We start from the raw sequence: 106,842 nt of genomic DNA, 5'->3' as shown, positions 1-106,842 counted from the left end.
TGTACCTCGGAATCGACCAGACGAACGTCCACTTTCCGAGGAAATTAGGGTGGTTCATGTAGACATATTAGGACTATCATTATCTTTCCTTGTTATTCCATAGCAAAGGCTTTAATCGCCTCGTAGCGAAAGTTTTCGGTAGTGGCCCACGCGGGCCGTGAGCTCAACATATGACTGACCACGAACTCATCTGGCGAATCGCAGGCGGTTCTGGGGACGGCATCGCCTCGACGAGCCAGAACTTCGCGAAGGCCCTGATGCGGTCGGGGCTCCACGTATTCACGCACCGCCACTATCCGTCGCGCATCCGCGGCGGTCACACGTACACGGAAGTACGAGTCTCCGACGAGCCCGTTCGGTCTCGCGGAGACGGCTACAACTTCCTCCTCGCGCTGGGCGACTCCTTCGCTCGGAACCCGCAGGAGAACGCCTACTACGGCAACGAGGAGGTAAAACCGCTCTCGGAGAACCTCGACGAACTCCGAGAGGGCGGCGTCATCATCTACGACTCCGGTCTGCTCGACGCCTCCGAGATAGAGGACTTCGACGAACGGGTCGAAGAGAACGACTGGCACGTCTACGACATCGACCTGCGCACCATCGCGCGCGAACACGGGCGCGAGGTCATGCGTAACACGGCCGGAGTCGCCGTCACGTGCGCCATCGCGGACATCGAACCGCACGTCATCAAGGACCTGATGGCGGACGCGATGCCCGAGAAGATCCTCGAACCGAACATGACCGTGTTCGACGACGCGTACGAACTCGTCCAAGAGGAGTACGACGTCGACGCGCCGGACATTTCGGTTCCGGAGAGCGAACACGACGAGGAGCAGGTGCTCCTCTCGGGGTCGGACGCCATCGCCTACGGCGCACTCGACGAAGGGTGCCGCTTCATCGCGGGCTACCCGATGACGCCGTGGACGGAAGTGTTCACCATCATGTCGCAGAACCTTCCGGACGTCGGCGGCATCTCCGAGCAGGTCGAAGACGAGATCGCCGCGGCGGCCCTCGCCATCGGCGCGTCCCACGCGGGCGTGAAGGCCATGTCCGGATCGTCCGGCGGCGGGTTCGCGCTGATGTCCGAACCGCTCGGCCTCGCCGAGATGACCGAGACGCCAGTCGTCCTCGTCGAGGCGATGCGCGCCGGTCCCTCGACCGGGATGCCGACGAAGCCCGAGCAGGGCGACCTCGAACACGTCCTGTACACGTCGCAGGGCGACTCCCACCGCGTGGTGTTCGCGCCCGCGGACGCCGAGGAGGCGTACAGGCAGACGCGACGCGCGTTCCAGATCGCGTACGAGTACCAGATTCCGTCCATCGTCCTGTACGACCAGAAGAACGGCGGCGAACTGCGGAACGTTCCCGCCAGCGTCTTCGACGAGGAGCCGAATCCGGACCTCGGTTCGATCCTGACGGAAGCGGAACTGGAGGACGCGCCCCACGACGCCTCGGGCAAGTTCAACCGCTTCCAGTACGACGGCGAGAACGCGGTCAGTCCGCGTTCCATCCCCGGCCAGAAGGAGGGCCGCTACCTCGCGACGGGTAACGAGCACATGCCCGCCGGACACATCTCGGAGGACCCGGACAACCGCGTCCACCAGATGGGTCGCCGGATGCGGAAGCTCGACAACATCCGCGCCGAACTCGACAGCGAGGAGGAGAGCGCGAACACCCACTACGGCCCCGAGGAGGCCGAGTACGGCATCATGACGTTCGGCTCCCAGCAGGGGACCGTCGAGGAGGCCGTCGACCGACTCAACGAACAGGGTCACTCGGTCAAGGCGCTCGGCGTCTCCGAGTTGGCTCCGTACCCGGTCGACCAGGTCAGCGAGTTCTTAGAGAGCGTCGACGAGTGTCTCGTCGTCGAGATGAACGCCTCGGCGCAGTTCCGCGGCCTCACGCAGAAGGAGACCGGTCGCTTCGGCGAGAAGCTGTCGAGCCTCCTGAAGTTCAACGGCAACCCCTTCGAACCCGACGAGATCGTCAGCGGGTTCATCACGAGCATCGTCGAGGACGGAGAGATCTCCGGCCACGAGACCAAATACGTCCCTGCAGCGGGTGACTAACCAATGAGTGCATTCAGCGCAATCGGTGAGGAACAAGAGAGAGACCGAAACGAGTACACGCCCGGCGTCGAACCCCAGCCGACGTGGTGTCCGGGGTGCGGCGACTTCGGGGTCCTGAAGGCCCTGAAGGGTGCCGCGGCGGAACTCGGCCTCTCGCCCGAGGAGATGCTCGTCTGCACGGGCATCGGGTGCTCGGGCAAGTTGAACAGCTACTTCGAGAGCTACGGATTCCACACCATCCACGGACGCGAACTGCCAATCGCCCGCGCCGCGAAGATGGCGAACGACGGCCTGACCGTCATTGCCGCGGGCGGCGACGGCGACAACTACGGTATCGGTGGGAATCACTTCATGCACACGGCGCGTGAGAACCACGACCTCACGCACATCGTGTTCAACAACGAGATATTCGGCCTCACGAAGGGACAGACGTCCCCCACGTCGCCGAAGGGCCACAAGTCCAAGACCCAGCCTCACGGCTCGGCGAAGGACCCCATCCGCCCGCTCTCGATGTCCCTGAACGCGGGCTCCTCGTACATCGCCCGCACCGCGGCCGTCAACCCGAACCAGGCGAAGGAGATAATCGTCGAAGCCATCGAGCACGACGGCTTCAGCCACGTGGACTTCCTCACGCAGTGTCCGACGTGGAACAAGGACGCGAAGCAGTACGTCCCGTACATCGACATCAACGAGTCCGAGGACTACGACATCGACGTCCACGACCGGCGGTCCGCCTCCGAGATGATGTACGAGACGGAGAACGCGCTTCACGAGGGAACCGTCCTCACCGGCCGGTACTACATCGACGACGAGCGACTCTCCTACCAGCAGGAGAAGAAACGCATCGGCGAGATGCCCGAAGAACCGCTGGCGGAGCGGTACTTCGACGAGGACCACGAGTGGGAGCGCTCCCACGACATGTGGCTCGACAAGCACAAGTAACGGTCGGCTCGCGGCCCAGACGCCCTTCGCGCGGCGTTTTCCGTCGGATGGAGAACCGTTTTCGCATTCGCAACATATTTTTTCCGTGGAGCAAAAGCTACCTCCATGGAAGCCACGTCTACGCAGGGGCGCATCCTCGCCGTCTTGGAGGACGACGCACAGGCGTCGTACGCCGAGATAGCGGACAGGGCGGGCGTCTCGAAACCCACGGTTCGGAAGTACATCCAGCAGCTCGAAGAGGAGGGCGTCATCGTCGGCTACTCCGCCGACGTGGACCCGAAGAAGCTCTCCGGGCAGTCCATCGCTCTCGTCGGCATCGACGTCTCCTCGGACAGCTACGTCGAGGCGACGCGGGAACTGAAGGAGTTAGAGTCGGTGGACGCCCTCTACACCTCCTCCGGGGACCACATGCTCATGGCGGAGGTCCGGGCCGCCGACGGCGACGCCCTCGGCGACGTCATCTCCGAGTCGATACTCGACATCGACGGCGTCACCGCCGCCCACCCGTCGTTCCTGCAGGAGCGACTGAAGTGAGGATTCGACGCCCGCGTCCTCCGGTCTGATTCTCTCGCGGGTGCGCCCACTCGTCTCTCGCCGACCGCCGACCCGATAGCGGACGCTCCCCGACGGCGACCGGTCGGCGCGAACCACTTTCACTCCGCTTTGGGAACGCTCAGTACCCTCCGGTACCCACGTGGTGGTGATGGCGGGGGAGACGCTTCCGGGTGTGGACGACGGCGACGAGTCGGGAGCGCCGCGTATCGTCCTCCACGTCGATATGGACTGCTTCTACGCCTCCTGCGAACGCCTCCGCGAACCCGAACTCCGCGGCGAACCCGTCGTCGTCGGGATGGGCTACGAGTCCGGCGAGACGTTCGGCGCGGTGGCGACGGCGAGCTACGAGGCGCGGGAGTACGGCGTCGAGAGCGCGCAACCCATCTCGCAGGCCCTCGACCGCCTGCCGCGCGTCGAGACGGCCGAGGACCCCTCGGAGGCGGGGTACTACCGACCCGTGGACATCGAGTACTACAAGTCCGTCGCGGCGGAGGTCAAGGAGATTCTCCACGACTGCGCCGACGTGGTTCGGGAGGTGAGCATCGACGAGGCGTACCTCGACGTGACCGACAGAACGTCGTGGGAGACGACGCCCGACGGCGACCGAACGCTCGCGGAGGGGTTCGCCCGCCACGTGAAACAGCGAATCGACAGGGAGGTGGGCGTCACCGCCAGCGTCGGCGTCGCGCCCAACATGTCCGCCGCGAAGGTGGCCAGCGACTACAACAAGCCGAACGGACTCGTGGTCGTCCGCCCCGGCGAGGTACGCTCCTTCCTCGCGCCCCTCTCCGTCGAGGAGGTGCACGGCGTCGGGCCGGTCACCGCCCGCGAACTCGGCGAGATGGGCATCGAGACGGCGGGCGAGTTGGCCGCGGCGGACCCCAACGAGGTGGCGTCGAAGTTCGGGTCGCGGGGACGTGAACTCCGCAGTCGCGCCCGCGGCGACGACGACAGGGAGGTGACGCCCGCGGGCCGACCGAAGAGCCTCTCGCGGGAGTCGGCGTTCGCCGAGGCGACGACGGACGCCGAGAAGAAACGCGAGGTGGTGTCCGCACTCGCGGCGGACGTGGCCGAACGCGCCCGGAGTCGCGGCGCGATGTACCGCACCATCGGCATCAAGGTGGTCCTCCCGCCGTACGACGTGAACACGCGCGAACGGTCGCTGTCGGGGCCGGTGGACGAACCGCCCCTCGTCGAGGACGTCGCCCTCGACCTCCTCTCGGAGTTCGACGACGAGGCGGCGCGGAAGGTGGGCGTCCGCGTCTCGAACCTCTCGTTCGCCGACGCCGACCAGTCGAGCCTCGACGGGTGGGAAGCGGCGGGGTCGGAGTCGGCGTCGGCGGAAGCCGAGACGGACGCGGGAACGACCCCCGCGGCGGCGAAGTCCGACGGCGGGACGGCGACGCGCGACTCCGAGGGGTCGCCGACGCTGACCGACTTCGAGGCGGAGGCGGGGTCTCGTTCCGAAGCGGAGTCGGCTGCCGAATCGGAGTCGAAGGCCGCCGGAGACGCCGACGGGCAGGCGTCGTTGGGCCAGTTCGAGTAGCGCTCGCCGGCGTCTGACGGGCGGCGGACGGGAAGGGAGGAACTATGAGGCGCGACGATGACGCGTCGGGTAGATGACGGAGGATACCGAGACGATCACCGTCGCGGACATAAGCGAGGGCGTCGGCGGCAAGGGGGACGCCGAACCCGGGACCGAGGTGGACCTCCCCGTCGTGGACATCCTCACGGGCCGCGGGTTCGTGACCGGGAAGTCCGGGTCCGGGAAGTCGAACACCGCGTCGGTGATAATCGAGAAACTGCTGTCGAACAACTTCCCGGTCCTCATCGTGGACACCGACGGGGAGTACTACGGCCTCAAAGAGCAGTTCGAGTTGCTCCACGCCGGCGCGGACGACGAGTGCGACATCCAGGTCAGTTCGGAGCACGCAGAGAAGATAGCGGGGTTGGCACTCGAACAGAACGTGCCCATCATCCTCGACGTGTCGGGCTACCTCGACGAGGGCGACGCGCAGGAACTTGTCACCGAGGTGGCGAAGAACCTCTTCGCGAAGGAGAAGAAACTGAAGAAGCCGTTCCTGATGCTCGTCGAGGAGTGCCACGAGTACATCCCCGAGGGCGGCGGCATGGACGAGGCCGGGAAGATGCTCATCAAGATAGGCAAGCGGGGCCGAAAACACGGCCTCGGCATCGTCGGCATCAGCCAACGCCCCGCCGACGTGAAGAAGGACTTCATCACCCAGTGCGACTGGCTCGTCTGGCACCGACTCACGTGGCAGAACGACACGAAGGTCGTCGGGCGAATCTTGGGCTCTGAGTACTCCGACGCCATCGAGGAGATGGGCAACGGCGAGGGCTTCCTCGTCACGGACTGGTCGGAGTCGATCCGCCGCGTCCAGTTCAGGAAGAAACAGACGTTCGACGCGGGGGCGACGCCCGGACTCGACGACTTCGAACGCCCCGACCTGAAGTCCGTGGACGGCAACCTCGTCTCCGAACTGCAGAACATCTCCGACGAGAAGGCGCGCCGGGAGAGCCGGATCGCCGAACTCAGACAGGAGTTGGACAAGAAGGAGGCGAGAATCCGCGAACTGGAGCGAGAGTTAGAGGAGGCTCGGGACCTCTCGAACATGGCCGACCAGTTCGCGCAGGCGATGTTCCGGAAGGCGGAGGCCCCGTACCGCGGCGGAGAGGGACGCAACCTGAAGCGACCGACGGAGAAACAGGCCGCACTCGGCGAGTACGACGAGGCGGACGACGCGGCGACGGACGCCTCCGCGACGGGCGACGCGCCCACGCCCGCGGACGGTGACGAGGCGGCCCCCGCGGACGACGCGGTGGACGGCGAGGCGGTGGACGCCGCGGTCACCTCGGCGGCCGCCGGCGCGTACCCCGGGCTCGACGTCGCGGCGACGGACGCCGCCGGCGAGGAGTTCGACGTCGAACCCGAACGCGCCCACGAGAACCTCGCGGGCCTGACCGGGCGGGAGGACGTGATAGAGCGACTGCGAAACGTCGTCCGGTCGATGCACCCCGTCTCCCGTCGGATGCTCGCGTTCTACCGCGAGGTGGACGCCTGCGACCCGGTGGACGCCCACGTCGCGGCCGGGCAGGTGGGCGACAAACACCTCGCATACGGGCGGAACGCCCCCCTCCGACGCGCCGGGTTCGTCGAACACGTCGGCCGCGGGCGGTACGCCTACGCGCTACCGGATCTCGTCCGCGAGGAGTTCGCCGACCGCTTGGACGAGGGCGAACTCCGGGAGGTGGTCTCCGCCGTCGAACGGTCGTTCGTCCCGACGATGGTGGACGAGGAGGAGAGCGACCCGGCCGACGGCGAGGACGCCGACGCGGAAGTCGAAGCTGACGACTGAGCCGCGGTCGAATCGAGGGCGACCGACGACCGAATCGTCGCTGCCGGCGTCGAAGCCGACCGCGGGCGGAGAAGGGTTCAAACGCCGGTCGAGACATCCACGGTCCTGTCCGCTCGGACGGTCACGTCGCACCCGGCGTACCGGAAGGTAATCTCCCCGTTCGCGTCCGGTGCGGAAAAGAGCGCGTTCAAGGCGTCGGGGTCCACCGCCCAGTACAACGGCGGCAGCTCGACCGCCGGCACGTCCGTGGCGGCACTGACCGCTTCGACGACGGCGCGCATCGTCGCCCCCGCGTTCGTCCCTGACTTGTTCAAATTCTCTGATTCCGATACGTCATCTCGCTGCATCTACCATGACATAAGCGTTCGTCAGACGTTGAATTCTGCCCGAAGGCGAGGGGATTATACGTCCGGTGTCCGCTCGGGACGCCCGCGAGTCGCCCGAAAGCGCCTCGACCGAGGGCGGTTCGCGTCCGATTACAGCGGTTCGACGAGGTCTTCGAGGGCCGCGCGCGGGTCGTCGGCCTTGGCGACGCCGGAGGCGAGCAAGATGCCCGTCGCGCCGAGATCGCCGGCGGCCTCGACGTCGTCGCCCGAGGAGATGCCCGCGCCGCAGAACACCTCGACGTTCTCGTCGACGCTCTCGGCCGCCTCGACGGCGTCCTCGACGATATCGGGGTCGGCGGTGGCGACGGAGACGTCGCCGCCGATGAGTTCCGGCGGTTCGACCGCGACGGAGTCGGGACCGAGGGCCGCGGCGGCACCGATCTGAGCCGGGTTGTTCGCACAGACGCAGGTTTCGAGTCCGGCGCGTTCGGCGGCGCGGACGGACCCGTCGATGTCGGCGAGTTTGAGTCGCTTCTCGGAGTGGTTGATGAGGGTTCCTTCGGCACCGGCCTCGGCCACCGCCTCGGCGAGGGTGCTTCCGGTGTGGCTTCCGTGGCCGTTGGGGTCCACGTGCTGTGCCCACGTTTCGACGCCCGTCTCGGCGACGCGGGCGATGTCGGCGGCCTGCGGGGAGACGGCGATGCGGACGCCGGACTCCTCGGACACCTCGCGGGCCGCGGTCGCTACTTCGATGGGGTCGCACGGGTACGCCTTGAGATTGACGAGGATGAACACGCGTTCGTGTCGGGTCTCCGCCGAGAAATAGGTTAATCTTCGGCGTCGGTTCCGCGGAACTTCTCTCGAACGGGAAGTCGATCGGAGAGACGAGGAAAGCGGGTTACTGGACCAACTTGAACTCGACACGATGTCGGTCGCCGCACTCCTCCCGGTGCGTCTCCCGAACGTCGAGAACGTCGTCCAACTCGCCCACCTCTCGCCGGAGACCGCACTCGATGCACGTCACTGTGTACGTCATCTTACTCGTCTCGGTCGGTGCCCCCTCGGGTCACTTAGGATGCCGCGTTCACTCGGAAGATCAACAGCCGTCGGTTACCCGAAACGACTCGGCCGGAGGCGTCGCACGGGTAGCGCCACCGCTGGAGGGAGTCGGTGTCCAAAGAACGCGTCGAATCGGGGCGTCGCGGTCCGCTCAGTCCTTGCGCTTGACCACGTCGCCGAGCGTCGTCGTCGTGGAGGAACCGCCCGACCACTCCTCCTCGTCGTCGTCCGCGCCTTCGACGAGGGAGATGTCGAGTTTCTTCTCCAGTTTCTTCCGGACGGAGTCCGGGGGGAGGATGTCGCCGCGTTCGAGTTTGCGGATGAGGCTCGCCTTCTCGTTGAGCGACTGCGCGAGGTCCTCCTGACTGAGGCCGCGTCCCTCGCGGGCCTCGCGGATCCGGTCGTCGTAGTCCGCCGCGATTTCGTCCATGTCGTCGAACATGTCCCGGCGTCGGCGCTTCGACCCGCCGGAACTGCCTCCGGTTCCGCCGGAGGAACTCGACGAGGACGAGGACGAAGAACTCGACGTGGAGTACTTCGTCGAGGCCGACGAGGAACTCGACTCAGTGCGGACCTCGGTACCGAACTCGGCGCAGTCGTCACAGAGTTCGAGTTCGGCCCCTTCAACCTTGACCGTCTTCAGCGACGGTCGCTCCTTGCCGCACATCTCGCATTGGGGCATACCATCTCATAGCCGAGGGCGCGATATAAAAGGCACGACGCGAAGTAGTCGGATTCGTCAGGTGAGGTCGCTCATCGCGCCCCAGAACCGCTGGAGCGCGGTGAAGTGGCCGATGACCGCGAAGAAACCCAGCAGTAGTTCGACGGGGTGGAAGCCGAGGAGGCTCTGGACCGCCGCGGCGACGAACGCGACGATACCGATGAGCGCCAACCGGTCGGCGCGGCCGACGAGGCCGCCGTACTCTCTGCCCAGCCCGACGGCCTGAATCTGCGTCCCGAGGTAGGAGGTCATCAGGACGCCCGTGACTGCGGCGAGGCCGAGGGCCCACGACCCGACGCCCGCCGCGAGGCCGACGAGCATGGCGATGTCGGCGTACCGGTCGAGGACGTGGTCCAACAGGTCGCCGCCCTCGCTGGCGACGCCCTGCGCCCGCGCGAGTGCGCCGTCGACGAGGTCCAACCAGCCGTTGAGGAAGACGAACACGCCGCCGAGGGCGTACCAGACGGGGTCGGCGGCCGCGAACGCGCCGCCGGCGGCGACGGCGAACCCGAACGCGACGACGCTCACGCCGTCCGGCGAGAGGCCGAGGCGGTCGGCGACGCTGACGAAGGGGTCGAGCAGTCGGTCCGCGACGGAGCGGTACTGGTCGAGCGTCATAGGTAGTCGATGAAGTCGACGGTGCCGACGCGCGGGTCCGTCTCACCTTCGACGGCGGCGACGACGTCCTCGGCGACGGCTTCGGGGTCCCGGTCGGTCGTGTCTATCTCGTAGACGGCGTCCTCGCCGAACCGCTCGACGGTCTCCGCGAGAACCACGTCGAGCGCTTCGCTCTCCGCATTTTCGCGCGCCTTCGCCTCGGTCTCGCCCCGGTCGAGCAGTCGGCGTTCCAGTTCCTCGGGGTGACAGCGCAGGACGACGGCCGCCTCGGCGTCGAAGTGGTGCGCGAGGTGGGATTCGAGGACGCCGTCCCACTCGCCCAACCACTCGGCGACGGCGTCCAAGTCGGTCACGAGCGAATCCCGTTCGGCGTCGCGTTCGGTGAACAGTTTCTCCTCGCGGATGGCGTCGTTGAGGTGGATCACGTCCAGCCCGGTTCTGTCGGCGACTGCCTCGCTGACCGTCGTCTTCCCGGTTCCGGGCGTGCCGGTGAGTGCGACGCGCGTCACGCCCGCGTCCCCTCCGCGGCGACGTCGGCGACGACGTCGTTCAGCACTTCCACGGCCCGTCTCGTCTCCTCGCGCGTCCCACAGGAGACGCGGACGCACTCCGGCAGGCCGAAACTGGAGGTGTCGCGGACGATGACGCCGCGGCGTTGCGCCGCCTCCGCGACGGCCGTCCCGTCGCCGACTTCCACGAGGACGAAGTTGCCGCCGGAGGGCCACGTCCGCGCGTCGAGTTCGTCGCGGTAGTACTCTCGCGCCCACGCCGCCGTCTCGACCGACTCCTCGACGTGTTTCTCGTCGTCGAGGGCGGCGAGGGCGGCTCGGCAGGCGATTTCGTTCGCGGCGAAGGGCGTGTTCACCCGCGCGTAGGCGTCGCCCCACGCCTCGGGGACGACGGCGTACCCGATGCGCAGGCCGGCGAGGCCGTACGCCTTCGAGAACGTGCGCGTCACCGCGAGGTTGTCGTACTCCGAGAGGAGTTCGACCGCCGACGGTTCCGCCGAGTACTCGCCGTACGCCTCGTCCGCGACGACGAGGGTGCGGTCTTCGACCGATTCGAGCAGTTCGACTATCTCGTCGCGGGCCATCACCGACCCCGTGGGGTTGTGCGGCGTCGTGACGTAGACGATTCGCTCGTCGTCGTACGCGTCGAGGACTCCGGCGGCCGTCTGCGCGAAGTCGTCGTCCTTTGAGACGGCGTACTCGGCGGCGTCGCCGTGGTGGTACCGCGCCGACATCGAGTAGTAGGCGAACCCCGGCGTCGGCACCAACACGCGGTCGTCCGGTTCGAGAAACGCCCGCGAGAGGTAATCGAGCGCGCCGTCCGCGCCCGGTCCGACCCACACCTGTTCGGGCGAGACGTCCCACTTCGCCGCCAGTCGCTCCGTGAGGTCCGTGTGCGACGTCTTCGGGTAGACGTTCACGTCGGGGGCGGCGTCCTCCACCGCGGCCACCGCCGCCGGCGACGGCCCGTGGGGGTTCTCGTTCGACGACAGCTTCGTCAACTCGTCGGGGTCCAACCCGAGTTCGCGGGCCACCTCCTCGGTCCCGCGCCCGGGTACGTACGCCTCGTGCGCGGAGAGGTCCCTCGGCATCATATGGTCGAACGATACTCCCGGCGGTTCTTAAGGGTGCTTACACCGGACGGCGGCGGCCTACCCGCCGCGGTAGGACGCGGGGACGTACTGGTCGAACTGCGGGTCCGAAGACAGGGCGTCGGGGAGGAAAAGCGGGTCGCCGCCCGGCCGGAACTCCCGAATCAGTCGCTGTCCGGTCGGACCGGTGAGGAAGCCGACGTACAGCATGGCGAGTTCGTACCGGACGTCGCGCTTCGCGGGGTTGACCGGGATGACGCCGTACTCGTTCAGGAGGAGTTCCGACCCGCCGCCGAGGGGCCCCTCGACGAACGCGTCGAGTCCTATCTCCTCCCGGAAGACGCGGTACGTCCCCCGGTCGGTCAGGGTGTACGCGCCGCGCCGCCCCGCCTGCCGGAGGGTGTCGCCCATGCCGTCGCCCGTCGCCTGGTGCCACCGGCCGCCCGGCGCGGCGTCTGCGCGTCTCCAAATCGCTCGTTCGCGGCGGTGGGTCCCCGACTCGTCGCCGCGGGAGAGGAACAGCGACTCCGCGCGGGCGATTCGCTCGAACGCCGCGACGGGGTCGGAGACGGCCGAGACTCCGGCGGGGTCGTCGGGGGGCCCGACGACGAGGAAGTCGTTGTGCATCAGCGACCGGCGGTTGACCCCGAACCCCTCCTTCAGGAACTCGTCCTCCGCCCCGCGGGCGTGGACGAGAACGGCGTCGGCGTCGCCGTCGCGTCCCCTCCTGAGCGACGCGCCCGTCCCGAGGGAGAGCACCTTCACCCGCAGGCCGAACCGCTCTCGGAGGGCCGGGTGGAGGGCGTCCAACAGTCCGGTGTCGTACGCCGTCGTCGCGGTGGCGAGCGTCAGCGTCCGCGTCTCCGCGCCCGCCGCCTCCGCCGTCGAAGTCGACCCGACCGAGGCGGCGTTCGACCGACTTCCCTCCCTCTCCCCGCTTAGACACCCCGCCCCGGCGACGAGTCCGGTCGCCCCGAGTGCTTCCAGATAGCGGCGTCGGCGCATACGACGACGTGCGTCGGCGGAGACAAGTGCATTTGGTTTCGAACGGAGAGCATCGTAACCAGATTCGGTTTCGTCGGCGGACGACCCCCGTCGGGACGACGCTCAGTACAGTCGGTCTATCGCCAGACCGGCGACGAGGAGGACGAGGACGCCCGGGAGGACGGCGAGTCCCACGTCCACGGGGTAGCCGAGGTTCCACGCGAGGACGACCGCTTGGACGTACGTGAGGAACGCCGACAGGAGGAGTCCGAACGCCGGCGGGACGTCCTCGCTCCCGGCGACGGAGGAGATGCCGCGGACGAACAGCACCGACCCGAGTCCGACGACCGGTAAGAGGAGGACGCCGACGAGGGGCGAGGCGAAGTTGTCGGGGTCGCCGGCCGCGCCGAAGTGGATGGCGAACCGGTCGGGAAGCGACGGGAGGAGGGCGAGGCCGATGACGGCGCTACCGACGAGGAGGGCGACGCTGAGTGCGTCGTACTGGCGGGCGTTCATGTTCGCCGGTACGCCGCGTGAGATGTTTAGTTCTTTGTCACGACTGTCACTCGGAGCGGATCCTACGGGACGCGCACGTCGTGTTCGAGGACGCCGACGCCCTCGACTTCGACTTCGACGGTGTCGCCGTCCGAGAGGGGGCCCACGCCCTCGGGCGTCCCCGTCGAGATGACGTCGCCCGGTTCGAGCGTCACGTACGTTGTAATCTCCGCGATAAGTTCGGGAATCGAGAAGATGAACGCGTCGATGGAGGAGTCCTGTTTCGTCTCGCCGTTCACCCGGAGTTCGATGCTGGCGTCGTCGGGCACCTCGTCGGGCGTGGCGAGGACCGGGCCGAGGGGTGCGCTGTTGTCGAACGCCTTCCCGCGAATCCAGTTCTGCTCTTCACTCTGGTCGTCGCGGTTCGAGATGTCGTTCATGCAGGTGAAGCCCGCCACGTACTCCATCGCCTCCTCCTCGGAGACGTTGCGGCACTGTTCGCCGATTACGACGGCCAACTCCGCCTCCCACTCGACGCGTTCCTTCCCGGCGGGGAGGGTCACGGTGTCGCCGTGGGACGAAAGCGCGTTCGGCGGCTTGAGGAAGAGTAGCGGTCGGTCCGGAACGTCCTCGTTTCGCTCCTCGGCGTGTTTCGCGTAGTTCCGCCCGATGCAGACTATCTTCGTCGGGTCGCACGGCGGCAGGACGTCCACCTCGTCGAGGGCGTACGTCTCGCCGCCGAAGGAGACGCGGTCACCGGACTCCGTCTGATCGCCCGCCGAGGTTCCCTCGGCGATATCGCCGTGCCACTCGCCGCGTCGGACCGACCCCGCGGGGTCGCGGAAGCGTACCTGATGCATACCCGGTGCGTCTCCGCCCCTCCGCTTCGTTCTTTCCCTCCCGGAAATCTCCCTCACTGACCGGACGACGGCGGCGTTGGCAGTTTGGGTATCAACCACGAGAGGAACGCGTCCGCGCTTCGGGTCTGAAGCCACACCCTGCCGTCGCCGCGGAACTCGCAGACGAGTCCCTCTCCGCTCAGGACGGTGGACTTCAGGCCGCCGACGCGACGCACGGTGAAGTCCACGGACTCCTCGAAGGCGACGACGTGGCCCGTATCGACGACGAACGGATCCGCCGCGCCGACGTCTACCTCCTCTATGGCCCCGTAACTCGACAGGAACGCCGGCCCCGACCCTGTGACCTTCAGGAGGAACAGGCCCTCGCCGCCGAAGAACGACCGCGACCCGCCGAACTTCGTGTCCACGTCGAGGGCGGTGTCGCCCGCGAGGTACGACCCGGACTGGACGTACACCGTCTCGCCGTCCAGTTCGACGTGCGTCACGTCGCCGGGGAGGGGCGGCGCGAAGGACACCTCGCCCGCCTCCGCCGCGCGGAACGTGTTCTGGAAGAAGCTCTCGCCGCCGAACGACCGGCGAATCGACTTCAGAAAGCCCCCGGTCGCGTTCGTCTCCATCTCGACGCTCGCGTCGTGAGAGACCATCGCGCCGCCCTCCGCCCGTATCTCCTCGCCCGCCGAGAGCGAGACGGTCAGAAGCGAGTCGGACGGCTGGTGGGTGATATCGTACTCCATACTCGTCCGTCGCCGCGCCGTCGGAAGAACGTAATTCGGCGCGAGAGAGAACGTCTCGAACGGAAGAACGAACCGGTACGACCGGTCCGTTCGCCGCCGGTTCAGAAGTCGAAGCGGAGGTACGACGTTCCGTGCCGGTAGTTGTACGCCTCGACGACGAACCCCGCCGCGGCGAGGGCGGTGAAAACTAACAGAACGACGCCGGCGGCGTCGGAAATCAGGTACCACAGTCCGAACAGGAGGACGCCGTACGCCGCGGAGACGAGGTTGAAGGCGGGGTGCGAGCGAACGGCGTCGAACGCACTCGCGCCGAGGTACAGGACCGTAACGACGGCCAGTACGACTGCAAGCGGCGGAAGCGGCACGGACGCGACGAACAGGGACACTACGACGGCGAACGCGAGTGCGACGACTGCGCGGTAGCGACTGATTCCGCTCCCGAACGCGATGGAGGGCGACATACCCGACGGAACGTCCAGTTCGCGGATATGTCTACCGTCCTCGGCGGTGCGGCGTTCGGCATCTTTTATGGCACTGTCGTGAGTAGTTCTCGCCGACTCATGACGATGGAACTCACTTGGCACGGACACTCCACGTGGCACGTCGACGTAGACGGGACCACCTTCCTCATCGACCCGTTCTTCGACAACCCGTTCACGGACCTCGAACCCGAGGACGTGGAGACGCCGGACTACCTCCTCCTGACGCACGGCCACGCCGACCACATCGCCGACGCCGGCGCGTTCACCGACGCGACGCTGGTCGCCGTGCCGGAGATGACGGCGTTCATGCAGGACGAACACGGCTTCGAGGACGCTATCGGCATGAACCTCGGCGGCACCACCGAGTGCGGCGACGCGTTCGTGACGATGCACCGCGCGGACCACACGAACGGCCTCAACACGAGTTACGAGAACGACATCGGCGTGCCCGCCGGGTTCGTCATCAGCGACGAGAAGCCGTCGCAGGACGAGGACGACGGCGCGACGGCGTTCTACCACGCCGGCGACACGGCGCTCATGTCGGAGATGATAGACGTCATCGCGCCGTTCCTGCAACCCGACGCCGCCGCCCTGCCGTGCGGCGACCACTACACGATGGGTCCGTGGCAGGCCGCCGTCGCCGCCGACTGGTTGGGCGTGGACCACGTGTTCCCGATGCACTACGACACGTTCCCGCCCATCGAAATCGACGTCGACGACTTCGTCGACGAGGTGGAGAAGACGGGGACGGACGCCGACGTCCACATCCTCGACGGCGACGAGTCGTTCACGCTGGAGTGACGCGCCCGCGACGGGCCGAGACGGTCACCTCCCGCGTCCCGTGACCGTCGGTTCAGACGTAATTTCTTCGACACGCTCGGCTTCGAATCGAGCGACGGAGGCACCCTCCGAGAGCGAGTTTGAGCAACCTTTAGGGCGACGGCACCCGAGTGTACGAACGCAATGAGCGACATCCAAACTTCCACCGTCAGCGAGGAAGGCTTCGCGTCCACGAGTCAGGTCGGCGACTTCGAACTCACCATCGACGCCACGAACGAAGACGGCCCTGACCCGAATCAGGTCCTCGTCGCGGACTACGCGTCCTGTTTCCTGCCCGCGTTCCGCGTCGGCGGCCAGCAGACGGGCCACGACGACCTCGGTAAGGTTCAGATCGACGCCGACGCCGACCTGAACGACGACGACGACCTCGAACGCATCAGCTTCGCCATCCACGTCGAGGCGAACCTCGACGACGGCGAGTTCGACGAAATCGTCGACCGCGCCGAGGGCATCTGCCACGTCCACGCGGCCCTCCGCGAGGAGCTCCACGCGGACATCGAGGTCCACGGCGGCGCGTTCTGAGGACGACGAGTCGCACACCCCGACTTTTTTCAAACGAGGTTACCCGCGGTCGCTCTCACCCGGTAGCCGTCGGTGCCGTTATCGGTCGGCGCGCGCTCTGCGCCGCGCGGGTCGAACGGCAGAAGGAGGGCCGTTCAGCGGCGGTGGTACGCCCGGTAACTCATCGCCTCACCGTCTACGATGACGACCTCTCGCTCCTCGGGGTCGCTGAGGTCGGCTTCTTCGATCTCGTCGTTCGACAGGTACGGTCCGTGGGGTTCTTGCACGTCTTCGTCGAAGACGTACGGGCTGTTCGGCTGTCCTTTCATACTCGGTGGTAGCGCACTCGACGATATAAATCTTTGTCAGACATTCCCACGCACTTCGCGTTCGAAAGAACGGTCTCAGTTTCGGGTCAGTCGTCCGCGGCGGCGGGTTCGGCCTCGGATATCTCCGTGCCGAGGAGGTCCAAGAACGCCGCCAACCACTCGGGGTGGTCGGGCCACGCCTGCCCGGTGACGAGGTTCCCGTCCACCGTCACCTCGTCCACCCACGAACACCCCGCCGCCTCGATTTCCGCGCGCACGGCGGGGTAGGCGGTCATCTCGTACCCCTCCAAGACGCCCGCGGCGGCGAGAATCTGCGGGCCGTGACAGAGTGCGGCCACCGGCTTGTCCTCCTCGAAGAAGTGTCGGACGGCGTCGAGAACTTCCTCGTGCGTCCGGAGGTACTCGGGGGCGCGTCCGCCGGGGACGACGAGTGCGTCGTACTCGGCGGGGTCGACGTCGTCGAACGTCGCGTTCAACTCGAAGTCGTGGCCGCGCGACTCGACGTACGTCTGGTCGCCGCGGAAGTCGTGGATAGCCGTCTTCACGGTGTCGCCCGCCTCCTTGTCGGGGCAGACGGCGTCCACCTCGTGTCCGACCATCGTCAGCGCCTGGTACGGCACCATTATCTCGTAGTCCTCCCCGAAGTCGCCGACTATCATCAGGATGTTCTCGGCCATGGTATCACCCAGTTAACACTCTCCGCGAGAGATGATAACGATTGCGCGGGGTTCTCACGCGGTGCCGTCGAGGACGTCGCCGATGTCGCCCAACGAGTCGAGGACGTAGTCGGGTTCGACGGAGGAACGAGAGAGCGTCTCCTCGTCGGTGACGCCGGTTCGGACGAGGACGGTGGTCATGCCGAAGCGTTCGCCGAGGGCGATGTCGGTGTCGAGTCTGTCGCCGACGACCAGCGTCTCCCCGGGGTCGGTGCCCAGTCGTTCCAGCGCCATCGTCCGCGCCGTCTCGGAGGGCTTTCCCAACACCGCGTCGGGTTCCCTCTCGGTGACGCCCGCCACGGCGTTTATGACCGCGCCGGACCCCGGCACGTCGCGTTCCGCCGCCGGGATGACCATGTCCGGGTCGGTGCCGACGAAGGCGACGCCGTCGTCGGCGAGGACGTCGAGCGCCTCACAGAGGGTGTCGTAGTCGAACGACCGGTCGATGGAGGCGAGGTAGACGTCGGCGTCGGCGGCGTCCCCGACGACGGAGACGCCCGCGTCGTCGAGTATCTCGACGAGTCCGGGTTCGCCGACGACGTACACCGCCGCGTCGGGGCGTTCCTCGGCGAAGTACCGCGCCGTCACGGTGCCGGCGGTGACGACTTCCTCGGCGGACACCTCGAAACCCGCGCGCGCGAACCGTTCCTCGTACGCCGACGGTTGCTTCGCCGGGTTGTTCGAGACGAAGACGCGCCCGAGTCCCGCCGACTCGACGGCGGCCAGTCCGTCGCCCGCGCCGGGTATCGGTTCGTCGCCCCGCACCACCGTGCCGTCCACGTCCAAGATGGCCCCGCGGTAGTTCATCGTCCCCCCGTTCGAGCGGTTCGGTGTTGAATCCGACGCCGGTAGGAGGAGTTATGGTATATGCTAACGTACGTCTACGTATGTTGTTCGTCGCCCACCCCGGCGGTGCGGGACCGAGAGGGAGAGCGCCGGAGTCGAGGGCGGGAGGCGATGCCCTCGGGAGGGGTTACTACGTCTGCGGCGCGTTGAGTCTCGGCGCGGCCCTGTTGGCGATGTTCCTCGCGTACTCCGTGTTGGTTGCCGTCGCCAGTCTCGTCCCCCTCCTCTCTACGACGACCATCGCGTTCGCGGGCGTCCTGACGTGGTTGGTGCTGTGGTTGGCATTCGACGCGGTGCGCCTGTGGCTTCTCGGCCGAACGACCGCGTGACCGACGGGAGCGTCGGTCTCCGCGACGTGCAAGAACCAAAGAACGATATGCGAGTCTCCCTTCGGACGAAGTGTGACGAACACGCAGCTTTCGCTCATCCAGATAGACAACTACGGTCCGTGGACGGTCACCCCGGAACCGCGACGGGAGATGGACCTTCAGACGCTCCAGTCGCGGTTGTTCGCGGACCTCGCGCAGTTCGTCGGCAGTCGGGACGGGTACGTCTTCTTCACGCGGTTCGACAACATGGTAGCCGTCACGAACGGCCTCGACGGCGACGACCACGAACTCATGCAGGAGTCCATCGGTAACCGCTACCCGGTGAGTATCAGCGTCGGCGTCGGCGTCGATTCGACGCCGATAGACGCCCTGGAGACGGCCACCGCGGGTCTCCAACGCGCCGGAAGCGCGCAGGACGGCGACCGGCGGGAGGTGTTCGCGGGCACGACGCTCACCGAACGGGACCGGACGCCGACGGACGTGCAGATCGCCCACTTCGACGTGAACGACGCGACGAGCAAGTACACCGACCGACTCAACGAGTTCGACTCGTTCATCGAGATAGAGCAGGGGTACGCCTCGCTCATGCGCCACCTCCGGGAGGAACGCGGCGCGCTCTCCTTCTTCGTCGGCGGCGACAACATCATCTCGGTCTGCCCCGACATGGACGAGTCGGCGTACCGGTCGGCCATCGACCACGTCGAACGCGAAGTCGGCGTCGAACTCAAAGTCGGCGTCGGCGTCGCGGACAACGTCCAAGAGGCGGGGATAGCCGCCAAGCACGCCCTCGAAGAGTGCCGCCACCGCGGCACCGTCGTCGAGATGGACGTCCCCCGTCCCGACGTCGGACTCGCCGAGGACTGAGCCCCCGCCCGAATCAGCGTCGCCTCTCCTTCCACACGAGGCCGGCTATCTCTCCGGTCATCACGGTTTCTCCCCCCTCGTCCTCGGAGCGAACCTCGACGACGAGTTCGTACCGGTCGTCGCGTTCCGTCACGTCCGCGACGGTGCAGGTGCAGGTCACCGTCGTCCCCGCGTACACCGGTTCGACGAACTCGAAGGTCATCTCGCGGGCGAGGACGCCCAGTTCGCCGCCGATTTTCGTCGGCATCGTCGCCGTCAACAGACCGTGGACCAGCACCCGGCCGTCGTCGTCCGGTTCGGTGTGTCTCGGCTGGGTGTCGCCCGAGAGTTCCGCGAACCGCCGCACCTCCGCCGCGGTGAACGTTCGCTCGAACGCGTGCGCGTCGCCTTCGGTCGGCGGGTTGCAGGTCATTCTCCGGGCTTTCTGAGGACTATCGGTCCAATGGCGAGCGTTCGCTTCGCCGCCGTCGCGATGCGGAACACGTAGGAGGTGAACAACAGGAACGGCAGGGTGGTGACCGTGAACGCCGCGGAGGTGACCCACACGATGTCGTTGATACCGAACGTCGTCCCCGGGAACGTCCCCGCGCCGACGAACGTGAGCATGCACCCCGCGACGACGATGGCCGGCACCGCGATGTAGAGGATGTACTGCGAGAGGTCCACCAGCGCCCACTGGAAGTAGAGCGTCTTGATGTGCTCGCGGGCGGGGCCGAACATCGAGAGCGCCGTCTGCAGTCGGGCGAACGCCTCGTCTTCGTCGTCGCTCAGACTCTCCCCGAACTCGGCGGTCATGCGCTCTATCTGGTAGATCTTCCACGAGTAGTTGAAGTTCAACGCGGCGGTCATCACCTCGAACGTCCCGAACTCCGCGTCGTCGAGCTGGTCGTCCACTTTCTCGGCGTTACCCTGCAGGCTCTCGACGAACTCCGAAACCTGTCTGCGGAGCTCGTCGTCGTCGTCGTTCTCTGCGACGATTCGGCCGAGCGCGGCCGCCCGTTGCTCGCTCGTCCGGACGAGCTGTTGGAGGAGCTCCGACGGATGGGCGGGCGGGGCCTCCTCGAAAAGCTCTGCGGCGTACGTCCGGTAGTCCATCGCGTCGCTCATCCGCTTTCGCTGGTCGCCCAACGGCCCCGTCTCCTGCGAGAGGACGAGTTGGTTGATGGTGACGACGAGCGTCGTGCCGGTGATGACGACGCCTATCATCGAGGAGAAGATGGTCTCGATGGTGTCGGTGGTCTGTATCTCCTGCTGTAACGACGGCCGAAGCACTGTGCTGGCCACGATGAACGAGACGAAGACGAAGAGTGCGAGGAGGGCGGCGACGGCGAACCGGTCCGCGTCCAAGAGGAGCCACATCTTCGCCCGGCTCTCGCCGGCCCGTTCGCGCATCGTGTTCGCCGTGCCGATGGCCTTGTCGTCTGCGTCACTCATTCCCGTCCCTCTCCGCGCCGGCGGGTCGCTTCAGGACGAGGTACTTCGTCCCGCCGCCGGTGTAGTCGATGGTTTCGACGAGTTCCCACCCCTCGCGACCGAGTTCGTTCAGTTCGTCGGCCGGGTCCTGCGCCTCCTTCTGCGTGCTCTCGCGCGGCGGTTCCAACGTCCGGTACTCCCATCTCCGTGGCGACGACGCGTCCATTCGTCGTAGGATACGAGGGCATCCGGACTAAACGTGGTGCCCGACGCGGCGGGAGTTCCGTTCGGTCGCTCGGTCCGTGTCGGCTCCCGAACGTTCACGGAGACGTACACCCAGCGAAATAACACTCTCTCAGTAGTTGTCGTTAGTCTGACGAATGATTATGGTGTCTGGTTCTAGAGGACGGTACGTATGAGAGCAGACGAAAACGAGATCCATCGGAACCTAGACACCGATGCGAACCCCACGGCACAAGTCGTACAGGCCGTCGCCGACCAGAAGGGTATGGACCCGATGAGTCTGCAGAGTGCGTGGAACGCCATCGGCCAGGTGCTCGACCCCCTCTTCTCGACTCCGCCGTCGCCGGACGCCGACGTGGAGATAACGTTCAACTACGAGGGGTACCGCATCACCGTCGGGCAGGACGGGTGTGCGACGTTCGACGAACTCGAATAACTCGGGGCGAGTTACGTCGGGTGAGCGGGTTCGACGGCGAGTGGACGTGGAACTGCGAGCGACTCGCTCGGAGAACGGGGCCGGAGCGACACGCTCGATACGTTCCTCCCGTCTCTCGTCGATCGATCCTCGATACGGCCACGTCGCTCCCCGTCTCTGTCCTCGTCGTCCTGTCCGTCGCCAATCGGCTACACCGGGTCGCGTAGGGGGTGCCGTGCGGTTCTCCGGCCCCGTCAGATTTCACCACCCCGCCACGATATCGGGGAGATGGTGATTCTCGCACCGTCTATCCCCGGGACTCCGTCGCTCGGACGAAGGCTCGAATCTCCGCAGCGACGCGGTCGGGGGCCGAGTCGGTGGCGGCGTGTCCAACGCCGTCGAGTGCTGCGATACGACTCTCCGGAAGGCGTTCGTCCAGTTCGAACACGGCGTCTCGCAGGTGATCAGGACCGTGTTCGCCCGTCAGCAGAAGCGTTGGAACGTCGACGTCCACGTCCTCGGAGAGGTCGTACCCCTCTACGGCGTAGTTCTCCCGAATTACGGTATCGACGAGGTCGAAGTTCACCCCGTCGGGCCAGAACGGCAACCGCTCAGGGTCCGGGATACCGGCGCCGTTCCGGTAGAACAGCTTCATCGCGTTCTCCGGGTCGCCGGCGTCGAGCCTCTCTCGCATCCGGTCGGCTAGGTCGTCGTCGCGGTGCTCACCGACGAGGATCGCCGGTTCGTAGAGGACGAGTCGGTCGATATCCGCCTCGCTCGCAGCCGCAAGCGCGACGAGACCGCCGAAGGAATGTCCGAACACCGTCGGGTCGCCGTCGACGGCGTCAACGAGCGCACGCGCGTCGGCAGCCTCGCGGTCGAGGTGGTACTCGTCGGCGTCGCCGCTGTCGCCCCGCCCCCGCCGGTCGGGAACGACGAGCGTGAAGTCGTCGGCGAGGTGCGGTCGGAGAGCGTCCCACGTCTGACGGGTTCCTGAGCCTCCGTGGAGGAGGATCAGCGGTGGACCCGACCCCTCCCGTTCGTAGGCGATCGTCGTTCCGTCCGCCGAGGTGACCGTTTGCATGGAGTAAGGCGTGAACTGTGATCTCACTAAACTGTTTCTCGATCCATCATCTATCGCGGTCGTCGCTCGACGCCCCTCCGATGACCGAATACAGGGTTCATCCGACACCCCGTTCTGGAGGGACTCCGCTTCGTTCGATAGCACGCCTTTCCTTCTTTTAGCGCTCATCTGGACACTGTGACCGAGACAATCCAGGGCGACGTCCTGCACGTCATCCCTCCGGATGAACTGGACGACCACGACTTGGCGCCCGGTCTCCGAGAGTTAGCCGAGTCGCACTACGTGATCGTACTCCGGAAAGGAGGCCACCCTTCGATACTGGCTCTCGTCTGGGCGTTTATCCGTCGCAGCCCGATCAAGGCAGTAACTGTCGTTACCGACCGGCGTTTCGAGGAGGACGACGAAGTCACGCTGACTGTCGAGAAGACGGACATGGCCGGCGTCTACGTCACAGCGGTCTCTGGACGAGACTCGTAGAGGTAGCCGGCGTCGATTCTCCGCGAGCCCGTCACCGCTATCCGGCTGCGAGGACGGTGTCGAGGCGCTCTTCGAGTTCTTCGATGTCGTCTCGTAGATCCTCGGCCTCCTCCGTTTCGAGACCGGCGAGCCGGTCTTTGAGACCCTGTAACTGCGATTGCTTTTCCGCTTCTTCCACCGACGTTTTCTGGACGTACACCTGCTCTTCGACGTTGTAGACGTCCCGTTCGTCGATATCCGTGACTGCGAGCACCACGTCGAGCTTCTCGGGGTCGATTCCCCACACCCACTCGCGGGGAACGCCCTCTTCGTCGAGAACGTCCAAAACGGCCCCCTCGTCTTTGAGGTGGCGACGTTTGCGGGACGTCCGGTGGACGGTTCCGAATCGTCCGTGGAGGTCCGCATCGGGCCCGATGTACTCTAGTAGTGTGTCCCCGACCGTCTTTCTGAGCCGATCCGCCCCGCGTTGGACGTCAGAGAGGAGCACGTACAGGTCGACGAGTTCCTCGGACGACAGCGAGTCGGGGTCGTCGAGGTCGTGCCGTCGGAGCGTATCGGCGAGGAGCACCACGTTGTCGTAGATGCGCTGAGGGGGCGTCCGGACGGTCCACTCCGGACGGAGGAAGGGGCTTTCCGTTTGATCGGTAGACTCGCTTCGGTGGAGCGTATCATCGGATTCGTCAACGGTATACTGCTCCGAGAGAGTCAGTACCGACACGTACGGTTCGACCCCCGTTGGAAGTTCAGTAATCGACAACTCACTCGGGTCCGATTCGAGCCAGTCGTACAGGACTTCGAACTGGTTTCGCCAGAGCGGGCGCTCTCGATCGTCTCCGACGTACGTGACGATGATCCGATCGTCGCGTGACGACTCGATCGCGAACGCACGCTCCGACGACGGGGTGACGAGGACAGAGTCGGACCCGATCTCCGCGCAACGGTGGCGAAGGTCGGTCCACACAGAATCGAACGTCATGTTCGAAAATCGCCCGTCGAGCGCAAAAACGTGGGGCCTAGTTCTGTTGATTTCGACCTGGATGTGGATGTATTGAGGTGTTCTGAGAGCGCGTGGGGCCGGAGGGATTTGAACGACGGTCGCTCACTCCGTTCGCTCCCCGGTTCAAATCCTCCGACGTGCATTCGACACTTCGATACGGATAGACGAGCACACGCTACGCGGTGCTCGTCGGGCGTAGTCTCAGAGTAGAAGTGGGGCCGGAGGGATTTGAACCCCCGATCGACTGATATCTCCGGTACGCGCCTCGGTACTCCAGAGGGTCGTCAACACGACCGATGATCAGTCGGTCGCTCGGTATATCAGTCTGGAGTGTCGTCACCGGGCGCCAAGCCTCTGGAGTCAGTCGCCATGCCGGGCTTGGCCACGGCCCCTGTGTGTGCACTCGTGGGTTGGACGATACGACTTAAAGGAATTTCGATTGACGGCGGTCCGTCAGCGGTCCGTCTCCGACCAATCGCAGTCTTGGCACTTGTAGGCGGTCACGAACTCGGTGACGCTCGGCATGTAGCCGACCGAGAGGACGTTGCCGCCGCACTCGGGGCAGTCCCTGTCGGCGTCCTCGATGTCCTCGGCCTCCATCGGACGCTCTCCTTCGACGAGTTCCGCGAGTCGCTTGGGCGTCACCATCCGACCTTGCACGACGCGATTGCTCATGTCAGATTCGTGGATTCGGAGTGGGGTAAGTCCTCCGCGTCCGAGTCGGAGGTTAGTGGGTCACCACCGAGACGGTTCGCGTCCGCGGACCGTCGCACTCGACCAAGAGGAGCGACTGCCACGTCCCGAGGTCCAACTCGCCGTCCGCGAGGGGGACGGTCACGCTGTTCCCGAGAAGGAGGGCTCGGAGGTGCGAGTCGGCGTTTCCGTCGAGTTCGTCGTGGGCCCACCCCTCGTCCGGGACGGCCGAAGAGAGCAACTCCTCGACGTCGGACAGCAGTCGACGCTCGTTCTCGTTGCAGACGATTCCCGCCGTAGTGTGTCGGACGAACACCGTGCACGCGTCCGCGTCGGCGGCGTCGGCTAGTGTCTGTTCGACTCGGTCCGTCACGTCCGCGACGGCGAGGCGGGCGTCCGTCTCGACGTCGAATCGGGCCGTACCCATGTCGAGACGAACGGCGGGAGGATCCAAAAGAGTGCGTCGGCGGCGGTCGGTCGAAGCGGCGTCGGCCGGGGAGGACGAGTCGCCCCGCCTCAGAGCCACGGCGCGCGCGACTCGTCCTCGCCGGGGTAGCCGTACCCGGCGTCGGAGTCCGGGTCGGCGTCGTCGTCAGATTCCATCTGACTGGCCGCCGAGGGAACCTCGGCGACGTCGTCGGACTCGGCGGAGGCGGGCGAGGGGCTAGAGTCGCCGCCGTCCGCGAATGCGGCGCTGGATGCGCTCGGTTCGGCGGCGTCGGACTCGGCGTTCGGGTCGAAGGCAAACAGGGCCGTGACGGCCAACACGCCCAGCGCGATGGGTCGGTCCGTCGGGAGGAGACCCAACACGTCGATGGCGAGCATGCCGAGTGCGACCGAACTGCCGAAGCGGAAGCGGTCGATGTCCACGGCCCCGCGGAGGCGCGGCGCGAACAGGGCGACGAGGAGGGCGAAGCCGACGCCCGTCCCGGCCGCCGCGGCGGCGTGCAGTACCGTCGTCACGTTCGGGTCGACGATGAGGCGCGCGCCCGAGGGCTCGAAACTCGCCACGAGGCCGAGTCCGATGATGATGCTCGGCGAGGGCAGGTACTCGCCCACCTTCGAGGACGCCGTCTTCGCGGCGACGGCGAGGATGACCAGTCCCGCGAAGCGGTGGAACACCTCGAACGCCAACAGCGTCCGCAACGTCTCCGCGAACACCGCCTCCACGCCCGCGATGGGGATGATGAACGCCCCGATGAGGAGCACGGAGGTGATCTGTTCGCGGCGGGTGCCTTCCATCTCGGCGAGGATGACCGCCACCGTGGCGGACCCCCCGAAGATGAGCAGTCCCGTCTCCAGGATGCTCGCCGGACTACTCAGCGCACCCGCGATGATGAGCGCGGGGAAGATACCGTCTACGAGGGGCAGAGCCATGACCGTCGCCAGCAGACGCGTGGCTCCGCCCACATGCTGTTCTAAGCGGAGGGCGACCGGATGTCGTGAGACGCTCATGCCAATCTAGCGGCCGTCACCATCGGCCAAATGGCGATACGAACGCAAACCGGACGAGACGTCGTCGCGTCCGGCGAGTCCGCGCACTCCGAGGTGGTCGAGATTCGGGAGGAGTTTATTCCCGAATTTAAATGTTCGCCACATCGCTGTAATAAAGAGGCTGCCGGAGTCGACGATTTCCTGACCGGCGATGCGCGATGCGGCGGGACACTCGGAGTCCATACCTGAAATCAATCGCACGAAAGTATTAAACGTTGTGTGGGAAAGGGCAACACGGTACAGTATACCTTCACCGTCAGTACTTAAACGACGGCTACGTTCTTTCGGCGATTCAGAGCGAAGTTGACGAATCGTCAGAATCGAGTGCCGCATCGGGCGAATTTTGCACGAACGTTCACCCGGTACCGAGCGTCGGATCGCTCGCGCGGAGTCCCGTCCCTTCGAAGAGGTCGAATAGCACTATCGTGTATAGGGCGTCGGGTTTACTTGCCAACGTTCTGCACAGGCGTGCCATCTCGGAACTCTTTTGTCGCAGGACTATGGACGATTTACATGGCGAACGACGTTCCCGAGCGAGAGTCTTTCTCAGAGAAACTGCAGGTGCCGGAGGCGCTGACGTTCGACGACGTGCTACTCAGACCCGCCGAGAGCCGCGTCGAACCCGACGACGCGGACGTGTCCACGCGCGTCTCGAAAAACGTCGAACTCAACGTCCCCGTCCTCTCGGCGGCGATGGACACCGTCACGGAGAGCGGGATGGCCATCGGGATGGCCCGCGAGGGCGGTCTCGGCGTCCTCCACCGGAACATGGACGTAGAGCGCATGGTCGCGGAGATAGAGCGAGTCAAGCGCGCGGACGAACTCGTCATCCGGCGGGACAACGTCGTCACCGCCAACCCCGACCAGACCATAAGCGAGGTAGACGAGATGATGGAACACCGCGGCGTCTCGGGCGCGCCCGTCGTCGACGACGAGGACACCGTCCTCGGCATCATCTCCGGGACGGACATCCGTCCGTACCTCGAAGTCGGCGAGTCCGACGAGGTGCGCGAGGCGATGACCGACGAGGTCATCACCGCGCCGCGCGACGTCACCGCCCGCGAAGCGCTCGAACTCATGTACGACCACAAGATAGAGCGCGTCCCCATCGTCGACGACGACAAGCGCCTCGTCGGACTCGTGACGATGCAGAGCATCCTCCAGCGCCGCGAGCACGAGAACGCCGCGCGCGACGAGGGCGGCCGCCTCCGCGTCGGCGTCGCGGTCGGTCCGTTCGAGATGGACCGCGCCACCGCCGCGGACGAGGCCGGCGCGGACGTCCTCTTCATCGACTGCGCGCACGCGCACAACCTCAACGTCCTCGACAGCGCCCGCGACATCAAGGAGTCCGTCGAGGCCGACGTCGTCGTCGGCAACATCGGCACGCGCGAGGCGGCGGAGGCCTGCGTGGACTTCGCGGACGGCCTGAAGGTCGGCATCGGCCCCGGGTCCATCTGCACCACGCGCGTCGTCACCGGCGCGGGCATGCCCCAGATTACGGCGGTGGCGCAGGTGGCGGACGTCGCCGCCGAGCGGGACGTCCCCGTCATCGCGGACGGCGGCATCCGCTACTCCGGCGACGCCATCAAGGCCATCGCCGCGGGCGCGGACGCGGTGATGCTCGGGTCCTACTTCGCGGGCACCCACGAGGCGCCCGGCCGCGTCATCACGATGAACGGGAAGAAGTACAAGCAGTACCGCGGCATGGGCTCGGTCGGCGCGATGAAGTCCGGCGGCGGCGACCGGTACCTCAAGGACGTCGACGAGGACAAAGAAGAGGAGTTCGTCCCCGAGGGCGTTGAGGCGGCGACGCCGTACAAGGGGACGCTCGCGTCGGAGCTTCACCAACTCGTCGGCGGGATGCGCTCCGGGATGGGCTACGTCGGTTCGGAGACGATCCCGGAGTTCAAGCGCGAATCCCGGTTCGTCCGCGTCTCCAGTGCGGGCCAGACCGAGGGTCACCCCCACGACGTGATGATAACCGACGAAGCGCCGAACTACAGCCCGCAGGGCGAGTAACCGACTCGCTCTCGGCCTCGTCCGCGTTCGGTCGGACCCGCCGACTCGTCCGACCGGTCCGACGCCCGCGCCGCGAACCGGCCGCGATCCGTTCTCCGCTCTTTCGCCCGAACCGTCGAGGTACTACCCCGGATGTGGTTCGTTCCCAAAGGTTATTGATTAATCAGTCTGGATACACGCCAGTACGATGGACTCAACGGAGTTGCGGGACGCGCTCGAAGACGCTGGGCTCTCGCAGTATCAGGCGGAGGCGTACACGACGCTCCTCCAACTCGGCACCGCGAGCGCGACCGAGGTGGCGGACTCGTGTGCGGTTCCGACCGCGCGTATCTACGACGTACTCCGCGATTTAGAGACGAAAGGGTACATAGAGACGTACGAACAGGAGAGCCTGCAAGCGCGGGCGTGCGACCCCTCCGTCGTCCTCGACGACCTCAGGGGCCGGGCGTCGATGCTCGAGGAGGCGGCCGACGAGATAGAGGAGCGGTGGGACGAACCGGAGGTGGACCAGCACAAACTGAGCATCGTCAAGCGCTTCGAGACGGTGATACAGCGCGCGGCGTCGCTCATCCGGGACGCCGAGAACGAGGTGCAGTTCGCCGCGACGCCGGAGCAGTACGAGACGTTGAAACCGGCGCTGCGGGAAGCGCTCTCGAACGGCGTCATCGTGAAGGCGACGCTCTACGCCGACTCGGCCGAGACGCTCGACGGCGCGGAGTTCGACGGTACCGCCACCGAGGTGCGGCACCGAACCCTCCCGACGCCGTTCGTCGTCCTCATCGACCGCACCGGGACGTGCTTCGCTCCGCACTCGCACTCGCTCAACGAGTACGGCGTCCTCGTGGACGACTACACGCTCACGTACGTCTTCCACTGGTACTTCCAGACGTGCCTCTGGGAGGTGTGGGAGGAGGTGTACAGCGTCCGCCCGGCGGACCCGCCCTTGGTCTACTCGGACCTCCGGCGGTGCATCCGCGAGATCGAGCCGTTTCTGGCCGACGGGGCCGAGATCACTGCCCGCGTGAGCGGGTTCGAGACGGAGACCGGCGACGCCGTCGAAGTCGAGGGCCGAATCGTCGGCGTGAACTACGCCGGCGCGGGCGAGACGGAGGGGTCGCCGCCTCTCTCGCAACTCGCCGGTCGGGTGTGTTTCACCGTCGAGACGAGCGACGGCGGCGAACGGTACACCGTCGGCGGGTGGGGTGCCGTCCTCGAAGACGTGGAGGCGACGCGGATCACCGTCCTCGAACGCTCCGCGTGACGGTTCGTCCCCCGAGAGTCGTCGCCCGCCGTTCGTTCCATGCCGGAACCTATACCAACAGGTAGACTCCTTTGAGTGGTATTGGTGAGAAATCGATTGTCCTCCAACCCGCTCACCCGGCCCGGAATAAGGGGTATATTGATATGCCCCCGCGAAACATTCGGTGACGTGAGTGTTCTCGGAACACCACGAAGATACACATGAGTGCTGACCAGCCACTCGTGCTCATCGTCGAAGATGAGCCGGACCTTGCCGATCTGTACGCAACATGGCTCAAAGACGAGTATCGAGTCCGCGTCGCCTACGGTGGCCGCGAAGCGCTCGAAGCACTCGACGAAGCCGTAGACGTGGTGCTCTTAGACCGCCGAATGCCGGACCTCTCGGGCGACGAAGCGCTGGCGGAGATACGGAACCGCGGTTTCGAATGCCGCGTCGCCATGGTGACCGCCGTCGAACCCGACTTCGACATCGTCGCCATGGGATTCGACGACTACCTCGTAAAGCCCGTCTCGAAGGAAGCGCTCGAAGGGACCGTCTCGAACCTCCTCTTGCGCAACGCCTACGACGACGGCGTGAAGGAACTGTTCTCGCTCGCCTCGAAGAAGGCGCTCCTCGAATCCGAGAAGGACGCCACCTCCCTGGAGAGCAGCGACGAGTACAACGAACTCGACGGCCGCCTCCGGGAACTCAGGTCCGAACTCGACGAGGCGCTTCAGAATCTCGACGACGAACGCGACATCGCTGCCGTCTACCGCGACCTCGGCTCCGACGTCAAGTTCGAAGACCCCGACGAGTAACTTCTGCGCGTCTCGTGCATTCGCCGACCGCAGACCGCCGACCACCGACAGCCGAGGCCCGCCTCCGCGCGTCTCCCTCATCGCTCCTCGGTCGTTCGGAACGAGAGCTGGAGGTGACCGTTCGGACGCTTGGGCGTCGTCCCCGATCCGGCTCGACCGCCGAACTGGTCCATTGTCTACGCTGTCTTCGTTCTCGACTAAAAGCGTATGGGTGACAGTACCGCGAAGTGGCACTCAGTCGATCGATAGCCACTCCGAGGAGATGTCCGCGTCGCGGAAGTGCCACCGTTGGGCGAGTTCGTGGCCGTCGAGGCGGAGTTCGACCGTGGCGTCGAACAGCGGTTCGAAGAGGCGAACCGTCTCGGCGCGTCGGTCCTGCGGGAGCCGAAAGTGGGCCATCCCGCCGACCGACCGGACGTTGTTCCCGAGGACGTGGACGAACCGGAACACCGTCTCGCGGTCGTACTCGGAGAGAAGCGTCGGGAGGCAGTCGAACGCCACGCGAAGCTCCGCCGGGGCGAGTCCGGACGCGATGCCGTCGAACTGGTCTATCGTCCTCGCTATCTGCAGTCCGAGGTCGATTATCTCTCCGTCGACGACTTCCGCGAGGGGGTCTCGACCGTCGGCGGTCGCCCGACCGTCGCCGTGGACGTTCGCCGCGTCGAGTCCGACCGGACCGTCGGGGGCGGAGACGGCGGCGTCGCCTTCCGCGACCGCCGCGTGCCGCGCGTGCGACTCGTACCGGACGATGCGCGTCCACTCGGGCGTCCGCCGGGAGACGCCTTCGAGCCGCCGGTCCCTGTGCGAGACGCCCGCCATCGGCGCCACGAGGAGACGGCGACGGGGAGAGGCGTCGCCGTCGCCGAGCATCTTGGCGGACATCGTCGCGTACACTTCCTCGGGAACCGAACCGACGACGAGCAACGTGCTCCCGCGCGTCTTGAGTTCGTCGAGCGCACACGCGAAACTCGTCACGCCGTCGGAGGACTCGGCGTCGGTTCCGCCTCCCTGAACCATTCAGATTGAGACACGACACCGCGTTAAATAATACTTTGCGTGTTCGAGCAGTTAACGACGGGAGAGCGGTATCGAACCGGTATTGACTGCGACGAATACTTAATCTCGTGGCGTCTGAGAGACTGCGATGGATAAACAGGCGGCGAGTCACTCACACCGAGGGGGCCGCGACGGAGGCGTCGAGGACGCCGAACCCGTCCGAATGGAGAGCGGACTGGAGGCGCTTCGGTCGAGCCCGGAGTTTCGAGGACCCGTCGAACCGCTCGAAGACTTAGACGCGAACCAACACATCGCGCTGTTCTACGAGTCCCGGGAGGAGCAGTTCGCGGCCATGGTCCCGTTCGTCCGACAGGGGTTATCGCGGGGTGAGCGAGTCATGTACGTCATCTACGAACCGACCGAGGCCGACGTCCTCGAAGCGATGCGCGACGGCGGCATCGACGTGGACGCCGCCCTCTCCTCCGGTGCGCTGAGTTTCCACACCCTAGAGGAGACGTACCTCCGCACCGGCACGTTCGACCCCGACGACATGCTCTCCGTCTACCGCGACGCCCTGGAGAAGGCGAAGGCGGACTACTCCGGTTTCCGCGTGACCGCGGACACGAACTGGATACTCGACGAACGGACGGAGATTCCGGACTTCATGGAGTACGAGAGCCGGGTGAACCGCCTGTTCGAGGGCGAAGACTGCATCGCCATCTGTCAGTACGACTTAGGAACCATCCCCGCGGAGATTCTCAGAGACGTCGTTCGGACCCACCCGCACCTCATCTACGACGGGACGCTCTGTCACAACTTCTACTACACGCCGCCCGAGGAGTACTTCGAACCCGACGAACCGGCGCGGGAAGTCGAGCGAATGCTCGGAACGCTGGTGGACCGGACCAAAGCGAAGGTGACCCTCGCCGAGACTATCGAGGAGTTAGAGGAGTCGAACGAACGGCTCAAGCGGTTCGCCTACGTCGCCTCCCACGACCTACAGGAACCGTTGCGGATGATTTCGAGCTACCTCCGACTGCTGGAGAGGCGGCGCGCGGACGAACTCGACAGGGAGGCGCGAGAGTACATCGACTTCGCCGTCGACGGCGCCGACCGGATGCGCGAGATGGTCGAGGGGTTGCTCTCGTACTCCCGAATCGACATGCACGACCCCGCCTTCGAACCGGTCGACTGCAACGCCGTTCTCGAGGACGCGTTGAACGACCTGCGGATACGGGTCGAAGAGAGCGACGCGGTCGTCTCCGCGGGCGAACTGCCGACGGTCGTCGGCGACGCCAACCAACTGGAACAGGTGTTCTCGAACCTCATCTCGAACGCCATCAAGTACAGCGACGAACCCCCGCGCGTGGACGTCACGGCCGAGAGGCGGGGCGACCGGTGCGTGTTCTCCGTCGCGGACGAGGGGATTGGTATCGACTCGGAGTACCTCGACCAGATATTCGAGATTTTCAACCGACTGCACTCGAACGAGGAGTACCGCGGAACGGGTATCGGCCTCACTCTCTGTCGGAAGATAGTCAACCACCACGGCGGGGACATCTGGGTCGATTCCGAACCGGGCGAGGGGACGACGTTCTACTTCACCCTTCCGACGGAGAGAGCCTAACACGTTTAGAGGGGAGTTTATACGGTAAGGAACGCTACTGGCCCACAGCCCCGACCGAGTGGTGAACCCGTGAGTCGAAACCCCAATCCCGGAGACGAACCCCTGCGAGTGCTCGTCGTAGAGGACAATCCCGGGGACGTGTGGTTAATCGAGGAAGCGTTCGAGGGACTCGACGTCGAGAACTCGGTGACGTTCCTCACCGACGGAGAGGACGCACTGGACTTCCTCCTTCGACGCCTCGGGGGCGACGCGGGGGGCCTCGACCTCGCGATTTTGGACCTGAACGTGCCCAAAATCGACGGGAGAACCATCCTCGAGAGGATAGCGAGCGATTCGGACCTGCACTCGACGTCCGTCGTCGTCTTCTCGGGGTCGCGGTCGCCCGACGACATCCGCGAGACGTACGAGTTAGGGGCGGAAGGCTACTTCGTCAAACCGGCCGACCCCGACCGGTTCATCGAGACGGTTCGGACCATCGGGGAGTCGGCCGCCGACGCGGGGCGACTCCCCCCGGGTGAGTTTCGCAAACTCGTGTAGGCGTTTTCTCCGCATCAGAGACGTTCTACCCAGAAATCGGGTGCCGCGGGTCCGAACCGTCGAGTCGTGGGGCGGGCGGTCGCGGAGTCGAAGAGATAGCGGCGACCGGCCGAATCCGTATCGCGGGGGAGAGTTTATCGCTCCGCCTCGGCCTCGACGAACGCCTCGATTCGGTTCAACGCCTCCTTGAGTTCGGCCATCCCGGTGGCGTAGGAGACGCGGAGGTGTCCGCGTCCGCCCTCGCCGAAGGCGCTTCCGGGGACGAGAGCGACGTTCTGCGCCTGGAGGAGCTCCTCCGCGAACGCTTCGTCGTCCTCCCATCCGGGCGGACACTCGGGGAAGACGTAGAACGCGCCCTTCGCCTCGAAGCAGTCCATCCCGATGTCGTTGAACCGCGAGATGACGTACCGCCGCCGCCTGTCGTAGGCGCGCCGCATCTCCTCGACTTCGTCCTCGCAGGAGTCGAGGGCTTCGAGGGCGGCGTACTGCGCCGTCGTCGGCGCCGACAGCATCGTGTACTGGTGGATGCGGTTCATCGCGTCGATGACGTCGGCGGGGCCGAGTGCGTACCCGAGGCGCAGGCCGGTCATGGCGTACGCCTTCGAGAACCCGTTGAACACCACGGTTCGGTCCCGCATCTCCGGTAACGTGGCGATGGAGACGTGTTCGTCCTCGTAGCGGAGGGCGGCGTAAATCTCGTCCGAGAGGACGAACAGGTCGTGTTCGCGGGCGAACGCCGCCACGTCGGCGAGTTGCCGTTCGGTCATCACCGCGCCGGTGGGGTTGTTCGGGTAACAGAGCACCAGTACGTCGGCGTCCGCCGCGCCCGCGCGGTCTAGGTCCTCGTACGTGAGAGCGAAGTCGTTCTCGACGGACGTCGGCACTGGGAGGGCGTTCCCCCCGGCGAACGTCACCGTCGGCACGTACGAGATGTACGAGGGTTGGGGGACGGCGACGGTGTCGCCGGGGTCCACCAACGCCCGCATCGCCAGGTCGACGGCTTCGCTCGCGCCCGCGGTGACGAGTATCTCCTCGTCGGGGTCGTACTCTAACCCGTACGCCGTCGCGCGGTCAGCGATGGCCTCGCGGAGTTCGCGCATCCCCCGGTTCGCGGTGTAGGAGGTCCGACCGCGTTCCAGCGAATCGATGGCGGCGGTCCGGGCCGCCCACGGGGCGGAGAAGTCGGGTTCGCCGACGCCGAGGGAGATGACGTCGTCCATCTCCTCGGCCAACTCGAAGAACCGACGGATGCCCGACGGCGGCGTCTCGCGGGCACGCGCGGAGAGGCGATCGGTCATGGCGAGAACGACAACCGGTCGTCTTCGTCGCCGTCGCCGAGTTCGACGCCCCGTTCCTTGTACGTCTCCATGACGAAGTGGGTCACCGTCTGGGTGACCTCCGGAACGGGGGCTATCTGCTCGGAGACGAAGTTCGAGACGTCCTGCATCGAGTCGCCGACCACGTCCACGGCGAAGTCGTAGTCGCCGGAGACCAGACGGAGCGACGCGACTTCGGGGAACTTGCCGATTCGACGGGCAATCTCCTCGTACCCCGTCTCCCGGTCGAGTTCGACGTTCAGTTCGACCTCGGCCTGCACGTACTCCTCGTCGACGCGGTCCCAATCGACGATGGCCTGATAGCCGCGGATGACGCCCTCCTCCTCTAGCTCCTCGACGAGTGCTTCGACCTCCGCCGCTTCGAGTCCGGTCTGTCGCGCGAGGTCGTCGACGCTCTCGCGAGCGTTGCGAAGCAACAGGTCGAGTAGTTCCCGCTTCTCGTCCATACGGCAGTGGTTGCAGTCCCCGTTGATAGGGTTTACCCAACCGCGCGATCGACTCGCATCGGGTCCATGAATCGTATGCGGCGATACAGAAATTCCCGTTCGGCTATACGTAGCCCCGGAGGACGCGTTAATTTCGACACCGATCTCGACTTCGTCGGGGACGCGCTGACCGTTACCTGTTCCTCCGAAAACGGCTCCGACAGAATGCGGCATGCGTGAGCGAACCGCAGGTTCGACGGTCCAGACGGACCGTCGGTTGCCCGTCACCGAACGGGGGAGTTCGCATCAGCGTTCGTCATCGGGGAGGGAAGTCGACGACGCCCAGTTGCCGGAGCAGCGTCAGATTGTCCGAGAGGAACCATCGCTCGGCGATCAGTCCGTCTTCGATACGGAAGAACGCCATCTGTTGGACTTCCATCTCGTTTCCCGTGGGTTCGATGCCCCAGAGGACTCCCTCGTGCGTTCCCCGACTCGTGATGTGGAGAGCGACCAGGTCCCCGCGAACGACGCTGCGTTCGACTGTTTGGCTGACGTCGGGGAACGCCGAGAGAAACGACTCGTAGGACTCACGAATCGCCTCTACCCCCTTCTCGGATCCGAAGGGGTTGTGATCGACGGCGTTCGGCGCGTACAGGTCGTCGAGCGAGTCGAGGCCGCCGTCACCGAAGACCTCCTCCGGGATTCGACGGGCGGTGCGCTCGTTCTCCCGTTCCCGAGGAGTGAGCAAGTCGGTCATTTTCGGCCCTTCCCCCGGCGAGTCGGCGAATCGATCGTTGAGCGGTGTTTCATTTCGACCACGACGGAAGGAGGCCACCGAGCAGCGTATGCTTGGCCAGAAACACGTTGCGTCTTTTAAGTACCCCGGCGGGGTACCTCCCGTCGATGCCACACCTGAAACTCGAACTGAACGGAGAGGCGGTCGGAGGGTGGCTCGCGGAGCTCTCGACGGAGTTTCCCGACGACGAGTTTCGGCTCCTGGCGACGCAACTCCGCGACGAAGGCGCGCTTGTCACGCTCGAAGTTCGGACATCCGACGGTGGCGACGTCGTCCGCGAATTCGAAACGACACCCGAGGTGACAGAGATCGAACTCCTCCACACGGATCCGCAGGTCGTACTGCTCCAGTTTCTAACCGGAAGTTCGAAGGCGTACGATCCGCTCTACGAGTCCGGTTGTATCTCCATCTATCCGACGATCCTCCGAAACGGGTGGTTTTCCGTACACGTCGTCGCCGGTCACGAGAGCCTGTCCGCTTACCTTGCGGAGCTGGCGGCGGCGAAAATCCCGTATCGGGTGCGCTCTCTCACCAACTCTCACGAGACCGCCGCGGTACTGACGACCCGACAGCGGGAGTTCGTCGAGACTGCCGTCGAACGGGGGTTCTACGACGACCCCAGAACGTGTACGCTCACCGAACTCGCAGAGACGCTCGGCATCCACAAATCCGCAGCCAGTAGACTCGACACCGTGCGGAAAGTCGGCTGATCACCCACTCTCTCGCCGACGCTGTCCGCTAGGACCGCCAATGGGAGGCCACCTCGACGCATATTCCGGCTCGTCGAACGACTCCTCAGAGCGAGTAGACCGTTCGATACCGGGAATACGGGGCGTCGTTCCTCGAACCCGACGGACGGGTTCATCGCCGAACGGCATCTCGGCGATGGACGGGTGACGTTCGTTCTCCTGCGCCACACCTACCGAGCCCGGACAGCCGGCGGCGGCGAACGGAATACACTTTGCGCGGGCGGTCAACTTCTCTCTCACATGCCTCGGCTGTCTTTCGCTCCGCGTTGGGTTCTGCGGGCGATTCTCGCGCTCGTCGTCGTCGGTTCGCTGGTGGCCGGTGCCGCACTCACGGCCGCGTACGAACCGCCGGAGGTACAGACCGGAACGGTCGAAAGCGCCGCGAACGGGACGACGTACGTCGCCGTCCAAGGCTTCCACTTCCAAGGACAGGGAGGAGAGAAGAAGCCGGCGCGCCTCATCGCGTTGGACCCGAACGCCCAGCCCAAGTGGATATACAACGGGACGAAACGCGGCGCGAGTTGGTTCTACAACGTGGACCCCCTCCCGAACGGGAACCTCCTCGTCGTCAACACCGCCCCCGGGGAGACGATGGTGTACGAACTGAATCCGAAGACGAAGGAACGGGTCTGGCAACAGAACTTCAGCATCGAGGACACCCACGACGTGGACATGATAAACGGCGACCAACTGCTGGTCGCGAACATGCGCAACACCGCCGAGAACGGGACGAGTAACGACCGCCTGTTCATCTACGACCTCTCGGAGGACGAGATCGTCTGGGAGTGGTACTTCAAGAACCACTACCCGAAGAACACGGACGGCGGGATGAGCGAGGACTGGTCGCACGTCAACGACGTGGACAAGATAGGCGAGGGCGAGTACCTCGCCTCCCCGCGGAACTTCGACCAGGTCATCGTCGTCAACCGGTCGACGAAGAACATCACGACGCGACTCGGTTCGGACGACAACCACAGCGTCATCTACGAACAGCACGACCCGCAGTATCTGGAGACCGAGAACGGGACGCCGACGATACTCGTCGCCGACAGCGAGAACGACCGGGTCGTCGAGTACAGTTGCACGGAGCGAACCGACGGAGAGTGTAACTGGGAACGCGTCTGGTCCGTCGGGAAGGGACAACTCAACTGGCCGCGGGACGCCGACCGCCTGCCGAACGGCAACACCCTCATCGTCGATTCGCTGGGGCACCGCGTCATCGAGGTGACGCCGCAGGGCGAAATCGTCTGGGAGGCGTACACGCCGTGGGCGCCGTTCGACGTCGAACGCCCCGCCCACGGGAACGAGGCCGGCGGGCCGACGATGCTCGACCAGAACGTCTCGGGATCGTACAACCTCTCCGGAAGCGCGGGCGAGACGCCCGGCACGGGCGACGGCGCGTCGACGTTCCCCGACCGGTTGACGGCGACGTTCGGCGGGACGCCGGTGGAGGGCCCCGCGACCGACCTCGCACACACGTGGGAGGGCGTCTCCCAGTGGATAAAGCCGGTGTGGATGGCCCCGTGGACGCTGGTGTCGCTCTCCGTCGCCCTCGTCGTCGGCCTCCTCTGGGCCGTCGCCGAACTCCTCTATCAGCGTCGGCGCGTTGTCGTCGGCGTCCGCCGCGGCGTCCAACACCTCCGATAAACGGCTTCTCGGCGGCGACGCGCCGCCGCGCACCCATCAGTCGAACGCCCCGAGATTCGTCTGTCGCCCGCCCGCGGCCGTGCCCGCATCCGCGCCCTCGGCCGCGCCTTCGGCGACCAACAGTCGTCGCTTCAGGTCCGGGCCGCCGTCGGCGGAGAACCCGCCGAGGGAGTCGGCTCCGACGACGCGGTGACAGGGGACGACGAGAGGTATCGGGTTGCGACCACACGCCTGCCCGACGGCGACGGGACTCGTGTCGAGTTCCGCCGCGATATCGCCGTACGTTCGCGTCTCGCCGTAGGGGACGGCCGCCATCGCGCGCATCACCCGCCCGTCGAAGGAGTCGGGGTAGGCGACGCGCAGGTCGAACACCGTCCGGTCGCCGCGTTCGTACTCCGTCACCTGCGCCTCGACGGCGGCGGGCGACGCATCCACGTGCGATTCGTCGAGTTCCACCGGAAATCCGAATATCGAAACCTGCACGGTGTCTATCCGGTGGACGCCCGTCGGGATATCTCTACCCATCCGACGCGTCTCCGCCTTACTCCGGCGTCTCTGTCGCGAGTACCGTACGTCGTCCGCGAGGATAGTAGCCTCGTCGCGCGGCCGGCGGGCGGTAGGGGGTCGATCCGCCTACGCCGAACCGCGTCCGTCTCCGCTCGCGTTCCGTCGTCCGATGCAGTCGGACCCCCTCCGAGTGCGGTGACGACCGAGAATCACCGCTTGAGACCGTGGTATCCCCGAGAGAGGAGGTACTTGCTCGCCGTCGCGATGAAGCCGACGGGGTTCTCCACCAGGCGCGAGAGGTAGTCGTTCCCCTTCCGGTAGGTCCGTTGGATCCGGCCCGGTTGCATCATCTCGTTGCTCCCGTAGCAGAACACCGGCTTCTTCGTCCAGTCGCATATCTTCGCCGCCTGTCGTTCGGAGCTCTCGATGAACAGGGTCGCGCCGGTCGATTCGTACACCTCGGCTTTGTACTCTGCGTGGTTCCCTCGCTCCTGCCGCGTCTCTTTGTCCGGCAGGTCCATCATCACGAGTTCGTCGTACTCGACGCCGTGTTCGTCCAACCACGCCTCCGTCTCCTCGCGGTACTTCTCCAACCGGCAGGTGACGAGCCACCCGATTCGCTGGTTCGGAATCGTCTTCGATTCGACGGTCGAGAGGAACTCCCGGTATCGCTCGCCGTCGTCGTTCTCCTCGGTCGTCGGGTCCCGACAGAGCACGCCGTCGATGTCGACGCAGGCGTTCTTCAGCGTCGGGTGGTGCATCAGGTTCCACTCGAACACCCGCGGCATCGGGACCACCTCACTCCAGTAATCGACGTACTCGTGTCCGCTGGTGGAGATGTACACCGCGCCGTACCGGACGTCGAACGGCAGGTCGGCCCCGTCGAGGCGTCGCCGCGTCTCCCGCATCTGCGCCCCCGAGTTGACCGAGTCGTCCATGACCAGAACGGTATCGACGCCGTCGAGCGACGGCGAGTCGTCGTGTCGGTTCCCCGTCTCGAACACCGTTCCCTCGCAGAGGCCCGCGACGTCCGTCATCGGCACGTCGAGGTGGAGACAGAGGAGTTCGGCCGCCAACATCCCGCTTCTCGGAATCCCGGCAACGAGGTCGATATCCGACGGCAGATCCTGCGCTAACTGTCGTGCGTCGTCGTTGAGTTCCGAGACACTCCGATATCTCATTCTCTTTTTATTACCATATATGAAGATAAAGAAATGATGGCCGTAACGTCTTGTTAACGGATAGGTATCAGACCTCCGCGCGGTGAAACGGTCGGAGCGACGGGGACCGTCTCTCTCCGCCGAGAACCGCCCTCCGGCCCGATACCTTCGTTTACGTGCCGAATAACCGATCGGCAGCGACCGCCGGTTCGCGCTCCGCTCCGCTCGGCGGTCACCAACTGGTATACGTTCGGCCGAACGTCGTACCGGCGTGACGGTTCTCCGAGAGCGACTGTGGAAAAGATCCATTAGGGGGGACGACGCGTACACGGTCGATGGCCCTCTCCGACGTTTTTCTCACCCCCGCGGGACTCGCCGCCCTCCTCCTGGCGGTCCCCATCGTCGTCCTGTACCTCGTCCGCCCGGACCCCCGCAGGGTGGAACTCCCGACGTTCCGCTTTCTCGCGGAGGACCGGCGCGAAGACGCGTCGAACCCCCTGTTCGAGCGACTCCAACGGAGCGTGCTGTTGCTCCTCCAACTGCTCGTCGTCCTCCTCGTCGCGACGGCGCTTGCGACGCCGTACGTCCCCGTCTCGGAGCGTTCGACCGTCGAGGAGACGGTGCTCGTCGTGGACGCGAGCGCCAGCATGGGCGTCCAGTCCGACGGCACCACCCGGTTCGCCCGCGCCGTCTCCGCCGCCCGACGGGAGGTGACCGGAACCACCTCCGTCGTCGTCAGCGACGGGCAGAGCACCGTCGCCCTCCGGCGGGGCGATCCCGGCGAGGCGCGGACCGTCCTCGACGACCTGTCGGTCACTGAGTCGCCGGGCGACCTCCGGTCGGCTATCTCGACGGCGACTGCCGTCGCCGGGTCGGACGCCCGAATCGTCGTCGCGAGCGACTTCGCCGACGACGGCCCGTGGCGCGACGCCGTCCGCGTCGCCCGCAGTCGCGGACTCACCGTGGACCTCCGCCAGTTCGCCGCGGGCGGCAGCGACAACGTCGGCATCGTGGACCGGTCGTTCTCCGGCGGGCAGGTGACCGTCTCGGTGAAGAACTACGGCGACGGGGAGGCGACGAGAACCGTCGCCCTCGGCGGCGAACGGCGGTCCGTGACGCTCTCCGGCGGCGACGTTCGCTCGGTCACCCTCCCCGTCCCCGCCGGCGGCGGCGAACTCCGACTCTCGCCGGGCGACTCCTTCGCCGCGGACGACGCCTCGTACGTCGCCGCGCCGGACGACGCCACGATAGAGGTGTTGGTGCTGACGAACGACGAGAACACGTACCTGACGACGGCGCTTTCGGTCGTAGACGCCGTCGAACTCACGGTGGATAACCCGCCGACGACCGTCGAGGGGAACTACGACGTCATCGTCTACAGCAACGTCGAGAGCGACAGGCTACTGGCCGGAAACGTCGAGGCGGGGCGCGAACTCCTCGCCGACGGCGGCGGCGTGGCGGTTCAGGCCCAAGAGTCAATGCCCGGCAAGTACGGCGACCTGTCGTTGGTGAACCCCGACGGGGTGCGCTCGAACCCGACGCTCGGGCAACCCGACGACGACGCCCTGACGCGCGGCATCTCGTTCCCGCCGCCGGAGTCGTACGTGAACGGAACGCTCCGCGACGGGCGGGCACTCGTCTCCACCACCGAGGGGACGCCGATCGTCGCCACGGCGCGGCGCGGCGAGGGGCGACTCCTCTACTACGGCTACATCGAGAAGCGCTCTGCGTTCAAGTACGACTACCAGTACCCGGTATTCTGGAAGCGCGCGATATACCACCTCGCCGGGCGACCCCCCCTGAGCCAACTGAACGCGGAGACGGGCGACAGGCTCCAGTTCGGCAACGGCACACGGGTGAAGACGCCCGACGGCGCCGTGACGGCGTCGTCGGTTCGGTTGGACGACGCGGGGTTCTACGAGGCGGACGGCGCGCGGTACAGCGCGTCGCTCCTCAGCGAATCGGAGTCGAACGTCGTCGCCGACGACGTGGAGTCGTCCGAGACGGGCGTCGTCGCGCGCGAGGAGTCCAGAACCGTCCCGAACCCGCTCGACCACTGGGCGGCGTTGGCCGCCCTCGTCGGGGTGCTCGGAGAAGTCGCCTACCTCCGCCGCCGGGGTGACCTCTGATGTCGCCCGGACTCCCCGTTTCGACGGCCCCGCAGGCGTCCTTCGAGCTCCCGACGGGCCTCTCGGCGGGCGCGGAGCGGCCGCTTCTCCTCCTCGCACTCCCCGTCTGCGCCCTGCTGCTTTGGGCGCTCGTCTGGCGCGGCGCGACGGGAACCGCCTCCGAGCGAAGCAGGCGGTGGTTCTTCGCGACGCGCCTCCTCGTCGTCGCCCTCGTCGTCCTCGCCGCCGCCGGACCGTACACCGTCGCCTCGCGGGAGACGTCCGGCGACCCGCGGGTGACTGTGCTCGCGGACCGATCCGACAGCACGGCCGTCTCGCCGCGGGTGACGGACCGACTGACGAACGACATCAAGGGCGCGGGCGTGCCCGTGACGGCGACGACCATCGGGAGCGGCGACGCCTCGCCCGTCGGCGACGCCGTCGCGGCCAACCTCCGGGAGAACGGCAGCGTCGTCCTCGTCAGCGACGGCCGCGTGACCGAGGGCCGCAGTCTCGCCGAGGTGGCGGAACTCGCGCGTTCGCTGAACGCAACCGTCTCCGTCGTCTCGCCGCAACCGACGGACCGAGAGCGGTACGTCGCGCTCAACGGCCCCTCGAAGACGAGCGTCGGCGTCGAGAACGAGTTTCTCGCGAGCGTCGACGGCGTCCGCGCGGACGCCCCGACGACGGTCACCGTCTCCGTGGACGGCGAACGGGTGGCCGAGCGGACGGTGCAGAACGGCACCGGCGCGTTCGAGTTCGACCACACGTTCGACAGCACCGGCACGCACCGCGTCACCGCGCGAATCGAGGGCGCGGACGACGTGTACCCGCAGAACGACGTGTTCCGAAAGACCGTTCGCGTCGTGGAGAAGCCGACGATTCTGTACGTCTCGCCCGGCGACTACCCGTTCCGGCAGTACCTGAGTGAGGTGTACGACGTGGAGACGGCGTCGTCGGTGCCCGAGGACCTCTCGCCGTACCACGCCGTCGTCCTGCAGGACGTTCCGGCCGAGGGCGTCGGCAACGTCGCCGAGGGAACCTCGGCGGGCGGCCGAGCTTCGCCCGGCAACGTGGACGCCCTACAGGAGTTCGTCATCGACGGGAACGGCCTCCTCGTCGTCGGCGGGCGCAACTCCTTCGAGAACGGCGGCTACGAGGGGTCGTCGCTGGCGTCGATGCTCCCCGTCTCGACGGGCGAGGGGGCGAGTCGGAGCACGAACCTCGTCTTCGCCATCGACGTCTCCGGAAGCGCGGAGAGCGGGATGCGCGTCCAGAAGGCGGTCACCCTCTCGGTCCTCGACCAACTCGGCGACGAGAACCGCGTCGGCATCGTCGGCTTCAACCACAACGCGTACGCGGTGGCTCCGATCCAGTCGCTGGGGAGCAACCGGGCGTCGCTGGAAGACAGGGTGCGGCGACTGCAAAGCGGCGGCGCGACGGACATCGCGGCCGGTCTGCGCGGCGCGGGCGAGATGCTCGGCGAGGATCCCGGGACGGTGATTCTCGTCAGCGACGGCCACGACAAGGTCGGCCCGCCGTCGGCCGTCGCCCAACGACTCCGCGCCCGCGGCGTCCGCGTCATCGCCGTCGGCGCGGGGAAGAACCCCGACGAGGAGAAGCTCCGGACCATCGCGCAGTCCGGCGGCGGCAACTACTTCCGCGCGACGGAGACGAACCGTCTCCGCATCCTGTTCGGCGGGAGCAAGCAGTACGAGGGGTCCGGCCTCACCGTCGTGGACCCCGACTCGTTCGTCACGTCCGGCGTCGAACTCACGGCGAACCCGGGCGAGGTCAACGACGTGTCGGTGCGCCGCGGCGCGGACTTCCTCGTCGCCGCCGACGACGGGACCCCCGCCGTCGCGACGTGGCGGTACGGCCTCGGGCGGGTCGGAACGATCACCGCCTACGGGCCGGACGGAACGCTCGACGGCCTGCTGAGCCGGCCGGACTCGCTTCTGTTGACGAAATCGACGAACTACGTCGTCGGCGACCCGGAGCGAAAGGCGACGGGCGTCGCGGCCATCTCCGACACGCGCGTCGGGTCGCCGACGACGGTGACGGTCCGCGGCGAGGAGCGACCGACCGCCGAGGGCGCGCAGTTCAGACAGGTCAGCGAGGGGCGCTACGAGGCGAGCGTCACGCCGGACGAGGCAGGCTACCACGACGTGCTGTCGGCGACGTACGCCGCCAACTACCGCGCCGAGTACGCCGGATTCGGCCCCGACCCGGCGTTAGAGAGCCTCGCGACGGGGACCGGCGGGAAGGTGTTCCGACCCTCGGAGGGCGCGCGGATAGCCGAGTTCGCCCGCGAGCAGTCCACCCGCGTCCGCCCGGTTCGACAGGACTGGACGTGGGTTGCGCTCCTCCTCGCCGCCCTCCTGTTCGCCGCAGAGGTCGTTTACCGGCGGGTTAAAGTCCGCCGCAGCGGAACGACGGCTGAAGGAGGATTGACATGAGCTTCATCGGTCGCCCGCTGAACGTCGCGTTGGTCGCCGTCGTCTGTCTGCTGTTGACCGGAACGGTCGGCGCGACGATGTTCTACCAGTCGTCGGCGGGCGGTCTCGAACGGGAGAACGAGCAGTTACGCGAACGCAACGCGGAGTTACGGAGCGAGCTGTCGGCGGCCAGGGAGAACGTCAGCGCCCTCAGACAGCGAGTCAACGAGTTGAACCGGAGCCTCTCGCAGACGCGCGGCGACGTGGGACAGGTGGCGAAGAAACTCGAACGGACCGAGGAGATGCTCAACGCGACGGAGGAGGAACTGGCGAACACCGAGTCGGAGCTCCAACGGAAGAGAGAGCAGCTGAACGAGGCGCGGTCGAACCTCGAAGACGCCCGCGAGCGCATCTCCGAGCTCGAAACGGAGGCCGAGACGCTGCGGGCGGAGAACGCGGAACTCGAAGACGAGGTGACCGACCTCGAACGCGACAACCGCCGGCTGAACGAGACGGTGACCCGGTTGGAGACGGAGGTGACGACGCTCGAAGCCGAGAACGAGCGGTTGGCGTCGGACCTCGACACCGTCTGCCGGCAGTGGAACGAGTCCGAGCAGGGGCCGAAACCCGAGGAGTGCCCCTGATGTCGGGCGAGTCCGACGCGGACCCCGAGTTCGAGGGTGACTCCGGGTTCGGGCCGACGGTGACGGACGACGAACCCGCAGGCGGTTCGGAGTCGTCCGCCGCCCGAATGGCCGCCGCACTCGCGGAGGTCCGCGGCGAGGCGCGGAAGGTGGCCGTCGTGTACGCCGCCGTCGACGCGGCGTTCCTCGCCCTCCTGACGAACCTCCTCTTCCGCGTCTTCCGCCCTGCAGCCCTCCCCGAGGCGGTGTCTCTCCCCGCGGCCCTCGCCGGCGGCGTCCCCGCGTCGCTCCCGTTCCCGTCGGTGCTGGGCGTCGCAATCGGCGTCGTCGCCTTCGGCGGCGAGTACGCCCTCCGCGCCCGGAGACCGCTGGTCGAACAGTTCGAGGCGGCGAACCCCGCGGTGAACGAGGCGCTTCGGACCGCGAGAGACGCGTTGGACGACGGCGCGAACACGGAGATGGCCCGCCGCCTCTACGAGGACGTGTTGGACCGCCTCCGCGACGCGTCGAGCGTCGAACTCGTCGGCACCCGGCGCGTCGTGACGACGACGCTCCTCGTCGTTCTTCTCAGCGTCGCGAGCGTCCACGTCGCCGTCGTAGACCTCGACCTGACGGATTCGGTCGTCGGCGTCGGCGGCGACGACTCCACGGACGGCGAACAACGGCCGGACGACGCCAGCGCCGACGACCCGACGGACCTGCGGGACGGCGACCGGATACTCGGCGACGCGGAGGACGTGTCGGCGGGGGACGAGGCGGTGACCGCGACGCTCGAAGGCACCGGCGGCGGAAGCGGTTCCGGCGGCGGCGCGGGGTCGCCCGCCTCCTACGATAGCGGCGGGTTCTCCGGCGACGCGGTGGAGAGCCAACGGGCCGGGTTCGCGCCCGACGAACAGCTCGAAGATGCGGAGCTCATCCGCGAGTACAACCTCCAGATACGAGACGACAGAGACGACGAAGACAATGAATCCTGACGACGACATCGACAGACTACAGGCGAAACTCTCCCGCGTCCGCAGCGAAATCGGCAAGCGCATCGTCGGCCAGTCGGACGTGGTCGAACGACTCCTCGTCTGCGTCCTCGCGGACGGGAACGCCCTCCTCGAATCGAACCCCGGCCTCGGGAAGACGACGCTCGTTCGCACCGTCGCGGAGGTGACGGACCTCTCCTTCTCGCGCGTACAGAACACGCCCGACCTGATGCCCTCCGACATCACGGGCACCGAGATAATCCGCGAGTCCGAGCGGGGCCGGGAGTTCGTCTTCGAGAAGGGGCCGGTGTTCGCGAACCTCGTCCTCGCCGACGAGATAAACCGCGCGACACCGAAGACGCAGGCCGCCCTGCTGGAAGCGATGCAGGAGAGACAGGTGACCGCGGCGGGGGACACCTACGAGCTCCCGAGCCCGTTTTTCATCCTCGCGACGCAGAACCCCATCGACCAGGGCGGGACGTACCCGCTTCCGGAGGCCCAGACCGACCGCTTCCTGATGAAGATACTCGTCGATTACCCCTCGTTCGACGAGGAGAGCGAGATAGTGAACCGCTACGCGACGGGCGCGGCGAGTCCGAACGTCGAACGCGTCCTGAGCCGAGACGAACTCCTCCGGGCGCAGACGCTCGCCCGGCAGGTTCCCGTCGCCGACGATATCCGCGACAGGGCCGTCGAACTCGTCCGCGCGACCAGAACCGCGGACGACATCGAGTACGGCGCGAGTCCCCGCGCGAGCATGTCGTTGATCCTCGCGGCGAAGGCGCGGGCGTTCCTCGCCGGGCGGTCGCACGTGAGTTGGGAGGACGTCCGGGAGATGGCCCCGCCCGTCATCAGACACCGTATCGTCGTCGATTTCCGCGCCGAACGCGAGGGCGTCACGCCCGACGAGGCGGTGAACGCGTTGCTCGCGGACGTCTGACGATGCCCGTCGACCCCGGCTTCCTCGACGAACTCGCGCGCCTCGACGCCTCCTTGAAGCGGCGGTCGGACTCGCCGTTGCAAGGCGAAACCGAGTCCGAGAGCGTCGGCGAGGGGTTGACGTTCAGCGACTACCGCAGGTACGCCCCCGGCGACGACACCCGCCTCATCGACTGGCGCGTCTACGCGCGGACGGAGGAGTACTTCATCAAGCAGTTCGAGGCGGAGCGAAACCTCACCGTCCACGTCCTCGTCGACTCCTCGGCGTCGATGGACTACGGCGAGGGCGACGCCCACAAGTTCGAGTTCGGCGCGAAGATAGGCCTCGGGTTCGCCTACCTCACCGCCGAGGAGAACAACGACTTCCGCTTTTCGACCGTCCGCGACGGGCCGTACCGCCTCGACGCCGGGCGGTCGAACCGCGGCGAACTCCTCTCCGTGATAGACCGGTTGAACGAGACGACGCTCGACGGCGGGGCGGAACTCGCCGCCGCCGCCGAGGAGTACGCCGACACCATCCGCTCGCGGTCGCTCGTCGTCCTTGTCAGCGACTTCCTCGTGGACCCCGAGGAGGTGGCCGAAACCGTCGCCGCCCTCGGCGACAACGACGTACTCCTCGTCAACGTCCTCGCGCCGGACGAACTCGACCCCGGCGCGACCGGCGACACCATCTTCGAGGACCCCGAGTCCCACGAGACGCGGCGGTCGTACTTCGGCGGGTCGTCGGCCCGGCGGTACCGGAACAGACTGGCGGAACACACCGACGCCGTCGCCGAACGGGCGCGCGACCTGCGGGCGGACTACGCCCTCCTCGACACGGGCGAGGACTTCTTCGAGGCGTTCACGGCCGTCTGGGTCGGGTGACCGAGCGACCCCACCCCGGCCGCCCGCGCGCTTTTCATCGGCGCGACCGATATCCGCGCCGTGACACGACCGTACGAGAACGTCGCGGCGCGCCTCGCCGACCTCGACCCCGTTTCGGTCTGCTGTCTCCCCGACGGCAGCGTGGACGACCACTACGAACTCCGATCCGGCGACGAGGACGTCGCCTCGCGGGAGGCGTTCGTCCGGGCCGTCGAGGGCGGCGCGGGGTCGCTTCGACGGCGACGCGCCGCGCGCGAACCCGGCGGACAGGCGGTCAACGCCGCCCGGCAGACCGCCGCGCTCGGCGACGACGCGACCCTCCTCGGCCACCTCGACCACGAGGTGTTCGAACGCCTCGACCCGGCGATAGAGGCGGTGTCGTTCGGGTCGCCATCGGAGGTCGACGTCCTCCGCTTCGAGGAGAGCGACCTGATGCTCGTCGCCGAGTCCGACGATCTCGAATCGTGGTCGGGGGCGGTCCTCCGGTCGGACAGACTGCTCGCGGCCCTCTACGACGCCGACGCGGTGTACGTCGGCAACTGGGCGTCCGCGCCGGGACTCCCGGCGGCGTTCGACGCGGTGGCTGAGGAGGTGACCGATTCGCTCGTCGTCGTGGACCCCGGCCCCCTCGGTCACCTCCCCGACGAGCGAATCGAGGGCCTGTTGGAGGCGCTTCGAGCGGTCTCGGGGTCGAACGAGGTCGTTTTGAGCCTCAACCGCCGGGAACTCGACGTGCTCGCGTCGCACGCGGACGGTTCGGCGGGCGAGGGCGACGAGGAGGACGCCGAGGGGGCCTCGGCGGGCGACCGGACGGAGTCAGGCGACGACGCGGCCCGACTCGCCGCCCTCCGCGAGGCGGCGTCGCTCCGCCTGGCGGTCCTCCACGACGCAGACCGGGCCGTCGCCGCGGGCGTCGGAGGCGGCGAGGGAGGGGACGCCGAGGCGACGGCGGTTCCGAACGCGGAGACGGACCGCGTCGAGACGACGACGGGCGCGGGCGACCGGTTCTCGGCGGGACTCGCGCGCGCGTTGGCCGCCGGATGGTCCGCCGAGGAGTCGCTGGCGCTCGGAAACCTCTGCGCCACCTACCGCGTCGCGACCGGCGGAACCGGCACCGCGACGGAGTTGCGCGCGTTCGCCGACGCGACGTTCGGGTGACCGACGCGACTGACCGCATCCCGCGACTATTTGGGAGTCGGACCGCGACGGTGGAACGTGTCGCACGAACAGGGCCGCCGCGTGGTCGCCCTCGTCTCGGGGTCGCACTTCGTCAACCACGCGTACATGGTGCTTTTGGCCCCCCTCGTTGGCGTCCTCGCGGCGCGGTTCGACGTGGGCATCGCCGCGATAGGGCTCGCAATCGGCGTCCCGCAGGCCGGTGGTGCTCCTCTTGCAACTTCCGTTCGGCTACGTCTCGGATAGCCACAGCCGAACGCTCGTCCTCGTCGCGTCGCTCGTCTTCGGAACGCTCGGCACCGCGACGACGGCGCTGGCACCCTCCTACGAGTGGCTCCTCGCCGCGCAGGTGGTTCTCGGCGTCGGCGTCGCCGGCCACCACCCCGCCCACTACCCCCTGTTGGCCGTCGCCTCCTCCGACGAGTCGCGGGGGAGAGCCTACAGCGCGCACGCGTTCGGCGGGGAGGCCGGACTCGCCGCCCCGTACGCCGTCGTCGGGGTCACCTCCGCGCTCTCGCTGTCGTGGCGCTACGCCGTCGGCGCTCTCGCCGCCGTGGGCCTCGGCTACACTCTCCTCGCTTTGGCCGCGATTCGCGGACTGGCCGACGACATCAAGCGCCCAGCCCCGGCGGACCGCGCGACCGAACGGCCCGCGCTCCGGTCGGTTCCCGGTCGCGTCGCGGCGGCGGGCCGCGCCCTCGTACGTTCGACGGGCATCCTCGGGTTGACCGTCCTCGCCTTCGTCACCTCGGCGGCGGCGTGGTGCATCCGAACGTACACGCCGCAGCTTTTGACCGCGGGCTACGGCGTCGCCGACGGGACGGCGAACCTCCTCGTCTCCGGGATGCTCGTCGTCGGCGCGGTACTCATCCTCTTCGGCGGGTCACTGACGGATCGCATGGGACCGCCGGCGGTGGCGTACGGCGGGTACGCGGCGCTGGCGGTCGTCGCGGCGGCGCTGGCGACGCTGTCGCTCCCCCTCGCCGGTCTCGTCCTCGTGTTGCCGTTCAGCGGCACCATCAGCGTCTCCCGCCCCGCGCGTTCGACGCTCGCGGACCGCCTCTCCGTGCGGAGCGACCTCGGGAAGAACTTCGCCCTCGTGACCGTCGGCATCTCGCTCGGCGGCGCCGTCGCGCCGCCCGCGTTCGGGTACATCATCGACGCCACTGGCGTCGCCGTCGCGTTCGGTATCGTCTCGGGCAGCGCCCTCCTCTGTATCGCCCTCGTCCGCCTGACGCTCCGAACTGCGCCGCCGTCGGTCGCGGCCCCCGCGCCGACGGGCGACGACTGACGGCGACGCACCGTCAGCAAACCCCGAAAATCCGGCGCGCTCGCAACTATCTTCACTATTCTGCGCGTCGTATCGGATACTCGGTGTTTCGAGATGGCAACTACTTCCTCCTCTGCAGTCGAGAACCGACGAACGTTCGAGCGCGTCGCCCGAGAGTTCTGGAACGAACGGGACTACGACGTCGCTGACGACGCCTACGCCGAGGAAATTAGACTGCACACGCAGACGGAACCGGACGTCCTCGAAGGCGTCGAGGCGGTCAAGGAGTTCGCTCGGCGGTACCACGACGCGTTCTCCGACTTCGAGCTCGAACTGTGCGACGTCCGAGCGTCCGACGACGTAGTCTACGGGCGGTACGCCGTCCGCGGCACGCACGACGGAACGCTTCGGAGTCCCGACGGCGACATCCCCGCCACCGGCGAGCGAATCGAACTGTGGGGACTCGTCGAAGCGCGGTTCGAAGACGGCCGGTGCGTCGAAGAGTGGAACAGCACCGACGCCGCGACGATGGCGAGTCAGCTCGGCCTCACGCCGGGAATCGAGTGAAAAAAGCGGCGTTTCGACGTTTCGGCGCGCTAGCCGGACCACTCGCCGCCGATGTCGTTCGTGACCGAGTTCCGCCACTCGTCGAACCCGCGTTCGCAGACGGAACTCTCCCGCAGGTGGATCATGAACCCCTCGCCGGGGTTCTCTAACTCGGTCGTGCAGAACGGACAGACGCTCGGGTCGTCCCACGTGTACGGCAGGACCGAGGGAGTTTCTGTTTCTGACATACGTGCGTGTACACGCTCATTTTATATAAGTATGAGTCCCTAATTGATCATTTTCAGGACGTGTATACACTATATCTCGAAATACGACCGAATATATCTCAAAATACCATCGAGGCGCTTCGAAACGGTAAACTCCGGCGAGAGGATACGATTCGGTCGATGAACTACATGCTGTGGGCCGTTCTCGCCCTCGCCGCCTACTCGCTCGTCGCGCCGCTTATGAGCGTCGCGACGACCGGTTCGCCGAAGATACCGAGCAACGTGGCGGCGTTGATGGCGAACACGGTACTGGTCGCCGTGACGTTGGGCGTCGTCGTCTACAACGACAGCAACGCCGTCGCCTACGTCTCGCACCCGAAGGCGAAGTTCGTCCTCGCCGCGGGCGTCTGTCTCACCGTCGGCATCCTCGCGTACTACCGCGCGCTGTCGATGGGGCCGGTGAGCATCGTCTCGCCCGTCTTCGGGATGTTTCTCGTCCTCAGCTCCGTCATCGGCATCGCCTTCCTGAACGAGTCGCTCACCGCCCGCAAGGTGCTCGGAATCGGCCTCGCCCTCGTCTCTATCTACCTCGTCAGCGTCGAGTGACGCCCCCTCGCGGGACGGAGAGCGGCAACGACTTTTTGCGCGGCGCGCGAACTCCCGCGCATGGTGTTGATGCAGTCAGACTCCGAACTGTCGCACGGGGACGAAGCGCCCTTCTTCTCGCTCCCGGCCGCGGACGGGGAGACGTACGCGCTCGACTCCTTCGCCGACGCGGCGGCGTTGCTCGTCGTGTTCACGTGTAACCACTGTCCGTACGCGGAGGCGAAGCGCGAGGAGTTGAACCACCTCGCCGAGTCGTACGACGGACTCGCCGTCGTCGGTATCAACCCGAACGACGAGGAGGAGTACCCCGACGACTCCTACGAGGCGATGCGCGAACGGGTGGACGAGAGGGAGGTTCGCTTCACCGCCTACCTCCGCGACGAGTCCCAAGACGTCGCCCGGGAGTACGGGGCCGTCTGCACGCCCGACCCGTTCCTCTTCGAACGCACGGACGAGGGGTTCGAGTTGGTCTTCCACTCGCGCATCGACGACGCGATGAGTCCCGACGAGGACCCGACAGACTACGAGATGCGGACGGCCGTCGAGGCGGTGTTGGCCGACGAGGAGATACCTATCGAGGAGACGCCCTCGCAGGGGTGCTCCATCAAGTGGCGCGACGAGTAGTCACTCGAGGTCCAACTCCGAGGCCTGTTGAAGCGCCTCGCGGGCGCTCTCGACGGCGGTCTCCTTCTTCGCCGGGTAGGCTTCGACTTTCGCGCGGAGCGTGAGTCCCCCGCCCCGGCGGACGTCGCCCTTGAACGCGGCCTGTTTGTCCAACCGCATGAACAGCTCGCAGTTCTCGGTCACCCGGTCGTCCAACTCGTCGAGGAGTCCCTCGAAGTCGGGCAGTTCCGAGATGCGCGCGAGGACGTGGCGGACTTCGTCGGCGTTCTCGACGCGGGCCGAGAAGACGATGATGCGGTCGCCGTGGTGGCCGGTGCTGACGGTGCGTTCGACCTCGAACTCCTCGGGGAGGAACGTCCGAAGCGCATCCTCGACGCGCTTCTCGTCTTCGGTCGCGTAACAGAACGTACGCAGGTCTACGTAGTGGAACGGGACGCGCGGCATTCTTCGTCGCCGATTCGCACCGCGCGGGGAAAAGCCCGCTTATTCCTCGTCTTCGTCGGCCGCTTCGAGCTGGTCTTCGGAGATGCCGACCTCCTGTCCGTCGTCGAAGCTCACGGTGTACGTCGGGTCGCCGAACATCGTCTCGACGACCTGCGTGATGGTCCCGACCTCGCCGTCGAACTCGCTGTGTTTGTCGTGCAGGACGACCGTGTCTTCCTTTTCGAAGGACATGGCCGAACGGTCGCTCCGGACGCTCAAAAGTGGACTGATTCACCGACTGCTCCCGTCCGTCCGGCGGGGTCGGCGACGTGAGAATCGGCGTCTTTCCCCGAACGAAGCTACCTTTACTCGTGGGGTCGAATCGCCGCCATGAACGCCACGGACGCCCGAGAAACCCGCCCGCCCGACAGAACCGCACGGAGTCCGGCGGTCCCTCGATATTCGCTCGACGACAGATGACGGTCGACGACCTCTGGTTTCTCGCGGACGAAGCCGCCCAACGGGCCGAACAGGCGTACCACCGACTCCGAGAGCGCCACTCGGGGTTCATCCAGCGGACGCACGCGCGGCACGTCACCAGAGAGCGGTTCCGGACGCTCGCGCGGCGGGTGAAGGCCACCGGCGCGCCGTACGGCGCACAGACCATCGTCCACCGCGACGGCGACGAACTGCTCCTCGTCAGACACGAGGGCGTCGATATGTGGGTGCTCCCCGGGGGCGAACTGCGCGACGGGGAGACGTACCGCGAGGCGGCGGAGCGAGAACTCGCCGAGGAGGCGGGCGTCTCCGCGGACTACCGCGGCCTCGCCATGGCGAACCGCATCGACATCGAGTGCGAGGACCACTCGACGTGGGGCGTCCTCCCCGTCTTCGCCGCGGCGGCGACCGAACTCGACCTCTCGGTGTGCGACCCGGACGGCGAAATCTCCGCGGCGGAGTGGTTCCCCTTCTCGGACCTCCCGGACGACACGCGCGACCGAGACGACATCCTCGCGTGGCGCGACCGGACGCTGCCGTGACGAGCGAGTACGGCCCGGCTCACCGCGGCGCGTCGTCTCCGTCCGCGGGCGTCTCGACGTTCTGCCCCCAGAACCCGGGGTGCTTCGTCACCGTCACGTCGCCCAGAACCCGCGTCCGGCAGGCGAGTCTCAGGCCCGAATCCGCGTCGTGCGGCGGCGCGGACAGACGCCCGCGCTCTCTGGTCCCCGGGTCGGACACCTCGCCCTCGACGGCGACGGCGCACGTCCCGCACGTCGCGTGGCCGCGGCAGTTGAGGAGCCGAGACCGCCCGTTGTGCGGCGTCTCGCCGGCGTCGAGGAGAACGTCGCGCAGGACGGCCCCGCGTTCGCACTCTATCTCCTTCCCTCGGTAGTTAACGACAGGCATAGTTGTGAGTGCGCGCGCCGGACGTAAAGGAGTAGCTCGCGCCGCCTCGGTGGTCCTAAATACCGGGACACCCTCCTGTCGGGTATGCGAACGAGCCGACGTGCCCTCCTCGCCGCGACGGGTGGCGCACTCGCCGCCACGGCCGGTTGCCTCGGAAGTCTCCCCGGTTCCTCGGGCGGTTCGAAACCCTCCTGTGACGTCGGAGAGCAACAGACGGTCCAACAGCTCCCGCGTCCGGCGCTCGGACCCGACGACGCGTCCGTGACGGTGGACGCCTACGAGGACTTCGCGTGCCCTCACTGCGCGACCTACAGCACGGAGGTTTTCCCGAAGATACGCGAAGACTACATCTCCTCGGGCGACATCCGGTACCGCTTCTTCGACTTCCCGCTTCCCGTCAACGAGCAGTGGTCGTGGGGCGGCGCTATCGCCGCGCGGGCCGTCCAAGACCGGACGGACGCCGAGACGTTCTTCGACTACGCCCACGCCATCTTCGAGAATCAGGACAAGCTCACGAGTTCGGGCTACCAACTCGTCCACGACTTGGCGGAGGACCGCAGCGTGAACGGCTGTCAGGTCATGGCCGCCGTCGAACAGGACACCTACCGGCCGGTCGTCGAGGCCGACCGCCAACGCGCCGTGGACAAGGGGTACAGTTCGACGCCCACCGTCGTCGTCGACGGCCAAGCGCTCGATTCCTACGGCTACGACGCCGTCTCGTCGGCCATCGACAGCAAACTCTGAGGGGGACGCGACCCCGAAGGCGGGACGCGCGAGCCACCGCCGAATAATTACTATAATCATAGTAAGTTCGCGAGAAGTTCTTTACGCCCCGGCTGTCATCGGTCGAACGAGATGAGCGCAGATACGGCAGACCGCACGGACGCGACGGGACTCGAAACGGTTCTCCTCGGCGTGGGCGGACGCGACGACGCCCGCATCGACGCCCTCGTCGATGCCGTCGGGGAGATAGCCGCGCCGTGCGACGCGACGGTCGTCGTCGCGCACGTCTTCGATAAGGGTTCCTACAGGGACGCCGTCGAACAACTGCTCGACGCGGAGGGCGAGGACATCGACCCCGACGAACTGGCGTCTCGGATGACCGTCGCTCGGGAGGTGATCGAGCGGTTAGAGCGGGACGGAATCGACTGCGAGCCCCGCGCGACGACCGGAACGAGCGGCGAGGGAATCGTCGCCATCGCGGAGGAAGTCGGAGCCGACCGCGTGGTCGTCGGCGGCCGTCGGCGGTCCCCGGCGGGCAAAGCGATATTCGGAAGCGTGGCGCAGGAGGTGATGCTCGAAGCCCCCTGTCCGGTGACGTTCGTCCGAAATCGGGAGTGAACGGGCCTCGGTCACACCGTCGCCAGTCAGAGCCACGGCACTGCTGTCTCTGAGAATTACGGGATATTTTTTACACGCAAGCGAGTTATTCTTCAGAGATGTCTACAGCTACCATACGCGAGGTCGTACGCGGGGACGGCGACCGGTTCGTCTACGTCGTCTCCGCGTTGGCCGCTCTGAATGGACTACTGTTCGGATTCGACACCGGCATCATCTCGGGCGCGTTCCTGTTCATCCAAGACACCTTCACGATGTCTCCTCTCGTCGAGGGTATCATCGTCAGCGGAGCGATGGCCGGTGCGGCCGCCGGCGCGGCGGTCGGCGGGCAGTTGGCGGACAGACTCGGACGACGGCGACTCATCCTCATCGCGGCGGTCGTCTTCTTCCTTGGGTCGTTCACGATGGCCGTGGCTCCGAACGTCCCCGTGTTGGTCGCCGGGCGACTGATAGACGGCGTGGCCATCGGCTTCGCCTCCATCGTCGGCCCCCTGTACATCTCCGAGATCGCCCCGCCCAGCATCCGCGGGGCGCTCACGTCGCTGAACCAACTCATGGTGACGACGGGCATCCTGCTGTCGTACTTCGTCAACTTCGCGTTCGCCGACGCCGGCGCGTGGCGTTGGATGCTCGGCGCGGGGATGGTTCCGGCCGTCGTGCTCGGCGTCGGGATCCTGAAGATGCCCGAGAGCCCGCGTTGGCTCTTCGAACACGGCCGGAAGGACGAGGCGCGGGCCGTCCTCGAACGGACCCGCGAGGAGGACGTCGACACGGAACTCGAAGAGATCGCAGAGACCGTGAACAAACAGTCCGACAGCGGACTCCGCGACCTGTTGGAACCGTGGCTCCGCCCGGCGCTCGTGGTCGGTCTGGGACTGGCGGTCCTCCAGCAGATAACCGGCATCAACGCGGTCATCTACTACGCCCCCACCATCCTCGAATCGACCGGCTTCGGGGGCGTCACGTCCATCCTCGCGACGGTCGGCATCGGGACGATCAACGTCGTGATGACCATCGTCGCCATCGCCTTGGTGGACCGCGTCGGTCGGCGGCGACTGCTCCTCGTCGGCGTCGGCGGGATGGTCGTCACGCTCGCCATCCTCGGGACCGTGTTCTACCTCCCCGGGTTCGGCGACGTGCTCGGAATCGTGGCGACGATAAGCCTGATGCTGTTCGTGGCGTTCTTCGCCATCGGGCTGGGTCCCGTGTTCTGGCTGCTCATCTCCGAGATATACCCGCTCGCCGTCCGCGGGTCCGCGATGGGGACCGTCACCGTCGCGAACTGGGGCGCGAACCTCCTCGTGTCGCTGACCTTCCCCGTACTGCGGGCCAGCATCGGGACGCCCTCGACGTTCTGGCTGTTCGGACTCTGTAGCCTCGTCGGGTTGGTGTTCGTCCAGCGGTTCGTCCCCGAGACGAAGGGCCGGACGCTCGAAGCCATCGAGACCGACCTCAGAGACAACGTCTCGCTGCTGGACTGACGCGGTTCGCGGAACCTTTTTCGCGCGCTCTCGGCCGAGCCGTCACCCGTCGAGTCCGGGCGCCTCGCCCGTCGGTGTCGGGAGCGACCTGAGTTCCCGCGGCGGGACGAGGAAGTTCCCCCGCCGCTTGACGAAGATGTACTCCAAGATGCCGTTGTTCACTCGCTGGCGGATGGTGGGGATGTCCGTCAGGTCGTCGCCGTTCATCGCCGCCCGCACCTCCTCGAAGTCGGACATCCGACGCTGGAGCGTCGGGAAGTGGAGGCTGGCGGTGTTGTCGTCGGTGGACTCGAAGTGTCGGCGCAGGATGCGGACGTTCCCCTCGGCGTCGCGGTTCGCCCGCGCGGCCTTCTGGGCGTGGCCGACGCGGCCGAACTCCATCGCGTGGTCGCGGATGGCGTTGCGTATCTCCGTCGTCACCCCGCTGTCGTTCCCGAGGTTCTCGCCGACGCCCTCGACGAGTCCCTTCCGGGCGTGGACGGGCGAGAACATCTCCGACACTCGCTCGTCGAAGTCCTGTTCGACGTACCAGTCCTGCAGGCGTTGGCGGATGTTGGCGACGTGCTTCGTCGTCCCGCCCGCGAACGGTCCCGACTCGATGGTGACGTAGTCTTCTGTCGCCTGCGTCTTCGCGAACCCGGCTTTAAAGCCCATGAAGAGCGGCGCCTCCTCCGGGACGGGGTTCGTGTCCGGGATTCCCTTCAGGCCGTCCTGCCTCTCGGCGGGCATCCCCGGCCCGACGAACCCCGTCCGGCGCGAATCGACGGTGAACACGTCCGTCAGCGCCGACCGCATCTCGATTCCGTTGGCGTCGGACTCGCCGCGGAGGGCTTGCTCGGCTTCGAGAACGGCGTCCGCGCGGTCGGAGGCGAGGTGGACGAGGGCGTCCTGCCGGTCGAACTCCGGCGTCTCGAACGACGAGAGCGCGCGCGGTTCGGGCAGGTCGATGCTCTCCGGCAGGGGCGCTTCGAACCGCGAGAAGTACCGCGGCGAGTAGGCGACAGAGTAGATGACGCCCTCGTTGCTCCGTTCGTACGCCTCGTCGAGGGTGGCGAGGACGGACTCGACGGTCCGTCGGTCGTCGTCGCTCGGCGGACCCTCGCCGGGGAGCGTCAGGTAGAGGAGCACCTGATGGCGCGGCAACTCGACGTTGCCGTCGTCGTCCCGTCGGACGAAGTCGTTCCACGCGTGCTGTCTGGACGGGAGCGAGTCGGCGTCGGTCGTCCCCTTCGGAATCGGCTCTCCCCCCTCCTCCTCGGCGCGGTTCATGCAGGCCGAGAGCGCGGACGCCCCGCCGACGGCGACGGCGGCCTTCACGAACTCCCGTCTGGACGTTCCGCCTCCGTCGAACATACCCCGGCTAGGCGTCTGCGGAAAAAAGGGGTTCTGGTGCGTGCCGCGAATACAACGACCGGCTTTTGTCCGACGACGCTAAGTGACGAGTATGGACGGACGACGCGGCGAACGTGCGCGTCTGGCGCTCGCGGTGTGGGCGGTGTTGGTCTCGCAGGTGCTCGTCTACCCCGGCGTGTCCGACCTCGTCGTCGCCCTCGGCGGCGGGGGGGACGTGAACGCGGGCATGTGGTTCCTCGTCGCCGAGTTCGCGGCGTTCGTGCTCTTCGCCGGCGTCTGGGGGGCGGCGAGCGACGCCCTCGGACGCCGCAGACCGCTGGTCGTCCTCGGGGCACTCGGCGGCGCGGGCGGCTATCTCCTTCTCGCGGCCGCGCCCTCCCTCGGGCTCTCGTTCGCCGCTGTGCTCCTGATCCGCGCCCTCGGCGGCGCGATGACCATCGGCGCGTTCTCGCTGTCGATGACGGCGCTGGCCGACCTCGCGGGCGGCAACGGGCGCAACATGGGCGCGGCGGGCATCGCCATCGGCCTCGGGGCGGCGCTGGGCTCCGTCGTCGGCGGGCGACTCGCTGACATCGACCCGCTGTACCCGCTGTACGGCGCGGCCGCCCTCCTCGTCGTCGCCGCCGCGCTCGTCGCCAGCGCCCCCGACCGGACGCCCGACGGCGTTCGACTCCAGGTGGGGCCCGCGCTCTCGCGTCTGAGCGAGAAACCGGCGCTCGCCGTCCCGTACGCCTTCGGGTTCATCGACCGCATGACGGCGGGCTTCTTCGCCCTCGTCGGCGTCTACTACTTCCGGGAGACGTTCGGCCTCGACGCGTTCGGCGCGGGACTCGCGCTGGCGGCGTTCTTCTTCCCCTTCGCGCTGTTGCAGTACCCCGCGGGGGTCCTCTCGGACCGCGTCGGGCGGTTCGTTCCGGTCGTCGTCGGGTCGCTCTGCTTCGGGTTCGCCATCGTCGGCGTCGGACTCGCGCCGACGCTCGAACTCGCCGTCGCCGGGATGGTCGTCGTCGGCGTCTTCGGCGCACTCGTCTCGCCGGCGACGATGGCGCTGGTCGCCGACGTGGCCGCGCCGGAGGAACGCGGGGCGGCCCTCGGCGGGTTCAACATCTTCGGCAGTCTCGGCTTCCTCGCGGGGTTCGTCGTCGGCGGCGTCGCCACCAGCACCGCGGGCTACCTCGCGGCGTTCCTCGCCGTCGGCCTCTCGGAAGTCGCCATCGCCGTCGTCGCCTCGCGGGCGGTCAGACGCCTCAGTTCGACGCCGACGGGCGGAGCGTCGCTCTCGGCGGACGACTGACCCGTTCGCCGCAGCGACGCCGACCGAAGCGGGCGAAATTCGCCGCTCGCAGCCGGAAAACTGTTCGTTCGTCCACGCCTCCTCCGCCGACCATAAATGTGAATATCTATCACGGCAAGTTATGCCATAACTCCGTCTCTCGGAGTCGGTGGCACTCATGACAGACACGAACGACGCCGACAGAGCCCGTCCGGACTTCGAGCGGTGGGACTACGACTCCGCGATCGACGCTCCGCCGCCGGACGAGCTGTTCGACGCGCTCGCGGACGCCACGAGGCGGCGGACGCTGTGGCTACTCTTGGACGAGCGTCGGACGACGGTGGAGGAGCTCGCCGACACGCTCCTCGGGTGGCGAACCGCGGAGCGCGGCGTCGTCGGGGCCGACGAACGGGAGAAGGTTCTCCTGTCGCTCCACCACATCCACCTCCCGATGCTGGCGGACCGCGGACTCGTCGCGTACGACGAAGCCGACGGCGACGTCCGACTCCCGTCGCTCGCCGAACCCGTCCGCGACGCGATCCGGCTCAGCTATCGGTACGAACGGGCGACGGGGGCGAGCGGTTCGCGTTGACGCTCCAGTTCGTCATCGAGGAGGCGGAGAAGCGCCGAAAGAGCGCCGTGTACTACGCGCCGGAGGAGGGCGACCTGCCGGCGCAGTTCGACGCGCAGAACGTCGAGATGGAGTACCGCGACGTCCCGCCGGGCGGTCCCGACCCGTTCGTCACCATCTTCGACGGCGGGCGGTTCCTCGGAGCAGTCTCCGTCGAGAGCCTCCGAACGTTCCTTTGGCCGCCGATACGGCGCCCGTACGACGCGACGGACCTCTCGCCGGAGTACCGGGCGCTGGTCGAACTGTTGGACGACACGGTGTTCGCCTCGCTGTCGCGGCGACAACTCCTCGCGACCACCCGGGAGTTCGAGGACCGCGCGTGGCGGACGGGGCGGGGGAGGCTCCACGTCGGGTTTCAGTCGCGGTCGGCGTTTCGAGCCCAACGGTCTCTCTACCGGCGGATGGCCGCAGAGACGGACCTCGACGTCCACGTCTACCGCGCCGGTGACGACGGGACGGACGACGACGCGAGCGACGACGGCGTCGCGGAGTCGGGGCTGACGCTCCACGTCGGGTCGGAAGCGGAGTTCGGGCGACACTGGTTTGTCGTCTTCGACGGGGGCGGGAACGACGGCCCGAAGAACGCGCTGGTCGCGGAACAGCGCACGGACGAGACGTTCTACGGCGTCTGGACGTACGACTCGGGGCTCGTGGACCGAGCGCTGGCGGAACTCGCGTAGAACGGCGGTTCGGCCGCGGCGGGTCGGCGAACGGGGCGGTTGCCCGCCTCAGTCGTGTCCGGAGACGCGGACCGGTTCGTACGGCTCTTCGAGGTACTCCGTATCCGACTCGGAGAGGTCGATATCGAGGGCTTCGACGGCGTCTTCGAGGTGTTCGACGCTCGTCGTGCCGACGATGGGCGCGTCCACCCAGTCTTTGCGAAACAACCACGCGAGGCCTATCTGGGCCATCTTCACGCCCTTCTCTTCCGCGAGTTCCTGCACGCGTTCGTTCACCTCGCGGCCGCCGCCTTCGAGGTAGGGGTGTTCGTGGGCGTACTCGTCGGACTCCCCGCGCGTGGTGGACCGCGCCTCCTCGTGGGGCCGGGCGACCCACCCCCGCGCGAGGGGCGACCACGGGATGACGCCGACGTTCTCCTTCTCGCAGAGGGGGAGCATCTCGCGTTCCTCCTCGCGGTACTGCACGTTGTAGTGGTTCTGCATCGTCGCGAACCGTTCGAGTCCGAGGCTGTCGGCGGTGTGGAGGGCGTCGGCGAACTGGTGGGCCCACATCGACGACGCGCCGATATACCGCGCCTTCCCGCGGCGGACGGCGTCGTCCAACGCGCGGAGCGTCGTCTCCATCGGCGTGTCGTCGTCGTAGCGGTGAATCTGCAGGAGGTCCACGGCGTCCATCCCCAACCGTTCGAGGGAGTTGTCCAACTCCTGTTCGATGGCCTTCCGGGAGAGGCCGCCCGAGTTGGGGTTCTCCTCGTCCATCTGGAAGTACACCTTCGTCGCCACCACCGCCTCGTCGCGGCGGCCCTCCAACGCCTCCCCGAGGACGCGTTCGGACTCGCCCTCGGAGTACATGTTGGCGGTGTCGAAGAAGTTGATTCCGAGTTCGAGGGCACGTTCGACGAGTTCCTTCCCCTCCTCCTCGTCCAACACCCAGTCGCGCCAGTCGCTGCTTCCGAAACTCATGCAACCGAGACAGATTCTCGACACCTCCATTCCCGTGTCGCCGAGCGTCGTGTACTCCATGCGTATCGCTACCGTCTCTGGCCTCAGCAAAGAAGTCACGGGAGGCGGTTCGGACCGCCGGAACCTCGTCGCCGGGCGAGTTCGGCCGCCCCCGGTCGGTGAGGCGTCGGGAGGCGGTCGTTCTCACCACAAAACGCACTAACAATTATTATGTTTCTGCGAGACGAGTCACCATGACCGCAGACTACGAGGCCGCGATAGCATCGTTCGAGTGGGACGTCCCCGCCGACTACAACCTCCCGGCGGTCGTCGAGTCGCACGCGGACTCGTTCGGCGACCGGGTCGCGCTTCGGTTCAGAGATTCCGACGGCGTCCGCGAGGAGCGAACGTACGACGACCTGCGGCGGGACGCGAACCGGTTCGCGAACGCGTTGGAGGCGGCGGGCGTCGGCCCGGGCGACCGGGTGTTGCACCTCCTGCCGCGACATCCGGACGTGTTCGCGATTCAACTCGGCGCGCTGAAGCGCGGCGCGTTGCTCGTCCCGTGTTCGTCGATGCTCAAACCGAAGGACATCGCCTATCGGGCGTCCGACTGCGACGCGACGGCCGTCGTCGCCCACGACTCTCTCGTCGGGATGGTCGACGCCGTCCGCGAGGAGACGCCCCTCTCGACGTTCGTCTGCGTCGGCGGGGGTCCCACGAGCGATAGCGAGGGGGACGACGTCGGGGCGCCCGACGGAAATCCCGACGGGTGGGACTCCTTCGACGAGTCGGTCGACGGGCGACCGGAGACGCACGAGGGGCCGGAACTCCGCGCCGAGGACCCGATGTCCATCAACTACACGTCGGGGACGACGGGTCAGCCGAAACCGGTGATGCACCGCCACCGGTGGATGCGGTGTTTCGAACTCGTGAACGCGCCGTACTGGTGGGGCGTCACCGCCGACGGCGTCGTCGCGCCGGGGTTCGAGGAGTCCGACGCGCCGACCCTCGACGACGAACTCCTGTGGGCGACGACCGGAACCGGGTGGGCCAAGTGGTTCTGGAGTCCCGTCGGCGTCGGACTCACGACGGGGGCGACGCAGTTGCTCTACGACGGCGAGTTCGACCCCGAGACGTTCCTCTCGGTGATGCAGGAGGAGGGCGTCACCCGCCTCTGCGCCGTCCCGACGCAGTACCGGATGTTCGCGCAGGCGGACCTCTCGGCGTTCGACATCGACCTCCGGGCGGCCCTCTCCGCGGGCGAACCGCTGAACCGCGAACCCATCGAGGCCCTCGAATCCGCGTTCGGCGTGACGCCGCGCGACGGGTACGGCCAGACGGAGACGGTGGCTCTCGTCTCCAACTACCCCGGGATCGACGTGAAGCCCGGGAGCATGGGCAAGCCGACGCCCGGCCTCGGCACGACGATAATCGACGACGACGGGGAGGAACTCGGCGCGAGCGACATCGGCGAAATCGCCGTCCCCGTGGGCTGCCCGGGCATCTTCGACGGCTACTTCGAACGCGAGGACCTGGACCGCGAGACGTTCGCGGGCGACTACTACCGGACGGGCGATTTGGCCTCCCGCGACGGGGACGGCTACTTCTTCTTCGAGGGGCGCGCCGACGACATCATCATCTCGGCGGGCTACCGAATCGGCCCGTTCGAGGTGGAGGACGCCCTCGTCTCGCACCCCTCGGTCGCCGAGGCGGCCGCCGTCGCCTCGCCGCACGAGGAACGCGGCGACGTGGTGAAGGCGTACGTCGTCCTCGCGGAGGGGTACGACGCGTCCGACGAGTTGGCGACCGAGATTCAGGAGTTCATGAAGGAGGAGACGGCCCCGTACAAGTACCCGCGCCGGGTGGAGTTCGTCGAGGAACTCCCGAAGACGTCGAGCGGAAAGATACGCCGCATCGAACTCCGCAAGCGCGAGGAGGAGGCGTTCGGGCGGTAGTTCGCCCCGCCGCGCGGACGTTCTCCGGCGGCTACACGTGCGGTTCCGGCAGCAACTCCTCGAACTCCCGCGCGGCGACCCACTCGCAGAGTTCGACGAGTTGGTCGCTCGCGGCCTCGAACATCTCCTCGCCCTTCTCCGCCGTCGCGTCGGTCTGGTCGCCGAGGACGCCGTTTTCGGTGTTATCGGCGGCGTCGTAGAACGTCCGCGACCCGTGCTTTACGGTCCCGGCCGCATCGACGCTCGGAATCCCGCCGTCTCTCGCCTCCTCCAGTCGGTCGTCGTGGACCAACTCCGAGCGGAGGTGCTGGATCATCGCCGTCTCCTTCGGTCCGCCGTGCGGTCCGTTCTGCTCGAACAACTCGTCCACGAGGTCAGGGATGCTCTCGTTCCACATCCACTCGATGGCGAACGCCGTCTCGTCCTGCCGGAGGCGCGCGCCCACCTCCCGGAGGTGGGGGACGTTCCCGCCGTGGGCGTTGACGTATATCACCCGGTCGATGCCGTGTTCCGTGAGGTTCCGCGTCAGCGACTCGACGTACTCGCGGAACGCCGGCGGGTCGACCCACATCGTCCCGTGGAACTGCCGGTGGTGACCGCTGACGCCGACGTTTATCGTCGGCGTGCAGAGGTAGCCCGTTCGCTCGGCGGCTTCCCGGGCGAACGCCTCCGCGATGAGGTGGTCCGTTGCCTCCGGCAGGTGCGGACCGTGCTGTTCCGTGGACCCAGTCGGGACCAACGCGAGCGATTCCTCCTCGAAGTACGTTTCGAGGTCGGGCCACGCTTCGTCTCCGAGGTACATCACCGAGATGTCCGGGAGGGACGACCAATAGGTTGGCGTGGAACTGCGCCGCACGGCGTGTCCGCCCCGGCCGAACCGCCTACCGTCCCTCGGCGGCGTTCGCCTCGCCGTCCGCCTCCGCTTCGAGTTCGTCGAAGAACGCCCCGACGCGGCGGCGTATCTCGTCGCGTATCTCCGCCGTCTTCTCCGGCCCCTCGCCGTGCGGGTCGTCGAGTCCCCAATCGCGGTTCTCGCCGCCCCACCCGGCGGGGCAGACGTCCTCGGCGGAACACCCCATGGTGACGACGTAGTCCGCGTCGGACAGTTCCTCGACCGTGACTTCCCGCGGCGTGCGGTCGGAGAGGTCGATTCCGAGTTCGGCCATCGACTCGACGACGTTCCCGTGGACGCCGTCGGCGGGGCGCGTCCCGCCCGTGAGGACGGTCGCGTCGAGTTCGCGTTCGTCGAGGTTTCTCCGCGCGAAGGCGTAGGCCATCTGGCTCCGCCCGGCGTTCTGGACGCAGACGAACGCGACGGTGGGTGAGGGTTCGACCATCGGCGGTGACTCTCGGCGGAGGCGGCATAGTCGCTTCGCCGTCTCAGAGCTATCGTCGCACCGTCCTTCGGCGGAGTCGGAACTAGGAGGTGTGAAAAACGGCAGAACCGTGGTGAGAATCGACGTGACCGCCGACCGCAGTACCGCTACCGTGTTGCGCTCTTACAGACGCTCGAGGTTCTTCGCGCGCGGGCCCTTGTCGGCCTGCTCGATCTCGAACTCGACCTCCTGACCCTCTTCGAGGTCCGGACCGCCGACGTCTTCCATGTGGAAGAACACGTCTTCGTCCGCGTCGTCGCTTTCGATGAAACCGTAACCGCCTGTGTCGTTGAAGAACGCAACCGTACCTTTCGCCATTACGCACGGTAAGACGGGCAGGGGACTCATAAGGATTCCGGCGTCTGTACCACGATGCGAACACTCACGTTTCCGCGGAGTCCGCGGTCAGAGACAGCACCGAGACGCGGCGGACGGCGTCGAAGTCCCGGAGGCGGTAGACGAGCGTTCGGACCCGTTCGGCCGGGCCCTCGCAGAACGCCGTTTCGAGGCACCACTCGCCGTGGTGGGTGTGACTCGTCGCGTCGATGACCTCCTCGAACTCGTGTTGGACGACGTGCAACTCGCCGATGACCGCCTCGTGTTCGTAGTCGAAGACGACGACGGCGGCGATGTCGCCCTCGGCGTCTTCGAGGCGACTGTGGGACTCGACGTACTCCAGCATCGCCTCGCGGATGGCGCGCGACCGGGAGTCGATACCCTCGGCCCGCCAGACGGCGTCGAACGCCGAGAGCACCTCCTCGGGCACGTTCAGACTGGTTCGCATACCCCGACGGTCGGCGGCGGAGGGACAAGAAGCCGACTGCTACGGACGCGACTCACTCCTCGGGAGAGTTCCGGACGATTCTGAGCCAGAAGTCCTCAACGGACTGGATGAACTCAACGAACTCCGCGGGTTCGACCGGTTTCTGGATGTACGCGTCCGCCTCCAGTTCGTGCGACCTGACCAAGTCCTCGCCGAGGTCCGAACTCGTCAGGGCGACCACCGGGATGTTGGCCACCTCGGGGTCGCCTTTCAGTTCGGACAGCACCTCGATGCCGCTCTTTCCGGGGAGTTGCAGTTCCAGCAGGATGAGGTCCGGACACGGGGCATCCTCGTACTCGCCGCGTCGGTGGACGTAATCGAGGGCGGACTCGCCGTCGGAAACCGCGTTCAGCGTGTTCAGGATCTTCGCGTCCTCGAACTGCTCTGTGAACAACCGCGTGTCGCCGGGACTCGGCTCGACCAACAGGATCTCTATCGGGTCAACTTTCGCGTCCGTAGCCATTACCTACACCTACGGATGCAAGAACAAAACGACGAGGTCAGTTAGATTGACCTGTTATCTACCCTATCATTTCGTCACGCACGGCGCAAATCCGTTCGCGGCGTCGGTCGGCGTTATTACGAAACCCCCGAATCGGTCTTAACAGGCGTTTTACGCCGTCTCCAACTATCTCCGCCATGGCGAGTGAAATTGTGGGGCTGTTCGTCGGGGCCGCGAGTCTCGGCGTCGTCCACGGCGTCGAACCCGGACACGGGTGGCCCGTCGCGGCGTCGTACGCGATGGAGAAGCGACGGAAGTGGGTCCACGGGACAGTCGCGGGTGTCGTCCTCGGCGTCGGCCACCTCGTCAGCAGTCTCGCGATGGTGGCCGTCTTCTTCGCCGCGAAGTCGTACTTCGACCTCGGAGAGGCGTCGTGGCTTCCGACCGTCGCGGGCGTCCTCCTGATACTCCTCGGCCTGCACGAACTCCGCGGGGGCGGACACGGGCACGACCATGACGGCAAGCATGAACACGACGACGGACACGAACATGGCGACGGACACGAACACGACGACCACCACGGTCACGACCATCGTCACGGCCGTTCTCACGGCCACAGTCACCACCGCGACGCCGACCCCGGAGCCGGTCTCTCCGCGCGCCTCCGCGGCGTCCTCCCCTCGGGCGGTCACTCGCACGACCACGACCGCTCGGAACCGGACGCCTCGGAGACGAGTCTCCGGAGTCTCGCCTCGTTCGCGTTCGTCCTCGGGTTCGCCCACGAGGAGGAGTTCGAGATCATCCTCCTCTGTTCGGGGTCGAACTACTGCCTCGAACTGATGACCGCCTACGCCCTCGCCGTCGTCGCCGGCATCGTCGGCCTCACGTTGCTCCTCGTGGCGGGGTACTACCGCTACGAGGACCGCGTGGAGGCAGTCGCGCCGTACTTCCCGACGCTCTCCGCTCTCGTCTTGATCGCGATGGGCCTCGGGTTCGTCCTCGGCGTCCTCTGACGCTCACTCCCGCGGTTCCCGGCCCATGCCGTGGAACTCGTCGTTCGGACGCATGTCCGCGAACATCGCCATCCGGTTCGAGAGGTTGAAGAAGGCCGTCACCGCCCCGATGTCCCAGATTTCCTCCTCGGAGTACCCCGCCTCGCGCAGGAGTTCGAAGTCGGATTCGCCCACCTCCGTCGGTCGTTCGGTGAGTTTCACCGCCACGTCCAGCATGGCGAGTCGTTCGTCGGAGACGTCCGCCGTCCGGTAGTTGGCGACGAGTTGGTCCGCGAGTTCCGGGTCCTCGGCGTAGATGCGGACGAGTGCGCCGTGGGCGACGTTGCAGTAGTAGCAGTGGTTGACGCCCGAGACGGCGACGATTATCATCTCCACCTCCTCCCTGTCGAGGGAGGTGTCCTCGACGAGGGCGTCGTGGTAGTCGAAGAACGCCCGGAAGTGACTCGGCTTGTACCCGAACGTCGCGAAGACGTTCGGCGTGAAGCCCGCCCTCTCCGTCTCCTCGTCGATTCGTTCCCGCAGGTCCGCCGGGAGTTCGTCGTACTCGGGGACCGGAAAGCGCCGCATCGCGTCGGAGTCGAACTCGACCATGCCGGTATTCCTCCCGGTCGACGCTTAATGATTTGCGCCCGCGTCGCGCGTGTCGCGCGTCGCGTGCGCCCGCCCGACACCTACAGGAAGGCCGTGGCGAACGCGTAAATCGCCCCGCTGAGTATCATCGCGGAGAGGAGAATCGCGAACCACCGGCGACCGTTTCCCGGGAGGGAGGGCGCGTCCGACGGGAAGTACGGCGAGAGCGGTTCGTTCGGACCCGGGTCACTGTTTCCCATATGACACCTTTTCGGCGCGCTTCGTATCACTGTTTCGTCGGTGCGGTAGTCGGGCCTCAAAACAGGTCCAGATAGCAGGTGACGACGAGAGAGACGGCGAACGGGACGGCGGCCACTCTCCAAAACGACCCGGCGGGCAGTCCCGCCAATAGGAGGCTGTCGGTCATCCAGGTGAAACAGACCGCCGTTAGAAGGATGACCGCGGCCGCCCCTATCGCGTCGGTAGACCGTCTTCCGAACACTGTCGTCGCCTCTCTGCGCGCAAGCGTAGTAACGATGTCGCGCCTCCGACGGATGAGAAACTGCTTTGGTTGGCGAACCTGACTCTCTCCCGATGCCCTCCGGCAAACTCACTCGGCGACGCGCACTCGCCGCTTGCGGACTCGGACTGATATCTCCCTTCGGCGGTTGCTCGCAGGTGTCTCCGACGGGCACCGCCGATTCGTCCCGGAAACTGGCGCTGTCGCTGTCTCCGTTCGAGGAGTCGCTTCGGGAGCGATACGTCGTCGATCTGACCGAGACGCGACCGTCGTGGGACGAGGAGGCGTTCGACGCGGCGTTGAACGGGTCGGCGTACACGACCCAACACCGCACGCCGTTCCTCGCCCGCGGCGACGACGAACCGACGTACGCGCGCCGGAACGGGACGTACTACCGCCTCGATTCGCTCGTCGTCGGCGAATCGGAGGTGACGCACCCCGTCCTCCGAGTGTACGAAGTCGAAGGGTCGAGTGGCGACGCCCCCGACGCCGTCGCCCACTCGTCGCTCCCGGAAGCCGACAGGCGGGCGGTCAAAATCGCGTACTTCGCCGCGCGGGCACGGGGGAACGTCGGCGGCGTCCCGTGGGGACTCGTCGAACGCGACGGCTACGTCTACCGCGACGAGGTGGCGATATCGTCCAGTCGAATCCTCTCGGACTCTGGCCCCTCGCGCGTCGAGTATCGGGAGACGGTCTACGAAGTCGAGGTGACGCGGGAGACGTTTCACGAGGCGGTGTACCGGGCGAACGTCGAACCGGTCGCCGACTCCGAATCGGAGATGGAGACGATTCTCCGGGCGCGCCTCCTCGACGCCCGAATCGCCCGCGAAGACCTCTCTCCGGGGGCGAGAAAGGTCGTACGGGACGCGATACGGGAGGCGCACAGCGAGTCGCACCCGTACTCGCCGGCCTTCGAGTCGGTGCTGAAGAAACTCGACCGCTGGACCTACCTCGACGGGAACGTCGAGAAGGACGGGGGCGTCGAGTCGGGCCGCCGCCGCGGATACCTCCGGTACGACGAGCGATACTTCGGGTACAGGCTCCAGTTCGTCTCGGAGGCGTGACGCCCCCGCGGACTCCGCTCACAGCCTGACCGCGAGGACGAACGTGCTCGACGCGACGAATATCCCCACCGCGAACAGACCGTAGTTGGCGATTCGACTCTTGGCGGGCCACAGCGACAGCGAGTACCGGTACCCCGAGAGCGGCCACAGGAAGTTCACCCCCATGGGGGTGAGCACGTCTCCGAGGAGATGCGCGACGACGGTGAGAGCGCCGACGAAGAAGCCGAACGCCGGGAGTCCGACGCCCGCGGGGCCGAGCGTGAGGGCGACGCCGAGGTCCGACCCCGCGGAGGTCAAAAGCTGCCCCGCGCCGGCGAACGCTCCGCCGACGGCCGCGGCGAACGGGAGCGAGTGCGTCGGACCGCGGTGGTCCACGAACGGAATCCGGTGGTCCACGTCCGGCAGCATCGCCAACCCCACCATCACCGCCCCCGTCAGGAACGCCAGCTCCGGCCGCCCGAGGCGGAGGAGGGCGAACCCGACGGGCGAGAACACCACGAGGGAGACGCCGTAGTGCCCCAGTTGGTACATACCCCCCGTCGGCGGGGCGGCCGGAAAAAGCGACCGGTCGCCGCCGGAGACCGTACCGGAAACGGTTATCTCTCGGCGACGTCTGTCTCCGCCATGTTCGGCCCTCTCGTTCGTATTCTCGACGGTCTCGGTGCGTGGGAGGTCACCGCACTCGTCCTCCTCGTCTCCGTCGGCGCGGCCCTCGCGTTGGAGTTCGTCGTCCTCCGCGCCGCCCGCCGCTACGTCACCCACACCGACACGGAGTACGACGACATCGTCCTCTCGGAACTGCGGGTTCCGGTCGTCCTGACGGCCGCACTCGCCGGCGTGTTCGTCCTGACGCAGGTGCCCGCCGTCCGAACGGCGGTGCTGGTGGACCCCGCGACCGTAGAGCGCTTCTTCGGCCTCCCCTCCCTCTCCGTCATCGTCGTCGTCTGGGCCGTCGCCGCGAACAGAACCGTCAACCGCGTCGTCGACTCCGTCTCCGAGAAGGGGAGCCGGTACGACTTCGCGCCGGTGTTCTCGAACGTCTGGACGCTCGTCGTCCTCGCCGGGGCCGCCGCGACGCTCCCACTTCCACCGCGGACGGCGACGCCCTCGGCGCGGACGTCGCCTTGAACGGCGGTCCCGCGGAGGAACGCCCCAAACGGTAACCTCGCGGGGGACAGAACGGCCGTATGGTCGCGCCGATGCAGTCGGCCGTCGCGGAACTCTTAGACGGCGTCCTCAACGCGTTCGGGCCGTTCGTCATCCCCGTCGCGTTGTTCGCGTTAGGGGCCGTCGGTTACCTGCTTTTAGTCTCCGTCGGGCGCGCGGGGGTCGGGGACGAGACGCCCGACGACGACACGCACGCGACGCTCCGCGACGACGGTGGAGACGGCGGAGAGAGAAACGCCGACCGGTCGGACGACGACGCCTGACCGGGCGGCGCGGGAGGGGCGGCGAGGAGAGGACCGTTCGGGCGGGGGTCAGTCGGCCTTCGTCTGTCGTTCGTCGCTTCGGACGAAGCGGTCGTAGGCGGAGGCGAAGTCCTCGTCCGCCTCGGCGGCGTCCTCCCACTCGTCGAGTCCGCGTTCCTCGCGGGTTCCCTCGACGGTGTTGTCGAGGACGAACGCGAACAGGCCGCCGACGGCCATGCCGGTAGAGCCGATGACGTAGACGGTGTTGGCGACGATCTGGGTCCCGAGAACCGGGCCGAACAGCCAGACGCCGCGCATTCCCTCTTGGAACGCCTGCGCGGACCCGACGTTACCCATGTACGAGGGGACGGCGAGGCCGACGAACAGGGCGACGCCGACGATGAAGACGTTGCGCGAGGAGTCGAGGTCGACGTACTTGAGATTCGAGAGGCCGACGGCGACGATCTGACCGAACATGGCGACGTAGAGGCCGCCGACGATGGGGTCCGGGATGGTGGCGACGAGTTGGCCGAAGTAGCCGACGAAGCCGACGAACAGCATCACCGCCGCGCCGATCTGGACGACGTAGCGCGAGGCGACGCCGGTGAGGCCTATCGCGCCGATGTTCTCCGAGTAGGAGGTGGACCCGCTCCCGCCCATGATGCCGGAGAACACGTTCATGATGCCCTCCATGCCGATACCGTGGTCGATGCGCCTCTTCGAGGGCGCGCCGACGCCCGAGAGGCGCGCGACGGCGTGGTAGTCGCCCAGCGACTCGATCATGGAGGCGGCGACGCCCGCGAGCATCCCGACGAAGAAGGAGGCGGTGAACTGCGGGACGCCGAACGCCACGGACCCGACGAGGGGGAGTCCGACCGTCACCGTGTTCGGCCCGCCCGCGAAGCCCCACTGCAGGGGGTAGATGGGCACGAACGCCGGCGCGGACAGCACCATCCCGAAATCCACGTACCCCGGCGTGCCGGGCGCGTAGACGCCGGCGGCCGAGAGGGCGGCGGCGACGACGTACGCGGCGACGATGCCGAGGAGGACCGGGAACAACTGGAACACGCGGTGGGCGGTGTCGAAGTACTGCGAGAACAGGACGATGAGAAGCAGGGTGAACGCGAGGAGCCACACGTTGCCCCCGGCGGAGGTCACCTGCGGCGTGTTGAAAAGCGAGAGGCCGATGAGCGCGATCGTCGGCGCGATGACGACCGGCGAGAGGTAAGAGCGGAGTTTGCCGAGGAGGCCGAGGTAGCCGACGACGATCTCGATGAGGGCCGCCGCGATGATGGCCCCCTGCAACTGGAGCAACGCCGCCTGCCAGTCGGGGCCGGCGGGGTTCGTCGCCGTTACGACGCCGACGACGGCGAGTGCGGGCGCGAGCATCGAGAACGGCGCGCCCTGCACGATGGGGTAGCGGTTCCCGAACGTCGTCTGCGCCAGCGTCGCCACCCCCGAGACGACGAAGAACGTCCCGACGAAGCGCGGGATAATCTCGGCGGGCATGCCGAGTGCGCCCGCGAGGATGAGGGGGACGGCGATGTTCGCGCCGACCATCGTGAGGTAGTGTTGGACGCCGAGAAGCAGCGAGGTTCCGAACGGCGGTTTGTCTTCGATGCTGTACTCCACGAACGACGAGTCGCCCCCGCGACTCATCTGTCATCCCCGTCCATGTCTGTCGATTGGGTTCGTATCGACGCACATATATCCGACGTTCTGCGTCCGACGCGACGCGCGAAAACGACGGCGCGGCGGCCTGCGTCGTCGTCGCCGGCGACTGACCCTCGTGCGGCGGTCACTCGGCGGGGGGAAGAAAATCGCAGAAGAGAGACGGCGCGACCGGTTCAGGCCGACGCGACGGCGTCCACCGGCGATATCCAGATGACGAGGTGGCCGTCGCGCTTGATGACGCCCTCGATGGCGTCGTCCTTCTCTAAGGGCGGTTCCTCGACGTCGTCCATGCCGACGCGGACGACCTGATACACCTCGTCGACCAGCCATCCGATGGCCGCTTCGTCGTCGAACTTCCCGGGGTCGAAGATGACGATGCGCTTCGACTCGTCCTCGTCGCCCTCGACGTTGAGAAGCGACTTCGGGTTGACGATGGAAGTGGTCCGTCCCCGCAGGTCCATCACGCCCTCGACGTAGTGGGGCGCGTTCGGAACCGCGGTGAGCGACCCCTTGTCGACTATCTCCGAGACGTAATCGATGTCGACGCAGTACGTCTCCGACCCGAGTTTGAACTCGAGCACCTGCACCTCTCGGGTTGACTCTTCTTCCGTGTCGTCTGCCGCCGCCCCGGTGGTCGCTCCGGCACTCGCGGCCTGTGTGTTCTGCGACATGTTGTGTCCTCCGACGCCGCCTCGGCGACGCCGGGCTTGCTCGTATCTGGCGCGAAGCCGCCAATAAATGTACGTACCCGATTATCAGCCGTGATTCCTGCCGGGGAGCGTTTAAGGTGCCCAATTCGGAACGTCGTCCATAGATGAGCGGACAGAACAGAGTACGAACGGCTTCGAGGCGGGCGATCCCCGCAGACCCCGGCGTTCCCGCGAGGGTAGCGGGGTCGCACCGATGAGCGCCGTCTCCGGTCCCGGTAACGGCGACGCGAACACCCGTGCCGTCGTTGTGGACGACTCGCGGTTCATGCGGACCCTCATCCGCACGCTGTTGGAGGACGGCGGCATCGACGTCGTGGCCGAGGCGGAGAACGGCGCCGACGCCGTCGACGTCGTCGGCGACTGCGAACCCGACGTCGTGACGATGGACATCGAGATGCCCGAGATGAACGGCCTCGAAGCGGTCGAGACCATCATGTCCGAGTGCCCGACGCCGGTGTTGATGTTGTCCGCGCACGCCGACGACGGGGCCGAGGTGACCTTCGAGGCCCTCGACAAGGGTGCGGTCAATTTCGTCACGAAACCCGGCGGGGAGGTCACCTCCTCGATGCCGCGGGTCAAACGCGAGTTGGTCGAGAAGGTCAGGTCCGCCGCGGCGGTCGACCTCTCGGCGGCGCGCAGGACGAAACGCGAGACGGCCGGCGGAGCGACCGACGGGCCCGCGCGGACGGACGACGCGGCCGAACCGACGAGTCCCGGTCGGACGTCGTCTTCGGGCGCGTCCCCGTCTTCGCGGGCGACGGAAGACGAGGGGGCGTACCCCGACGTCTCGACGGTCGTCGTCGGGGCGTCGACCGGCGGCCCGAACGTCGTCGAACGAGTTCTCGGGGACCTGCCGACGGCGGCGAACCTCCGAATCATCGTGGTGCAGCACATGCCGAAGGGGTTCACCGAACGCTTCGCCGACCGCCTGAACGACCGCTCGGAGTACGACGTCCGCGAGGCGAGCGACGGAGAGGAGATAGGCGTCGGCGAGGCGCGCATCGCCCCCGGCGGGTCGCACCTGCTCGTCACCCGCGACCGGGGCGGGCGACTCACGCTCGAACTCACCGACACGCAACCGGTCCACGGGGTCAAACCCGCGATAGACCTGACGATGGCTTCGGCCGTCGAATCGGTCGAGGGACCGCTGGCGGGCGTCCTCCTGACCGGCATGGGGCGCGACGGCGTCGACGGGATGGGTCGCATCCACGCCGCGGGAGGACACACTGTCGCACAGGACGAAGAGACGTCAGCCATCTTCGGCATGCCGAAGCGGGCCATCGAGACCGGCTGCGTCGAGACTATCGTACCCGCGGAGGGCGTCGCTGACGGCGTCCTGCGCGGCCTACAGGAGAACTAACGATGGACGAGGAACTCTACCAAGCATTCATCACCGAGAGCGAAGAGAGCATCACCCGACTGAACAACTCGCTGCTGGAACTGGAGTCGAACCCCGAGGACACCGACGCCATCGACGAGATTTTCCGACAGGCGCACACCCTGAAGGGGAACTTCGGCGCGATGGGCTTCGACAATGCGGCGACGGTCGCCCACGCCGTCGAGGACCTGTTGGACGAGATTCGACACGACCGCCTCGACGTCACGGCAGAGCGCATGGACCTCGTGTTCGACGGGATGGACGAGATTCTCGAGATCCTCCATGAGATAGACGAGCACGGCGAATCGCGGACCGACCCGACGGAGCTTGTCGAGGAGATTCGCGCCGCGGCCGAAGGCGACGACGGGTCGGAGGCGCCGGCGGGAAACTCGGACGCGGCGGCCGCTGACGGGTCGGCCGCCGCCGACTCGTCTTCGCCGGCCGCCGAAACCGACGTGGCGGCGCTGACCCGCGACGTGCTCGACGGGGGAACCGTCGCGGGCGCGGACCACCTCTACCACGTCGCCGTCGAACTCGACACGGGCGAGATGAAGGGCGTAGACGCCGGACTGTTCCTCGGCAACGTCCCCGAGGAGTTCGACGTCGTGGGCGCGGACCCCCACGTGGACAGCATCGAACGCGGCGAGTTCGAGGACGGCTTCTCGCTGTTCGTCGCGAACGTCCCCGGAGAAGAGCTCGACGCGACGCTCTCGGGCCTCTGGAAGGTCGAGTCCGTCGAGTGTACCGACGTGTCGGGTGCGTTCGACGGTGCGGCCGATGCGGGCGGCGCGAAACCGGAGGCGGACGCCGACTCCGAGACGGACGCGGACGCCGGGTCCGACTCCCCGGCGACGGACGACACAGAGAGCGTCGTCGCCGACCCGTCGGCGGAAGTAGACCCCGAGGAAGCCGAGGCGGCCGTGGAAGCCCTCGCCGCGTTCTCGGGCGGCGAGTCCGACGACGCCGAGGAAGCGCCCGAGGCGGACGCAGACGCTCCCGAGTCCGACGCCGTCGAGGCGGACGCCGGCGGAGACGCCCCCGCAGCGGAGTCGTCCGCGGACGGAGGCGACGACGCGTCGGACTCGACGGCGTCCGAGGCGGAGGAGAAGAAAGCGAAGAAGGGGAAAAAGGAGAAGGGCCGCTCCATCTCGGCGGTCAAGTCGGTCCGCGTGGACGTAGACCAACTCGACCAACTCCACGAACTCGTCGAGCAACTCGTCACCAGCCGTATCAAACTCCGGCAGGCGATGGAGGGCGAGGGTACCGGCGGCGAGACCGGATTGGACACGCTCGACGAGTTGGACAAGATATCGACGAACCTCCAGAACACCGTCATGGACATGCGGCTCATCCCGCTGAAGAAGGTGTTCGACAAGTTCCCGCGCATGGTCCGCGACATCGCGCGCGAACAGGACAAGCGCGTCCGCTTCAAGGTGGAGGGCGAGGACATCGAACTCGACCGGACCATCTTGGACGAGATATCCGACCCGCTGATGCACGTCCTCCGGAACGCCGTGGACCACGGCATCGAGATGCCGGACGAACGCGAGGCGGCGGGCAAGTCCCGCACCGGGACCATCGAACTCAGCGCCCGCCGGCAACACGACACCGTCATCGTCACCGTCGAGGACGACGGCGGCGGCATCGACGCCGACGCGGTTCGCGACAAGGCCGTCTCGAAGGGACTGGCGACGCGCGAGGAGATAACCGAACTGCCCGACGAGGAGGTGTACGACTACGTCTTCCACCCCGGGTTCTCGACGAACGACGAGATTACCGACGTGAGCGGACGCGGCGTCGGCATGGACGTCGTCAAGACCACCGTCGAATCGCTCGACGGGTCCGCGGACGTCACGAGCACGGAGGGGGAGGGCTCGAAGTTCACGATTCGCCTCCCCGTCTCCGTCGCCATCATCAAGGTGCTGTTCGTCAGCGTCGGCGACCGGGAGTTCGGCGTTCCCATCAAGTACATCGACGAGATCTCGCGCCGCCAGCGCGTCGAGACGATAAACGCCGCGGAAGTCGTCGTCCACGAGGATCGGATATTCCCGCTCATCCGCCTCCGGAACGCGCTCGACGTCGATATCGACGAGTCCGACAGCGGGATGGTCGTCCGCATCCGGCCGGAGGACCGGCAGGTCGCACTCCACTGCGACCGCGTGACCCGTCAGGAAGAAGTCGTCGTCACGCCGCTTCAGGGACCGCTCAGCGGAACCCGGGGGCTCTCGGGGACGGCGGTCATCGGCGATGGGAACGTCATCCCCATCCTCGACGTGAGCACGCTCGAACTCCCCGAACGAGGCAGGCGGGCGATGCGGGAGTGGACGCCGCCCTCGACCGGTGAGGAGGGCGCGACGGACGTAGAGGAGGCGGCCGACTGATGGGGCACTCCGACCTCTCGGCCGACGAGGGGTTCCTCGCCCTCCTCGACCACATCGAGGAGTCGCTGTCGTTCGCCACGAGTTCGTACAACAACGCCTACCTCGACAGGCGCATCTCCGCGCGGATGCGACGCCGCCGCGTGGACGACTACGAGAGCTACCGAGCGCTGTTGCTCGACGACGCGGAGGAACGGACCGCGCTGCTCGACTCCCTGAGCGTGAACGTCACGAGTTTCTTCCGCAACCCGAAGGTGTGGGGCGCGCTCCGGGACGTTCTCGCGGAGTTGACCGCCTCGGGGCGCACGAGAGTGTGGAGCGCGGCCTGTTCGGACGGCCGCGAGGCGTACTCGCTGGCGATGCTCGCGCACGACGACGACCGGATCGACCCCGCGGACGTCGAAATCCTCGGCACGGACATCAAGCCGACGATACTCAGCGCGGCCCGGCGCGGCGAGTATCGGGCCTCGGAGACGAACGACCTGCTCGAACAGCTGTCGCCGCTGGACGACCACGAACGGTACATCGAACGCGACGGCGACTCCTTCCGGGTCGCCGACGAAGTCCGCGAGTTGGTCTCGTTTCGGAACCACGATTTGGTGCAGGAGGAACCGCCGCAGACGTTCGATCTCGTCCTCTGTCGGAACCTGTTCATCTACATCAACACCGACGCCAAGCGCGCCATCTTCGAGACGCTCGGTTCCGCGCTCGCCCCCGACGGCTATCTCACCATCGGGATGACGGAGACGATACCGCCCTCCTGCCGCGGTCGGTTCGAACCGGTCGAGAAACGGCTTCGCATCTATCGAAACAGCGCGGGCGATCCGAACTCGTGAGGTGAGTGGATGAAACCCGGAGAACAGAAAGTCAGCGACACCAGCGGCCGGTTCCTGCAGGCGCTCCGGAACGGCCGCGAAGTGAACGACGCCAACTGGACGAACGGCCGCATCCTGCTTTCGAACCAGCGGCTCATCCTGGCGGGGACGGGGGGGAAGCGGACCTTCCCGCTCTCGACCATCGAACAGGTCGGCGGCCGGTTCGACGTCAATCAGCGAGTCGCGACCGTCTCCGACTATCTCGCGCTCCGGTACGACGGCGGCGAGGAAGTCGTCCTCGTCGCGCCCAAGGACTTCGACGAGTTCGAACTCGACCTCTACGGTGCGTTGCTGAACTCGACGAAGTTCCTCGTCCGCCACCCGGCCGTCGAGGGGGGCGTCGTCCAGAACACGGAGTGGGTCGGCGCCCGCATGAAAGTCGAGGAGGAGGCCGTCAGCATCGCCACCGTCACCGGGTCGTTCGTCGAAGTGCGACTGGACGACATCGGCGACATCAACATGGGCCGCCGGACGGTCCGCGAGGAGTCCCGCGAGGTCATCGAAGTCGAACACTCCTACGACGACGGGACGAGCGTCCAGACGTACATCTCCGGCCCGGAGCAACCCGTCGGCATCCTCAAGTCGCTGCTCAGAATCGGCGAGGAGCAGACGGAGATGGCGCTGGACCTGAGCAAGACGGACAAGCAGGTGCTCATGGCGCTGTACTCCGGCGTCTCGCCGTTCGACATCCCGGCGTTTCTCGGGCTCGACGTGGACGAAGTCGAGGAACTGTTCGTCCGACTCATCGACCACGACGTCTTAGACGAGGTGCGCGTCCGACACGAGGTCGAACTCAACGCGCGCGGGCGGAGCATCGCGGCGGACGCGATAGAAGACGACCAAGCCTCGATGTAAACCCACCTTTTTACTTCGTCGGGTCGCGCTACGCGCGACCGCTCACACGAGAACGCGCGCGTTCTCGTTTGCTCGCGAGACGCAACGCGTCTCGCGAACCTCGCAAAAAAGCTGGACCAAAAAGTTTCCGCGAGGCTCGGGCGAAGCCCTCGCTCGCGGTGCAAGTCGGTGTCCCGCGGCGGCTACACCTTCCATCGACGCGGCACGTTCCAGTTGGTCTCTTCGTCCTCTCCCGAAGCGATTCGACCGACCGTGATGTAAAGAGAAAGTACTTATCGACAGTTCTCGGTTCGTCAGTATAGCTCTCCCCCTTTCTCGCCGTACAAGGTTACTCCGTCGAGTCGGTGCTGTCGGTCTCGGTACAGTTCTTGTTTACGCTGGCTGTCTCGGGTTGTTCAACCTCCGGAATACCGGGGGGAACATGGTGATCGTTCTTCAGAGCTACTGCGGCATCGCAGTAGGAACCGGAGTCGCGCTGGGTTATGGTGGAGTTATTCAGCCACAATCTCTCCGGAGGATTACCGTCGTGGCTCTTCGACTTAGCACGATAGCACTACTTCTCTCAAGTCTCATCTCCCTCGCCGTTGGTCTTAGGCAGTGGCGGGGAACTCGCTCCCTTCTTCGCCGTGCTGGGAGGAATCTGTATTGGGTTAGCACTCCTCGCTCGGTCTTTCTCGGTGAGACTCAACCAGGGCTCTCCGTCGGTACCAGACGAATAGTATAGGAAACCACGGACAGTTCTGATGGCCTGTACTTTGTACTGTGCTGGTAAACTATCGCACTCTCTCCTAACGACCGTTTCGTCGCGAACGAACCAAAACGAACGGTTGCCCCCGCCGAGTACCTCCTCCGTCGTCGGCACGCACGTCTCGTCACGTTACCGAAATTTCGACGAAGCCGCGATTGTAGGACGTTAGACGTTGACGTCCTCTATCTCCTCGTTGACGACGAACCGCCCCTGCGGCGTGAGTTCGCACGGCGTCGTGTCGTCGGTGATGAGGTCGTCCTCGAACAGTTCTTCGAGTTTCACCTCCAGTTCGGTTTCGTCGAGTTCCAAGAGCGACGCGAGGTCGATGTTCGGTCCGGTGGAGTAGAGGCCGACGAGCACCTCCAGTCCCTCCTCGCTCACCTCCACGTCGCGCACGTCGCTCTTTATCCAGTGGTAGATGAGTCGGAGGTACCGACCGAGGACGTTCATCTTCCGCCGCGACGGCAGGGATATCTCCGTCGTGACCGTCTGTCCGTTCTCGACGTGCTGCACCGAGAGGACGAGCTGTTTCTGCTCCTCGACGGTCCGTTCGATGACCTCGAAGAAGATGACGGAGGCGAGGTCGATGGTGAACGGTTCGTCCCCGTCGCCGAGGGAGTCGTTTCCGGGGAACGTGACGGACTCGTAGTCGAGGTGGAGTCCGGTCTCGCGCTTCGGGGAGTCCATGACGCGGCCGCCCACCTTCGCCGGGTGGGTGACCATCGTCTTCGACCCGTTCAGCGCCGCGCGGAACAAGAGTAGCGAGAACTTCTCGATCGTGTCGCGGTGCCCGCCGATGACCGTCGTCTGACGGCGGTTGTCGACGATGTACCCCACCATCACGGTGTAGTCGAAGAACTCCTCGACCTCCGCCGGCACCTGCCCGACCGCGATGTCGAACACCGAGGTGATGGGGATGACCGTCTTCGACCGCGAGGTGGCGAGGATGAGGCGGCGACTGCTCATCAGGACGCGACCCTTCACCGGGTCGAACGAGGCGTTGCCCCCCGCGACGAAGTTCGCGACGAAGTCCACGACGATGGACTCGCCGTTGTCCGTCTTCTTGTTCCGACGCTTCGAGCGTTCTCGTTCCTCGTCCGTCGTCTTCGGTTCCTCCTTCTTCTGCCGATAGGCTTCGAGCAGGTCTTCTCCCTTCGATTCGGCGTTAGCCGGGGAGGGGCCCGAGCCGTCCGCTTCCGTCTCTTTGTCTGTGTCTGTCATACGCTGATCAGGGCTCCCGCGAGCGACGAGGTGGCGACTGCGCTCGCACAGCCGATCCAGGTGAGGACGACGAAGTGAAGGTACGCGTTCGCTTTGTGCCCGCCGTCGACCATCCGGATCATGAGCGACGACAGCAGGGCGTTGAACAGGATGATGAGCGTCAGCAGGTACTCGATGAACGGGATGTCGTACACGCCCGCGTAGATGAGTTGGCCGAACTCCAGTTGGGCGAGGTTCATCTGCGTGGAGAACGACGCCAGGATCTCGACGACCTCCAGCCCGATGAAGAACGCGAACGACGCGGAGGCGGTGATGCCGTACAGCACGCCGATGAGCGTGATTGTCGACTGTTCGCGCTGGCGGCGGAGCTTGATGACCTCGCTCATGTTGGTACTGATGAGCTCGCCGAGCTGTTTCGGCTCGCCGCCCATCTGTCGGCCCACGTTGTACATCTCGCTGAACTTCTGGATGAGGTACGAACTCGACTCCGCCGTGAAGAAGAACCACGACCGGGTCGGACCGATGCGCATCTTCAATCGGGTGTAGAGTCGGCCTATCTCCCGAGTTAGCACGCCGAAGTCCTTGTTTCGGAGGGTTTTCAACACCGCCGTCGTCGTGCTCTGTTTCGCGCTCTCGGACGCGCCGAGTGCGCGGATGAACCCCGGGAACTCCTCGTCGCGTTCCTTGATTCGATTCTCGTGCCGGCGCGCGATGATGCCGGGGACGGCGAGGGGAGTCAGCGGCGTCGCCAACAACAGCGGAACGGGCGTATCGACCATGACGCCCTGTATCGTCCGTCCGACGGGCGTCACGCCCGCGGTTCCGACGGCGAGGACGACGATAAAGAGGAACGAGAGCGCGACGGCCCCGTAGAGGGTGATGTCTATCTGCCGGTCGGCCTTCGTCCGGAAGTCGTCTTGGTGGTACCAGAGGGGGTCGTACGGCGACATCGTTCTGATGACGTAGTAAAAACCCAGTTGGACGAAGACGAACAGGACGATGACCGCCGCGATGGTCATTGTCGCGTCCGTCCCCGTCAGTATCGGGAGGACGATGGCGTTGATGATGGCGAACGTCATCGACAGGATCATCGAGAGGTAGAGGTCCTTCATCACTTCGAGGTTCCCGAGTGCGCTCTCGTACACCGTGATGTACTTCTGAATCATCGCGCTCTGCTCGCCGAGGAGGAAGTCGTCGATGCTCTGCCCGGCGTTCAGCGAGTACGAGAGGCGGTCGAGGAAGTCCGCGAGGGGCTTCGAGGGGACCTGTCTGGCCCGACGGCGACAGGCGTCGTCGAGCGACTGGTTCCACGTGTCCACCAGCTGCGTGATGCGGCGCATCTCGATCGCGAGTTCGCCGTACTCCTCTTCGCGCCCGAGCACGCGGAACACCTGCACTCGGTCGATGTTGGTCGTAGAGAGCACGGTCATGTGCGTGATGACGAGGTGAAGTTGGTTCTCCAGCCCTCTACGCTGTTGTTCGACGAGGAGGCGCGGGTACAGAAGCCCCGCGACCAGCATCAGCGAACCGAGGAGGAAGATGGGGATTCGGACGAGTACCGGTAACGGAAGCAGTAGCGCCCCGAGGACGGACGCGAAGAACAGGACGGTGGTGGGAAGGAGAACCACGAGCCCGTACCGACTCGTCTCCATCGGCATCCGTTCGTACGAGTCGAGGACCGAATCGAGGAAGTCGCGGGCCTGTTGGGCCTGCGTCGTCATCCCCCCGTCGCCCGCGGCACCTGCTCCCGACACGATCACACCCTCGCCATATCGAACGGCAGTCCCTCGACGCCGTCACGCTGGTAGTCTTCGATCAGTTCGTTCGACTCGTGGTAGCCGACGACGTTCTCTTGGATGGCCCGGCGGACTATCTCCGCGCGGAACTCGATGTCCTCGTATATCTTCCGGGTGTCCGAGTACCCGAGGAGGGTCGCGATCTTCTCCTCCATGATGAAGGAGTTGTTCCGCCCTTGGAACACGATCTCGTCCTCGACGGGGTCCCAGTAGAACGCCTCCCGGGTCACGACGCCGCCCATCTCCTTCGAGTACCCTTCTATCTCTTGGACGCTCGTCACGCGACGGAGGATGTCGTTGCCCCGCTTGACGCGGTTCTGGAACAGGGCGATGTCGCAGTTCGACATAAACGTCTCGGGGACGTTGATGGGGTCGCCGGTGAACCGCTGAATCATGGAAACGATGTCGGAGGCGTGGAACGTCAGCATCACCGGGTGACCGGTCTGGGCGGCCTGGAACGCCATCCGCCCCTCTTCGCCACGAACCTCCCCGACGATGATGTAGTCGGGGCGAGAACGCAGCGCCGCGGCGACGAGGTCGAACATGTCGACTTCGGAACCGCCGCCGCGCCCTTCGCGCGTGAGGAGTTGCTGCCACGTGTCGTGCGGCGGAAGCACCTCGGCGGTGTCCTCCGCGGTGTAGATCTTCGAGTCCTGCGGGATGAACGACGTGATGGCGTTCAGCGTCGTCGTCTTCCCGGACGCCGTCTCGCCGACCACGAACACCGTCCGCTCGTTCTCTAACGCTATCCAGAGGTACGCACAGAGTTCCGGCGACAGCGTCCCCCACTTCGCGATTTGGAACGCCGACAGCGGAACGTCGTCGCCCTGACGGATGGTGAGGCTCGACCCTTTCAGCGACACGTCGTCGGAGTAGATGATGTTGATACGCGACCCGTCCGGAAGCGTCGAGTCGACGATGGGGTGCGCGTCGGAGATGGGGTCGCCGATTCGTTCGCCCATGTTTCTGAGCCAGTTGTCGAACTGGCCCTTCGAGTCGAACTCGACTGTGGTCTCGAGCAGGCCGAACACGCCGTGGTCAACGTCGACCTGCCTGGGGCCGATGACGTGAATGTCCTCGTTCGCCGGGTCGCGCATGATGGGTTCGAGCGGTCCCAACCCGACGATGTCGCGCACCAACCGGTACTGTATCTTCTCGTACGTCTCCTTGGTCACCTGCACCGGGCCGAGGTCGAGTCGCTGGATCAACTCCTGGATGCGACCCTCCCGGGCACCTTCGATGGCGACGATCTCCTCGAGGAGCTCCCGAATCCGCTCTTCGTACTCGACGTCCTCCTCGGGTGCGGGTTTCGACACCGAGCGTTCGAGGAGTTTGTCCTTCACCTGGTCGAAGATGTCGTGTTCCTTCTCGCTGAGTTCGGGTTCGATGGCGTAGTACTTCGTCGTCTCGCCGAAGTTCCCGTAGACCTGCGCGTATATCGGTCCCCCGAGGTGGTAGACGATGTTCGGGCGACGCGACTCGTGGTCGCCGCCCGGTTCGTCGATGAGCATCGGAAACTCGCCGGTGATCTGCTTGAACCGCTTGAGGTGTTCACGCAGGTGGGACCACCGCATCGCGTGTTGTTTCAGTTCGTCCGAAATCTTGGACGAGCCGTGGTCCGTCGGCATTACGCGACACTCCTGCTTTCGATGACGATGCCGATTCCGGACCGGACGGAGAACCCGACGCGGTCGCCGACCTGTTCGCCCATCCCCGCGAACCGCTTGACGAAGATGTTCCGGCGCACGTCGTTGCCGACTTCGACCATCTCCAGTTCGAGGAACACGTCGGCGATGGAGCGGAACGGCCCTATCGCTTCGTCGTCGACCGTCGAGGGGTCGACGGTGAGGACGATGGTCTTGCCCTTCGTCGTCAGCTCGCGGAAGAACGAGATGATCTCGAGGGCGGCCTGTCGCTCCTCGTTCTGCCGGACGAGCGCCTCGAACTGCGGGTCGTTCCGCAGGATGGCGTCGAACGTGTCGATGATGACGACGTCGGCGTCCCAGACGGTGTCGGCGTCCATCAGTCGGCGGAGCAGCTGCTTTCGCTCCTTCTCCGCGCTCCCGCCGGTCAGCGTCCCGGAGGCGTCTATCTCCGCGTGGAGGAACAGAATCTCCTCGTCCAGCAGGGGCTTGACCACGTCGTACGACAGCGAGTGCATCTGGTCGAGGAAGCCCCGGACGCCCAACTCCGTGGAGATGAGCGTCGTGACGACGTCCTCTTGACAGAATCCGTAGGTGAACCGCTGCGAAAGGACGCTCTTACCGGCGCCGTAGTCCCCCTCGATGAGGACGATGGCTCCCCTCGGGAGTCCACCGCCGAGCTCCTTCTCCAAGCGGTCGTGCTGTGCCAGTCCGAGAGAAAAGTGATTTGCGTTCATGCGTTCGTCCTGAATTTGAATATCTCTTCGTCGCCGTTGATGACGACCTTCACGCGGTGGTCGCCCGCGTCGAGCGACAGTCCCGACACCGTCACTTCGACGACGCCGTGCGGCCGCCAGTTGGCGCTTCCGTCGACGACGGTGACGCTCACGTTCGTCTGGTACTCCGAGTCGACGATGACGTCGAAGGTTCCGCCGGCCGCCGGGAGCGTCCTGACCCCGGTGTTCTTCACCAACAGCGTCACCGTCCTCTCGCTGTCGTTGTAGACACCCGCCTCGCTATCGCTGATAATCTCGATGTCGGTTTCGATGTTCTCGGCCACGTCTCCGCCGCGTTCGTCGAGCGCGTTGCTGATTCCGCTGACCGTGTCGATGAGGACACCCGCGACGCCCGCCGCGATGACGAGGCTGGCGATGAAGAGGATGAGGCTCGGAGCGGAGACGTCTGCCATCTTAGCTCACCACCGTGACGGTGTGACTGTCCGAAACGCCCGTCTCGGTGACGATCTTCACGCGCGAGGCGTCGGTCGCCAAGTCGATTCGGAGCGTCTCCCCCGGCGCCCAGAGGTCGGTGTCCCTGTCCCCCTCGACGTAGGTACTGGCGGACACGTTCTGGTACTCGTTGTCCGCGAGTACCGTCGTATCCCGAACCGAGAGCGTCGTCGAACCGGTGTTGTTCACGAGAATCACGACTCCGTTTCCGTCGCTGGTGTTGTACGTCGCATTGAAGATATCTATCTCCGTGTTCCGCCGGTCGAGGAGTCGCTCGTGGTTCTCCTCCTCTGCGTCCGTCAGTTGCTCGGCGGTACCTGCCGCTGCGGTGTACAGCGTGCCCGTACAGATGAGCACGCCGAGGAAGATTATCGCCGTCGAGCCACTAACGCCGAAGCCCACCGCGACCCCCTCTCCGACCGTGAGCGGAGAGCTCTTCGAGCAGGCGCGCCTCGGCGACGTCGCCCGCCAGTCGGCTGATGTACGTCAGGCTCTCCTTGTGGTGTTCGACGCGCAGGTCCCGCGGCTCCTCCGTCGACGTCGACGGACCCCGTCCGTCGGGCCGACGAGCGCTGCTCGTCGACGTCGCGGACGCCGCGTTCCGCACGTGAGCGTTCATCTTCCGCTCGACGTGCCGGGAAATCCACTCCTGCTCTCTGTACTGTCGAAGCGCGCGGGCGGCGCCGATCGCGCCGCCGACGGAGACGAGGAACCGAGTCCACTCCAGCGCGACCGACTCCGTGATGTAGCTCGCGGGCAGCGCGGTGAGGTACTCCGGTCCCTCGTTCGCGTCGGCGTTCGCGCCGCGTCCGGACTGCGACTCGACTCGGCCCGACCGGGGCTGGGAGCGACGCTGCGTCGGCGCGGGCTGCCGTTCGACCGGTTCCGGTTCGGGCGTCTCCGTCGCCGCGTCGTGGTCGAACTCGAACGCCTGCGGTTGGTCGTCCGACCCGGCCTCGTCCTCCGCGTCGTCCTCGAAGTACGCGTCCGGCTCGTCGGCGGCGTTCGCCTCGCCGTCGGAGGGCGACTCGTCGGTTTCGTCGGCCGCGGGGGACTCGCCGACCAACTCCTCGGTCGTCGGCACGCCGGAGTCGTCGGACGCGATGTCCGCCTCGTCGAGGGGCGACTCGTCGACGGGTTCGTCGGCGGCGCCGCCGTCCTCGTCGAGTTCCTCGTCCCAGCCCTCGTTCTCCTCGTACTCGGACTTCAGGTCGTCGAAGCTCGACCCGCCGCCCGACGACGATTCGCTCTCGTCGCCGTCGTCCAAGGCGTCGGCCGGACTCGCGCGCTCCTCCCCGGCGAGTTCGTCCTCGGCGGCCAACTCGGCCTCGCCGGCCTCGGCGTCGATCTCGCCGAAGTCCTCGTCGAAGAAGCTCTCGGCGTCCGCGCTGGCGACGTCGGGGTCGAGGTGTTCGTCCTCTTCCTCCTCGCCCTCGAAGATGCCGAACGCGCCGCCCCCTTCGAGGCCGCCCATCTCGCGGGCGTCGTCCACGAACGGGTTGATGCCGCGGGTGACCATCTCGTAGATGTCGAGGAGCTTCCTGATGGTGTCGTCGAGGTCTTCGACGGTCTCCCCTATCTGTTTGTTCTCCTCGCGGACGGTGTTCATGCCGGACGAGACGGCGCTCAGTTCGTTTTCGAGGTCGGAGATGCGGTCTTCGAGCTCGGCGGCCGTCGAGTCGTCGACGGAACCGCCGCCGCCTCCGCCGCCGAACTCGTCGTCCCCGAACTCGTCTCCGTCCTTGAACTCGTCGCCGTCTCCGAAGTCGCCGAAGTCGTCGGAGAGGTCGTCGAGGTCGTCGTCGAATCCGAGTCCATCGGTGGCGACGGTGTTCTCGCCGTCGGACGGCGAGCCCTCCTCGTGTCCGTCCATCCAGTCCATCATTCCCATCCGTCTCGCCTCCGTCTCCGTCGAAGGTCGCGCGCGGATGCGAGACGGAGTCCCGCGTCCCGCAAGGCGGGGCGCTGCCGCGTGACCAGACCGTCTCTGGCGGGTAGTCGAACGTCGCTCGACGTCGTTCGACCACGCGTACGTGACCGACGAGAGTGCCTCGCCAACGGCGCCGCCGAACGGCGTTCCGTGGGCCGCCAGACGCGGTCTGGCGACACCGACGAGCGAAGCCCGCCGGCCGATCGGACTGCGTCCGATGACGTTGCCGAACAGGGTTCGGCAAGCAGTCGGACTTCGTCCGACGACGTCGCAGAGCGATGCTCTGCGGGCCACCGAACCGTGTCCGGTGACGACACCGAACCGTCGTGGCGGTGACGCGCCGACTCCCGACCGGATCGGGTCTCCGGGCTCGGGGGTACAGGTAGCATTGGTCCTACTGTACTTACAGCAATACAAGAACGTTCGCTTTCGATTATCAGACGTGATATCGGAGAACCGCGAAGCCGGACCGTGGAGTGACCAGATATCCCGACGGCCGCACCGAATCGACCGACGGACGAGTGTAAGAAGAATTAACCGGATGGGGTACCGACCCACGTACCGATAACCTTCCACGGAAGTCACCCAATCATGCCAGAGTTCGTCAAGACAGGGGTCGAGGGACTCGACTCCATCCTCAACGGCGGCATCGTCAAGAACGCCGCGGTACTTATCAGCGGAAATCCGGGAACCGGTAAGAGTATCCTGGGACTGCAGTACCTGTACAACGGCGTCGACAAGTACGACCAAGGCGGAATCTACCTCACCTTCGAGGAATCGGAGGAGGACATCAGGCAGGCGGCCGAGTCCATCGGCTTCGAGAAGTGGGACGAGTACGTCGAGGACGGTCGGATCAGGGTGTACGACAAGCGGACGCTCCTGCGAGACGGCGACTTTTCGGCGACGCTCGACCGAATCATCGGCGACCTGCAGGACACCAACTACGACCGACTCGTCCTCGACTCGCTGACGATGTTCCAACTCTTCTTCGAAGACGAGAAGGAGCAGCGACAATACCTCCTGAAGTTCATCGACATCCTGAAAGACAGCGGTCTCACGTCGCTTCTGACGACCGAACAGTCGGCCATCTTCCCCGAGACGGAGATCGGTCTGGAGAACTTCCTGACCGACGGGAACATCTACCTCATCCAGAGTCCGGCGGGCGCGACGAGCAACCGGTACGTCTGGGTCGCGAAGATGCGCAAGCAGTCCATCAAAAACTCCATGTTCCCGCTCGAAATCAACCAGGGGGGCATCCAGATATACGAGCAGGCCGCCGGGTTCTCCATGGTCGGCGAGTCGCCGCCGTGGTTCGGCGAGGAAGACGGGCTCGAGTAGTCGGTTCTTCGTTCTTTCTCACGTCGGTAGGGTTACGTTCGACTGTCGTCGGTCATCCGTGACGCTTCGGAGAGCCGAGACGCTCGCTCGAACGGCGCGAGTCGCCGAAGGAGCCGTCGCGTCGTAGCGTCCGCTCGGCTATCGAGCGCGAGAAAATGAAAGGAGTAGTCGTCGTCGATACCGAAGGGAGGAGCGAACTTAGAGTATGACCGGTTCGCCCTGGTTCTTGCCCGCGAGCTGCTGGGGCATCGTCAGCATGACCTGCGTCGTGCCACCCGTTCGGCTGGTGATCTCGAGGCGGACCTTCTCGCCCGTTTCGAGGCCGCCCTGACCGTCCTCGATGGCAGACGTGTTGAGTCTGACCTCGTAGCGGTCGTTCATACTGTTGAGGACGCCGAAGGAACCGTCGTCGTCAGTGACCTTCTCGAGCGCGAAGTACGCGCCGTCGGCGGTATTGCTGGTCGAGTTCGTCAGCGTCTGCACCTCGGTGTCGCTGAGGTACTTGATGGACGTCTGGTCCATGTCGACGCTGCTGGAACCGGCGGCCAGGCGGACGGTCATCGTGATGTTGGCGATGTCCGTGTAGTTACCGACCGTACCGTGGGTGTTCAGAACCTCGACGCGGTTCGTCACCTTGTTAACGCTTTCCTGACCCGCGTCCTCGGCAGTCGCCTGGAGGAAGCCGGCCGTGTTCACGAGGACGCCCGCCGCGATCGCCGCGACGAGAACCATCGCGATGAACACGATGAGCGTACCGATACCGACCTGACCGCGATCTTCTTCGTTGAATATGTTTCTCATGTCATTCACTCCTTAGAGGGGAACCGGATCGTTGTCGCTCTGACCTGCCAGCTGCTGGGGCATCGTCAGGATGACCTGCGTGGAGCCGCCGGATCGGCTCGTGATTTCGAGTTTGACCGAGTCGCCGGTCGAGACGCCCGCACCGTTCTCCTCGACGAGGGACGTGTTGATGATGATCTCGTAGCGGTCGGCCTGGCTGTTCAGGACCGGGTACGACGCGCCGTCGTCGTCGTCGAGCGCGTACGCGGTGAACTCAGTGCTGTTGAGACCCTGGCTCGCTCCGGAGGAGTTGTACCGGTTAACGCTGCGGAGCTGCGTTCCGCTCGCAGTCGTCTCGTTCTTGTAGATGAGGTTCTTCGCCGTCGTTCCGCTCACGTACTTTATCGTCGTGTCTTCGAGCGACACACTGCCGGACCCGGCGGCCAGGCGGACGGTCAGATTGAGGCTGTCCACGGCAAGATCGCCACCGGATTCGTTGACCATACCGTGCTTGCTCACGACGTCGACGCGGTTGGTTACCTTATTCACACTTTCCTGTCCAGCGTCCTGCGCAGTCGCCTGGAGGAAGCCGGCCGTGTTCACGAGGACACCCGCCGCGATCGCTGCGACGAGCACCATCGCGATGAACACGATGAGAGTACCGATACCGACCTGACCCCGGTCGGCGTTGTTTTCTTCGAACATGGGTTAGTTATTCCAAATCGGTCCCCCACCCCCTCGCCGGAGGTGAAGACCTACGATCCTGAATATCATCGTATCCTACATAACGGTACGGGCCCGATTTTCGAAGATGATAACTAGGGGGCGTGTACCGAATCAATTAAATCCTACGCGCACGCGGGTGCGAATCAAGAGAAGAAATGGAGTGAGAGGGGGTAGCACGAAGGAGTCGATGCCTCTCTTCGAACGTAGGCAGAGTCGAGTACGCTGAGAACTCAGTCGTGTGCGATCTGACGCCAGACGTCGTCGAGTTTGTTCTTCACCTCGGGGCGTTCCGTCACGGAGACGTTGTAGTCGTCCTCGTCGAAGCGGATGACGATCTTGTCCACCTCGCGGCGGTAGACGTTCGTCCGTCGGTGTTCGTCGGAGAGGACCCTGTCGTGAAGCTCGAGGAGGCCGGCGGCGGTGAGTTCCTCGATGCGACGGTAGCACGTCGCGATGGGGATGTCGAGCATCTCGCTGAACTCCTGCGCCGAGTGGGGTTCGTCCGCGGCGCGTAAGATATCCGGGTTGTATTCGTTGCCCAACGCTGCAAGGGTCCTGTCAGACTCCATAGATGGGGTAGGTCTGTCGTGGGTCCATGTGAATGTGTTGGTTACCAGTATGACTCGAAGTCGAAAACGTTGCCCGCGTTACCCGGCGCACAACCGTCATCTCTCAAACATCAGTCATGCGGACTGTCGGCGATGGGCTTAATATTCCCCCGCCGGGACCAAGCACCATGGCTCCCGGAAATCCGCCCGAGGACAGAAGCCGTCGCCGCCGGGGGGAGGAGGGCGTCATCGGTCCGAACGAACTCGACTACTCCGACGACGACCGCGTCGCCCAGATTCGGGACGGTCGGTACGTCGTCGCCACCGACAGCGACGAGAAACCGCGCGTAGACGAGGAGGAGTCGCCTCCGAGGCACGCCGAGGAGGAACGCACCCTCGAAGAGCGGGGGAACTTCGCGAAACAGCAGATGGTGCGGTACGTCTCGGACAAGGGTGCGAGCCACGGCATCGCGGTCACCGCGTCGTTCGACGGACGGGTGGCCCAACGCGAACGGTTCTCCGACGACATCGCGACGGCGTTCGGCGACGTCGTCCAGTGGTACGCGAACCAAGTCAACGCCGACGCGACGCCGGAAGAGGTGCTGGGCATCCTCCTTTTGGCGTCGGACACCGACGTCGCGTTCCCGACCAAGGTTCTCGCCCCCGTCCTGCGGACGCACGGACTCACGACGGACGACTCCATCGGCGATCTGGTCGAGGCGCTGGGCGGAGACGGACTTCGGATCCCCCCCGAACGGCGCTAATCGCAGCCGAGACGTGGGCGGCGGGCGCGAACGGCGAATCGGTGCGGACGCACCCTATCATCGCTGATAATAGGGGGCGAGGGTTTATAGATGGTTTCTCGGAACAGTCTCTCCATGGCAACCACCGTACTGGTCGTGGACGACTCGGCGTTCATGCGGAACCTGCTGAAGCAGTTACTCGACGGAGAACACGAGGTAGTCGGTGAGGCGGAGAACGGCGTCGAAGCCGTCGAACTCTACCGAGAACTCGGGCCCGACGTCGTAACGATGGACGTCGTGATGCCCATCAGAAACGGGATCGAAGCGACGACCGAGATAAAGTCGATGGACTCCTCGGCGTCGGTCATCATGTGCACCTCCGTCGGGCAGGAGGAGAAAATGCGCGAGGCCGTCGAAGCGGGCGCGGACGGGTACATCACGAAACCCTTCCAGAAGCCCAACGTCCTCCAAGCCATCGACGACGTGGTGAGCGTCGAGGCATGAATCTCGACGTCCAGTCGTTACGAACGTTCAGCCGGCTCGCCCACTCCGGCGCAGAGCGCGCCGCGGGGTCGCTCACGCAGTTGACCGGCGTCGAAACGTGCGTCAACGTCACCAAAATCGAAGTGAGCACCCGCGGCGACGTCGAACGGGAGTTCGTCGAACAGGACCTCGTCAGCGTCCACATCGGATTCAACGGCGGCATCGACGGGCGGACCGTGCTCGCGTTCGACCGCGACAGGGCGGTCGAACTCGTCGACATCCTCGTTCCGGGGGCCGCGGAACAGCCCGACGGGGAGATGGCGACGAGCGGGTTGAAAGAGCTCGGCAACATCATGCTCGGCGGCTTCATCGACGGCTGGGCGGACTTCCTCGAAACGTCGATCGACATTACGACGCCGACGTTCGTCGACGTCGAGAGTCGAGGCGCGTTAGACGACATCACGGGAGACTCCGGGTTCGAGATGGACACCGGCGAGGACCACGTCCTCGCGTTCCGGAACCAGCTCGAGACCGCAGACGAGAAGGTCAACTTCTACATCTACATGCTCCCGACCCACGACTCCATCGATACCATCTCGACGGTCGCCGGGTCGGAGGGGAAGACGGTGCCCGTCGAATCGTTCACCTCCTTCTCCGAGATGATCACCGACGGCGCAGAACAGGCCTCCGAGGACCTGACGGCGATGACCGGAAGCGAGACGACCGTCGAGGTGAGCCGCCTCAGTTTCGTTCCCATCGAAGCGGTTCCGATGGAGCTCACGGAGGAGACGCGCCTCGGCGTCGTCTTGGAGTTCGAGGGCCTGCCGTCCGGTTACATCGCGATTCTGTTCGACAGGGAGTCGGCGGACAACCTCGCGGAGTCGCTCATGCCGGGGATGGAGGCGGACGCGGCGATGCGTCAAAGCGCGATTCAGGAGATAGGCAACATCACCACGTCGGGGTTCCTCGACGGGTGGGCGAACGCGCTCGAAACGACGATAGAGATCTCGCCGCCGACGTACGTCGAAGACCTCGGCTCGGCGATAATCGACCCGTTGGCCACCGAGCTCGCCCAGTCGCAGGAACACGCGTTCCTCATCGACTCGACCATCGTCACCGACAACGACGAGTTCACGTGCGACATCTACGCCCTCCCGAACGAAGCGCAGCTCCGCGAGGCGCTCAATCGCCTTGCGGCGGAAGCGTAACCCGCGTCGGGGGCGAACCGCCGGCTCACCACCGGACACCGCCCTCGTCGTGACGTCCGACAAACCACTATGAAAGTATACACGAGCGAGACGCAGAGTACGCACCGGACGAAGGAGCGAATCAAAGTCGGCATCGCGGACTTCGCCGTCGGAATCGACGACACGACGCTCGTCACCAGCGGACTCGGCTCCTGCGTCGGCATCGCGGTGTTCGACGCGCGGCAGTCCGTCGGCGGCCTCGCGCACGCGATGTTACCGACCGCCAACGACGACGAGAACGACGCGAAGTACGTTGACACCGCCGTTCCGGCGCTCGTCGAGGAGATGGAGAGCGAAGGGGCCGTCCCGGGCGACCTCCGCGCGAAGCTCGCGGGCGGCGCGACGATGTTCGACTTCACGTCGGCCGAGGAGAGCATCGGCGACAGAAACGTGAACGCGGCGCGCGACACGTTGGACTCGCTCGACATCCCGCTCGTCGCCGAGGACGTCGGCGGCGGCCACGGCCGTTCGCTCCGGTTCTCCGTCCGCACCGCCGACCTCCGCATTCGGAGCGCGAACGCGGGCGAGAGCACGATCTGATAGCGCGGAATCGCTCGATTGCGGCTACTATTATCTCCTGAATTTCTCGGATGCCCGACGGTGAAGTTATCCATTCTGATAATCTCGGGGGCAGGTTTATCCCGGTCCCGCGGATTGGCTCTCACAACACGACGGCGCTTTCCGTGACCGACGGGCGGCGTCTCTGCCGCGGCGCGTTCGACCGCCGGACCGCCGCGAGCGAGGTGAGGCCGATGAAGATAGATCCCGAAAACTACGACCTCCGAGAACTCCGCCGAATCGCTGACGAACGACGGGCAGACCGAAGCGGACGAACGTCCGAGACCGCCGAGGCGTCCGACGAGGACGAGGCCGACGGACGGCGGCCGCGGCGCGAGGGCCCGCCGAACCGAAGCGGTCGAAACGACAGTCGCCGGTCCCGCGAGGACCGCGACGGGCCGCGCCGAGACGAATCGCGCCGGAACAGCGAGAGACGACGCCGGAGCGACGACCGACCACGTCGGAACCGAAACGGCCGGTCCGAGGAACTCAGCCGCCCCCGTCGGGGTCACTCCGACCACGGCGACGCACAGGACGAAGTCGTCAGAGCGGACCGACTCGCGAGCGAACTTGGCCTCGGCCGCCCCTTCGGCGACTCCTCCCGCGACGGACGCGGGCGCGCCGGAAACGGCCGCGTCGAGAACGGCCGCGGACGCGCGAACGAGGGCCGACGCCGGGACTCCCGCGAGGGCCGACGCCGAGACGCCCGCGACGACAGGCGGTACGACGAGAGCGGATACGACGACGGGTACGACGACTACGGCGGCGAGTACGACGACTACGACGACCGCTCCCGGTACGACGAACTCGGCTACTCGGAGTACGACGAGGGCGAGGACAGCTTCGGACGCGACGCCGAACCCGAGTACGAGACGCGGAGCGACGACCACCTCGAGGACGTGGGCCGATTCCGCTTCGACAACGAGGTTCACGAACGCCCCCGCGGGCGGGCGGGCGAAGTGCTCCGACAGAACCAACTCGAACAGCTCCTCGTCCACGAGACGGCCGCCGCGGGCGATTCGCTCCGGAAGCCCTACCTGCGGACCCTGCCGAACGAGTACGCCGCCGAACGCGTCGTCTTCGACTGGTTGGAGTTCATGGTGCTGAAGGGCGGATTCAAGCGGACGATGGACGCCCTCCGCTACTACCTCACCGTCGATTGGATCACCGAGGACGTCGAGACGGAACTGCACGACTACCTCATCGGCTTCTCCGGCAACGTCGCCGACACGACGGAGTTCGACGTGGACGACCACCACCTCAGTCTCCTCTACGTCGCGCGCCTCACCTCGATGACGTAACCGAGGGATTACATCCTCCCGCGGACGCCTCACTCACAACCGGTTCATCGGCGTTCCGGCTGCCGTTTTTCGACTCGTCGCGTCCGTCCAATTCATGTAAGAACGGTTACCAACAGGATTTTCTACCAGTTGCGTATCCGTCCGGGTATGCCTGAGGATGGACGCGGCGAAGACGAATCAGCGAACGACGAGAGTGGGGCGGGACCGACGGCGGTCGGAGTGAAACTCGGCAGTACGCGCACGGTGCTTCAGTTCCGAACCGACGACGGCGAGGTGGAGACGGTTCGGACGCTGACCTGTCTGGCGACGTACGACGACCCGTTGACCGGCGAGGAGCGGGTCCTGTTCGGCGAACAGGCCGCGCAGGAGTACCCCGACAGAGTGGAGTACATGCTCCGGTCGGGCCTCCCCGAGGGCGGCGAGGGGACGGAACTGGCCAAGAAGTTCTTCGCGGAACTGGTGTCGGCGCACGGACTGGACGACGACAGCGCCATCGTCTACGCGATTCCGACGATAGACAACGAGCCCGGACTGGCGAGTCTCAACGAGGTGATAGAGGACAGTCCCGTCGGCGGCGCGTTCGTCCGTAGCTTCCCCGAGTCGCTGACGGGGTCGATTCCCGCGCTCGGCGACGGACTCGAAGCGATAGAGAGCGTCTTCGTCGCGGTCAACATGGGTTCGACGAACCTCGAAGCGTCGGCGTACCGCCACGGCGAACAGCTGTCGCCGTTCGTCTCGGGGGCCGTCACCGGCAACGAGGTGGACCGCCGCATCGCCAACGCCGTCGAGGAGGAGACGCAGGGCCGCGTCAACATCGACCTCACGACGGCGCGGGAGTACAAGGAGACGCACGCCGACTTCGACGCGTTCGAACCGTTCACGGACGTCATCCAGCAACCCGGCGGCGGGTCCCACGAGTTCACCATCGAGCGGTCGGTGATGGAACCCCTCGACGACTACCTCGACGACGCGGTGGACGAGGTGGCGAACAACTTCCTCTCGCAGTTGGCCAACGACCACATGAAGCCGTACCAACTCGCCCTGAGCAAGCCCATCGTCCTCACGGGCGGGATGGCGTGCATCCCGGGCATCGTCGGGGAGTTCGAGACGCGGATGAGCGAGGAACTCAACCGCGACGTGGAGTGCGTCGCCGCGGACCGGCCGGACACCGCGCCCGCCGAGGGGGCCCGGCGCATCGCGGAACGACTCGTCGAGTAGTCAGGACCGCTCTTCTCTGAACGCGCGGACGGCCTCGCGGTCCGGAAGCGCCGTCATCGCGCCGGCGGCGGTTGTCGTCACGGCGGCGACGGCGTTCGCGAACGCCAACACCTCCGAGAGCGGTTCGTCGCCGACGAGTGCCGCGATGACGCCCGCGGTGAAGGCGTCGCCCGCGCCGGTGGTGTCCACGGGCGTCACCTCGTACCCGCCGTGTTCGACCACCGAGAGGTCCGACGTCCACGGCGACCCGTCCGAGGTGGCCGCCAACGACCCCTCGCCGCCGAGGGTGAGAAGCGCCGTGTGCGGCCCCTCGTCGAGAATCGCGTGCGCGAGTTCCGAGGGGTCGCCGCTGACGTCGAAGGCGGCCAAGTCCTCCGGCGTCGCCTTCACCACGTCCGCGAGGCCGAACGCCTCGCGCATCGACCCGACGTAGTCGAAGGTGTCCCACAGCTCCGGCCGGGCGTTGGGGTCGAACGAGACTGTCACGCCCGCCTCCCGCGCGCGGCGCATCAGGTCGAAGGTGGCCTCGCGCGACGGTTCGTCCGCGAGGGTGACGCCGCCGACGTGGACCCACTCGGCGTCCTCGAGTTCCTCGTCTGCGAGTCCGCCGGGTTGCATCCGCGTGTCCGCGGTTTCGTCGCGGTAGAAGGAGAACCCGCGCTCGGCGTTCTCGTCGTGCGCGACGAACGCGAGCGTCGTCTTCGCCACGGGGTCCCGTTCCACGAAGTCCGTCGGGACGCCCCGTTCGCGGAGGGCGTCTTCGAGGAAGTCGCCGAACGGGTCCTCGCCGATGCGCGTCCAGAAGCGCGGCGTCTCGTCCAAGTGCGCGAGGGCGACGGCGACGTTCGCGGGCGCGCCGCCCGCCCGACGGGTGAACGACTCGACGCCCGAGAGGGGCCCCTCGCTGTTCGGCAGGAAGTCGATGAGCGTCTCGCCCGCGACGACGACGCGCGGGGAACCGCCGTCCGATTCGGTCCGGTGTTCGTCGGTCATGGAGTTCGGTACGGATACGGAGTAGTTGAAACCTCGTGACGGGCCCGCGGTGCGGGAGCGACTCCCCGCCGACTCACAGCAGTTCGTCGAGTCGGTCCTTGCTCGTCCGCAGGTAGCGGAAGTCGTCGGTGAACACCTCCAGCGAGAGCGTCCCGTCCCACTCCCCGCCGAGGGCGTCGAACGCCGACTCGAACCGTATCGTCCCCGACCCGAACGGCAGGTGTTCGTCCTTCGGGACGCGCGTGTCGTTGAGGTGGACGTGGGAGATGCGGTGGCCGTACTCCCGGCAGAGCGCCGCGATGCCGCCCCCGTCTCGCCCGTCCATCCGGGCGTGTCCCGTGTCGAGCGTCATCGAGGCGTCCGTCTCCTCGAACAGCGTCGGGAAGTCATTGGTGTCGAACGCGCCGCGGGGAACGTTCTCGACGCAGAGTTTGACACCCTCCCGTCGGGCGTGGTCGTCGAGTTCGCGCACGGAGTCCAGCACGTGTCCGTGGAGCGTCGATTCGTCCCACGCCGGCCCCCACGCGTTCGTGCTGGCGTGGAGGACGGCCTTCTCGGCGTCGAACGACGCCGCCGCGTTGAGTGCGGCGGCTATCTCCCGGCGCGACCCCTCCCGGACGTGTTCGTGCGGGCTCCCGATGTCCACGCCGCCGAACGGCAGGTGAACGAGGAGCGAGACGCCCGCGTCGTCGGCCGCCGCCCGCAGGTCCGAGGCGCGTTCGCGGAGTCGGTCCCGCCGGCCGTCGCCGTCCATCATCAGTTCCACGAAGTCGAAGCCCGCCTCGCCGGCGAACGCGACGGCCTCCCCTTCGTCCATGCCGAGTTGCGTGACGAATCCGGTTCGTGCGTCTCCGACCATGGGGGACGTTCGTCCGCGCGCGGGAAAAGTCCGCCAGCCGATTCGGGACCGACGGTGGCGCTCCGTTCGAGGACGGACGTACCGCTCGCACCGAGACCGCGCCGTCCGCCGCGGCCGTCCGAAACCCCCGGCGTTCAAGCCGCCGGAGTGCATGTCTTAGTGCTATGATGACGCGCGACGAACGAGACCCGTTGGCAGTGTTCGACGACGACGTCGTCTCGCGGACTGCCGAGGAGGCGGGGGTCGGCGCGGACCGCCTCAGAAGCGTCGCGCGAAGCCACCAGCGGACGGTCCGCGACCTCCCGGGGGTCGAGGACATCGTCTACGAGTGGCGGCGGTCACTCCCGGGGAACCCGCTGGTCGAACGACGGACCGAGGCGTACTACCTCGCGGTGGACGCGACCGTCTGGGGCGAGTACGGCGAGGCGCTCTCGCTTCCGCTCGACGAGTTCGACGCCCTCAGAGCGCTCCACGAGAACCAACTGGCCGCGACGCTCGGGTCCGAGGCCGTGCCCGACGACGGCAGGCTACCGCTCGTTTTGACGCGCCCCTGAGTCAGTCGTCGTCCTCCGCCGCGACGGGGTCACCGTCCAGAGGCCGGGTGCCCGTGGAGCCGTGCTCCACGACGCCGTCGGCCGACGGCCGACCGCCCTCCGAACCGCGTTCGAGGGGGTTACCGTCCTGCGGACGGTCGCTCACGGGGTCGGCACGCGCCGAGTCGCGCCCTCGGAGGACCCGGCGACGGTGGTGGAGGTACTGCTCGACGGGACGGAGTTCGCCGTCACAGACCGAGTTCCCGACCGATGACGAGGTGCTGTATCTCGCTGGTCCCCTCGCCTATCTCCATCAGCTTGGCGTCGCGGTAGAATCGCTGCGGCGCGAAGTCCTCTGTGTACCCGTACCCGCCGAGCACCTGCACGGCGTCTTCGGCCACTTCGCGGGCCGCCTCGCTGGCGTCGAGTTTCGCCAGCGCCGACTCCCGCGTGACCGGTTCGCCGGCGTCGTACGTCGTCGCCGCGCGGTGGGTGAGGAGGCGCGCCCGTTCGGTCTTGCGGTGCATGTCCACGAGTTTGTCGCGGATGGCGTCGAACTTCGAGATCGGCTTGCCGAACTGCTCGCGTTCGAGGGCGTAGGACTTCGCCGCCTCGAACGCCCCCTGCGCGAGGCCCGTCGAGAGCGCCGCGATGGAGATGCGCCCGCCGTCTAGCGTCTTCTTCGTCTGCGTCCACCCCTCGCCCTCTTCGCCCAGCAGGCGGTCCTCGGGGAGGTACAGGTCGTCGAACCGAATCTCGCAGGTCGGCGAGGAGTTCAGCCCCATCTTGTCCCACACCGTCGTCACCTCGAAGCCGTCGTCGTTCCGCGGGTCCACGATAAACGTCGAGATGCCGTCGTACCCCGCCCCGGGGTCCGTCACCGCCTTCACCAGTATCGATCCGGCGACGTTGGCGTTCGTGATGAACTGCTTCGTCCCGTTCAGGACGTACCCGTCGCCGTCCCGTTCGGCGGTGGTGTCCATGTCGCTGGCGTCGGACCCCGACCCGGGTTCGGTGAGCGCCCACCCGCCGAGGTACTCCCCCTCCGCGAGGGGGCGGAGCCACCGCTCCTTCTGGTCGTCGGTGCCGAACATCTCGATGGGTTTCGAGGCGAGACTGACGTGGGCGGCGTAGGAGAGGCCGACACCGCCGGAGACGCGCCCGAGTTCCTCCGTCACGAGGGCGTACATCAGTTGGTCGCCGCCGAGTCCGCCGTACTCCTCCGACACCGGCACGCCGAGCATGTCGAGCGCCGCCAACTGCTCGAACACCTCCTCCGGGAACCGGTGTTCCGTCTCTATCTCCTGTGCGATGGGGGATATCTCCGCCTCGCAGAACTCCCGAACAGTGTCCCGAATCATCCGGTGTTCGGAGGGTAACTCGAAGTCCATGGGGTGATCTTCAGACGTGAGCGCATTAAACCAATCGAACGACCATTACAGACTCGTTCCGGGCGGCGTGACTGTCCGTCTCGACCGACCACAGGCATTTTTGTTCGGGGTCGGTACTGGGCTTCGATGTACAACCGGGTAGTAGTCCCGACGGGCGTCTCCGGGTCCGACGCCGACGGGCGGACGGTCGGCCGCGCCCTCGACGTGGCGCAACGGTACGACGCCGACCTGCACGTCCTCCGCATCGAGGACCCGAAGACGGTGGACGCCGAGGCGCCCGCGACGGACCCCAACGACGTGCGGTCCGCCCGCGACGACCGACCTGCGGTCCCCGACCGAGTCGAAGAACGCGCGTTCGCCGGCGGCGTGAGCGTCGTCGAGGCGGCCCGACGCGGACCGCCGACCGACGTGATAGAGGCGTACGTGGACGAGGGGAGCGACCTCGTGGTGATGTCAGAACGCGGGGCGTTCTGCGACGAACCGCACCGACTCGGCGGGGTCGTCGGGCGATTCCTCCGGGAGTCCCCCGTCACCGTCATGACCGTCTGAACCGAGACGTGAGGGCCGACGGGCGCTCTCCGGCCCCGCCCAGAGAGTTATACCCGCGCCCGCCGTACCCCGTGTATGGAACTCCGCCGCCTCGTTCGGGGGCGCGTGGATTGGCCGCGACTCGAAGCAGTCGCCCGCGAACTACAGACGCGCTACGGACGAGAGGAACTACGAATCCGCTTTCTCGAAGCGGACAACTGGCTCTCTACGCCGATGGTCGTCGACGACGAGTGGTTCGTGAAGGTCATCTCGCGCCAGAACTCGTTCGTTCACGCTCTCTTCACCACGACTCGTAACCTCGGGGCCGTCTCCTCGGGGAGGGAGGGCTTCTTCGAGCACTTCGGGACGCCGTTCCAGATGGCCGAACACGAACTGGAGGCGACCCGTCGGATGCGAGAGATAGGCGTCAACGCGCCGGAACCCGTCGAAGCCTTCGAGGTGGAGGGACTCGGCGTCCTCGTGTTGGAGTACCTCCCGAACTTCCGCCCCATCGACGAGTTGGACCGCGAACGGGAGGCGAACCTCGCGCCCGACGTGTTCGCGTCTCTCCGTCGGATGCACGACAACGGACTCGCCCACGGCGACCTGCGGGCGGAGAACGTCCTCATCGTCGACGGCGAGGTGTTCTTCATCGACGCGACGAACGTCAGCGAAGAGAACGAGGACGACGCCCGGTCGTACGACATCGCCTGCGCACTCGCGGCGTTCGAACCCCTCATCGGCGCGAAGGAGACCGTCGCCGCCGCGATGGAGTCGTACGACACCGACGAACTCCTCTCGGCGCTGGAGTTTCTCGACTTCGTCAACATCCGCCCGGATCACGACTTCGACGCGGCGGCGCTGAAAGGCGAGATAGAGAAGTGCGCGAGCTGAGCGGAGAACGAGAGCGCCCGTCGTCCGCGCCGTCGACCCCGAGTGCGACGCTTCGGGGTCGTCGAGGAGCGAGGAGCCGGGGCGGCCGCCGCCCGGAGCGGAGTTAATTTCTCTCGCGGAATCCGAGAATTGTATGGTAGGGTCTCCCACTAAGCCCGTCGGGTGGACAGTGGCGAAGGATGATACCACCGGTGGCGAACAACTTTGTGGCTGGGGAGGACGCGGAGTCGGCGCTTTCGTACGTCTCGGACGTCAACGAGCGCGGAATCCGGGGGATAGTGAACCTCCTCGGCGAACACTACGACTCCCGGGAGGACGCCGACGCCGACGTCCGGGAGTACCTCGAACTCGTCGAGCGAATCGGCGACAGGGACTTGGAGTGCACCGTCTCGGTGAAACCGTCGCAGATAGGACTCGGCGTGAGCGAGACGGCGTTCGAGGAGAACCTCGACCGCATCGTCGAACGCGCGACCGAACGGGGCGTGTTCGTGTGGGTCGACATGGAGGACGCCGACACGACCGACGCGACTCTCGACGCGTTCGAGGCGAACGCCCGCGAGTCCGACGGCAACGTCGGCGTCTGCGTGCAGGCGAACCTCAAGCGGACCGGCGAGGACTTAGAACGCCTCGCGGACGTGCCGGGGAAGGTCCGACTCGTCAAGGGGGCGTACGACGAACCGAAGTCCGTCGCATACAAGGACAAGTCCGTGGTGGACGAGAAGTACCGCGAGTATCTGGAGTTCATGTTCCGCGAGTTCGACGACGGCGTCGCCGTCGGGAGTCACGACCTCTCGATGGTGAACTTCGCGGCGGACCTCTACCGCGAACACCGGACGCCGTTCGAGGTGCAGATGCTGATGGGCGTCCGCGAGGACGCGCAGGAGCGACTCGTCGGGAAGATGCCGGTGTACCAGTACATCCCGTACGGGGACAAGTGGATGTCGTACTTCTACCGCCGGGTGCGGGAACGCAAGGAGAACGCCCTGTTTGCGCTTCGAGCGGTGCTCAACTGAGTCGGTTCGACTCGGCGTCGGGGTCGAGCAGTTTCGCCTCGGCCTTCCTGAGGTGCTCCAGAAGCGTCGTCTTCGAGATGTCCAGTTCCGCCGCGAGTTCGCGGGCCGAGATGCCGCGCGGCCACTGGTAGTAGCCCTCCTCGCGGGCGAGTTCGAAGACGTCCCGTTGCGTCGGCGTCAGCGTCCCGAGTCGTCGTTCGCGCTCGGGTTCCACCGTGTCGGAGGAGGCGATGCGGGCGACCGATATCTCCGCGCCGCTCTCCTCGCGCACCGCGTCGAGCTTCTCCTCTATCTCGCTGCGTTCGCCGGCGAAGCACACCTTCCAGTACTCCCGGCCGCCCTCGATGCGCGACGGCGCACTGTGGACGAACCCGTTCCGAAGCAGGACCGGACAGATCATCTCGCCGGGGTCGTACTCTAAGAAGAACTCGCGGGCGACCCGTCCGGGCGCGACGCGGGCGGCGCTCCGCCCGAACCGTTCCTGCAACTCTCGAACCTCCCCGGCGCGGTCCGACTCCTCGATGGCGTCCAACAACCGCTCTACTTCGTCCGCCGTCTCTCCGTAGGCCGTGAAGAGACCGTTCACCGTCTCGCCGTTCCCGAGGGTCTCCGGCGCGTTGTAGATGGCGTGCGCCAGGATCCCCCCTGGGAGGCGGTCCGTCGCCTCGATAGCCCAGCAGTTCGGATGCCACAGGTCGAGCGTCAGTCTGGTTCCCGTCGCGGTAGCCGTTCGGGCACTCATCGTTCGTCCGTAGACGACTGTCGCGTATATGGCTGACTATCGTGACGGTATGGGTTCGGGGGTACCGTCCATGGACGGGACGGGTTATTAAGCCGCGTTCGAGAACATTGCTATCATGGCGAACAGCGACCAAGTCTATAACCACTACATCGACGGCGAGTGGACGGACGGTTCGGGAGACGAGACGTTCGTGAGCGAGAACCCCGCGACGGGCGAGGCGCTCGGCGAGTTCCGCCGGGGGACGGAAGCCGACGTGGACGAGGCTCTCGCGGCCGCCGAGGACACCTTCGAGGAGTGGCGGAACCTCTCGTACATCGACCGCGCAGAGTACCTCTGGGACATCTACCACGAACTCCGAGAGCGACACGAGGAACTCGGCGAGATCGTCACGAAGGAGTGCGGCAAGGAGATAAGCGAGGGCAAAGCCGACGTGACCGAGGCGTGGCACATGGTCGAGTGGGCGGCGGGCGACGCCCGCCACCCGAAGGGCGACGTCATCCCCTCCGAGATTCCGTCGAAGGACGCCTACATGCGCCGCAAGCCCCGCGGCGTCGTGGGCTGTATCACCCCGTGGAACTTCCCCGTCGCCATCCCCTTCTGGCACATGGCCGTCGCCCTCGTCGAGGGGAACGTCGTCGTCTGGAAGCCCGCCGAACAGACGCCGTGGTGCGCTCAGATCATCGCGGAGATGTTCGAGGACTCGGGCATCCCCGAGGGCGTGTTCAACATGGTGCAGGGCTTCGGCGACGCCGGGTCCGCCATCGTGGACGACTCCCGCGTCGACACGGTGCTTTTCACCGGATCGGCGGAAGTCGGCCACGAGATCGCCTCGAAGGTCGGCGGCGAACCCGGCAAACTCGTCGCCGCCGAGATGGGCGGGAAGAACAACGTCGTCGTCACCGAGAAGGCGGACGTAGACGTCGCGGTTCACTCCGCGGTGATGTCGTCGTTCAAGACCACCGGCCAGCGCTGCGTCTCCTCGGAACGACTCGTCGTCCACGAGGAGGTGTACGACGAGTTCAAGGAGCGATTCGTCGAGGTGGCGCAGAACGTCTCGGTCGGCGACCCCCTCGACTCGGACACGTTCATGGGGCCCCTCATCGAGGAGGGCCACAAGGAGAAGGTGACGAAGTACAACGAACTCGCGGAACGCGAGGGCGTGAACGTCCTCGTCGACCGGACGGAACTCGACGACGACGAGATTCCCGACGGCCACGAGGAGGGCCACTGGATCGGTCCGTTCGTCTACGAGGCGGACCCCCACGAGGACCTGCGCTGCACCCACGAGGAGGTGTTCGGCCCGCACGTCGCCCTGCTGAAGTACTCCGGCGACATCGAGGACGCGGTGGAGATTCACAACGACACCGACTACGGACTGGCCGGCGCGATAATCTCCGAGGACTACCGGCAGATAAACTACTTCCGCGACCACGCGGAGGTCGGACTCGCCTACGGGAACCTCCCGTGCATCGGCGCGGAGGTCCACCTCCCCTTCGGCGGCGTCAAGAAGTCCGGCAACGGTTACCCGTCGGCCCGCGAGGTCATTGAAGCCGTCACCGAACGCACGGCGTGGACGCTCAACAACTCGAAGGACATCCAGATGGCGCAGGGTCTCTCGGCGGACATCAAGACGCAGGACGACTGAACGCCTCACACTCCCGCATCGAACGGCTCTTTTTCCGCGTCGTCGCTCTCGCTCGAACGGAGAGGAACGTGTGAAAGGTCGCGCGCCACCGGATGGGCGGCGCGCGTTCGGCAGTAGGCTGGCAGCCCTGCCGGGCGAGAGGATGAAGGGAGGTGGAAACCGCCTCCGCCGGGTTCGGAGGCGGCGGGCGACGCCGTGGCGTCGTCTGTGCCGTAGTGGACCCCGTGCACTACGGCGTGGTGCGGCGGGTCGTGCCGACTCTCGACGAGAAAAGCGTCGGGCGTCGGCGATTCACTCTAAACGACGGGTATCAATAAACCCTCCGGGCGTTTCACGGCAATATAGGGGGGATAACGTGTCACTAAGCCCGTCCGAACCGGCCGATTCACGCCGGGGATTCGGTCTCTCGACGGAGGGCGGCTTCGAGGTTTTCGAGTTCGTCGTCGAGATTCCGCTTGAAGAACCGTTCGACGCCGGGGACGCGGCCGTCGACGACGAACTCGTTGAGGAGTCGGGTTCCGCCGTCTATCTCCTCGACGGTGTGCTCGCCCGTGACGCGCATCACCTTCGACCGGCCGACGAACTTGACGTGCCGCGGCGGGTCGAACTCCACGTCCTCCGTCTCCACCGTCGCGGTGGAGTTCAGAAACGGAATCGGGAGGCTCACCTCCCACGTCGCGCGGTTCGTCCCCTCCTCTAACCGATAACTCTCGACGACGCTGATGGCGGTGGCCCGCTTTCCGGGGTCGGAGATGAACTCCCAGATTCGCTCCGGCGGTGCATCGAACTCGAACGCCCGGCGAACGCGGACCGTCATGGTATCGACGTACGAGACGGGAGTAAAAAAGCCAACCGACTAACTCAGCGTGACGCGCCACGTCGTTGAACGGGCCCGACCCCACTTCTCGATATCGACGTCGTCGGACTTCTCCGCGAGTCGAGGGAGGCGAGAACCGACCTGTTTCGACGAGAGGCCAATCGCTTCGGCGATGTTCTTCGCCCGGAAGTATCGCTCACCGCGGGAGACGCTCTCCCGCAGGTAAGCGACAATCCGCTGTTCTTCCTCGGTGTACTCGGACATCTTCACCTCCCCTAGGGGATTTTCCGTCTTAACGGTTTCTCGTTCTGCACTCCGTTCGTCGCGCCCGCGGGTCGGACAGACCCGCGTTCCGCCGGCGCGCGGTCGGACGCGCGGGCGGTCACGGACGCGGGACGTTACCAGTAGATGTGCGTCGCGGCGACGGCGAGACACGCGGCGACCATCGCGGCGGCGAACCCGATGGCCGTCGCGAACTGGTCGCCGACGGCGAGCATCGCCACGGCGGCGAAGAGCGCTACGACCGAGAAGAGGACTGCGAACCCGATTCCCTTGTCAGAGCCGACAGTACCGGTTTCCATACCTCTCGCTTCGAGTCCGACCACTTAGTTCATTCGACACCCGTTCACACGGCGGGGTAGAACATCAATACAACACACAGTCACGCTTGTCCGAATGACCTATACCAGAGAAGCGTATCCGCGAAAGTATGTCCGGGCAGATCGCATCGATGCTCCTTGGGAGCAAACTTCGAATCGTCGGCGCTCTCGTCCTCGTCGTCGCCGTCGTCGTCGGCGGCGGCGTCGCGACGGGACTCCTCGGCAACTCCGGCCGTCGAGGGCGTCGAGAACAGTTTCGGGGCGGTGAACGACTCGTCGACGGTCGTACGCACCGACCTCGTCGTCTCGAACCCCAACCCCGTCGGCGTCTCCCTCGGGGGCGTCACCGTCTCGTACGACGTGCGGATGAACGACGTGAAGATGGCCGAGGGGTCGAAGGAGGGCGTCGCGA

At 66.3% G+C, this 106,842-nt stretch carries 119 protein-coding genes, 1 tRNA gene and 3 pseudogenes (1 of these 123 only partly in view); 59 read left to right on the top strand and 64 right to left on the bottom strand.

The genetic code is table 11. The features are described 5' to 3' along the window. The first annotated feature begins 170 nt into the window (after positions 1-170). The 5 genes from ACZ522_RS17910 (at position 171) to ACZ522_RS17890 (ending at position 6,943) form a co-directional block, all read left to right on the top strand. A complete protein-coding gene (locus tag ACZ522_RS17910; RefSeq protein ID WP_379696479.1) occupies positions 171-2,069 on the top strand; it encodes a 2-oxoacid:acceptor oxidoreductase subunit alpha in 1,899 nt (632 codons plus the stop codon). A gap of 3 nt (positions 2,070-2,072) precedes the next feature. Further along, on the top strand, positions 2,073-3,011 hold the full coding sequence (locus tag ACZ522_RS17905) for a thiamine pyrophosphate-dependent enzyme (RefSeq protein WP_379696482.1): 939 nt from the start codon (positions 2,073-2,075) through the stop codon (positions 3,009-3,011). Positions 3,012-3,116: 105 nt separating this feature from the next. Then, positions 3,117-3,545 (top strand): HTH-type transcriptional regulator LrpA1, encoded by a 429-nt coding sequence (gene lrpA1 / locus ACZ522_RS17900; protein WP_379696485.1) that lies wholly within the window; start codon positions 3,117-3,119, stop codon positions 3,543-3,545. Between the two features lie 169 nt (positions 3,546-3,714). Continuing rightward, complete coding sequence (dinB, locus tag ACZ522_RS17895) at positions 3,715-5,112, top strand: DNA polymerase IV (protein ID WP_379696489.1); 1,398 nt, start codon at positions 3,715-3,717, stop codon at positions 5,110-5,112. Positions 5,113-5,185: 73 nt separating this feature from the next. Further along, complete coding sequence (locus tag ACZ522_RS17890; protein WP_379696492.1) at positions 5,186-6,943, top strand: ATP-binding protein; 1,758 nt, start codon at positions 5,186-5,188, stop codon at positions 6,941-6,943. Positions 6,944-7,020: 77 nt separating this feature from the next. On the opposite strand, the gene ACZ522_RS17885 is transcribed toward ACZ522_RS17890, so the two are convergent. The 12 genes from ACZ522_RS17885 to ACZ522_RS17830 all read right to left on the bottom strand — a co-directional run bounded on the left by ACZ522_RS17885 (position 7,021) and on the right by ACZ522_RS17830 (position 14,801). Continuing rightward, on the bottom strand, positions 7,021-7,224 hold the full coding sequence (locus ACZ522_RS17885; RefSeq protein WP_379696494.1) for a HalOD1 output domain-containing protein: 204 nt from the start codon (positions 7,222-7,224) through the stop codon (positions 7,021-7,023). A 195-nt stretch (positions 7,225-7,419) separates the two neighbouring features. Continuing rightward, entirely contained in the window at positions 7,420-8,064 is a 645-nt protein-coding gene (tpiA, locus tag ACZ522_RS17880; RefSeq protein ID WP_379696497.1) for a triose-phosphate isomerase, read from the bottom strand. 103 nt (positions 8,065-8,167) lie between these two features. Then, complete coding sequence (locus tag ACZ522_RS17875) at positions 8,168-8,305, bottom strand: hypothetical protein (RefSeq protein ID WP_379696500.1); 138 nt, start codon at positions 8,303-8,305, stop codon at positions 8,168-8,170. Between the two features lie 174 nt (positions 8,306-8,479). After that, a complete protein-coding gene (locus ACZ522_RS17870) occupies positions 8,480-9,010 on the bottom strand; it encodes a multiprotein bridging factor aMBF1 (RefSeq protein WP_379696503.1) in 531 nt (176 codons plus the stop codon). A 57-nt stretch (positions 9,011-9,067) separates the two neighbouring features. Then, on the bottom strand, positions 9,068-9,667 hold the full coding sequence (locus ACZ522_RS17865) for a CDP-alcohol phosphatidyltransferase family protein (RefSeq protein WP_379696506.1): 600 nt from the start codon (positions 9,665-9,667) through the stop codon (positions 9,068-9,070). Next, positions 9,664-10,176 carry an adenylate kinase family protein gene (locus ACZ522_RS17860; protein WP_379696509.1) on the bottom strand — a complete coding sequence of 171 codons (513 nt, stop codon included), beginning with the start codon at positions 10,174-10,176 and terminating at the stop codon, positions 9,664-9,666. Before ACZ522_RS17860 ends, ACZ522_RS17865 begins: the two co-directional genes overlap by 4 nt. Continuing rightward, positions 10,173-11,270 (bottom strand): histidinol-phosphate transaminase, encoded by a 1,098-nt coding sequence (hisC, locus tag ACZ522_RS17855; RefSeq protein ID WP_379696511.1) that lies wholly within the window; start codon positions 11,268-11,270, stop codon positions 10,173-10,175. Before hisC ends, ACZ522_RS17860 begins: the two co-directional genes overlap by 4 nt. Positions 11,271-11,327: 57 nt before the next feature. Beyond that, the gene (locus ACZ522_RS17850) at positions 11,328-12,272 is read right to left on the bottom strand and encodes an ABC transporter substrate-binding protein (protein WP_379696514.1); all 945 of its coding nucleotides are present in this window, start codon (positions 12,270-12,272) and stop codon (positions 11,328-11,330) included. A gap of 102 nt (positions 12,273-12,374) precedes the next feature. Next, positions 12,375-12,767 carry a DUF1648 domain-containing protein gene (locus tag ACZ522_RS17845; RefSeq protein ID WP_379696516.1) on the bottom strand — a complete coding sequence of 131 codons (393 nt, stop codon included), beginning with the start codon at positions 12,765-12,767 and terminating at the stop codon, positions 12,375-12,377. Between the two features lie 62 nt (positions 12,768-12,829). After that, a complete protein-coding gene (locus tag ACZ522_RS17840; RefSeq protein WP_379696518.1) occupies positions 12,830-13,606 on the bottom strand; it encodes a fumarylacetoacetate hydrolase family protein in 777 nt (258 codons plus the stop codon). Positions 13,607-13,659: 53 nt separating this feature from the next. Continuing rightward, the gene (locus ACZ522_RS17835) at positions 13,660-14,340 is read right to left on the bottom strand and encodes a TIGR00266 family protein (RefSeq protein ID WP_379696521.1); all 681 of its coding nucleotides are present in this window, start codon (positions 14,338-14,340) and stop codon (positions 13,660-13,662) included. Between the two features lie 101 nt (positions 14,341-14,441). Beyond that, a complete protein-coding gene (locus tag ACZ522_RS17830) occupies positions 14,442-14,801 on the bottom strand; it encodes a DUF8064 family membrane protein (protein WP_379696524.1) in 360 nt (119 codons plus the stop codon). Between the two features lie 105 nt (positions 14,802-14,906). Here ACZ522_RS17830 and ACZ522_RS17825 point away from each other — a divergent pair, with 105 nt between their 5' ends. Together ACZ522_RS17825 and ACZ522_RS17820 are read left to right on the top strand one after the other, a co-directional pair. Then, positions 14,907-15,623 (top strand): metal-dependent hydrolase, encoded by a 717-nt coding sequence (locus tag ACZ522_RS17825; RefSeq protein WP_379696527.1) that lies wholly within the window; start codon positions 14,907-14,909, stop codon positions 15,621-15,623. Between the two features lie 162 nt (positions 15,624-15,785). After that, a complete protein-coding gene (locus ACZ522_RS17820; RefSeq protein ID WP_379696530.1) occupies positions 15,786-16,184 on the top strand; it encodes an OsmC family protein in 399 nt (132 codons plus the stop codon). Between the two features lie 134 nt (positions 16,185-16,318). Here the strand turns inward: ACZ522_RS17820 and ACZ522_RS17815 are convergent, their stop codons facing one another. The 3 genes from ACZ522_RS17815 to ACZ522_RS17805 all read right to left on the bottom strand — a co-directional run bounded on the left by ACZ522_RS17815 (position 16,319) and on the right by ACZ522_RS17805 (position 18,015). Continuing rightward, the gene (locus tag ACZ522_RS17815; protein ID WP_379696533.1) at positions 16,319-16,492 is read right to left on the bottom strand and encodes a hypothetical protein; all 174 of its coding nucleotides are present in this window, start codon (positions 16,490-16,492) and stop codon (positions 16,319-16,321) included. 86 nt (positions 16,493-16,578) lie between these two features. Further along, complete coding sequence (locus ACZ522_RS17810) at positions 16,579-17,169, bottom strand: DJ-1/PfpI family protein (RefSeq protein ID WP_379696536.1); 591 nt, start codon at positions 17,167-17,169, stop codon at positions 16,579-16,581. 54 nt (positions 17,170-17,223) lie between these two features. Next, positions 17,224-18,015, bottom strand: a complete 792-nt coding sequence (locus ACZ522_RS17805) for an HAD-IIA family hydrolase (RefSeq protein WP_379696538.1) — start codon at positions 18,013-18,015, stop codon at positions 17,224-17,226. Positions 18,016-18,095: 80 nt separating this feature from the next. Here ACZ522_RS17805 and ACZ522_RS17800 point away from each other — a divergent pair, with 80 nt between their 5' ends. After that, the gene (locus tag ACZ522_RS17800) at positions 18,096-18,383 is read left to right on the top strand and encodes a hypothetical protein (RefSeq protein ID WP_379696541.1); all 288 of its coding nucleotides are present in this window, start codon (positions 18,096-18,098) and stop codon (positions 18,381-18,383) included. Positions 18,384-18,455: 72 nt separating this feature from the next. Next, a complete protein-coding gene (locus ACZ522_RS17795) occupies positions 18,456-19,247 on the top strand; it encodes a GTP cyclohydrolase III (protein WP_379696544.1) in 792 nt (263 codons plus the stop codon). Between the two features lie 13 nt (positions 19,248-19,260). On the opposite strand, the gene ACZ522_RS17790 is transcribed toward ACZ522_RS17795, so the two are convergent. From ACZ522_RS17790 to ACZ522_RS17780, 3 genes are read right to left on the bottom strand one after another with little or no spacing between them, the layout of a single operon-like run. Beyond that, positions 19,261-19,659 carry a MaoC/PaaZ C-terminal domain-containing protein gene (locus ACZ522_RS17790; RefSeq protein WP_379696547.1) on the bottom strand — a complete coding sequence of 133 codons (399 nt, stop codon included), beginning with the start codon at positions 19,657-19,659 and terminating at the stop codon, positions 19,261-19,263. Continuing rightward, positions 19,656-20,681, bottom strand: a complete 1,026-nt coding sequence (locus tag ACZ522_RS17785) for a DUF7972 family membrane protein (protein ID WP_379696550.1) — start codon at positions 20,679-20,681, stop codon at positions 19,656-19,658. Before ACZ522_RS17785 ends, ACZ522_RS17790 begins: the two co-directional genes overlap by 4 nt. Beyond that, positions 20,674-20,886: a DUF4177 domain-containing protein gene (locus tag ACZ522_RS17780; protein ID WP_379696553.1), complete on the bottom strand. Its 213-nt coding sequence runs from the start codon at positions 20,884-20,886 to the stop codon at positions 20,674-20,676. The genes ACZ522_RS17785 and ACZ522_RS17780 overlap by 8 nt, the downstream gene beginning before the upstream one ends. Before the next feature lie 189 nt (positions 20,887-21,075). On the opposite strand from ACZ522_RS17780, the gene ACZ522_RS17775 reads away from it, so the two are divergent. Beyond that, positions 21,076-21,339 (top strand): HalOD1 output domain-containing protein, encoded by a 264-nt coding sequence (locus ACZ522_RS17775; RefSeq protein ID WP_379696556.1) that lies wholly within the window; start codon positions 21,076-21,078, stop codon positions 21,337-21,339. A 286-nt stretch (positions 21,340-21,625) separates the two neighbouring features. Here ACZ522_RS17775 and ACZ522_RS17770 read toward each other — a convergent pair whose 3' ends face one another. Beyond that, on the bottom strand, positions 21,626-22,570 hold the full coding sequence (locus ACZ522_RS17770) for an alpha/beta fold hydrolase (RefSeq protein WP_464391789.1): 945 nt from the start codon (positions 22,568-22,570) through the stop codon (positions 21,626-21,628). A gap of 9 nt (positions 22,571-22,579) precedes the next feature. On the opposite strand from ACZ522_RS17770, the gene ACZ522_RS17765 reads away from it, so the two are divergent. Then, entirely contained in the window at positions 22,580-22,879 is a 300-nt protein-coding gene (locus ACZ522_RS17765; protein WP_379696561.1) for a DUF7526 family protein, read from the top strand. 37 nt (positions 22,880-22,916) lie between these two features. Here ACZ522_RS17765 and ACZ522_RS17760 read toward each other — a convergent pair whose 3' ends face one another. The 6 genes from ACZ522_RS17760 to ACZ522_RS17735 all read right to left on the bottom strand — a co-directional run bounded on the left by ACZ522_RS17760 (position 22,917) and on the right by ACZ522_RS17735 (position 26,246). Then, entirely contained in the window at positions 22,917-23,855 is a 939-nt protein-coding gene (locus tag ACZ522_RS17760) for a DUF7983 family protein (RefSeq protein WP_379696564.1), read from the bottom strand. A 234-nt stretch (positions 23,856-24,089) separates the two neighbouring features. Next, a tRNA-Trp gene (locus ACZ522_RS17755) sits at positions 24,090-24,268 on the bottom strand. 61 nt (positions 24,269-24,329) lie between these two features. Next, the gene (locus ACZ522_RS17750) at positions 24,330-24,551 is read right to left on the bottom strand and encodes a DUF5795 family protein (protein WP_092535793.1); all 222 of its coding nucleotides are present in this window, start codon (positions 24,549-24,551) and stop codon (positions 24,330-24,332) included. Positions 24,552-24,603: 52 nt separating this feature from the next. Continuing rightward, on the bottom strand, positions 24,604-24,996 hold the full coding sequence (locus tag ACZ522_RS17745) for a secondary thiamine-phosphate synthase enzyme YjbQ (RefSeq protein WP_379696567.1): 393 nt from the start codon (positions 24,994-24,996) through the stop codon (positions 24,604-24,606). An 89-nt stretch (positions 24,997-25,085) separates the two neighbouring features. Further along, a complete protein-coding gene (locus tag ACZ522_RS17740; RefSeq protein ID WP_379696569.1) occupies positions 25,086-26,024 on the bottom strand; it encodes a DUF5794 domain-containing protein in 939 nt (312 codons plus the stop codon). Positions 26,025-26,030: 6 nt separating this feature from the next. After that, positions 26,031-26,246: a DUF8099 family protein gene (locus ACZ522_RS17735; RefSeq protein ID WP_379696572.1), complete on the bottom strand. Its 216-nt coding sequence runs from the start codon at positions 26,244-26,246 to the stop codon at positions 26,031-26,033. Between the two features lie 330 nt (positions 26,247-26,576). On the opposite strand from ACZ522_RS17735, the gene guaB reads away from it, so the two are divergent. From guaB to ACZ522_RS17720, 3 genes are all read left to right on the top strand, one after another. Next, entirely contained in the window at positions 26,577-28,082 is a 1,506-nt protein-coding gene (guaB, locus tag ACZ522_RS17730; RefSeq protein ID WP_379696575.1) for an IMP dehydrogenase, read from the top strand. Positions 28,083-28,269: 187 nt separating this feature from the next. Next, on the top strand, positions 28,270-29,343 hold the full coding sequence (locus ACZ522_RS17725; protein WP_379696577.1) for a TrmB family transcriptional regulator: 1,074 nt from the start codon (positions 28,270-28,272) through the stop codon (positions 29,341-29,343). 200 nt (positions 29,344-29,543) lie between these two features. Beyond that, positions 29,544-30,140: a HalX domain-containing protein gene (locus tag ACZ522_RS17720; protein ID WP_379696580.1), complete on the top strand. Its 597-nt coding sequence runs from the start codon at positions 29,544-29,546 to the stop codon at positions 30,138-30,140. 234 nt (positions 30,141-30,374) lie between these two features. Here the strand turns inward: ACZ522_RS17720 and ACZ522_RS17715 are convergent, their stop codons facing one another. Then, positions 30,375-31,157 carry a DUF7504 family protein gene (locus tag ACZ522_RS17715; protein WP_379696583.1) on the bottom strand — a complete coding sequence of 261 codons (783 nt, stop codon included), beginning with the start codon at positions 31,155-31,157 and terminating at the stop codon, positions 30,375-30,377. A 127-nt stretch (positions 31,158-31,284) separates the two neighbouring features. Between ACZ522_RS17715 and ACZ522_RS17710 the strand changes: the two genes are divergently transcribed. Then, the gene (locus tag ACZ522_RS17710) at positions 31,285-32,763 is read left to right on the top strand and encodes a sensor histidine kinase (RefSeq protein ID WP_379696586.1); all 1,479 of its coding nucleotides are present in this window, start codon (positions 31,285-31,287) and stop codon (positions 32,761-32,763) included. Between the two features lie 69 nt (positions 32,764-32,832). Continuing rightward, on the top strand, positions 32,833-33,300 hold the full coding sequence (locus ACZ522_RS17705; protein ID WP_379696588.1) for a response regulator: 468 nt from the start codon (positions 32,833-32,835) through the stop codon (positions 33,298-33,300). 134 nt (positions 33,301-33,434) lie between these two features. Here ACZ522_RS17705 and ACZ522_RS17700 read toward each other — a convergent pair whose 3' ends face one another. The 3 genes from ACZ522_RS17700 to ACZ522_RS17690 all read right to left on the bottom strand — a co-directional run bounded on the left by ACZ522_RS17700 (position 33,435) and on the right by ACZ522_RS17690 (position 35,819). Further along, positions 33,435-34,598, bottom strand: coding sequence for a pyridoxal phosphate-dependent aminotransferase (locus ACZ522_RS17700; RefSeq protein WP_379696591.1), 1,164 nt, complete (start codon positions 34,596-34,598; stop codon positions 33,435-33,437). Further along, positions 34,595-35,083 carry an Lrp/AsnC family transcriptional regulator gene (locus tag ACZ522_RS17695; RefSeq protein WP_379696593.1) on the bottom strand — a complete coding sequence of 163 codons (489 nt, stop codon included), beginning with the start codon at positions 35,081-35,083 and terminating at the stop codon, positions 34,595-34,597. Before ACZ522_RS17695 ends, ACZ522_RS17700 begins: the two co-directional genes overlap by 4 nt. A 295-nt stretch (positions 35,084-35,378) precedes the next feature. Next, positions 35,379-35,819, bottom strand: a complete 441-nt coding sequence (locus tag ACZ522_RS17690) for an ester cyclase (protein ID WP_379696596.1) — start codon at positions 35,817-35,819, stop codon at positions 35,379-35,381. A 146-nt stretch (positions 35,820-35,965) separates the two neighbouring features. On the opposite strand from ACZ522_RS17690, the gene ACZ522_RS17685 reads away from it, so the two are divergent. Both ACZ522_RS17685 and ACZ522_RS17680 read left to right on the top strand, forming a co-directional pair. Then, on the top strand, positions 35,966-36,568 hold the full coding sequence (locus tag ACZ522_RS17685) for a helix-turn-helix domain-containing protein (RefSeq protein WP_464391788.1): 603 nt from the start codon (positions 35,966-35,968) through the stop codon (positions 36,566-36,568). A gap of 279 nt (positions 36,569-36,847) precedes the next feature. Next, entirely contained in the window at positions 36,848-38,254 is a 1,407-nt protein-coding gene (locus ACZ522_RS17680) for an arylsulfotransferase family protein (RefSeq protein ID WP_379696602.1), read from the top strand. A gap of 36 nt (positions 38,255-38,290) precedes the next feature. Here ACZ522_RS17680 and ACZ522_RS17675 read toward each other — a convergent pair whose 3' ends face one another. Both ACZ522_RS17675 and ACZ522_RS17670 read right to left on the bottom strand, forming a co-directional pair. After that, positions 38,291-38,737, bottom strand: a complete 447-nt coding sequence (locus ACZ522_RS17675) for a methylated-DNA--[protein]-cysteine S-methyltransferase (RefSeq protein WP_379699857.1) — start codon at positions 38,735-38,737, stop codon at positions 38,291-38,293. Between the two features lie 233 nt (positions 38,738-38,970). Next, positions 38,971-39,942, bottom strand: coding sequence for an orotate phosphoribosyltransferase (locus tag ACZ522_RS17670; RefSeq protein WP_379696605.1), 972 nt, complete (start codon positions 39,940-39,942; stop codon positions 38,971-38,973). A gap of 314 nt (positions 39,943-40,256) precedes the next feature. On the opposite strand from ACZ522_RS17670, the gene ACZ522_RS17665 reads away from it, so the two are divergent. The 9 genes and pseudogenes from ACZ522_RS17665 (at position 40,257) to ACZ522_RS17625 (ending at position 50,898) form a co-directional block, all read left to right on the top strand. Next, positions 40,257-42,050, top strand: a complete 1,794-nt coding sequence (locus ACZ522_RS17665; RefSeq protein WP_379696608.1) for a DUF7408 domain-containing protein — start codon at positions 40,257-40,259, stop codon at positions 42,048-42,050. Further along, positions 42,050-44,488: a VWA domain-containing protein gene (locus tag ACZ522_RS17660; protein WP_464391787.1), complete on the top strand. Its 2,439-nt coding sequence runs from the start codon at positions 42,050-42,052 to the stop codon at positions 44,486-44,488. The genes ACZ522_RS17665 and ACZ522_RS17660 overlap by 1 nt, the downstream gene beginning before the upstream one ends. Further along, a complete protein-coding gene (locus tag ACZ522_RS17655) occupies positions 44,485-45,111 on the top strand; it encodes a hypothetical protein (RefSeq protein WP_379696613.1) in 627 nt (208 codons plus the stop codon). The genes ACZ522_RS17660 and ACZ522_RS17655 overlap by 4 nt, the downstream gene beginning before the upstream one ends. Then, entirely contained in the window at positions 45,111-46,085 is a 975-nt protein-coding gene (locus ACZ522_RS17650; protein ID WP_379696616.1) for a DUF7502 family protein, read from the top strand. The genes ACZ522_RS17655 and ACZ522_RS17650 overlap by 1 nt, the downstream gene beginning before the upstream one ends. Further along, positions 46,075-47,022 (top strand): AAA family ATPase, encoded by a 948-nt coding sequence (locus ACZ522_RS17645; RefSeq protein ID WP_379696619.1) that lies wholly within the window; start codon positions 46,075-46,077, stop codon positions 47,020-47,022. Before ACZ522_RS17650 ends, ACZ522_RS17645 begins: the two co-directional genes overlap by 11 nt. A 2-nt stretch (positions 47,023-47,024) precedes the next feature. Beyond that, positions 47,025-47,885, top strand: a complete 861-nt coding sequence (locus tag ACZ522_RS17640; protein WP_379696622.1) for a DUF58 domain-containing protein — start codon at positions 47,025-47,027, stop codon at positions 47,883-47,885. 60 nt (positions 47,886-47,945) lie between these two features. Continuing rightward, the gene (locus ACZ522_RS17635) at positions 47,946-49,043 is read left to right on the top strand and encodes a PfkB family carbohydrate kinase (protein ID WP_379696625.1); all 1,098 of its coding nucleotides are present in this window, start codon (positions 47,946-47,948) and stop codon (positions 49,041-49,043) included. A gap of 57 nt (positions 49,044-49,100) precedes the next feature. Then, positions 49,101-50,352, top strand: a pseudogene (locus tag ACZ522_RS17630) (MFS transporter). A 93-nt stretch (positions 50,353-50,445) separates the two neighbouring features. Beyond that, the gene (locus tag ACZ522_RS17625) at positions 50,446-50,898 is read left to right on the top strand and encodes an ester cyclase (protein WP_379696628.1); all 453 of its coding nucleotides are present in this window, start codon (positions 50,446-50,448) and stop codon (positions 50,896-50,898) included. 29 nt (positions 50,899-50,927) lie between these two features. Here the strand turns inward: ACZ522_RS17625 and ACZ522_RS17620 are convergent, their stop codons facing one another. Further along, on the bottom strand, positions 50,928-51,125 hold the full coding sequence (locus ACZ522_RS17620) for a DUF7501 family protein (protein ID WP_379696631.1): 198 nt from the start codon (positions 51,123-51,125) through the stop codon (positions 50,928-50,930). 159 nt (positions 51,126-51,284) lie between these two features. On the opposite strand from ACZ522_RS17620, the gene ACZ522_RS17615 reads away from it, so the two are divergent. Both ACZ522_RS17615 and ACZ522_RS17610 read left to right on the top strand, forming a co-directional pair. Beyond that, positions 51,285-51,710, top strand: a complete 426-nt coding sequence (locus ACZ522_RS17615) for an EamA family transporter (RefSeq protein ID WP_379696634.1) — start codon at positions 51,285-51,287, stop codon at positions 51,708-51,710. 60 nt (positions 51,711-51,770) lie between these two features. Continuing rightward, on the top strand, positions 51,771-52,334 hold the full coding sequence (locus tag ACZ522_RS17610; protein WP_379696637.1) for a thioredoxin family protein: 564 nt from the start codon (positions 51,771-51,773) through the stop codon (positions 52,332-52,334). Here the strand turns inward: ACZ522_RS17610 and ACZ522_RS17605 are convergent, their stop codons facing one another. Both ACZ522_RS17605 and ACZ522_RS17600 read right to left on the bottom strand, forming a co-directional pair. Then, positions 52,335-52,778: an RNA-binding protein gene (locus tag ACZ522_RS17605; RefSeq protein ID WP_379696640.1), complete on the bottom strand. Its 444-nt coding sequence runs from the start codon at positions 52,776-52,778 to the stop codon at positions 52,335-52,337. A gap of 39 nt (positions 52,779-52,817) precedes the next feature. Beyond that, entirely contained in the window at positions 52,818-53,009 is a 192-nt protein-coding gene (locus tag ACZ522_RS17600; RefSeq protein WP_379696643.1) for a DUF1918 domain-containing protein, read from the bottom strand. A gap of 224 nt (positions 53,010-53,233) precedes the next feature. Between ACZ522_RS17600 and ACZ522_RS17595 the strand changes: the two genes are divergently transcribed. Continuing rightward, positions 53,234-53,797: an NUDIX domain-containing protein gene (locus ACZ522_RS17595; RefSeq protein ID WP_379696646.1), complete on the top strand. Its 564-nt coding sequence runs from the start codon at positions 53,234-53,236 to the stop codon at positions 53,795-53,797. Between the two features lie 19 nt (positions 53,798-53,816). Here ACZ522_RS17595 and ACZ522_RS17590 read toward each other — a convergent pair whose 3' ends face one another. Next, positions 53,817-54,164: a 2Fe-2S iron-sulfur cluster-binding protein gene (locus ACZ522_RS17590; RefSeq protein WP_379696649.1), complete on the bottom strand. Its 348-nt coding sequence runs from the start codon at positions 54,162-54,164 to the stop codon at positions 53,817-53,819. A gap of 84 nt (positions 54,165-54,248) precedes the next feature. Here ACZ522_RS17590 and ACZ522_RS17585 point away from each other — a divergent pair, with 84 nt between their 5' ends. The 3 genes from ACZ522_RS17585 to ACZ522_RS17575 all read left to right on the top strand — a co-directional run bounded on the left by ACZ522_RS17585 (position 54,249) and on the right by ACZ522_RS17575 (position 56,983). Beyond that, positions 54,249-54,908: a thioredoxin domain-containing protein gene (locus tag ACZ522_RS17585; RefSeq protein WP_379696652.1), complete on the top strand. Its 660-nt coding sequence runs from the start codon at positions 54,249-54,251 to the stop codon at positions 54,906-54,908. 111 nt (positions 54,909-55,019) lie between these two features. Beyond that, positions 55,020-55,505, top strand: coding sequence for a universal stress protein (locus ACZ522_RS17580; protein ID WP_379696654.1), 486 nt, complete (start codon positions 55,020-55,022; stop codon positions 55,503-55,505). Between the two features lie 98 nt (positions 55,506-55,603). Beyond that, the gene (locus ACZ522_RS17575; RefSeq protein ID WP_379696657.1) at positions 55,604-56,983 is read left to right on the top strand and encodes a sugar porter family MFS transporter; all 1,380 of its coding nucleotides are present in this window, start codon (positions 55,604-55,606) and stop codon (positions 56,981-56,983) included. A 42-nt stretch (positions 56,984-57,025) separates the two neighbouring features. Here the strand turns inward: ACZ522_RS17575 and ACZ522_RS17570 are convergent, their stop codons facing one another. Then, positions 57,026-58,336, bottom strand: a complete 1,311-nt coding sequence (locus ACZ522_RS17570; RefSeq protein WP_379696659.1) for a DUF7405 family protein — start codon at positions 58,334-58,336, stop codon at positions 57,026-57,028. 91 nt (positions 58,337-58,427) lie between these two features. Here ACZ522_RS17570 and ACZ522_RS17565 point away from each other — a divergent pair, with 91 nt between their 5' ends. From ACZ522_RS17565 to ACZ522_RS17555, 3 genes are all read left to right on the top strand, one after another. Further along, positions 58,428-59,630, top strand: a complete 1,203-nt coding sequence (locus ACZ522_RS17565; RefSeq protein ID WP_379696661.1) for an MFS transporter — start codon at positions 58,428-58,430, stop codon at positions 59,628-59,630. Positions 59,631-59,787: 157 nt separating this feature from the next. Continuing rightward, positions 59,788-60,201: a DUF7344 domain-containing protein gene (locus tag ACZ522_RS17560; RefSeq protein WP_379696663.1), complete on the top strand. Its 414-nt coding sequence runs from the start codon at positions 59,788-59,790 to the stop codon at positions 60,199-60,201. After that, the gene (locus tag ACZ522_RS17555) at positions 60,198-60,920 is read left to right on the top strand and encodes a DICT sensory domain-containing protein (RefSeq protein ID WP_379696666.1); all 723 of its coding nucleotides are present in this window, start codon (positions 60,198-60,200) and stop codon (positions 60,918-60,920) included. The genes ACZ522_RS17560 and ACZ522_RS17555 overlap by 4 nt, the downstream gene beginning before the upstream one ends. Before the next feature lie 48 nt (positions 60,921-60,968). On the opposite strand, the gene ACZ522_RS17550 is transcribed toward ACZ522_RS17555, so the two are convergent. After that, complete coding sequence (locus ACZ522_RS17550) at positions 60,969-61,943, bottom strand: aldo/keto reductase (RefSeq protein ID WP_379696669.1); 975 nt, start codon at positions 61,941-61,943, stop codon at positions 60,969-60,971. Positions 61,944-62,116: 173 nt separating this feature from the next. On the opposite strand from ACZ522_RS17550, the gene ACZ522_RS17545 reads away from it, so the two are divergent. Then, positions 62,117-63,820: an acyl-CoA synthetase gene (locus tag ACZ522_RS17545; protein ID WP_379696672.1), complete on the top strand. Its 1,704-nt coding sequence runs from the start codon at positions 62,117-62,119 to the stop codon at positions 63,818-63,820. Between the two features lie 31 nt (positions 63,821-63,851). On the opposite strand, the gene ACZ522_RS17540 is transcribed toward ACZ522_RS17545, so the two are convergent. The 5 genes from ACZ522_RS17540 to ACZ522_RS17520 all read right to left on the bottom strand — a co-directional run bounded on the left by ACZ522_RS17540 (position 63,852) and on the right by ACZ522_RS17520 (position 66,482). Further along, positions 63,852-64,622 (bottom strand): creatininase family protein, encoded by a 771-nt coding sequence (locus ACZ522_RS17540; RefSeq protein WP_379696675.1) that lies wholly within the window; start codon positions 64,620-64,622, stop codon positions 63,852-63,854. Between the two features lie 79 nt (positions 64,623-64,701). Further along, positions 64,702-65,157, bottom strand: coding sequence for an arsenate-mycothiol transferase ArsC (locus ACZ522_RS17535; protein ID WP_379696678.1), 456 nt, complete (start codon positions 65,155-65,157; stop codon positions 64,702-64,704). 162 nt (positions 65,158-65,319) lie between these two features. Next, a complete protein-coding gene (locus tag ACZ522_RS17530) occupies positions 65,320-65,514 on the bottom strand; it encodes a cold-shock protein (RefSeq protein ID WP_092890212.1) in 195 nt (64 codons plus the stop codon). A 64-nt stretch (positions 65,515-65,578) separates the two neighbouring features. Beyond that, positions 65,579-65,980: a CopG family ribbon-helix-helix protein gene (locus ACZ522_RS17525; protein ID WP_379696681.1), complete on the bottom strand. Its 402-nt coding sequence runs from the start codon at positions 65,978-65,980 to the stop codon at positions 65,579-65,581. Between the two features lie 52 nt (positions 65,981-66,032). Beyond that, complete coding sequence (locus ACZ522_RS17520; RefSeq protein ID WP_379696684.1) at positions 66,033-66,482, bottom strand: response regulator; 450 nt, start codon at positions 66,480-66,482, stop codon at positions 66,033-66,035. A gap of 176 nt (positions 66,483-66,658) precedes the next feature. On the opposite strand from ACZ522_RS17520, the gene ACZ522_RS17515 reads away from it, so the two are divergent. Continuing rightward, entirely contained in the window at positions 66,659-67,474 is an 816-nt protein-coding gene (locus ACZ522_RS17515; RefSeq protein WP_379696687.1) for a hypothetical protein, read from the top strand. A 3-nt stretch (positions 67,475-67,477) separates the two neighbouring features. Here the strand turns inward: ACZ522_RS17515 and ACZ522_RS17510 are convergent, their stop codons facing one another. Together ACZ522_RS17510 and ACZ522_RS17505 are read right to left on the bottom strand one after the other, a co-directional pair. After that, the gene (locus ACZ522_RS17510) at positions 67,478-68,065 is read right to left on the bottom strand and encodes a peroxidase-related enzyme (protein ID WP_379696690.1); all 588 of its coding nucleotides are present in this window, start codon (positions 68,063-68,065) and stop codon (positions 67,478-67,480) included. 80 nt (positions 68,066-68,145) lie between these two features. After that, entirely contained in the window at positions 68,146-68,304 is a 159-nt protein-coding gene (locus tag ACZ522_RS17505; RefSeq protein WP_379696693.1) for a hypothetical protein, read from the bottom strand. Between the two features lie 334 nt (positions 68,305-68,638). Between ACZ522_RS17505 and ACZ522_RS17500 the strand changes: the two genes are divergently transcribed. Further along, the gene (locus ACZ522_RS17500; RefSeq protein WP_379696695.1) at positions 68,639-69,628 is read left to right on the top strand and encodes a hypothetical protein; all 990 of its coding nucleotides are present in this window, start codon (positions 68,639-68,641) and stop codon (positions 69,626-69,628) included. 18 nt (positions 69,629-69,646) lie between these two features. On the opposite strand, the gene ACZ522_RS17495 is transcribed toward ACZ522_RS17500, so the two are convergent. Further along, complete coding sequence (locus ACZ522_RS17495) at positions 69,647-70,159, bottom strand: metal-dependent hydrolase (protein WP_379696698.1); 513 nt, start codon at positions 70,157-70,159, stop codon at positions 69,647-69,649. Positions 70,160-70,252: 93 nt separating this feature from the next. Between ACZ522_RS17495 and ACZ522_RS17490 the strand changes: the two are divergent. Both ACZ522_RS17490 and ACZ522_RS17485 read left to right on the top strand, forming a co-directional pair. Then, a pseudogene (locus tag ACZ522_RS17490) lies at positions 70,253-70,708 on the top strand (mechanosensitive ion channel family protein); the annotation flags it as partial. A 107-nt stretch (positions 70,709-70,815) separates the two neighbouring features. Continuing rightward, on the top strand, positions 70,816-71,058 hold the full coding sequence (locus ACZ522_RS17485; protein WP_379696701.1) for a hypothetical protein: 243 nt from the start codon (positions 70,816-70,818) through the stop codon (positions 71,056-71,058). A gap of 48 nt (positions 71,059-71,106) precedes the next feature. Here the strand turns inward: ACZ522_RS17485 and ACZ522_RS17480 are convergent, their stop codons facing one another. Together ACZ522_RS17480 and ACZ522_RS17475 are read right to left on the bottom strand one after the other, a co-directional pair. Then, positions 71,107-72,696, bottom strand: coding sequence for a uracil-xanthine permease family protein (locus tag ACZ522_RS17480; RefSeq protein WP_379696704.1), 1,590 nt, complete (start codon positions 72,694-72,696; stop codon positions 71,107-71,109). A gap of 188 nt (positions 72,697-72,884) precedes the next feature. After that, positions 72,885-73,382, bottom strand: a complete 498-nt coding sequence (locus ACZ522_RS17475) for a chemotaxis protein CheW (RefSeq protein WP_379696705.1) — start codon at positions 73,380-73,382, stop codon at positions 72,885-72,887. Positions 73,383-73,614: 232 nt separating this feature from the next. Between ACZ522_RS17475 and cheB the strand changes: the two genes are divergently transcribed. The 4 genes from cheB to ACZ522_RS17455 are packed head-to-tail and all read left to right on the top strand — an operon-like array spanning position 73,615 to position 78,907. Then, complete coding sequence (gene cheB / locus ACZ522_RS17470; protein WP_379696708.1) at positions 73,615-74,781, top strand: chemotaxis-specific protein-glutamate methyltransferase CheB; 1,167 nt, start codon at positions 73,615-73,617, stop codon at positions 74,779-74,781. A 2-nt stretch (positions 74,782-74,783) separates the two neighbouring features. Then, entirely contained in the window at positions 74,784-77,180 is a 2,397-nt protein-coding gene (locus ACZ522_RS17465; RefSeq protein ID WP_379696710.1) for a chemotaxis protein CheW, read from the top strand. After that, the gene (locus tag ACZ522_RS17460; RefSeq protein WP_379696713.1) at positions 77,180-78,013 is read left to right on the top strand and encodes a CheR family methyltransferase; all 834 of its coding nucleotides are present in this window, start codon (positions 77,180-77,182) and stop codon (positions 78,011-78,013) included. Before ACZ522_RS17465 ends, ACZ522_RS17460 begins: the two co-directional genes overlap by 1 nt. Before the next feature lie 9 nt (positions 78,014-78,022). Next, positions 78,023-78,907 (top strand): CheF family chemotaxis protein, encoded by an 885-nt coding sequence (locus ACZ522_RS17455; RefSeq protein WP_379696716.1) that lies wholly within the window; start codon positions 78,023-78,025, stop codon positions 78,905-78,907. Between the two features lie 913 nt (positions 78,908-79,820). Here the strand turns inward: ACZ522_RS17455 and ACZ522_RS17450 are convergent. From ACZ522_RS17450 to ACZ522_RS17420, 7 genes are read right to left on the bottom strand one after another with little or no spacing between them, the layout of a single operon-like run. Beyond that, a complete protein-coding gene (locus ACZ522_RS17450) occupies positions 79,821-80,876 on the bottom strand; it encodes a CheF family chemotaxis protein (RefSeq protein WP_379696719.1) in 1,056 nt (351 codons plus the stop codon). Next, positions 80,873-82,597 (bottom strand): archaellar assembly protein FlaJ, encoded by a 1,725-nt coding sequence (gene flaJ / locus ACZ522_RS17445; protein ID WP_379699860.1) that lies wholly within the window; start codon positions 82,595-82,597, stop codon positions 80,873-80,875. Before flaJ ends, ACZ522_RS17450 begins: the two co-directional genes overlap by 4 nt. A 35-nt stretch (positions 82,598-82,632) precedes the next feature. Then, positions 82,633-84,300, bottom strand: coding sequence for a type II/IV secretion system ATPase subunit (locus ACZ522_RS17440; protein ID WP_379696722.1), 1,668 nt, complete (start codon positions 84,298-84,300; stop codon positions 82,633-82,635). Further along, a complete protein-coding gene (gene arlH, locus ACZ522_RS17435; RefSeq protein WP_379696725.1) occupies positions 84,300-85,052 on the bottom strand; it encodes an archaellum protein ArlH in 753 nt (250 codons plus the stop codon). Before arlH ends, ACZ522_RS17440 begins: the two co-directional genes overlap by 1 nt. Further along, positions 85,049-85,504, bottom strand: a complete 456-nt coding sequence (gene arlG / locus ACZ522_RS17430; protein ID WP_379696728.1) for an archaellum stator protein ArlG — start codon at positions 85,502-85,504, stop codon at positions 85,049-85,051. The genes arlH and arlG overlap by 4 nt, the downstream gene beginning before the upstream one ends. A 1-nt stretch (position 85,505) precedes the next feature. Next, on the bottom strand, positions 85,506-85,946 hold the full coding sequence (gene arlF / locus ACZ522_RS17425) for an archaellum stator protein ArlF (protein WP_379696730.1): 441 nt from the start codon (positions 85,944-85,946) through the stop codon (positions 85,506-85,508). Beyond that, a complete protein-coding gene (locus tag ACZ522_RS17420; protein WP_379696733.1) occupies positions 85,930-87,435 on the bottom strand; it encodes a flagella accessory protein C in 1,506 nt (501 codons plus the stop codon). Before ACZ522_RS17420 ends, arlF begins: the two co-directional genes overlap by 17 nt. 630 nt (positions 87,436-88,065) lie before the next feature. Between ACZ522_RS17420 and ACZ522_RS17415 the strand changes: the two genes are divergently transcribed. After that, positions 88,066-88,812: an RAD55 family ATPase gene (locus ACZ522_RS17415; RefSeq protein ID WP_379696736.1), complete on the top strand. Its 747-nt coding sequence runs from the start codon at positions 88,066-88,068 to the stop codon at positions 88,810-88,812. Between the two features lie 198 nt (positions 88,813-89,010). Here the strand turns inward: ACZ522_RS17415 and ACZ522_RS17410 are convergent, their stop codons facing one another. From ACZ522_RS17410 to ACZ522_RS17400, 3 genes are all read right to left on the bottom strand, one after another. After that, positions 89,011-89,613: an archaellin/type IV pilin N-terminal domain-containing protein gene (locus tag ACZ522_RS17410; protein WP_379696739.1), complete on the bottom strand. Its 603-nt coding sequence runs from the start codon at positions 89,611-89,613 to the stop codon at positions 89,011-89,013. Positions 89,614-89,625: 12 nt separating this feature from the next. Next, positions 89,626-90,297 carry an archaellin/type IV pilin N-terminal domain-containing protein gene (locus tag ACZ522_RS17405; protein WP_379696742.1) on the bottom strand — a complete coding sequence of 224 codons (672 nt, stop codon included), beginning with the start codon at positions 90,295-90,297 and terminating at the stop codon, positions 89,626-89,628. Between the two features lie 251 nt (positions 90,298-90,548). Next, positions 90,549-90,887, bottom strand: coding sequence for an ArsR/SmtB family transcription factor (locus tag ACZ522_RS17400; protein WP_379696744.1), 339 nt, complete (start codon positions 90,885-90,887; stop codon positions 90,549-90,551). Between the two features lie 167 nt (positions 90,888-91,054). On the opposite strand from ACZ522_RS17400, the gene ACZ522_RS17395 reads away from it, so the two are divergent. The 6 genes from ACZ522_RS17395 (at position 91,055) to ACZ522_RS17370 (ending at position 96,416) form a co-directional block, all read left to right on the top strand. Then, positions 91,055-91,630, top strand: a complete 576-nt coding sequence (locus ACZ522_RS17395) for a DUF7500 family protein (RefSeq protein ID WP_379696747.1) — start codon at positions 91,055-91,057, stop codon at positions 91,628-91,630. 114 nt (positions 91,631-91,744) lie between these two features. Further along, positions 91,745-92,113, top strand: coding sequence for a chemotaxis protein CheY (gene cheY, locus ACZ522_RS17390; protein WP_379696750.1), 369 nt, complete (start codon positions 91,745-91,747; stop codon positions 92,111-92,113). After that, positions 92,110-93,300: a chemotaxis protein CheC gene (locus tag ACZ522_RS17385; protein WP_379696752.1), complete on the top strand. Its 1,191-nt coding sequence runs from the start codon at positions 92,110-92,112 to the stop codon at positions 93,298-93,300. The genes cheY and ACZ522_RS17385 overlap by 4 nt, the downstream gene beginning before the upstream one ends. Positions 93,301-93,369: 69 nt before the next feature. Continuing rightward, positions 93,370-93,879: a chemotaxis protein CheD gene (locus tag ACZ522_RS17380; protein WP_379696755.1), complete on the top strand. Its 510-nt coding sequence runs from the start codon at positions 93,370-93,372 to the stop codon at positions 93,877-93,879. Positions 93,880-94,091: 212 nt separating this feature from the next. After that, positions 94,092-95,198: a FlaD/FlaE family flagellar protein gene (locus ACZ522_RS17375; protein WP_379696758.1), complete on the top strand. Its 1,107-nt coding sequence runs from the start codon at positions 94,092-94,094 to the stop codon at positions 95,196-95,198. 147 nt (positions 95,199-95,345) lie between these two features. Beyond that, complete coding sequence (locus ACZ522_RS17370) at positions 95,346-96,416, top strand: hypothetical protein (protein ID WP_379696760.1); 1,071 nt, start codon at positions 95,346-95,348, stop codon at positions 96,414-96,416. Here the strand turns inward: ACZ522_RS17370 and ACZ522_RS17365 are convergent, their stop codons facing one another. Both ACZ522_RS17365 and ACZ522_RS17360 read right to left on the bottom strand, forming a co-directional pair. After that, positions 96,417-97,409, bottom strand: coding sequence for a carbohydrate kinase family protein (locus tag ACZ522_RS17365; protein WP_379696763.1), 993 nt, complete (start codon positions 97,407-97,409; stop codon positions 96,417-96,419). It lies immediately after the preceding gene. 73 nt (positions 97,410-97,482) lie between these two features. Beyond that, a complete protein-coding gene (locus ACZ522_RS17360; protein WP_379696765.1) occupies positions 97,483-98,268 on the bottom strand; it encodes a sugar phosphate isomerase/epimerase family protein in 786 nt (261 codons plus the stop codon). 164 nt (positions 98,269-98,432) lie between these two features. Here ACZ522_RS17360 and ACZ522_RS17355 point away from each other — a divergent pair, with 164 nt between their 5' ends. Next, positions 98,433-98,822: a DUF8048 family protein gene (locus ACZ522_RS17355; protein ID WP_379696768.1), complete on the top strand. Its 390-nt coding sequence runs from the start codon at positions 98,433-98,435 to the stop codon at positions 98,820-98,822. Between the two features lie 61 nt (positions 98,823-98,883). Beyond that, positions 98,884-99,075, top strand: a complete 192-nt coding sequence (locus ACZ522_RS17350) for a hypothetical protein (RefSeq protein WP_379696770.1) — start codon at positions 98,884-98,886, stop codon at positions 99,073-99,075. Here the strand turns inward: ACZ522_RS17350 and ACZ522_RS17345 are convergent. After that, positions 99,050-100,192, bottom strand: a complete 1,143-nt coding sequence (locus ACZ522_RS17345; protein WP_379696773.1) for an acyl-CoA dehydrogenase family protein — start codon at positions 100,190-100,192, stop codon at positions 99,050-99,052. The genes ACZ522_RS17350 and ACZ522_RS17345 overlap by 26 nt on opposite strands. 126 nt (positions 100,193-100,318) lie before the next feature. Here ACZ522_RS17345 and ACZ522_RS17340 point away from each other — a divergent pair, with 126 nt between their 5' ends. From ACZ522_RS17340 to ACZ522_RS17330, 3 genes are all read left to right on the top strand, one after another. Beyond that, complete coding sequence (locus ACZ522_RS17340) at positions 100,319-100,741, top strand: universal stress protein (RefSeq protein WP_379696776.1); 423 nt, start codon at positions 100,319-100,321, stop codon at positions 100,739-100,741. A 75-nt stretch (positions 100,742-100,816) separates the two neighbouring features. After that, a complete protein-coding gene (locus ACZ522_RS17335) occupies positions 100,817-101,614 on the top strand; it encodes an RIO1 family regulatory kinase/ATPase domain-containing protein (RefSeq protein ID WP_379696778.1) in 798 nt (265 codons plus the stop codon). A gap of 179 nt (positions 101,615-101,793) precedes the next feature. Continuing rightward, on the top strand, positions 101,794-102,627 hold the full coding sequence (locus ACZ522_RS17330; RefSeq protein ID WP_379696780.1) for a proline dehydrogenase family protein: 834 nt from the start codon (positions 101,794-101,796) through the stop codon (positions 102,625-102,627). Here ACZ522_RS17330 and ACZ522_RS17325 read toward each other — a convergent pair. Further along, positions 102,620-103,369, bottom strand: coding sequence for a helix-turn-helix domain-containing protein (locus ACZ522_RS17325; RefSeq protein WP_379696783.1), 750 nt, complete (start codon positions 103,367-103,369; stop codon positions 102,620-102,622). The genes ACZ522_RS17330 and ACZ522_RS17325 overlap by 8 nt on opposite strands. 115 nt (positions 103,370-103,484) lie before the next feature. Here ACZ522_RS17325 and ACZ522_RS17320 point away from each other — a divergent pair, with 115 nt between their 5' ends. Continuing rightward, positions 103,485-105,014, top strand: a complete 1,530-nt coding sequence (locus ACZ522_RS17320) for an aldehyde dehydrogenase family protein (RefSeq protein ID WP_379696785.1) — start codon at positions 103,485-103,487, stop codon at positions 105,012-105,014. Positions 105,015-105,399: 385 nt separating this feature from the next. On the opposite strand, the gene ACZ522_RS17315 is transcribed toward ACZ522_RS17320, so the two are convergent. From ACZ522_RS17315 to ACZ522_RS17305, 3 genes are all read right to left on the bottom strand, one after another. Beyond that, the gene (locus ACZ522_RS17315) at positions 105,400-105,831 is read right to left on the bottom strand and encodes an SRPBCC family protein (RefSeq protein WP_379696787.1); all 432 of its coding nucleotides are present in this window, start codon (positions 105,829-105,831) and stop codon (positions 105,400-105,402) included. A 39-nt stretch (positions 105,832-105,870) separates the two neighbouring features. Beyond that, entirely contained in the window at positions 105,871-106,095 is a 225-nt protein-coding gene (locus ACZ522_RS17310) for a DUF7123 family protein (protein WP_092536080.1), read from the bottom strand. 134 nt (positions 106,096-106,229) lie between these two features. Then, positions 106,230-106,412 carry a DUF7525 family protein gene (locus ACZ522_RS17305; protein WP_379696790.1) on the bottom strand — a complete coding sequence of 61 codons (183 nt, stop codon included), beginning with the start codon at positions 106,410-106,412 and terminating at the stop codon, positions 106,230-106,232. A gap of 128 nt (positions 106,413-106,540) precedes the next feature. Between ACZ522_RS17305 and ACZ522_RS17300 the strand changes: the two are divergent. Next, positions 106,541-106,842, top strand: a pseudogene (locus tag ACZ522_RS17300) (LEA/WHy family protein); it runs 923 nt beyond the window's last position.

The organism is Halopelagius fulvigenes (genome assembly GCF_055398025.1).
The sequence above is the reverse complement of the archived record's forward strand: the minus strand, read 5'-3'. Positions and strand labels throughout refer to the sequence as shown.

What these genes read in the sequence shown, in the direction of transcription:
- arlG (WP_379696728.1), bottom strand. Translation starts at nt 85,504, where the DNA reads ATGGCAGACGTCTCCGCTCCGAGCCTCATCCTCTTCATCGCCAGCCTC.
- ACZ522_RS17835 (WP_379696521.1), bottom strand. Translation starts at nt 14,340, where the DNA reads ATGGAGTACGATATCACCCACCAGCCGTCCGACTCGCTTCTGACCGTC.
- ACZ522_RS17405 (WP_379696742.1), bottom strand. Translation starts at nt 90,297, where the DNA reads ATGTTCGAAGAAAACAACGCCGACCGGGGTCAGGTCGGTATCGGTACT.
- hisC (WP_379696511.1), bottom strand. Translation starts at nt 11,270, where the DNA reads ATGATGCCGAGGGACCTCTCCGCGCACGAGGCGTACGTACCCGGGCGC.
- ACZ522_RS17690 (WP_379696596.1), bottom strand. Translation starts at nt 35,819, where the DNA reads ATGACCGACTTGCTCACTCCTCGGGAACGGGAGAACGAGCGCACCGCC.
- arlH (WP_379696725.1), bottom strand. Translation starts at nt 85,052, where the DNA reads ATGAACGCAAATCACTTTTCTCTCGGACTGGCACAGCACGACCGCTTG.
- ACZ522_RS17865 (WP_379696506.1), bottom strand. Translation starts at nt 9,667, where the DNA reads ATGACGCTCGACCAGTACCGCTCCGTCGCGGACCGACTGCTCGACCCC.
- ACZ522_RS17510 (WP_379696690.1), bottom strand. Translation starts at nt 68,065, where the DNA reads ATGGTCGAGTTCGACTCCGACGCGATGCGGCGCTTTCCGGTCCCCGAG.
- ACZ522_RS17740 (WP_379696569.1), bottom strand. Translation starts at nt 26,024, where the DNA reads ATGAGCGTCTCACGACATCCGGTCGCCCTCCGCTTAGAACAGCATGTG.
- ACZ522_RS17480 (WP_379696704.1), bottom strand. Translation starts at nt 72,696, where the DNA reads ATGAGTCGCGGGGGCGACTCGTCGTTCGTGGAGTACAGCATCGAAGAC.
- ACZ522_RS17890 (WP_379696492.1), top strand. Translation starts at nt 5,186, where the DNA reads ATGACGGAGGATACCGAGACGATCACCGTCGCGGACATAAGCGAGGGC.
- ACZ522_RS17615 (WP_379696634.1), top strand. Translation starts at nt 51,285, where the DNA reads ATGAACTACATGCTGTGGGCCGTTCTCGCCCTCGCCGCCTACTCGCTC.
- ACZ522_RS17325 (WP_379696783.1), bottom strand. Translation starts at nt 103,369, where the DNA reads ATGAGTGCCCGAACGGCTACCGCGACGGGAACCAGACTGACGCTCGAC.
- ACZ522_RS17395 (WP_379696747.1), top strand. Translation starts at nt 91,055, where the DNA reads ATGGCTCCCGGAAATCCGCCCGAGGACAGAAGCCGTCGCCGCCGGGGG.
- ACZ522_RS17550 (WP_379696669.1), bottom strand. Translation starts at nt 61,943, where the DNA reads ATGGAGTACACGACGCTCGGCGACACGGGAATGGAGGTGTCGAGAATC.
- ACZ522_RS17610 (WP_379696637.1), top strand. Translation starts at nt 51,771, where the DNA reads ATGGTGTTGATGCAGTCAGACTCCGAACTGTCGCACGGGGACGAAGCG.
- ACZ522_RS17530 (WP_092890212.1), bottom strand. Translation starts at nt 65,514, where the DNA reads ATGGCGAAAGGTACGGTTGCGTTCTTCAACGACACAGGCGGTTACGGT.
- ACZ522_RS17520 (WP_379696684.1), bottom strand. Translation starts at nt 66,482, where the DNA reads ATGGCTACGGACGCGAAAGTTGACCCGATAGAGATCCTGTTGGTCGAG.
- ACZ522_RS17485 (WP_379696701.1), top strand. Translation starts at nt 70,816, where the DNA reads ATGGTCGCGCCGATGCAGTCGGCCGTCGCGGAACTCTTAGACGGCGTC.
- ACZ522_RS17790 (WP_379696547.1), bottom strand. Translation starts at nt 19,659, where the DNA reads ATGACCTGCAACCCGCCGACCGAAGGCGACGCGCACGCGTTCGAGCGA.
- ACZ522_RS17455 (WP_379696716.1), top strand. Translation starts at nt 78,023, where the DNA reads ATGAAACCCGGAGAACAGAAAGTCAGCGACACCAGCGGCCGGTTCCTG.
- ACZ522_RS17590 (WP_379696649.1), bottom strand. Translation starts at nt 54,164, where the DNA reads ATGCCTGTCGTTAACTACCGAGGGAAGGAGATAGAGTGCGAACGCGGG.
- ACZ522_RS17750 (WP_092535793.1), bottom strand. Translation starts at nt 24,551, where the DNA reads ATGAGCAATCGCGTCGTGCAAGGTCGGATGGTGACGCCCAAGCGACTC.
- ACZ522_RS17365 (WP_379696763.1), bottom strand. Translation starts at nt 97,409, where the DNA reads ATGACCGACGAACACCGGACCGAATCGGACGGCGGTTCCCCGCGCGTC.
- ACZ522_RS17720 (WP_379696580.1), top strand. Translation starts at nt 29,544, where the DNA reads ATGAGTGCTGACCAGCCACTCGTGCTCATCGTCGAAGATGAGCCGGAC.
- ACZ522_RS17725 (WP_379696577.1), top strand. Translation starts at nt 28,270, where the DNA reads ATGGACTCAACGGAGTTGCGGGACGCGCTCGAAGACGCTGGGCTCTCG.
- ACZ522_RS17440 (WP_379696722.1), bottom strand. Translation starts at nt 84,300, where the DNA reads ATGCCGACGGACCACGGCTCGTCCAAGATTTCGGACGAACTGAAACAA.
- ACZ522_RS17340 (WP_379696776.1), top strand. Translation starts at nt 100,319, where the DNA reads ATGTACAACCGGGTAGTAGTCCCGACGGGCGTCTCCGGGTCCGACGCC.
- cheB (WP_379696708.1), top strand. Translation starts at nt 73,615, where the DNA reads ATGAGCGCCGTCTCCGGTCCCGGTAACGGCGACGCGAACACCCGTGCC.
- ACZ522_RS17525 (WP_379696681.1), bottom strand. Translation starts at nt 65,980, where the DNA reads ATGCGAACCAGTCTGAACGTGCCCGAGGAGGTGCTCTCGGCGTTCGAC.
- ACZ522_RS17360 (WP_379696765.1), bottom strand. Translation starts at nt 98,268, where the DNA reads ATGGTCGGAGACGCACGAACCGGATTCGTCACGCAACTCGGCATGGAC.
- ACZ522_RS17710 (WP_379696586.1), top strand. Translation starts at nt 31,285, where the DNA reads ATGGATAAACAGGCGGCGAGTCACTCACACCGAGGGGGCCGCGACGGA.
- ACZ522_RS17620 (WP_379696631.1), bottom strand. Translation starts at nt 51,125, where the DNA reads ATGTCAGAAACAGAAACTCCCTCGGTCCTGCCGTACACGTGGGACGAC.
- ACZ522_RS17540 (WP_379696675.1), bottom strand. Translation starts at nt 64,622, where the DNA reads ATGTACCTCGGAGACGAAGCGTGGCCCGACCTCGAAACGTACTTCGAG.
- ACZ522_RS17780 (WP_379696553.1), bottom strand. Translation starts at nt 20,886, where the DNA reads ATGGACGCGTCGTCGCCACGGAGATGGGAGTACCGGACGTTGGAACCG.
- lrpA1 (WP_379696485.1), top strand. Translation starts at nt 3,117, where the DNA reads ATGGAAGCCACGTCTACGCAGGGGCGCATCCTCGCCGTCTTGGAGGAC.
- ACZ522_RS17625 (WP_379696628.1), top strand. Translation starts at nt 50,446, where the DNA reads ATGGCAACTACTTCCTCCTCTGCAGTCGAGAACCGACGAACGTTCGAG.
- ACZ522_RS17600 (WP_379696643.1), bottom strand. Translation starts at nt 53,009, where the DNA reads ATGTCCTTCGAAAAGGAAGACACGGTCGTCCTGCACGACAAACACAGC.
- ACZ522_RS17370 (WP_379696760.1), top strand. Translation starts at nt 95,346, where the DNA reads ATGCCTGAGGATGGACGCGGCGAAGACGAATCAGCGAACGACGAGAGT.
- ACZ522_RS17745 (WP_379696567.1), bottom strand. Translation starts at nt 24,996, where the DNA reads ATGGGTACGGCCCGATTCGACGTCGAGACGGACGCCCGCCTCGCCGTC.
- ACZ522_RS17645 (WP_379696619.1), top strand. Translation starts at nt 46,075, where the DNA reads ATGAATCCTGACGACGACATCGACAGACTACAGGCGAAACTCTCCCGC.
- ACZ522_RS17465 (WP_379696710.1), top strand. Translation starts at nt 74,784, where the DNA reads ATGGACGAGGAACTCTACCAAGCATTCATCACCGAGAGCGAAGAGAGC.
- ACZ522_RS17870 (WP_379696503.1), bottom strand. Translation starts at nt 9,010, where the DNA reads ATGCCCCAATGCGAGATGTGCGGCAAGGAGCGACCGTCGCTGAAGACG.
- ACZ522_RS17420 (WP_379696733.1), bottom strand. Translation starts at nt 87,435, where the DNA reads ATGGGAATGATGGACTGGATGGACGGACACGAGGAGGGCTCGCCGTCC.
- ACZ522_RS17495 (WP_379696698.1), bottom strand. Translation starts at nt 70,159, where the DNA reads ATGTACCAACTGGGGCACTACGGCGTCTCCCTCGTGGTGTTCTCGCCC.
- ACZ522_RS17320 (WP_379696785.1), top strand. Translation starts at nt 103,485, where the DNA reads ATGGCGAACAGCGACCAAGTCTATAACCACTACATCGACGGCGAGTGG.
- ACZ522_RS17640 (WP_379696622.1), top strand. Translation starts at nt 47,025, where the DNA reads ATGCCCGTCGACCCCGGCTTCCTCGACGAACTCGCGCGCCTCGACGCC.
- ACZ522_RS17305 (WP_379696790.1), bottom strand. Translation starts at nt 106,412, where the DNA reads ATGGAAACCGGTACTGTCGGCTCTGACAAGGGAATCGGGTTCGCAGTC.
- ACZ522_RS17355 (WP_379696768.1), top strand. Translation starts at nt 98,433, where the DNA reads ATGATGACGCGCGACGAACGAGACCCGTTGGCAGTGTTCGACGACGAC.
- ACZ522_RS17475 (WP_379696705.1), bottom strand. Translation starts at nt 73,382, where the DNA reads ATGTCGCAGAACACACAGGCCGCGAGTGCCGGAGCGACCACCGGGGCG.
- ACZ522_RS17700 (WP_379696591.1), bottom strand. Translation starts at nt 34,598, where the DNA reads ATGACCGATCGCCTCTCCGCGCGTGCCCGCGAGACGCCGCCGTCGGGC.
- ACZ522_RS17845 (WP_379696516.1), bottom strand. Translation starts at nt 12,767, where the DNA reads ATGAACGCCCGCCAGTACGACGCACTCAGCGTCGCCCTCCTCGTCGGT.
- ACZ522_RS17825 (WP_379696527.1), top strand. Translation starts at nt 14,907, where the DNA reads ATGGAACTCACTTGGCACGGACACTCCACGTGGCACGTCGACGTAGAC.
- ACZ522_RS17535 (WP_379696678.1), bottom strand. Translation starts at nt 65,157, where the DNA reads ATGGTCGAACCCTCACCCACCGTCGCGTTCGTCTGCGTCCAGAACGCC.
- ACZ522_RS17885 (WP_379696494.1), bottom strand. Translation starts at nt 7,224, where the DNA reads ATGCGCGCCGTCGTCGAAGCGGTCAGTGCCGCCACGGACGTGCCGGCG.
- ACZ522_RS17515 (WP_379696687.1), top strand. Translation starts at nt 66,659, where the DNA reads ATGGCGAGTGAAATTGTGGGGCTGTTCGTCGGGGCCGCGAGTCTCGGC.
- ACZ522_RS17500 (WP_379696695.1), top strand. Translation starts at nt 68,639, where the DNA reads ATGCCCTCCGGCAAACTCACTCGGCGACGCGCACTCGCCGCTTGCGGA.
- ACZ522_RS17560 (WP_379696663.1), top strand. Translation starts at nt 59,788, where the DNA reads ATGACAGACACGAACGACGCCGACAGAGCCCGTCCGGACTTCGAGCGG.
- ACZ522_RS17815 (WP_379696533.1), bottom strand. Translation starts at nt 16,492, where the DNA reads ATGAAAGGACAGCCGAACAGCCCGTACGTCTTCGACGAAGACGTGCAA.
- ACZ522_RS17660 (WP_464391787.1), top strand. Translation starts at nt 42,050, where the DNA reads ATGTCGCCCGGACTCCCCGTTTCGACGGCCCCGCAGGCGTCCTTCGAG.
- ACZ522_RS17785 (WP_379696550.1), bottom strand. Translation starts at nt 20,681, where the DNA reads ATGAGTGACGCAGACGACAAGGCCATCGGCACGGCGAACACGATGCGC.
- ACZ522_RS17665 (WP_379696608.1), top strand. Translation starts at nt 40,257, where the DNA reads ATGGCCCTCTCCGACGTTTTTCTCACCCCCGCGGGACTCGCCGCCCTC.
- ACZ522_RS17385 (WP_379696752.1), top strand. Translation starts at nt 92,110, where the DNA reads ATGAATCTCGACGTCCAGTCGTTACGAACGTTCAGCCGGCTCGCCCAC.
- ACZ522_RS17735 (WP_379696572.1), bottom strand. Translation starts at nt 26,246, where the DNA reads ATGGACTCCGAGTGTCCCGCCGCATCGCGCATCGCCGGTCAGGAAATC.
- ACZ522_RS17670 (WP_379696605.1), bottom strand. Translation starts at nt 39,942, where the DNA reads ATGAGATATCGGAGTGTCTCGGAACTCAACGACGACGCACGACAGTTA.
- ACZ522_RS17905 (WP_379696482.1), top strand. Translation starts at nt 2,073, where the DNA reads ATGAGTGCATTCAGCGCAATCGGTGAGGAACAAGAGAGAGACCGAAAC.
- ACZ522_RS17375 (WP_379696758.1), top strand. Translation starts at nt 94,092, where the DNA reads ATGAAGATAGATCCCGAAAACTACGACCTCCGAGAACTCCGCCGAATC.
- ACZ522_RS17410 (WP_379696739.1), bottom strand. Translation starts at nt 89,613, where the DNA reads ATGAGAAACATATTCAACGAAGAAGATCGCGGTCAGGTCGGTATCGGT.
- ACZ522_RS17505 (WP_379696693.1), bottom strand. Translation starts at nt 68,304, where the DNA reads ATGGGAAACAGTGACCCGGGTCCGAACGAACCGCTCTCGCCGTACTTC.
- ACZ522_RS17595 (WP_379696646.1), top strand. Translation starts at nt 53,234, where the DNA reads ATGACGGTCGACGACCTCTGGTTTCTCGCGGACGAAGCCGCCCAACGG.
- ACZ522_RS17545 (WP_379696672.1), top strand. Translation starts at nt 62,117, where the DNA reads ATGACCGCAGACTACGAGGCCGCGATAGCATCGTTCGAGTGGGACGTC.
- ACZ522_RS17655 (WP_379696613.1), top strand. Translation starts at nt 44,485, where the DNA reads ATGAGCTTCATCGGTCGCCCGCTGAACGTCGCGTTGGTCGCCGTCGTC.
- ACZ522_RS17875 (WP_379696500.1), bottom strand. Translation starts at nt 8,305, where the DNA reads ATGACGTACACAGTGACGTGCATCGAGTGCGGTCTCCGGCGAGAGGTG.
- ACZ522_RS17570 (WP_379696659.1), bottom strand. Translation starts at nt 58,336, where the DNA reads ATGTTCGACGGAGGCGGAACGTCCAGACGGGAGTTCGTGAAGGCCGCC.
- ACZ522_RS17330 (WP_379696780.1), top strand. Translation starts at nt 101,794, where the DNA reads ATGATACCACCGGTGGCGAACAACTTTGTGGCTGGGGAGGACGCGGAG.
- ACZ522_RS17760 (WP_379696564.1), bottom strand. Translation starts at nt 23,855, where the DNA reads ATGACGTTCGATTCTGTGTGGACCGACCTTCGCCACCGTTGCGCGGAG.
- ACZ522_RS17335 (WP_379696778.1), top strand. Translation starts at nt 100,817, where the DNA reads ATGGAACTCCGCCGCCTCGTTCGGGGGCGCGTGGATTGGCCGCGACTC.
- ACZ522_RS17685 (WP_464391788.1), top strand. Translation starts at nt 35,966, where the DNA reads ATGCCACACCTGAAACTCGAACTGAACGGAGAGGCGGTCGGAGGGTGG.
- ACZ522_RS17605 (WP_379696640.1), bottom strand. Translation starts at nt 52,778, where the DNA reads ATGCCGCGCGTCCCGTTCCACTACGTAGACCTGCGTACGTTCTGTTAC.
- ACZ522_RS17840 (WP_379696518.1), bottom strand. Translation starts at nt 13,606, where the DNA reads ATGCATCAGGTACGCTTCCGCGACCCCGCGGGGTCGGTCCGACGCGGC.
- ACZ522_RS17680 (WP_379696602.1), top strand. Translation starts at nt 36,848, where the DNA reads ATGCCTCGGCTGTCTTTCGCTCCGCGTTGGGTTCTGCGGGCGATTCTC.
- ACZ522_RS17650 (WP_379696616.1), top strand. Translation starts at nt 45,111, where the DNA reads ATGTCGGGCGAGTCCGACGCGGACCCCGAGTTCGAGGGTGACTCCGGG.
- guaB (WP_379696575.1), top strand. Translation starts at nt 26,577, where the DNA reads ATGGCGAACGACGTTCCCGAGCGAGAGTCTTTCTCAGAGAAACTGCAG.
- cheY (WP_379696750.1), top strand. Translation starts at nt 91,745, where the DNA reads ATGGCAACCACCGTACTGGTCGTGGACGACTCGGCGTTCATGCGGAAC.
- ACZ522_RS17805 (WP_379696538.1), bottom strand. Translation starts at nt 18,015, where the DNA reads ATGAACTACCGCGGGGCCATCTTGGACGTGGACGGCACGGTGGTGCGG.
- ACZ522_RS17775 (WP_379696556.1), top strand. Translation starts at nt 21,076, where the DNA reads ATGAGAGCAGACGAAAACGAGATCCATCGGAACCTAGACACCGATGCG.
- ACZ522_RS17380 (WP_379696755.1), top strand. Translation starts at nt 93,370, where the DNA reads ATGAAAGTATACACGAGCGAGACGCAGAGTACGCACCGGACGAAGGAG.
- ACZ522_RS17575 (WP_379696657.1), top strand. Translation starts at nt 55,604, where the DNA reads ATGTCTACAGCTACCATACGCGAGGTCGTACGCGGGGACGGCGACCGG.
- ACZ522_RS17580 (WP_379696654.1), top strand. Translation starts at nt 55,020, where the DNA reads ATGAGCGCAGATACGGCAGACCGCACGGACGCGACGGGACTCGAAACG.
- ACZ522_RS17400 (WP_379696744.1), bottom strand. Translation starts at nt 90,887, where the DNA reads ATGGAGTCTGACAGGACCCTTGCAGCGTTGGGCAACGAATACAACCCG.
- ACZ522_RS17450 (WP_379696719.1), bottom strand. Translation starts at nt 80,876, where the DNA reads ATGACAGACACAGACAAAGAGACGGAAGCGGACGGCTCGGGCCCCTCC.
- ACZ522_RS17565 (WP_379696661.1), top strand. Translation starts at nt 58,428, where the DNA reads ATGGACGGACGACGCGGCGAACGTGCGCGTCTGGCGCTCGCGGTGTGG.
- ACZ522_RS17850 (WP_379696514.1), bottom strand. Translation starts at nt 12,272, where the DNA reads ATGCGCCGACGCCGCTATCTGGAAGCACTCGGGGCGACCGGACTCGTC.
- ACZ522_RS17585 (WP_379696652.1), top strand. Translation starts at nt 54,249, where the DNA reads ATGCGAACGAGCCGACGTGCCCTCCTCGCCGCGACGGGTGGCGCACTC.
- ACZ522_RS17315 (WP_379696787.1), bottom strand. Translation starts at nt 105,831, where the DNA reads ATGACGGTCCGCGTTCGCCGGGCGTTCGAGTTCGATGCACCGCCGGAG.
- ACZ522_RS17800 (WP_379696541.1), top strand. Translation starts at nt 18,096, where the DNA reads ATGTTGTTCGTCGCCCACCCCGGCGGTGCGGGACCGAGAGGGAGAGCG.
- ACZ522_RS17810 (WP_379696536.1), bottom strand. Translation starts at nt 17,169, where the DNA reads ATGGCCGAGAACATCCTGATGATAGTCGGCGACTTCGGGGAGGACTAC.
- ACZ522_RS17695 (WP_379696593.1), bottom strand. Translation starts at nt 35,083, where the DNA reads ATGGACGAGAAGCGGGAACTACTCGACCTGTTGCTTCGCAACGCTCGC.
- ACZ522_RS17415 (WP_379696736.1), top strand. Translation starts at nt 88,066, where the DNA reads ATGCCAGAGTTCGTCAAGACAGGGGTCGAGGGACTCGACTCCATCCTC.
- ACZ522_RS17830 (WP_379696524.1), bottom strand. Translation starts at nt 14,801, where the DNA reads ATGTCGCCCTCCATCGCGTTCGGGAGCGGAATCAGTCGCTACCGCGCA.
- ACZ522_RS17715 (WP_379696583.1), bottom strand. Translation starts at nt 31,157, where the DNA reads ATGGTTCAGGGAGGCGGAACCGACGCCGAGTCCTCCGACGGCGTGACG.
- ACZ522_RS17820 (WP_379696530.1), top strand. Translation starts at nt 15,786, where the DNA reads ATGAGCGACATCCAAACTTCCACCGTCAGCGAGGAAGGCTTCGCGTCC.
- ACZ522_RS17770 (WP_464391789.1), bottom strand. Translation starts at nt 22,570, where the DNA reads ATGAGCGCTAAAAGAAGGAAAGGCGTGCTATCGAACGAAGCGGAGTCC.
- dinB (WP_379696489.1), top strand. Translation starts at nt 3,715, where the DNA reads ATGGCGGGGGAGACGCTTCCGGGTGTGGACGACGGCGACGAGTCGGGA.
- ACZ522_RS17310 (WP_092536080.1), bottom strand. Translation starts at nt 106,095, where the DNA reads ATGTCCGAGTACACCGAGGAAGAACAGCGGATTGTCGCTTACCTGCGG.
- ACZ522_RS17910 (WP_379696479.1), top strand. Translation starts at nt 171, where the DNA reads ATGACTGACCACGAACTCATCTGGCGAATCGCAGGCGGTTCTGGGGAC.
- flaJ (WP_379699860.1), bottom strand. Translation starts at nt 82,597, where the DNA reads ATGACGACGCAGGCCCAACAGGCCCGCGACTTCCTCGATTCGGTCCTC.
- ACZ522_RS17460 (WP_379696713.1), top strand. Translation starts at nt 77,180, where the DNA reads ATGGGGCACTCCGACCTCTCGGCCGACGAGGGGTTCCTCGCCCTCCTC.
- ACZ522_RS17345 (WP_379696773.1), bottom strand. Translation starts at nt 100,192, where the DNA reads ATGGACTTCGAGTTACCCTCCGAACACCGGATGATTCGGGACACTGTT.